An 85413-nucleotide genomic window follows, 5' to 3' on the forward strand; every position below is an offset into this window, starting at 1 on the left:
CTAACGGCACGGTCGCCTACCTCCACGAGATGGGAGAACCCGCATGAGCAGCCCCGAACTGATTCGGATCGGCACCCGCGCGGCACCCATGGCGCTCGCCCAAGCTGAACAGGTCGCCGAACTGATCCGCAAGCACTCTCCGGACACCCGTACCGAGATCGTCCCCCGCAAGACCGAGGCCGACCTGTGGCAGGGCGAGCTTGCGCGCCTGGGCGGAAAGGGGCTCTTCACCAAGGAAATCGACCAGATGCTTCAGCGCGGCAGCATCGACATCGCCGTGCACTGCATGAAGGACGTTCCCGGGGACAAGCCCATCCCCGAGGGACTGATCTTCGCCGCCTACCTACCGCGCGAAGACGTCCGCGACGTCGTGCTGTTCCCAGAAGGATCAGAACACAGCACACTCGACGACCTCCCTCCCGGCGCGACGGTCGCCACCTCGGCCGTACGGAGGAAGGCGCAGATCCTCCGGGACCGGCCCCACCTACAGGTGGAGCGCGTACGCGGCCTCGTCGGTAACCGCGTGGAAAAACTCGACCAGGGCAAGCACGGTTGGAGCGCCATGGTCCTGTCCCTGGCCGGCCTGTACCGCCTCGGACTCGAGCACCGTGCCGAGCAGTTCCTCTCCGTGGATGAGATGATCCCGGCCGTAGGCGCGGGAGTCATCGGCATCGAATGCCGCCGCGACGACGCGCCGGTCGCCGGGCTGCTCGAACAGCTCAACCACACCAAGACCATGACGGAGCTGACCGCGGAACGCGTCCTGCTCCACGGTCTCCGAGGCCACTGCAACAGTCCGATCGCTGGACACTGCATCACCGGCCCTGATGGCCAGCTTGTCCTCCGGGGCATGGTCTTCACTCGCGAAGGCGCCCAGTTCGTCCACGCCCAGCACTGGGGCGAAGCCAGCAACGACCCGGCCACTTTGGGTGCCCGCGTCTGCGCTGATCTGCTGCGGCAGGGCGCCCGGGAGCTGATCGAAGGCATACCGCACTGATGCCGTCGAGCTGGCGCCCGCGAGAACGAGGGGTTCACATGCCCAATGAGGGGTGGAAAAGGAACTCAGCCAACGCCCCGGTAGTGCTGTTCGACTTCGACGGCACCTTGATCCAGCGGCAGGAGGTGTTCGCGAAGTGGGCAGCCGAGTTCGCCGAGAAGCACGGCGTTCCGCTGGCCTGGCTGCTGGAGGCTGATGCCCGGTGCGCCCCAGGGCGAATGGAATTCTTCGAACGGGTCAAGTCGAGGTTCGGTATGCAGCCGACCGTCGCGGAACTCAATGCGCAGTACCGGCAGCGCATGTCAGAACTGATCACCCTTGATCGGCAAGTACACGCGATGCTCGCCGACCTGCGGGAGAGTGGCTGGCGTCTGGGGGTGGTCACCAACGGTACGGCTGACAGGCAGACTGCGAAGCTCGTCAAGGCGGGCCTGTACGACCTGGTCGATGCCGTGGTTGTCGCCGGCGTGGTAGGCGTGTGGAAACCGGATGCACGGATCTTCCGCCACGCCACTGCAAGGCTCGGTGTCCAGCCCGGCCCGCATGTGGTGATGGTCGGCGACAGCCTCGAACAGGATGTCGCAGGTGCCCGCATCGCTGGATTGTCCACGGTGTGGGTCTCTCACGACCGCCTGCTACCACGCCCAGGCCCGCGTCCCCGGCACACGATCCGCACGGTCACCGAGGCCGGCGAGCTTCTGCGCGACATCGTCAGCTAGGGAGCGAACTCAGGCCCCTAGACTCTCCGCACGGCCCAGAAGATCATCACCATCTACACCGACGACCTGACTGGAGAGGAGACGCGGGAGGCGCAGACGCACACCTTCTTCATCGACGGAGTCGCCTACGAAATCGACCTCGCCCCGGATAGCTACGAGCAGATGCTTCAGGCATTCGGTCCCGTTTGTAAATGCTGCTCGCAAGCAGGGCAGGGGAAAGAAGACGGGTCGGGCAACGGCTCCTCGCCCGAGCTAGGACACTGCTGCTATCCGGGCCTGGGCGAAGGAGAATGGGTACTCGGTCAACGATCGCGGCCGGATGCCGGCAGAGATTCGCGAAGCCTATGCGAAGGCCACGGCGAACTAGCGACTACTGAAAGAAACATCAGAGCGTCCCTCTTTGTGGGGGCCGCTCTTGTGTATAGAGGACCCCCTACACAGTAGATGTCGGTGTCCTTTGGCCGTTTCCTGGACGCCGAGGAGCGGAAGAGTGCCGAAGGTCACGGGTCAGCCCTTCGATTAATTCATTCATGCGTCCGTCGCAGCGGAAACGGCGCGCCTGGCCGGCCTGCGCCACACTGTGATACCCCGTGCCGGCCTGCGCTCCCCCCTTGGTTCGCCGTACGAGCGGCGCCGGCGGGGCGAGCTGAACCTTCATACCCGTACATGGCCGGAGAACGGGCCCCGCGGCGGGTCCTGAATGAAAGAATGTGGGCATTACCCCCGGGCGTAAGTGCTGAATGAATTAATAAATGAGTGAGCGGGATCACGCCTCGGGAATTAATTCATTAATTCACGTCGAAATACCCAAGGGAGACGTATGTCACTCGGTTGGATCTTGACGCGGCTGGCTTGTTAATCTTATTTAGCGCGTGCGCGCGCATTCCCTCTAAGAAATCAATAAAAAATGAGAGATGTGACCCACGTCACGCCCCCCAAAGTTGACCAGTAACCTCGACCTGCGTAATGTTCTGGGTGTCGGAAAGAGCAAGACTCCGACAGGGCCAGGAACCACGGCCCAGATAGACCGCAGTGGTTCAGCCGCATAGACCGCGTAGGACTCGCTCCTAAAGGGTCGCAGCCGCTAGTGTCGCGTGATCCATGTGGTGTCACTTGAGGCTGGTCGGCTCGTTGAGCCGGCTCAGCCCGGTGAACGGGGCTATCCAGGACGGCTCCGACGCCGTGATCACACCAGCCACACCAAGATCATCTCACCCGTGACCAGCAGTTACGGGACAACCCTTAGGCAGCCATTTCAAGATCCTTTGGCTTCGGTGGAGGCGCCACCCACAGCGGCCACACCGTGCACTTCGTCTCCGGGTCTCGACCACGGTGGACCCGAACCTCACGGATCAGAGCCCGCAGGATCAGCCGCTGATCTCCCGGCTCAGCCACCGCGTACACTTCCATCGCCGAGGCGACTGCCGCCGCCTCCGGCCTGGCGATGATCTTCGGCCTCTCCTTGATCTTCTTCTCCAGAAGAGCGCTCTCCTCGCGGAGAGCGCTCTTCTGCGTTTCGTACTCTGCGCGCCTCCGCCGAGCGGCCTCCTTGCTGATCGTCTCCTCCAGCACGGAGTCGGTGAGCTTGTCCTCCTTCTGGCGGATCGCGGCCAGGGCCACCTTGATCTCTTCCAGCCGCTTCAGCTCGTCCGAGACCGTAGTGCTGCCCTTGGCCTGGACCGCAGCCATCCGCACAGGCAGGCTCTCTGCCCCGGCCGGATCGCTGGCCACCTGCTGGCTGAGGAACGCCAGGACTGCTCGCTCCGCCGTTTCGAGAGTGACGTACACACCTCCGCCGGGGCAGTCCTTGAATTTCATGTGCCTCGTGCACCGGAAGAGCACGTCACCGGGATGCGGCTTCCCGTCCACCCATGGCTTCTGCTGCTTCTTCGCTCGAAGCATCGAGTGCATGCCGTACCCGCACCCCGAGCAGGTGAGCACCCCGGACACCTGGTACTTGGCCGCGTGGCTGTGCCCCTTGTCGTCGTGGTCCTTGCCCTTGAGACGCCTTTCGACGTACGCGTCCCAGATGCGCTCGCACTCGACTTCGTCTTCGAAGACGGCCTGGTGCTTGCCCCGGTAGTACAGGTACGCGGTGATGTCGCGATGCGCACTCTTCCGCTTCGTCTTGGTGGTCCCGTCCTCACGGGTGATCACCGTGTACAGCTCCTCGGGCAGCGAGTACCGGACGAAGCCGAGCCCGAAGCCGGTGTCCAAGATCGAATAGAGGTCCCCGGCATCGATCTCGCGACCGGTCCAGTTCACGATCCCCTTCATGCGCAGCCAGAGAACCATGCTGCGCACGGAGACGCCGGCCACGTAGTCCAGGTAGAGCCTGGCCAAGATCGGGCCCGTCAGGGGGTCGATCTTGAGGATGCCTTCCTTGCACTTCGGGCACTTGTCCATCGGCTTGCCCGGCTCGGGCGGAGGGCAGGTATCGCAGCGGTAGTACCCAAACTTGCCGCGTGCCGCCGAGCCATGTGGAAGACCGTGGTTCTTCCGGCGCTCGATGGTCGCCTTCCACATGTCCGACTTCTGGTTGGACTCCAGCTCGGCGATGTTGAGCATCTGAGCGATGGCGAAGCGACCGATGGTCGTCTTGCCGTCGAAGTCTTCGTGCGCGGCCCGGACCTCGATGCCGTAGGCAAGGAGGTCGTCCAGGTGCTGAAGGGACTCCTTGAGGTTCCGGCCGAAGCGCGACCAGATCCACAAGATCAGCACGTCGAACTCTTTGTTCCGGGCCATCTCCTTGATCTGGTTGATGGCCCGGTCTTCGAACTCCCGACCGGACTCTCCGAGGTCCATGATCGGTTCGAGGGTTACCTCGATATCGTTCGCATCCGCAAGCTTCTGTGCATGCCCGATCTGAAGCTCCGGGCTGATCATGTCGGCCCTGGCGGTGGAGACGCGGACGTAGATGATCCCGCGCTTCTTGCGTTTAAAGGTCTCGGGGATGCTCTCGTCCTGCGCGGGGCGCAGGCGTATGGGGGCTGGAGCAGGGGCCATGATGTGCACGTCCTCGAACGTAGGTGCCGTTTGCACCCGCAGCTCCGGGACGAAAGTCCTCTACCCCAGGGACGGAGGTCAGTAATGCACTCCCGGAGCGACGAACGACGCCCCGAACATGGCGACCACGTGCTGTGCGCCGAGACCCGCGGTCCGGGGCCAGGAAAGCCGTTCGTCCGGCCTGACGACCGCCCCGGGTGCGGGAGTGCGCCCGTCGCCGTGCAGGGTCCAGCGCACGCCGAGGCCCATGACTGCTCCAAATGTGCTCGATGTGGTGATCCGAATCATGTTAAGCGGGCGTGAGGAGTGCCCCGTACGACGTCTCGGCCCGGCGCGGTGCGGGAGGGGCTGCTGCGATCGGCGCAATTAACACCTCGTAAGGCTGTATGCCCGGTCGCCCCGGCTGATCCCCGGTCGGTGAGAGGTAAGCGTGAGTTGTCCGATTTCCTGCAAACCAGGAGACATACATGCGTAAGCTCGTCGGCCGCTCAGCGGTCGCCGCGGTTCTCGCCGCGGGCGTCATCGTTCCGGCTGCCGGGGCGGCCATGGCCGCGCCCCAGTCCCCGTCCGTGCCGAAGGCGGTGAGCTGGGACGACGACCACGGCCGTGACCGCGACCGCGACCGGGACCGTGACAAGGGCCGTGACCGCGACAAGGGCCGTGACAGGGACAAGGGCCGCGACCGTGACCGCGACCGGGACTGCGACAAGGGCCGCCACCACCGCGACCGTGACCGGGACTGCGACCGCGACCGCTGGCGCGACCGGGACTGCGACCGTGGCGGCTGGGGTCACCACGGCGGCTGGGACCGGGACTGCGACCGCGGTGGCTGGGGCCACGGCGGCCACGGCGGTTGGGGCCACGGTGGCTGGGGCCACATCAACATCTGGTCCGGAGGCTGGGGCGGTTGGGGCCACGGTGGCGGCCACCACCGTGGTGGCTGGGACCGGGACTGCGACCGTGGCGGCTGGGGTCACCACGGTGGCTGGGGCCGTGACGACTGCGACGGCGGCTGGAAGCACCGCGGTCGCGACTGCGACGGCTGGAACGACGGCTGGGGCCACGGCGGCCACGGCGGCCACGGTGGCTGGGGCCACGGTGGAGGCTGGGGTCACGGCGGTGGCTGGGGTCACGGCGGCGGGCACTGCCGCAACTCCTTCAACCTGCTGGGCATCAGCCTCTGATCCCACGCTCGCCCTCTGACGTCCCCCCTTCCACCGCGGGCCGTGCGACCGGAACTCCCGGTCCCGCGGCCCGCGGTGGCGTGCGGTCAGCCCTTCGTCGCCGGAACGCTCCGGGAACGCCCGGCGGAACCGGCGGCCGGTACGCGCAACGCGCCCGCGGCGGCCGCCAGCAGCGCGGCCAGGACGGTCACCAGCCCGAACGAGACGGTCAGGGAGGTGGCGTCGGCGACCTGGCCGATGGCCGACGGGGCGATCAGGCCGGACGTATAGGTGATCGTCGCGACCCCGGCGATGGCCTGGCTGGGCTCGGGCCCGCTGCGGGCCGCCGCGGCGAACGCCAGCGGGACGACCACCGCGATCCCCAGGCCCAGCAGGGCGAAGCCGGCGATGGCGAGCACGGCGTGCGGGGCGGTGACCACGGCCAGGCCCCCGGCGCACGCCAGCACCCCGCCCGACCGCACGGTCCGCACCGGGCCGAACCGGCGCACCGCCGCGTCCCCGGCGAACCGGGCCACCGCCATCGCGCAGGAGAACGCCGTGGTGCAGGCGGCCGCGAGGCCCGCCCCCGAGCCGATGACGTCCCGCAGGTAGACCGCGGACCACTCCAGGCTCGCCCCCTCGGCGAAGACCGCGCAGAACCCGACGGCCCCGATGACGAGCGCGGCGCGCGGCGGCCGGGCGAACCGTGGCGGCGGGTGCTCCTCCGCCCGGGGGCGCAGGTCCAGCACCCCGGCGCAGACGACGGCGCCCAGTACGGTCAGCACGGCGGCGGCGACGCCCAGGTGCGGCCGGGCGTCGGTGCCGGCGTGGGCCGCGAGCGTGCCCGCCGCCGAGCCGGCCAGCGCCCCGGCGCTCCACATCCCGTGCAGTCCGGACATGATCGGACGGCCGATCCGCTCCTCCGTCTCCACGCCCAGCGCGTTCATGGCGACGTCCGCCAGGCCCGACGCCGCCCCGTACGCCAGCAGTGCCGCGCAGAGCACCGGGAACGCGGGGGAGAGGGCCGGCAGCGCCAGGGACGCGCACCACAGCGCGAGCAGCAGGCGCAGTGCCGAACGGGAGCCGAGGCGGTGGGTCACCCGGCCGGCGAGCGGCATCGCCAGCGCGGCACCGATCGCCGGGAAGGCCAGGGCGATCCCCAACTCGCCCGGTTCCAGGGAGAGATGGTCCCGGATCCACGGGATGCGGGTGGCGAAGTTCCCGGTGACCGCCCCGTGGACGGCGAACACCAGGGCCACGGCCCGCCGGGCCCGGCGCGGAGCCGTCCCCTCCGTTCCTCCGGTGCCGTCCATCCCCGCCTCCCCCTGCTCCGCCCCGACGTCGCGGCCCCTGCGAGCACCGTACGCGGCGGCCGAGTGACCTGCCACACGCTCTGTCAAGTGCCGTGGACACCGCGCCGCGGTCCGGCGTACGCTCGGACGCGTCGGAGCTGTGAAGGTTCAATCAACCCGCGGCCCGCACACACGAGACAAGATCACATCACGCAGCGCACTCCGGGGTCGGTGAAAGTCCGAACCGGCGGTTACAGTCCGCGACCCGCCCGCAGCCAGCGGCCGGTTGACCAGGTGAAATTCCTGGACCGACGGTTAAAGTCCGGATGGGAGGCAGTGCGCGGCGGGCAGGCACCGGCATCCCGCCGTGGCCGTGCGGAGGCTCCCCTCGAAGGGGCGCTTTCGTGACGGGCCAGGAGGATCCGCCAGCGTTCGTCCCGCTTTTCGTCGTCCCCTGACGACCGCCCCGGAGTCCACGCCCAAGAGGCAGGAGGACCCCGGTGGCCACCGCGACCGAAGCAGACGCGATGCGACGCGCCGTAGCGCTCGCCGCGCGCGCCCTCGGTTCCACGAGCCCCAATCCCGTCGTCGGCTGCGTCCTGCTCGACGCCGCCGGCCGCGTCGTCGGCGAGGGCTGGCACCGGCGCGCCGGAGCGGCGCACGCCGAGATCGAGGCGCTCCACGCGGCGGCCGCGGCCGGCCACGACGTCCGGGGCGGCACCGCCGTCGTCACGCTGGAGCCCTGCAACCACACCGGCCGCACCGGCCCCTGTGCCCAGGCGCTGATCGCCGCGGGCCTTGCCCGCGTCGTCTACGCCGTGGCCGATCCCAACCCCGCCGCCGGCGGCGGCGCGGCCACCCTCGCGGCGGCCGGGGTGGACACCGAAGGCGGACTCCTCGCCGACGAGGCCGCGGGCGGGAACGCCGCCTGGCTCACCTCCGTCCTGCGCGGCCGCCCCTTCGTCCTGTGGAAGTACGCCGCCACCCTCGACGGCCGCAGCGCCGCCGCCGACGGCACCAGCCGCTGGATCACCTCCGCCGAGTCCCGCGCCGACGTCCACCGGCTGCGCGCCGAGGCCGACGCCGTCGTCGTCGGCTCCGGCACCCTGCGCGCCGACGACCCGCACCTGGCCGTCCGTGGCCGGGACGGGGCCACCCAGCCGCTGCGCGTCGTCATGGACACCCACGCCACCGTCCGCCCGACCGCCCGCGTCCTCGACGACGCGGCCCCGACCCTGATCGCCGTCGGCGACGGGGCCGGCACCGGGCACCTGCGGCCCGGCACCGATATCGCCCGGCTGCCCGCCGGCCCCTCCGGCATCGACGTCACCGCCCTGCTCGCCGAGTTGCACGGCCGCGGCGTGCGCTCCGTCCTGCTGGAGGGCGGCCCCCGGCTGGCCGGCGCCTTCCTGGCGGCCGGCGCCGTGGACCGCGTCGTCGGCTACCTCGCCCCCGCCCTGCTCGGCGCCGGGCCGGCCGCCCTCGGCGACGCCGGCATCGGCACCATCGCGCAGGCGCTGCGCCTGGACGTCACCGACGTCGCCCGGCTCGGCCCCGACCTGCGCATCACCGCTGTGCCCAGCGCCCCCGCCACCGCCCCAGAGGAGAACTGAGAAGTGTTCACCGGAATCGTCGAAGAACTCGGTGAGGTCGTCGCCGTCGAACGCCGCGGCGACTCCGCGCGGTTGCGGCTGCGCGGGCCGCTGGTCACCGAGGACGCCGGGCACGGCGACTCGATCGCGGTCAACGGTGTGTGCCTGACCGTGGTCACCACCGCCGACGGCGAGTTCACCGCCGACGTCATGGCCGAGACCCTCGACCGCTCCAGCCTGGGCGCGCTCGTCCCCGGTTCGCGCGTCAACCTGGAGCGGCCCATGGCGCTGGGCGGGCGGCTCGGCGGACACCTCGTCCAGGGGCACGTGGACGGCACCGGCACCATCACCGGACGGGTGCCCGGCGAGCACTGGGAGACCGTGCGGATCTCGCTGCCGGACGGCCTCGCCCGCTACGTCGTGGACAAGGGCTCCATCACCGTCGACGGCATCAGCCTCACCGTCGTGGAGGCCGGCGACGACTGGTTCACCGTCAGCCTCATCCCCACCACGCTCGCCCTCACCACCCTGGGCATCAAGAAGACCGGCGACCCGGTCAACCTCGAGGTCGATGTCCTCGCCAAGTACACGGAGAGGCTGCTGGGGCACCGGGCCGGGACGGGGGAACGGGCATGAGCGCGCTGTCCTGGCTGGGCGACGAGGCGTTCACCGCCCTCGGCCAGCACGTCATCTGGTCCGACATGATCGGCAACACCATCGGCATGGGGGCGCTCGCCCTCGGCTGGCGGCGCTCCATCTGGACCTGGCCCGCCCAGTTCCTCGCCGGCGTCATCCTCGTCACCGCCTACGCCACCGCGCACCTGGGCGGCGGGGTGGGCAAGCAGCTCCTGGTCATCGGCGTCGCCCTGTGGGGCTGGCGGCAGTGGCAGCGGGGCCGGCGCGACAACGGGGGCGGCCACCTGACCGTACGCTTCGCCACCTGGCGCGAACGGGCCGTGCTGCTGGGCGGCACCGCCGTGGGCACGCTCGCCGTGGGCGCGCTCTTCACCGCCGTGCCCCAACTGTCGTGGAACCCCTGGCCGGACGCGTACATTTTCGTCGGCACCCTCGGCGCGATGGTCGCCCAGGCCCGCGGGCTCGTCGAGTTCTGGTTCGCCTGGCTGCTCGTGGACGCGGTCGGCATCCCGCTCGCCTTCTCCAGCGGCCTCGCCTTCGCCGGCCTGGTCTACGTCGTCTACCTCGTCATCGTCCTGTGGGGACTGCGCGACTGGTGGCTGCGCTCCCGCGCCGCCGACCGCGCCGCCCCGGCCCCCGAACGGGTCCTCTCCCGGGCCGCCTGAGGCCCCGGCACCTTCCCCACCGAGCACCAAGGAGTGACCGCATGACCGCCCCGCAGAGCCCGCTCCCGGCCGATGACCTGACCCTCGACCCGGTCGAGCGCGCCATCGCCGACATCGCGGCAGGCCGGCCCGTCATCGTGGTGGACGACGAGAGCCGGGAGAACGAGGGCGACCTCGTCGTCGCCGCCGAACTGGCCACCACCGAGATCGTCGCCTTCATGATGAGCCAGTGCCGCGGCCTGATCTGCATGCCGATGGAGGCCGAGGACATCGACCGCCTCGAACTGCCGCAGATGGTCGAGAAGAACACCGACACCATGCGCACCGCCTTCACCGTCACGGTCGACGCGGGCCCCGCGCACGGCGTCGGCACCGGCATCTCCGCCGCCGACCGCGCCACCACCATCCGGCTGCTGGCGTCCGCCGACAGCGAGCCCGGCGACTTCGTCCGCCCCGGCCACATCTTCCCGCTGCGGGCCAGGCCCGGCGGCGTCCTCACCCGCGCGGGACACACCGAGGCCGGCTGCGACCTCGCGCGGCTGGCCGGACTGCGCCCCGCCGCCGCGATCGTGGAGATCGCCGGGGAGGACGGCCGGATGCTGCGGCTGCCCGAACTGGTCCCGTTCGCCCGCAAGCACGGCCTGTCGATCATCTCCATCGAGGACCTGATCAGCTACCTGAAGTCCGCCGGGCCCACCGTCCGGCGGGAGGCCAGCACCCGGCTGCCCACCGCCTTCGGCGAGTTCACGGCGCACGGCTACCGCTCCGTCCGCGACGGCGTCGAGCACGTCGCCCTGGTCGCCGGGGACCTCGGCGACGGCGAGGACGTCCTGGTGCGCGTCCACTCCGAGTGCCTGACCGGTGACGTCTTCGGCTCGCTGCGCTGTGACTGCGGGCCCCAGCTGGAGGCGTCCCTGGAGCGGATCGCCGACGAGGGCCGCGGCGTGGTCGTCTACCTCCGCGGCCACGAGGGGCGCGGCATCGGGCTGCTGTCCAAACTGCGGGCCTACGAGCTCCAGGAGGCCGGCCACGACACGCTCGACGCCAACCTCGAACTCGGCCTCCCGGCGGACGCCCGCGACTACGCCGCCGGCGCGCAGATGCTCACCGACCTCGGCGTGAGCTCGGTACGGCTGATGACCAACAACCCCGACAAGACCATCGCCCTGGAGCAGCACGGCATCAAGATTTCCGGCCGGGAGCCGATGCCCGTGGCGGCGGGCGAGCACAATCTGCGGTACCTGCGGACCAAGCGGGACCGGATGGGACACGACCTGCCCTGGCTGGAGGACGGCCAGGTGTCCCCCTGCGGCAACCAGTGACCGGTTACCGGTAACCAGTGACCAGCCCGACATCGGCATCCCGAGGAGCAACGTGAGCGGCAAGGGCGCCCCCCAGCTGAGTGTGAAGAACTGTCAGAGCCTCCGGGTGGCCGTGGTCGCCGCCCAGTGGCACGAGAAGGTCATGGACGGCCTCGTCGACGGGGCCCTGCGCGCCCTGCACGAGCTCGGCATCGACGAGCCGACGCTGCTGCGCGTCCCCGGCAGCTGGGAGCTGCCGGTGGCCGCCAAGGTGCTCGCCGGGCGCGGCTACGACGCCGTCGTCGCCCTCGGCGTGGTCATCCGCGGCGGCACCCCCCACTTCGACTATGTGTGCCAGGGCGTCACCCAGGGCCTGACCCAGGTGTCCGCCGACACCGGGGTGCCCGTCGGCTTCGGCGTCCTCACCTGCGACGACGAGGCGCAGGCGCTGGACCGGGCCGGACTCGACGGTTCGTCCGAGGACAAGGGCCACGAGGCGGTCACCGCCGCCGTCGCCACGGCCGTCGTCCTGCGCTCCCTCTCCGAGCCCTGGCACTGAGCGGGGGAGCGGACACCGTAGGGTAGGACCACCATGGACAGGAAGACGTTCGAGGAGCTCTTCGCCGAGCTCCAGCAGAAGGCCACCGGCGACCCCGCCACCTCCCGCACCGCGGAACTGGTGGGCAAGGGGGTCCATGCCATCGGCAAGAAGGTCGTCGAGGAGGCGGCCGAGGTGTGGATGGCCGCCGAGTACGAGGGCGCCGACGCGACGGCCGAGGAGATCTCCCAGCTCCTCTACCACCTTCAGGTGATGATGATCGCCCGCGGCATCTCGCTCGACGACGTCTACTCCCATCTCTGATCCGCCCCAGGCCCCTCATCTCTCATCACTCCGACGTTCTAAGGAAACCGACCTCATGCTGCGCATCGCCGTCCCCAACAAGGGTTCTCTCTCCGAGCCTGCGTCGGAGATGCTCCATGAGGCCGGTTACCGGCAGCGCAAGGACCGCAGGGAACTGGTCCTCGTGGACTCCGCCAACGAGGTCGAGTTCTTCTTCCTGCGCCCCCGCGACATCGCCGTCTACGTCGGCTCCGGCAAGCTCGACATCGGCATCACCGGCCGCGACCTGCTGCTGGACTCCGGCTCCCGGGCCGAGGAGATCATGCAGCTCGGCTTCGCCGGCTCGACGTTCCGCTACGCCACCCGCCCGGGCACGGCCGAGGACGTCTCCGAGTTCGGCGGCATGACCATCGCCACCTCTTTCGCCGGCCTGGTCACCAAGCACCTGGCCGACCACGGCGTGGACGCCGACGTCGTCCACCTCGACGGCGCCGTCGAGACCGCCATCCAGCTCGGCGTCGCCCAGGTCATCGCCGACGTCGTCGAGACCGGCACCACCCTGCGCAACGCCGGGCTGGAGATCATCGGCGAGCCGATCCTGGAGTCCGAGGCCGTCGTCATCCGCCGCGCCGGCGCGCCGGCCGACGACCCCAAGGTCCAGCAGTTCCTCCGCCGCATGCAGGGCGTCCTGGTCGCCCGCCGCTACGTGATGATGGACTACGACATCCGCGTCGAGCACGTCGAGCGCGCCGTCGCGCTCACCCCCGGCCTGGAGTCGCCCACCGTCTCCCCGCTGCACCACGAGGGCTGGGTGGCTGTCCGCTCGATGGTCCCGGCCAAGGACGCCCAGCGGATCATGGACGAGCTCTATGAGCTGGGCGCCCGCGCCATCCTGACCACCGGCATCCACGCCTGCCGCCTCTGAGCCCGGAAGAGCCACATCACCGTGACCGGCACCGTCCCCGCGACGACCTCCCTCCCCGTCACCTTCCGCCCCACCCGCACCCGGGTGGTGCTGCTGGGCATCGGCTTCGCGCTCGTCGCCGTGCTCACGGTGATGTCGTTCCTGCTGACAGCGTTCACCGCGGGGGACCGCGCCACCTTCATCGGCACCGGGCTGCTGGGCCTGGGCGTCCTCGCCCTGCTCAGCCGCCCGAAGGTGGTCGCCACGCCGGAGGGCGTCACCGTGGTGAACCTCACCACCGTGCGGAGGCTGGCCTGGGCGGAGATCGTCCGGGTCAATCTCCGGCCCGGCGACTCCTGGGTCCACCTCGACCTCGCCGACGGAACGTCCCTGCCCGCCATGGGCATTCAGACCGGCATCGCCAAGGAGAAGGCCATCGCCGACGCGCGCGCCCTGAACGCGCTCGTCGCCGAGCACGGCACCGGACGGGTCACGACCTGAGGGCCGTCGGCCGCCCCCGACCCGGATTCCTTGATTACTCTGGTGCCACGGGCACATACCCGCCCCGCCCCGCACACCCGGCCGTGCCCATCGCACGGCCCGCGGGACACCTGCGAACCGAGGAGTGATCCCCTCCGGGATGGACGGACCGTCCTGTAGTACCTGCGCCGCTGCCCACCAGGGCGAGGCGGCGCGATGAGCATCACCGTTTCGCTGCTGCTCCTGGCGGCGGCACTGCTCCTGATCCTCGCCAACGGCTTCTTCGTCGCCGCCGAGTTCGGCCTGGTGACCGTCGGGAAGCCGGAGGCCGAGCGGGCCGCGGCGAGCGGCGACCCCCGCGCCCGGACCGTCGTGGCGGCCCTGCGCGAACTCTCCTTCCAGCTCTCCGGCACCCAACTGGGCATCACCATCACCTCCTTGGTGGTGGGCATGCTCGCCGAGCCGGCCCTCGGGCGGCTGCTCACCGGCCCCCTCGGGGCGACCGGGCTGCCGTCGGGCGTCGCGGCGGGCGCCGCCGTCGTGACCGGCATGCTGGCGGCCTCCGCCGTGCAGATGGTCATCGGCGAGCTCGTGCCCAAGAACTGGGCGGTCTCCCGGCCGTTGCAGGTCGCGCGCTTCGTCGCCCGCCCGCAGAGCCTCTTCTCCCACTTCTTCCGGCCGGTGATCACCCTGCTGAACGCGGTCGCCAACCGGCTCGTGAGGGCCATGGGCGTGGAGCCCGCCGAGGAGCTGGCCTCGGCCCGCACCCCCGGCGAACTCGTCTCGCTCGCCCGGCACTCGGCCCGCGCCGGCGCCCTGGAGCAGGACACCGCCGACCTGTTCGTCCGCACGCTCTCGCTGGGCGACCTCACCGCGCAGCAGGTGATGACCCCGCGGGTGAGGGTCAGCGCCCTGCAGGCGGGCGCCACCGCGCAGGACGTCCTCAACCTCACCCGCGCCACGGGCCTGTCGCGCTTCCCCGTCTACCGCGAGCGGCTGGACGAGGTCGTCGGCATGGTCCACCTCAAGGACGCGCTGGCCGTCCCGGGCGAGGAGCGGCTGCGCACCCCGGTGACCCGGATCGCCGTCGCCCCGATGCTCGTCCCGCAGAGCCTGCCCGTGCAGCCGCTGCTGGAGCAGCTGCGCAGCGAGCAGCCGATAGCCGTGGTCGTCGACGAGTACGGCGGCACGGCCGGGGTGGTCACCCTGGAGGACATCGTCGAGGAGCTCGTCGGCGAGGTCCGCGACGAGCACGACCACGCGGACGCCGCCCGCCCGGACCTCGTCCCGCTGCCCTGCGAGGACGGCCGCGCGGTCTGGGAGGCGGACGGCGGCTGCCGTGTCGACGCCCTGCGGCGCATCGGGCTCGGCGCGCCGGACGGGCCCTACGAGACCGTCGCCGGCCTCGTCGCGGACCTGCTGGGACGCATCCCCGTCCCCGGCGACCGGGCCGAACTGCCGGACGGCTGGCGGCTGTCGGTGCGCCGGGTGGGCCACCACCGGGCCGAACGGGTCCGCTTCACGCGGGTCGTTCCTGTGGGCGCTGCGAGTGCCGTGAGTGCTGTGGCGGGTGAGGCGCGATGAGCGTGCTGCAACTCCTCTTCGCCGTGCTGCTGGTGCTCGCCAACGGGTTCTTCGTGGGCGCCGAGTTCGCGCTCGTCTCCGTGCGGCGCAGCCAGATCGAACCGCGGGCCGCGGAGGGTTCCGGGCGGGCCCGGACCGTGCTGACCGGCCTGGAGAACCTGCCGCAGATGATGGCGGCCGCCCAGTTCGGCATCACCGTCTGCTCGCTGACGCTCGGCGCGGTCGCCGAACCGACCGTCGCCGAGCTGCTGGAGCCGGTCTTCCACGCGGCGGGGCTGCCCGCCGGGCTCATCCACCCGCTGGGCTACGTCATCGCGCTGGCCCTGGTGGTCTTCCTGCACCTGGTCATCGGCGAGATGGTGCCCAAGAACCTCGCCATGTCCGCCCCCGACCGGGCGGCCCTGTGGCTGGGCCCCGGCCTGGTCGCCTTCGCCCGGCTGTGCCGGCCGGTGACCCGGCTGCTGGGCGCCTGCGCGACAGGGGTGCTCCGGCTCTTCCGGGTCGAGCCCAAGGACGAGGTCGAGGCGGTGTTCACCAGTGAGCAGCTGACGCACCTGGTGGAGGACTCCCGCCAGGCGGGGCTGCTCGAACCGGCCGAGCAGGAGCGGCTGGAGGACGCGCTGGAGCTGGGCAGCCGGCCCGTCACGGACGTCCTGCTGGACCCGGCCTCGCTGGTGACGGTCACGACGTCGGTCACGCCGCGGGAGGTCGAGGAACTGACCGTGCGCACGGGGTACTCCCGCTTCCCGGTGTGCGCGCCGGGCGGCGGCGTCATGGGCTACGTGCACGTCAAGGACGTCCTCGACCTGGAGGACCGGGAGCGGCCCGTGCCGCAGCACGTCTGGCGGCGGGTCGAGACCCTCCGGGCCGAGCTGCCGCTCGACGACGCGCTGACGGTGATGCGGCGGGCCGCCGCGCATCTGGCGGCGGTCGCGGACGCGTCGGGGAAGGTGCTGGGGCTGGTGGCGCTGGAGGATGTGCTGGAGATGCTGGTGGGGGAGGTGCGGGATCCTTCCCATCGGGGAGTTGGGGTCGCGTCCGCGTCCGCGTCCGCGTCTTCGTCGGCGTCCGCGACCGCGTCTGCGTCGGCGGAGGCGGACGCGGTGGTGCCCGTGCCGCGTGACCGGGAGGTGGTCTCGGGGTAGTTTGCCCCCACCCCGCCCTTTCTCCCCCAGAGGGGGTGCCTCCGGTTTCTCGCGCGCTCCGCGCGGGGTGCAATGCGGCTTCGCCGCATTGTCCTCAAGCGCCGGACGGGCTGAAATTCAGCAACGGTGAAAGGGCGGGGCGGGGGCAAAACCCCTACCCGGGCCCCCGCCCGGACAGCACCTCGCCGTACGCCTGCATCAGGTCCGGCAGGCGGAGCGTCGCCAGATCGTCCCTGGACGGGGTGCCCGCGTACCCCGACAGCCGCAAGTCCCGGTACGCGCAGCTCTTCTCGTACAAGGTGCGCAGGAAGCGGCCGTTGCCCAGTTCGTCGATCCAGCCCTGGGCGACGACATGGGCGCTGATCGAGCGGAGTTCGTCCAGGGCCTCCTCGTCCCACGCGTCCCCGTTCTCGCCCGCCAGCACCTCGCCGATCGCCGTGAGTTCGGTCGGCCGGTAGCTGGGGAAGTCCACCCGGGTCGTGAAGCGGGAGCCCAGACCGGGGTTGGTGGCGAGGAGGCGGTCCATGCCCTCCGGGTAGCCGGCCAGGATCACCACCAGCCGGTCGCGGTTGTCCTCGGCGCGTTTGAGCAGCACCTGGAGCGCCTCGTCGCCGTACGCGTCGCCCTTGCTGTAGCCGGAGTTGGAGAGGCTGTACGCCTCGTCCACGAAGAGCACCCCGCCCAGCGCGGAATCGATCAGCTCGTTCGCCTTGACCGCGGTCTGGCCGAGGAACTCGCCGACCAGGTCCGCCCGCTGGGCCTCGACCAGGTGGTCCCCGCCGAGCAGCCCGAGGGCGTAGAAGACCCGGCCGAGGATCCGGGCCACCGTGGTCTTGCCGGTGCCGGAGGGGCCGGAGAAGACGAAGTGACGCTTGGGCGGCTGGACGGGCAGCCCCTGGCCCGCCCGCAGCCGGGCCATGCGCAACTGCGCCGACAGCGCCCGCACCTGGCGCTTGACCGGGTCCAGGCCGACCATCCGCTCCAGCTCGTCCAGGGCCTTCGCGAGGAGGGCCGGGTCCGAGGGGCCGGGCACGGGCGGTGCCGACGGCTGGGCGGGCACGCGGGCCTTCTCCCGCGGCCCGTCGGCCACCACGGGCGGCGGCGGAACGGGAGCGGCCGGGGCCGGACCCGTCCCGGTGAGGACGTCGGCCGTGCGCTCCTCCGGGTCCCCCGCGGCGCCGGTCGCCTCCCCGCCTTCCGGACCGCCGCCGGTCAGGGGCAGCGGACCGGTCATGTCCGTGTGGTCGTCCAGCCCGTCGCCGGCGGAGATGGCCGTCAGCCGGGCCGAGGTGTCCATGAACGTGGGGTCCACCCGGTGCACGGCGCGGTAGAGGGGGAGCGCCGCGGCGCTGCGCCCGGTGCCCTCGTGCGCCCGGGCCAGCCAGTAGCGCAGCTCCTTGCGCTGCGGCTGCTCGCTGCGGCAGCGCATCAGCGCGGTGGCGAGCAGCGGTTCGGCCTGTCCGTACATCTCCAGGCGCACCCGTGCCATGCCGCCGAACAGCCCGGCCTCGATGCCGAGCAGGGAGTCGTCGAGTAAGGGTTCGGTGTGCCGGACGAGCTGCTCCCAGTCCTTGACCAGGTAGGCGCGGCACGCGTGCAGGAAGCGGACCTGCGGGTCCGCGTCGACCGGCGGGCACTCGGCGAGCGCCCGGTCCAGCTCGGGCACGTGACGGCCGTCGAGCCAGTGGGAGGCGTGCGCGAGCAGCAGGTCGCGGCGCGTCTCCAGGACGGGCTGGACCCACCAGCCCAGCCAGTACCAGGAGTTGAGCGCGCGCCGGTGCCGGGAGCGCTGCTGGCCGAACCGCTCGCGGTGGCGGTACATGCGCAGCAGCGCGGTGGACGTCTCGGCGCGCAGCGCGTGCAGGCCGAGCCAGGCGTCGGCCATGCCGGGGTCGATGCGCACCGCCGTCCGGAACTCCTCCTCGGCCTGGGCGTAGGCGCCCATCGTGCAGGCGTCGACGCCGCGCAGCCAGGCGAGATCTGCCGGGGCGGGCGGGCCCTGTGTGCCGAAGTCCATCGCATCCCCCACGAACCCTGCCCCCGTGCGGTGCCGCCGGGCGGAATACCCGGCCGCTTCATTCGAACCACTGTTCTGTGGGCGGGAGTTGACCAGTGTTGCCGGCGCCCGCCGACGACGGATGCGCCGACTCGCATCGTACCTGCGCGATCGGCGTCGGCCGTAGGGTGCCGCAAGTCGTTCAGGTGGGCGGGGGAGGCGCCGGGCGGTCGGGGCGCGCTCCGCGATCCGATTACGGCGGGTGATGTGCGCCGGTCGGTACGGCGGGGGTGGAGAACGGGCAAAACGCCCGGAACGGTCGGTCGGAGGCAGTACGAAGCCCCCGGTCACGGGGGAACAACCGGGGGCTTCGTGTCCACAAGCGGCTTTGCCGGGCCGCTCATTCAGAACGTAAGACCTGTACGGCCCCGGGGTCAAGCCGCGTTGCGGGCGGGGGTGGGTATCGGACACACGTCGCCTTCCGGCGCCGCCGGATTCGGCTACGGAGCGTAGGGATGGGCGGGGTTCAGTCGGTCACGTGGGGTCCCGGCAGCCACTCGTACCCCATGTCTCCCTGGTACACCAGGAGTTCGGCGTACGGGCGCGTGGGATCCGCCGCGAAATGCGCGTGCTCCGCCCGCATCCACCCGTCCCAGAAATCGGCCTGCTCCGGACCGTCGCGGAGTTGACCCCTGTCCCAGGAGTCCTCGCGGGGCAACTCCATCCACAGGAGGCACGCGAGGTGGGGGCGCAGGGCGCGGCGGCCCGCGCCCACGCCTTCCAGCAGGACGACGGGGGCCGGGGGGAGTTCGCCTTCCTCGTCGAAGCGGCGGGTCACCCAGTCGTAGGTGCGGTAGTGGGCGGTCTCGCCGCGGGAGAGCGGGTCCAGGACCCAGCGCGTCAGGCGGTCCGTCCATTCGAACAGCTCGTCGTGGGTCGCGAGGTCGTCCAGGTGGAGGACGGGGGTGTCGTCGCCGAGGGCCTGGGCGAGGCGGGCGGCGAAGGTGGTCTTGCCGGAGCCGGCGTGGCCGTCGATGGCGATGAGGCGGGTGGGGCCGAGGGAGGGGGGGAGGGTGCGGAGTTTTTTGGCGAGGGGGGTGAGGGGGGTGACGGGGTTGCGGTCGTGCACGTGTCCACCCTACGGGTGGGGGGATTTGCCCCTGGCCCGCCCTTTCACCGTTTCTTCCGGGGCTCCGCCCCTCGGCCCGGCACCGCGCTCCGCGCGGTGAGCGGGGGCTGCGCCCCTTGCGCCCCCACCGGGGCTCCGCCCCTGGACCCCGAAGCGCCCTTCGGGCGCTGTCCTCAAACGCCGGACGGGCTGGATTCCGTGCCCGGGGCAACACCCTTCACAGTGCTGGCCCCCGCCCGTCCGTACCCGGGATAGTGGTGCTCCGTCCCTGCGGGAGATCGGGAGATCACGCCATGTCCAGCAGACGTACCGTCCTCACCGCCGCCCTCGCCGTCGCCGCGGCCGCCTCGTTGTCCGACGAGGCCGTCGGTCTCGCGGCGCCCGGGGGGCGGGTGCCCTCCGGGGTGATCGATTATCACGCCTGGGCCGCCCTCGCCGACTGGAAGGGCGGGCGGCACAACGGCACCCGGGCCCGCCCCGACCGTCGCCCGGGGCTCGCGATCGACCGCCCCGCCGGCACCCTGGAGTACGCCGACCCGCACGCCGGCGGCGCCAAGTCCCGCTGGGAGTACGCCACCTGGGTCTCGCCGACCCGTACCCTCGCCGCCCCCGCGACCGAGCTCGTCGTCTCCTGGAACGCCCGCACCCCGGCGGGCACCTGGATCCAGGCCGAGGCGCGGGCCGCCTACACCGACCGCGGCCACAGCCCCTGGTATGTGATGGGCCGCTGGACCTCGGGGGACGCGAAGGGCGACATCCGGCGCACGTCCGTGGACGGGCAGAAGGACGGGAAGAGCTCGGTGTCCACGGACACCCTCGCCGTCGAGCCCGGCGCGGGGGTCCGCATCGCCTCGTACACCCTGCGCCTGACGCTCTTCCGGCGGCCGGGTACCTCGCTCACGCCCGTGGTCTGGCGGCTGGGCGCGATGGGGTCCGACATCCCGGACCGCTTCACCGTGCCCGCCTCGCGGCCGGGGGAGGGGGCGGGGCACCGGCTGACCGTGCCGCGCTACTCGCAGGAGATCCACAAGGGGCAGTACCCGGAGTACGACAACGGCGGCGAGGCGTGGTGCAGTCCGACCTCCTCGCAGATGGTCGTCGAGCACTGGGGCCGCCGGCCCACCCCGGCGGACCTCGCCTGGGTGAACCCCGACTACGCCGACCCGCAGGTCTGCCACGCGGCCCGCATGACCTACGACTACCAGTACAAAGGGTGCGGCAACTGGCCGTTCAACGCCGCCTACGCCGCCACCTACCAGGATCTCCAGGGCGTGGTGACCCGGCTGCGCTCCCTGAACGACGCCGAGCGGCTGATCCGGGCCGGCATCCCGGTGATCACCTCGCAGTCCTTCCTCGCCGCGGAGCTCGACGGCGCGGGCTACGGCACGGCCGGGCACCTGATGTGCGTCGTCGGCTTCACGCGCGCCGGGGACGTGGTCGCCAACGACCCGGCGGCGCCGTCGAACGACGCCGTCCAACGGGTCTACAAACGGCGGCAGTTCGAGAACATCTGGCTGCGGACCAAGCGGCACGACGCCCAGGGCAAGGTCAAGAGCGGTTCCGGGGGCGTGTGTTACCTCTACTTCCCGCTCTCCCTCTCGGCGGAGCAGCGCAAGGTGCTGCGGCAACTCGGGATCCAGTAGCGTCCGTCAGCGGCTGTCCGGCCCCGGACGGTGTACGGCCCGCGGTCGTGGGCATCGATCGATTGTCATGCCTCTGGCAAAATCCGGCGAGGGGCGGAACCGAGCGAGGGAGAGGTGCCCGTGCCCCACGACGCCCCGTCCGACGAGGAGCGCCTGGCCGAACTCGGCTACCGGCAGACCCTGGCCCGCAGTATGAGCGGGTTCGCGAACTTCGCCGTGTCGTTCACCATCGTCTCGGTCCTGTCCGGCTGCATGACGATGTACGGCTACGGGCTCACCACCGGCGGTCCGGTGATGATCTCCTGGGGGTGGGTCGGGGTCGGCCTGATGACCCTGTTCGTGGGGATGGCCATGGCTGAGGTCTGCTCCACCTATCCGACCAGCGGCGGGCTGTACTTCTGGGCGCACCGCATGGCGCCGGAGCGCAGCCGGGCGGCGTGGGCCTGGTTCACCGGCTGGTTCAACGTCCTCGGGCAGATCGGGGTGACCGCCGGGGTGGACTTCGGCGCGGCCTCGTTCCTCAACGCCTATCTGGACCTGCAGTTCGGCCTGGCGGCCACCCCCGGCCACACCATCGCCCTGTTCGGCGCCATCCTCCTGCTGCACGCGGTGCTGAACACCTTCGGCGTGCGGATCGTGGCCGTGCTCAACGGCGTCAGCGTGTGGTGGCACGTCGTCGGCGTGCTCGTCATCGCCGTCGCGCTGGCCGTCGTCCCCGACCGGCACCAGTCGGCGTCGTTCGTCTTCGGGCGGTTCGTCAACGAGACGGGCTGGGACTCGGGGGCGTACGTGGGGCTGCTCTCCCTGCTGATGGCCCAGTACACCTTCACCGGTTACGACGCCTCCGCGCACATGACCGAGGAGACCCGGGACGCCGCCGTCGCCGGGCCGCGCGGCATCGTCCGGTCCATCTGGACGTCGTGGATCGCGGGGTTCGTGCTGCTGCTCGCGGTGACGTTCGCCATCGGCAGCTATCCGGCCGCGCTGGCCTCGCCCACCGGGGTGCCGCCGGCCCAGATCCTGCTGGACGCGCTGGGGGCGGGGGCCGGCAAGGCGCTGCTGCTGGTGATCATCGGGGCGCAGCTGTTCTGCGGGATGGCGTCGGTCACCGCCAACTCCCGGATGATCTACGCCTTCTCGCGCGACGGCGCGCTGCCGTTCTCGCGTGTCTGGCGCCGGCTCGACCCCGGCACCCGCACACCGGCCAACGCGGTGTGGCTCGCGGCCGGGGGAGCGTTCGTGCTGGGCCTGCCGTACCTGATCAACACCACCGCGTACGCGGCCGTCACCAGCATCGCCACCATCGGACTGTCCATCGCGTATGTGATCCCCACCTTCCTGCGGCTGCGGCTGGGCGGGCGGTTCGAGCGCGGGCCCTGGCACTTGGGCCGCTGGTCGCGGCCGGTGGGGTGCGTGGCGGTCGGCTGGGTGGCCGTCATCACCGTGCTGTTCATGCTGCCGCAGGTGCGCCCCGTCACCCTGGAGACCTTCAACTACGCGCCCGTGGCGGTGGCCGTGGTGCTCGGCTCGGCGGGGCTGTGGTGGCTGGTCTCGGCCCGGCGGTGGTTCCTCGACCCCGGTCATCCGCGGAACGCGGCCGTGGACGCCGGGGCGGTGGACGTAATGTCCTCCGGGGAGACGCCGTAAACCTCACCCTCGCATCACAGGTAGCGACAGGGGCCGCATTCCCGGCGTCAGACGCCCGGGGCGGTCCCCGCCGCGCGTCCGCGCGCCCTCGTGAACCGGGACGCGCCCCTTGCGCAGGGGGCGGTGCTCCATGATCATTTGCTGTAGTCGGCAATGATGTGATCAATAATGCGAGACATGGTCCCGTTCCGTACGGGCCGGGCGGACGGAGGGGTGCGCGCCGACGCGGTGGCCGGCGCGCGAGCGCGAAGACGGAATCATCTGCTGCGGCAAACAGAGACGCATCTCACGCGAACGAGTGGTTTTGAACGACGCCGAACCGCAGACCTGCTGGAGTCGAAGAGGGAATGGCGGTCACATGCGGACCGCCTATTTCCGCTTGCTTCTACCATTCGAACGAACGATCAGTAGCCTCTGCTCAGACCCCTCTACACCCCCTGCGATGAGCTGGAGAGACAGAGTGATGGAGCGTCCCGGCTGGGCCCCCCAGGGCATCGACCTGTCCGTGCCGAGCGTGTCCCGCATCTACGACTACTACCTGGGCGGCTCGCACAACTTCGAGGTCGACCGCGAGGCCGGACGGCGCGTCATCCGGGCGTTCCCCGGCATTCCGAAGATCATGCAGGCCAACCGGGCGTTCATGCGCCGCGCCGTGCGGTACGCCGTCGGCCGGGGCGTGACGCAGTTCCTCGACATCGGCTCGGGCATCCCCACCTTCGGCAGCGTCCACGAGGTCGCCCAGGAGGCCGACCCCGCGAGCCGGGTGGTCTACGTCGACCACGACCCGGTCGCGGTCGCCCACAGCCGGGCGGTCCTGGCGGACAACGAACGGGCCGGCGTCCTCTCCGCGGACCTGCGCAAACCGGCCGAGATCCTGCGCAGCGGCGAGGTCTGCGGCCTCCTCGACCTGGACCGGCCCGTCGCCCTGCTCCTCGTCGCCGTCCTGCACTTCGTGGCGGACGAGGACGATCCCCGGGCGGTCGTGGCCGAGCTGCGCGACGCCCTCGCCCCCGGCAGCCTCCTCGTCCTCACCCACGCATCGACCGACGCCGGGCGGGCGAAACCCGGGGAAGGGGAGAAGGTGAAGAAGGTGCAGCACGTCTACCGCACCATCGGATCGCCGCTGTGCACCCGCGACCACCGCGAAGTGACGCGGTTCTTCGAGGGCTTCGCCATGGTCGAGCCGGGCCTGGTGCCCATGCCGCTGTGGCGGCCCGACCCGGGCGACGTTCCCGTGGACGGACCGGCCGCCCCCGTCCCGGTGGCGGGGTTCGCCGGGGTGGCCGGCGTGGGGCGCAAGCCGTGACGGGCGCGCGGCACGGCCGCACCCTGCGGGGCAGGGCGGAGCCGCTCCCGTTCGCCGTCCCGCCCGCCGACGACAGCGCGGTGCAGGAGGAGCGGCTGCGGCGGTTCGCGGCGCTGTGGAGCCGGGCGGTCCACCCCGCGACCTCGGCGCCGCTGAGCCGCACCGAGTTCGAGCAGTACCTGCTCCCGCTGGCCGGCCGGCTGCGCGACGCGCTGCACGCCCAGCCCTTCGACCCGGCGCCCGGCGCCGAGGTCGGCGCCGAGCTGGTGCGCGGCCACTGCACCGACCCCGAGGCCCTGCCGCTGATCCTCGGCGCCGTCGACGCCTACCTGGTGCTCTACTGCCCGCCGGACGGCGGGGCGCCCGCCGACGAGTACCGCGCCCGCTGCACCCGGCTCCAGCACTCCCTGGCCGCCGGCTTCGCCCGTGAGCTGCGCGAACGCACCCTCGCCGAGCAGGAGGCGATCTCCCGCGCCGCGCTGACCGCCCAGGCGGAGACCGAACAGGCCCTGCACACCAGCGAGGAGCGGTTCCGCGCCGTCTTCGAGGGCGCGGCCATCGGCGTGGGCATCGCGGACGTCGAGGGCAACATCACGGACGTCAATGACGCCCTCGTCCGGATGTTCGGCTCCCTGGACTCCCCGGTGGCCGGGCGCAACGTCGGCGAGCTGGTCCACCCCGACGACGCGCCCGAGGTCTGGGGCCTGTACGCCGAGCTGGTCCGCGGCGACCGCGACCACTACCGCGTCGAGAAGCCCTACTACCGCGGCGACGGCAGCGTGCTGTGGACCGACCTCACCGTCTCCCTGCTGCGCGACGCCGCCGGCCGCCCCCAGTACCAGCTGGCGATGATGGAGGACATCACCGAGCGCCGCCTGCTGCACGAGCGGCTGCGCCACCAGGCCACCCACGACGACCTCACCGGCCTGCCCAACCGCACCCTCTTCTTCGAGCGCCTCGGCAGCACCCTCGAACCCGGCAGCCCCCACGGCCACTTCGGCCTCTGCTACCTCGACCTCGACGGCTTCAAGGCCGTCAACGACAGCCTCGGCCACGCCGTCGGCGACCAGCTCCTCGTCGCCGTCGCCGAACGGCTGCGCCGCTGCGCCACCGCCCCGCACGAGCTCGTGGCGCGCCTGGGCGGCGACGAGTTCGTGGCGCTGACCAGCGGACCCGCCGCCCAGCGCGACGTCACCGCGCTCGCCCACCGGATGCTCACCGCCCTCACCGACCCCGTCCGCCTCGACGGGCGCGACCTGTCCGTGCGGGCCAGCATCGGCATCGTCGCCGGACGGGCCGGCGAGGCGGACGCCGCGGAGGTGCTGCGCAGCGCCGACATCACCATGTACCGGGCCAAGGCCGCGGGCGGCAACCGCTACGAGCTGGCCGACGCCGACTCCGACGCCCGCACCATCGCCCGCCACGACCTCACCAACTGCCTGCCCGGCGCCCTGGAGAACGGCGAGTTCTTCATCGAGTACCAGCCGCTGGTCCGCCTCTCCGACGGCACCGTGCGCGGCGCCGAGGCCCTCGTCCGCTGGCTGCACCCGGTCCACGGGGTGCTCGGCCCCGACCAGTTCATCCCGCTCGCCGAGAGCACGGGCCTGATCGTCCCCCTCGGCCGCTGGGTGCTGGAGGAGGCCGCCCGGCAGGCCCGCGCCTGGCGCAACGACGGCCGCTGCCGGGTGCCGCTGCGCGTCAACGTCAACCTCTCGCCCTCGCAGCTGCGGTACCCCGCGCTGGTCGCCGAGACCGTCGCCGTCCTCGACAACGCCGGCCTCGACCCGTCCGCGCTCTGCCTGGAGGTCACCGAGAGCGCGCTCATCGGGGCCGACGAGGAGCAGCTCCGCCCCCTGCGCCAACTCGCCGACCTGGGCGTGGACATCGCCCTCGACGACTTCGGCACCGGCTACTCCAACCTCGCCTACCTGCGCCGGCTGCCCGTCAGCACGCTCAAGCTCGATCGTTCCTTCACCCGCGGCATGCAGTGCGTGCCCGCCGACCCCGTCGACGTCAAGATCGTCGAGGGCATCGTCTCCCTGGCCCACACCCTGGACCTGTCCGTGACGGTGGAGGGCGTGGAGACCGGGACGCAGGCGGACCGGCTGCGGATACTGGGCTGCGAGACCGGACAGGGCTGGTACTACGCCCGCCCCGGCCCGCCCGAGCGGCTGCACGCGCTCTCGCTGGCCGACGCCGCGTCCTGCCCGCGGAACTGACGCGCCGTCACGCACCGGCCCCGTCCGGCCGCACGCCCGCGACGACCGGCCGCGCCTCCTCCTCGGTCAGCAGCCGGGAGCGGATCAGGAAGCGCAGCCCCTCGGGCGCCTCCAGGGAGAAGCCGCCGCCACGGCCCGGCACCACATCCACCGTGAGGTGGGTGTGGCGCCAGTAGGCGAACTGGTCCGCCGACATCCAGAAGCCGACCGGATCGTCCAGGCCCTCCACGGCCAGCTCCGCCAGGAGTACGTCCGAGCCGCCGGTGCGGAACTCGCCGCGCGGGAAGCACATCGGCGAACTGCCGTCGCAGCAGCCGCCGGACTGGTGGAACATCAGCGGCCCGTGCTCCTCGCCCAGCCGGCGGACCAGGCGGGCCGCCGCCGGGGTCAGCGCGACGCGGGACGGGGCGCCGCCGGGGCGCGCGTGCGCCGGATCCATGGGTGCCTCCTGTCTCCGGGTCCGCCGGGTCATGGGTCCCCTCCAGGCTGCCCGGACCGCGGGCCGGGCACCAGAGGGTCACCGGACGTCCAGCGGCGGGAACCGGACGCGGCGCGCCACGCGTCGTTCCCCGCGACCCATGCAGCACAGCCGCCGCTCTCCGCGCAAGGACGCCGAACGCGACGGGCTTCCACGGAATCCGGACACCTCCCCCACAACTCCGCCAAGAATCCGCAAGGTTCGCTCGAATGGTGTGGGCAGTTCACCCAATGTTTCCCTGGTGTCCGTGACAGCCGCGGACACCGAGGGAGGAATGACACCGTGGAATCCGTGCGACACCTCGCCGCCCACCTGGGGCTCGACCTGCTCGCGGTCGGTCTGCTGACCTTCGCGATCTACCACCCGCGCCACCGCCGGCGCGACCTGGTACCGGCCTATCTCGCCCTGAACGTGGCGCTGTTCGCCGTCGTCGCGGCGCTCGCGGAGGTGGGGACGGGCGGAACGGCGCTCGGGTTCGGCCTCTTCGGCGTCCTGTCCATCATCCGGCTCCGCTCCGACGCCGTGCAGCACGAGGAAGTCGCCTACTACTTCAGCACCTTGGTCCTGGGCCTGCTGTGCGGACTGCCGGACCTGAACCTCTGGCTCGCCGCCGCGCTCAGCGCCGTCCTGCTGGCCGTGGTCTACGTCGCCGACCACCCCCGGCTCTACCCGCGCTCGCGCCGCACGCTCGTCACGCTGGACGCCGTCCACGCCGACCCCGCGGCACTCCGCGCCGACCTCGCCCGGCGCCTCGGCGAACCGCTCAACTGGACGGTCATGGAGATCGATTACGTCCGTGACCTGATGGTCGTCGACGTCCGCTACCGTGAGTTCCCGCCCGGCGCCCTCCCCGGGCAGCCGGCCCCCGTCACCGACGCGCAGCGGCGCGGCACCGGCGCGCACACCTGGGAGACCGTATGAGCACCGTCGTCCCCGCCGCCGCCCACCCCCTCGCCCGCACCGTCGGCGACGCTCTCCCCATCACCCTCGACGAGGTCAACGAACGCGCCCAACTCCTCACCCGCTTCGACCGCAGCTACCTCGTCCCCGCCGCCGTCCTCACGGATCTCGTCGCCCGCCTCACCGACGGGCAAAGACCCGGCGGCCCCTTCCGCGCCCTGACCATCGACGGACGGCGCGCCTTCCACTACCACTCCGTCTACTACGACACCCCGCAGCTGCGCTCGTTCCACGAGCACCGGCAGGGCAGACGGCTGCGCTTCAAGATACGCGAGCGCGTCTACCGGGACAGCGGCGAGCGGCAGTTCGAGATCAAGCTCAAGGGCCGGCGCGGCGACACCGTCAAGCACCGCCGTCCCCTGACCGGCACCGACACCCCGCTCGACCCGCCGTACCGCGCCTACCTCGCCGCCACCCTGCGCGAGCGCTACGGCATCGACGCGCCCCGCGAGCTGGCCCCCTCCCTGAGCACGGACTACCTCCGGGCGACGCTGGTGGCCGACGGCGAGCGCGTCACCTGCGACGCCGGGCTGCTCTGCACCGACCTGCACACCGGCGCCGCCGCGCGCTGTGCCACCGGGCTCGTCCTCGTCGAGACCAAGAGCGCGGGTCATCTCACCGACGCCGACCGGGTGTTGCACGACCACGGGATACGGCCCGCCGTCTTCACCAAGTACTGCGGCGCCTTCGCGGCCCTGCGCCCCGCCCTGCCCGGCAACCGCTGGCGGCGCGCGGCGGCCCGCGCCTTCACGGCGGACGCCCGTGGGGCGACCTTCACGGCGGATGCCCATGGGTGACCTTCACGGCGGACGCTCATGGGTGATAGGAAGTCCCGCATGACGGCAGAGCACCCGACCGCCGAGGAGATGCTGCGGGCCAACGAGCGCAACTGGGACGCCCGTACACCCGTGCACGTCGCCAGCGCCTTCTACGGACTGGACGGCTCCCGGTCCGCCGACGACTGGTTCGCCCCCTTCGAATGGGCGGACCTCGGGGACGTGACCGGCCGCGACGTGCTGCACCTCCAGTGCCATCTGGGCACCGAGACCCAGGCGTTCGACGCCCGCGGCGCCGCGCGCACCGTCGGGCTCGACTTCTCCGCGGCCGCCGTCGCGGAGGCCCGCCTCCTCGCCGCCGCGCGCGGACGCGACGTGGAGTACGTCCACGCCGACGTACACCGGGCCGTCGAGGCGCTCGGCGGGCGGCAGTTCGACGTCGTCTACACCGGCAAGGGGGCGCTGTGCTACCTGCCGGACCTCACGGCGTGGGCCGGGACCGTCGCCCGGCTGCTGCGGCCCGGCGGCACGCTCTACCTGGTCGAGTTCCATCCGCTGCTCAACGCGCTGGGACCGGTGCCCGAGCCCGGCGCGGACGAACTGCTGCTGCGCCACGACTACCTGGAGGGCCGGGGCCCGCTCCGCGGCGACAACCCCCGGACGTACACGGACGGTCCGCCGCTCGCCTCCGACACCGCCTGCTACGAGTGGCGGCACGGGCTCGGCGAGGTCGTCACCGCCGTCGTGGCGGCCGGCCTGACCGTGGAGCTGCTGCGGGAGACGGACCTGCTGCCGTGGCCCCGTCTGGAGCGGATGGTCCGGGACGGGGCGAGCGGCTGGTGGCGGCTGCCGGAGCCGGAGCCGAAGGTGCCGCACATGTTCGCGCTGCGGGCCCGGCGCCCGTCATGACCCGTCGGTTTCCTCGGCGTTGCCCTCGTCGTCCGCCTCCTGCGTCTGCGCCGGGAGCGGCGCGGGCGGCTTCGCGGGCGGCTGGGTCCGGCCGGCGCCCGTGAGGTAGGCGGACACCACCACGTTGGCGGTGTACTCGTGCCGCTGCCGGTCGTACTCGCCGCCGCAGGTGACCAGGCGCAGTTCGGCCCGCTTGGTGTCCTTGGGGCCGTACGCGCGGTCGGCGTCGAAGTGCTCCTTGGGGACGACGGCCACGTCGCTGACCGTGAACTCGGCCGTGGTGCCGTCCGCGCGGCTCACCGTGACCTTCATCCCGGTCCGCACGGAGCTGAGTTCGTAGAAGACGGCGCGCGAGGTCTTGGTGTCCACGTGTCCCACCAGGACGGCGGCCCCGGAAGTGCCGGGCTCGGGTCCGTCCTTGTACCAGGCGACCACCTGCGGCTTGTTGTCCGCGGGGGGCTCGACCCCGCCCCGGGGGTCGAGGCCGTGTCCCTCGATCGGGGCCCGCAGGCCCAGGGCCCTGATGGCCAGGGCCTGGGGGCCCGCCCCCGGCAGCGGGGGGTGTGCCGGGGGCAGGCCGTGCGCGGGAGGGCGGCCGGAGGGCTTGACGTCACCGGTCAGCGGAGCCGTGGATATCGGCTCCTCGGCGATGCCGTGGCCCCATAGCCACAGGGCCAGCAGTAGTGCCAACCAGGCCGCCCCTGTCAGCAGGCGGCCGAAGCCACCTGTGCGCTTCTCTGACATGATTCCGGATCTCTTCCCGTCAGCGCTTGACCGTGTGGGCCGCGCGGCGACGGGACCAGATCAGACCACCGGCGATGCCCGCCGTGGCACCCGCGAGGATGAGCACGGGGGTGTCCACGAAGGACGACTCCTCGGCCGCCGCGACCTTCGCGGTGGCGCCGCCGCCGGCGTGCGACCAGCCGTGCGGACGGTCGTGGTGGCCGCGCCGGTCGTGGTCGCCGTGACCCCGGCCGTGGTCATGGTCCCGGCCATGGTCGTCGTGGTGACCGCGGTCGTGGTCGTGGTCGCGTCCGTGGTCGTCCCGACCGTGGTCGTCCCGACCGTGGTCGTCCCGACCGTGGTCGTCGCGGCCGTGGTCGTTGTCCCAGCCGTTGTCGTGGTCGCGTCCGTGGTCGTCCCGGCCATGGTCGTCCCGGCCGTGGTCGTCGTCACGACCGTCGTGGTCCCGGCCGTGGTCGTCGTCCCGGCCGTCGTGGTCGCGCCCGTGGTCGTCGCGGCCGTGATCGTCACGGTCGTGGCCGCCCCAGCCGTTGTCACGGCCGTTGTCCCGGCCGTGATCGTCATGGTCGTGCTTGGCGACCTGGCCGGGCGTGGACGGTGCCTCGAGGGCGAAGGCGACGGTCGGAGCCGCGCAGACGGCGACCGCCGTCAGAGTGCCGCAGAGAGCGGTACGGATTGACTTCATTGGGTGTACCTCCTTGATCCGAGGTTCACCCGGCACCCCGGGCGGAGCATCCGCAGGGTAGTCGTATTGCTCCATTCGGTAAGGAACATGGGCCGACCGAGTGGGCCGCGCCGTGGTTTTCGGCTGAAATCAGGGGATATGCGGCGTGGCGCGGGGTGTCAACGGGGCTCGGCGCGCCGTCCACCGGACGGAGGCGCGGCCGCTCGCGGCCTACGGCCGGGCGGCCGGGGCGACTTGACCCGCCCTCAGACGGCGTGCCGGGACGCGGACGGCGCGCAGGGACTCAGGCGGCGTGCCGGGACTCGGACAGCGTGAGCGTGCAGGGACTCAGACGGTGTGGCGGGACTCGGACAGCGTGAGCGTGCAGGGACTCAGACGGTGTGGCGGGAGAGGAACGCGTCGGCTTCCGCGCGCAGCCCGGGCGGCAGACCGCCGAGGCCGGTCACGACGGCCCGCAGCTCGCGGGCCGCTTCCGGCACCGCACGCCACGCGGCGGGATTCCTGGTCAGGACGGCCGAGAGCAGGTCACCGGGATACAGGTCGCCCTCGGCCAGTGGATCGGCGCGCAGCAGGCCGACGGCCACGGGCAGCAGATGCGGCAGGCCGATGTCCTGCCCGATGAGCAGCCGCAGGTCCTCGGGGTCCAGCGAGCCGACCGGGCGGCGGCGCAGGGCGTACGCGGCGGCGACGAGCCGGCCGGCACCGGCGGGCGGGTCGCCCCAGCGGTCGCCCTCGAGCTCCTCGAGGGAGCTCACCGGCGGCGGGTCCGGCCGCGCCCGTCGCCCTTGGGGCGGCCGGCCGACCCGGACCGCTTGCGCTGCTCCTTCGCCTTGGCCTTCTCCCTGGCCTTCGGCTTGGCCTTCGCCTTCGCCTCCGGCTGGGCGGGGCCGCGGCCGCGGGTGCTGTTGACGGTCCGGCCGCGGACGATCCCGATGAACTCCTCCACCAGGTCGGTGGTCTCCTCCTCCGGCCACGACAGGGCGACGCGCGACTGCGGGACGCCGGTGACCGGCCGGTAGGTGAGGTCCTTGCGGTGGTGCAGCCGGGCCAGCGACTGCGGCACGAAGAGCAGGCCCACGCCCGCGGCCACCAGCTCGATCGCGTCCGCCGTCGTGGCGGGGCGCTCGATCGCGGGCCGCCCCGGCGGCCGATCCCAGCCGAGGACGTCGTCGAGGGGGTGGAAGACGACCTCGTCGGCCAGCTCCTCGACGGCCACCTCGTCCACCGCCGCCACGACGTGGTCCTTGGGGACCACGACCACGGTCGTCTCGGTGTAGAGGGGGATGGCGCTGAGGTCCGTGCGGTCCATCGGCAGCCGTACGAGCCCGGCGTCGGCCTCGCCGCGCCGCAGCAGGCCGGGGGCGTCGGCGGCGGAGACCTGGACCAGCTCCAGCGGGACGTCGGGCAGCCGCTGCCGCCAGATCCGCACCCACTTGGCGGGGGTCGCGCCCGGGACGTACCCGAGCCGGAACGAGAGGGGTGCTTCCGAGCCTGTCACCTGGCCAGATTACCGGGCGTGGTCGGGGTCGGCCCACGCGCCCGATACCCTGGACCCCATGAAGTCGCACCAGAGCACCCAGACCATGAAGCCCGCGACCGCGGCGAAGAAGCTGGGTGTGTACCTCGAGGCCACCCCCGCGGAGTTCCAGGAGGGTGCCGTCTCGCGCGACGAGCTCAACGCGCTGCAGGCCGACCCGCCGGAGTGGCTCCGCGAGCTCCGCCGCAACGGCCCGCACCCCCGCCCGGTGGTCGCCGCCAGGCTCGGCGTCTCCATCTCGGGCCTCGCCCGCGGCGGCGTCACCGAGGCGCTCACCACCGAGCAGATCGAGGCCCTGAAGCAGGAGAACCCCGACTGGCTCCAGAAGGAGCGCGCCACCCAGGCCGACGTCCGCAAGGAGACGGCCCGCGTCAAGGCGAAGAACGAGGCGAAGGCCGCGGAGCGCGCGGACGAGCAGCGCCGCTGAGACGAGCAGCGCCGCTGAACGGACGCCCGGCCGAGCCGGGCGCGGAAGGCCGGGCGGGATTCCCGTTCCCGGCCTTTCGGTCGTGTTCCCGGCTTTTCCCGTGTTCCCGGCTTTTCGGTCGTGTCCGCAGGCCGCCTCGGGGGCGGCGGCCCGCGGACACGAGGGGCAGGAGGGGTGAGCGACCCTCCTGCCGGGGGAGAGAGGTCAGACGGAGGTCGGGAAGGCGTACCGCACGGCGGTCGCGCGTTCCGACAACTCCCACAGGCGGCGGGCCGTTTCGGGGTCGGAGGCCGTGCCGCCCAGCTCCACCCGGGTCGGGGCGCCCTTCAGTTCGCCCTTGCCGTCCGGGCCGATGAAGTGGCCGCTCTCCACGCCCGGGGCGGTCGCCGCGTACAACTGCGGCAGCGATCCCTCGGCCGGGGCCTGCGCCAGCGGGCTGAGGACGCGCCCGAACATCAGCTTCACCAGGCCGACCGTGCCGTTGAACTGCAGGTTGGTGGCGGTGAAGCCGGGGTGCGCGAGCACGCTGCGCACCGGGCTGCCGGCCTCGGCGAGCCGGCGGTGCAGCTCGTGGCCGAACACGGCGTTGGCGAGCTTGGACTGGTTGTAGTAGCCCATGGGCGAGTACTTGCGCGCGCCGTCGATGTCGTCGAAGAAGATGCGCGCCTTGCGGTGGTTGACCGAACTCACCGTGACGACACGGGAGTCGCGCCCGGCGGACAGCAGGTCGAGCAGCAGCCCGGTGAGGGCGAAGTGCCCGAGGTGGTTGGCGGCGAACTGCAGCTCGTGACCCTGGGCGCTCAGCGTGCGCGGGGGAGCCATCACGCCGGCGTTGTTGACCAGGACGTCCAGCCGCCGGTGGTTGGCGCGCAGCCCGTCGGCGAACGACCGGACCGAGTCGAGGTCCGCCAGGTCAACGCGGCGCACCTCCAGGCTCGCGCCCGGCTGCCCGGCGGTGATCTCCGCGACCGCCCGCCGGCCCTTCCGCTCGTCGCGCACCGCGAGGATCACGTGCCCGCCCCTGCCGGCGAGCGCCCGGGTCGTCGCCAGGCCGAGGCCGCTGTTGGCCCCGGTGACGAGGAACACCCGGCCGGTCTGGTCCGGGATCTGTGCGGCGGTCCAGCGCTGCTGTTGCGTCATACGGCACATGCTGCTGTCGCTGGCACCAAGTGTCAAGGTGCGTCTTGGTGTCACGTACGGCATGGCGTTACCATGGAGGGGTGAGCCCTCGCCCCGAAGTCAGCCTGGCCCAGCGCAAGCGTCAGCTCGTCTCGGACGAACTGACCGAGGCGGCGCTGCAGTTGCTGGCCTCGAAGGGATTCGACGCGGTCACCGTCGACGAGATCGTGACGACCGCGGGCGTGTCCAAGCGCACGTTCTTCCGGTACTTCGCGTCCAAGGAGGACGTCGTCGTCCAGTTCCTGGCCGACATGGGAGCCGGTATGCGCGCCGAGCTGGCGGGCCGCCCGGCGGGGGAGTCGCCCTCCGTCGCGCTGCGGCACGCCGTCTGGGCCTCGGTCAACGCCTGCGCCGGCCAGTCCGAAAGGGCGTTGCGCGTGGTGCAGTTGATCCTGCGCACGCCCGCCCTGCTGGCCCGTTTCCTGGAGCGCCAGGCGCAGTGGCGCGACGACCTGGCGGAGGAGCTGGCGCACCGCCTGGGCCGGGACGCCGACGCCGGCCTGTATCCGCAACTGGCCGCCGGAATGGCGCTGACCGCTTTCGACGTCGTGCTGCAGCGGTGGAGCGACAGCGACGGCGCCCAGGATCCCGCCGGGCTCACCGACCGGGCCTTCGCCGTCGTCGCCCCGGCGCTGGACGCCGTCGAACGGTAGCGGCCGCCGGCCCTGCGCGTTCCGCGCGCAATCCGCGACCGGTAAATCATTGCAAATCCGTTCTCGCCGTAGGTCATTGGCAGGTAAATTCCGACGGGGAAGTCCGGGTGCAGCCGGACGTCGGAATTCCGAATTGCACAGGCGTGAGCAGGCAGTTCGCCAAATTCTGTGAGCTGCGCCACGGTTGGAGCTGTCGTGCGGGCATGTGTTGTTACCTTGTGATCACTTTCCCACCGAGTTTCGCGAGGTGTTGATGTGGGTACCGCTGTTGCCTCAAACCTCCCGGCATTCCCGTTCATAGGCCCGGACTCCGATCCGTTCGTTCCCGTGGACGCGCCCGATCTGGCACGCCTCGACGGGCCCGTGTCCAAAGTGCGGCTTCCCTTCGGCGGCTGGGCCTGGCTGGTCACCCGGCACGCCGACGTACGGCAGCTGCTGCGGCATCCGGGCTTCAGCTCCGACCAGTACAAGCCCGGGTTCCCCGTCCTCAATCCGATTCCGCCGGAGCAGAAGGACGCCGCGGGCCTGTTCATCTTCATGGACGGCGAGGCGCACAGCCGGCTGCGCAAGATGCTGACCGCCGAATTCATGATCAAGAACATCCGGCGGCTCGAACCGCTCATCGAGCAGACCGTGGTGGACACGCTGGAGGAGATGCGCGCCGCCGGACCGGGCGTCGACCTGCTCTCCGCGTTCGCGCTGCCGGTCCCTTCGATGACCATCTGCCACCTGCTCGGCGTCCCTCTCTCCGACCAGGACTTCTTCCAGCTCCACAGCAGGGCGATCATGGACCGGAAGTCCGGGCCCGAGGAGATCGGGGCCGCCCTCGCCGCCCTGACCGGCTTCCTGGCCGAGCTGATCAAGGCCAAGCGCACCGCGCCCGGCGACGACCTGCTCAGCCGGCTGGTGGCCGAGCGCGTGGTGCCCGGCGAGCTGCGCGAGGACGAGCTCCTGAGCATGGCCATGCTGCTGCTCGTCGCCGGTCACGAGACCACCGCCAACATGATCGGCATGTCCGCCCTCGCCCTGCTGGAGCGCCCGGAACTCCTGGCCGCGCTGCGCGAGGACCCGGACCTGGCGCCCAACATGGTCGAGGAGCTGCTGCGTTACTCGACCGTCGTGCGGACGGGCCTGCCCCGGCTGGCGATGGAGGACGCCGAGATCGGCGGCCAGAAGATCCGCGCCGGCGAGGGCGTGGTCGCGATGCTGGCGATGGCCAACCGGGACGGCTCGGTCTTCAAGGACGCCGAGGAGTTCGACCCGAAGCGCCAGGAGGCGCACCGCCACATGGCGTTCGGCTTCGGCCTGCACCAATGCATCGGCCAGCCGCTGGCCCGGGCCGAACTGCGGATCGCCCTGGTCGAGCTCGCCCGCCGGTTCCCCACGCTGCGCTCCGAGCGGGCCCTGGTGGACGTCCCCACGCGTCCCTTGGCGGTGACGTTCGGCCTGGACGAACTGCCGGTGACCTGGTGAGCGCGCGGGTCAGGGTCCACCGGCCGCTCTGCGCGGGCTCGGGCAACTGCGTGATGGCCGCGCCGGAGGTCTTCGACCAGGACGACGCGGACGGCCTGGTGCTGGTGCGGGACGAGCAGCCGGCGGACGAACTGCTGGACTCGGTCGAGGTGGCCGTCCAGCTGTGCCCGGTGGGGGCGATCGCCCTCAAGCGGGAGAAGAAGCAGAAGGAACGGAACGGCGGTGGGAGCGGGAAGGAGCGTGCCCACACGGGCCCTTCCCCGACTTAAGTCCGGGGACGGCCGGGCATTTCCGTGAATATTTCGGACACGGACACCTGGCCCAAGGAAGGGGATTCCGGCGGCCGGACGGCGAAAGCCTTTCCCGCCCGCACAGGAATCCCGCACGAGAATTTCACGTTCAAAACGCACGGGGGAAAGCACATTGGACAGTGACGTTCACACACGAGTCGTTGTATGCGACCGGCACCCGTACGCGCGGCTGGGCATCAGAGGAGCGCTCAAACGGGATCCGGCGATTGCGGTGGTCGGTGAGGCGGGCAACATCGTCGAACTCGTCCCGGTCACGGAACTGCACGATCCGGACGTTGTCGTGCTGGAGGCACAGGCACAGCACCTGGACAAACTCTCCCACGTGGACGCCGCGGTGGTCGTGGTCGTCGCGGACGCGGAGGCCGCGGCGGACTGGATCCGCTTCACGCAGGCGAACGTCCGCGCCGTCGTCCACAGCGACGATCCCGAGGACGATCTGGTGAAGGCCGTCCGCCGGGCCTCGAACGGCGCCGGCTACGTCTCTCCCGGTCTCAGCAGCGAACTGATGCGGCTGGTCCGCACCACCGTGCCGCGGCCGCTGCGGCCCGTTCCCACCCATACCCCGCTGACCTCGCGCGAGGCCGAGGTGCTCCAACTGGTGCGCAGGGGGCTGGCCAACAAGGAGATCGCGCGGCGGCTGGGCCTCAGTGAGAAGACGGTCAAGTTCCACGTCTCCAACGTCCTCGCCAAGGCGCACATGGCGTCCCGGGCACAGCTGATCGCCTCGGCGGCGTCCGCCTGAGCGCTCCGCCGGCGGTCCGGTACGTCATCTGCGGGTATGTCGTGGCCGGTCGCGCGGTTCGCCGCGCCCCTTAGGGGCGCCACCGAACCGCACCGGACTTCGCCGGGCCCGCCTGACCCACCGCTGATCCACCGGGCCGACCGGTGCGGCGCCCCCGCGGCGCCGCGCCGGCCGGCCCGTTCGCATGCCTGCCCACCCGTACGTCCGCGGGCCCGGAACATCAACCGGAACGTCAACGCGACCGGGGCCGTTCACCCGCGCCCGCCGCCCTCGCCAGGTCCTCGGTCCAGGTCCCCCCCGGCACCGGCGGACATGCCCTGTGACCTCGGTGTTCCCCGCTCGAAGTCCTGTACGGGCCGACGGTCCCGACCGAAGTCCGGCCGTCCGTCCCCGACTTCTGGCGGAAGTCCGTTGTCAGACCCCCGGGCAATACTTCAATCCGCAACGGGGGAGGCACAACATGACGCTGTCACAGTCCGGTTCCACCAGTCCTGCGCGCGGTTCCCACGAGGACGCCGCCATCGCCGTCATCGGGGTCTCGTGCCGCGTGCCGTCGGCATCGAGCCCGGCCGAGTTCTGGCGCCTGCTGACCGAGGGCACCGACGCCGTCGGGCCGTGGCCCGAGGAGCGCGGCCCGGGCCGCTCCTGGCGCGGCGGCTTCCTCGACGACGTGGCCGCCTTCGACGCCGCCTTCTTCGGTGTGGCACCCGACGAGGCCGCCGCCATGGACCCGCAGCAGCGGCTCGCCCTGGAGCTGGTCTGGGAGGCGATGGAGGACGCCGGCGTCCGCGACGACCGGATGCGGGGCTCGCGCACCGGAGTGTTCGTGGGCGTCGCCTCCGACGACTACGCGGCCCTCGCCTCCCGCGCCGAACGGGCCGACGGCGGCGAGCCGTTCGCCTTCACGGGGACGCACCGCGCCGTCGTCGCCAACCGTGTCTCCTGGTCGCTGGGGCTCACCGGCCCGAGCCTCGCCGTCGACGCGGCCCAGGCCTCGTCGCTGGTCGCCGTCCACCTGGCCTGCGAGAGCCTCCGCCGCGGCGAGTCGGACCTCGCCTTCGCCGGCGGCGTGCAGCTGAACCTCTCCCCGGAGGGCATGGTCCGGACGGCGAGCCTCGGCGCCCTGTCCGTCCGGGGCCGCTGCGCGGTCTTCGACGAGAGCGCCGACGGGTTCGTCCGCGGCGAGGGCGGCGCCGTCGTCCTGCTCAAGCCCCTCGCCCGGGCCGTCGCCGACGGCGACCCCGTCCACTGCGTCATCCTCGGCAGCGCCGTCAACAACGATGGCGGCGGCGAGCGGCTCACCGACCCCGACGTCCGCGGCCAGCAGGACGTCCTGCGCCGCGCCTACGCGGACGCCGGCGTCGCCCCGGAGGCCGTCCAGTACGTCGAACTCCACGGCACGGGCACCCCCGTCGGCGACCCGGTCGAGGCCGCCGCCGTGTCCGCCGTCGTCGCCCGGAGCACCGCCGACCGCCCGCCGCTGCGCGTGGGTTCGGTGAAGACGAACATCGGCCACCTGGAGGCGGCCGCCGGCATCGTGGGCCTGCTCAAGGCCGCGCTCGCCCTGCGCCACCGCCAGTTGCCGCCGAGCCTGCACTTCCGGACGCCGAACCCGGCCATCCCCCTCGACGGGCTCAACCTCCGGGTCCAGACCGAGCTCGACGCCTGGCCCGACCCCGACGCCCCGCTCCTCGCCGGCGTCAGCTCCTTCGGCGTCGGCGGCACCAACTGCCACGTCGTCCTCGCCGAAGGGCCGTACACCGGCCGCCCCGACGGCGATCCGGAACGCCCCGCGGCCTCCCGCCCCGTCCCCTGGGCGCTCTCCGCCCGCACCGGCCGCGCACTGAACGCCCAGGCCGCGCGCCTGCTCGCCCACCTCGACGAGCACCCGGACGCGGACGCCCGCGACATCGCCCGGTCGCTGGCCGTCACCCGGTCCTCGCTCGAACACCGCGCCGTCGTCCTCGGCCCGGACCGGGCCGCACTCACCGCGCGCCTGCGCCGTCTCACCGACGAGGCCGTGACCGGCGTCGCCGGCACGACGGGCCGGACCGCCTTCCTGTTCCCCGGCGGCGGCGCCCACCACGTCGGCATGGGCCGGGAGCTCTACGCGACGTACCCGGTCTTCGCCGAGGCGCTCGACGAGGTCCTCGGCCACTTCGAACCCGGCCTGCGCGAAGTGCTGTTCGGCGAGCGGGAGGACAGCGCCGAGGCGCTCGACGGCTTCCGCCTCATGCAGCCCGCGCTGTTCGCCTTCCAGGTCGCCCTGTACCGCCTCGTCACCTCGTGGGGCGTCGCCCCCGACCTGCTCGTCGGCCACTCGTTCGGCGAGATCGTCGCCGCCCACGTCGCGGGCTCCCTCTCCCTGGCCGACGCGGCCGCCCTCGTCGCGGCGCGCGGGGCGCTCATGCAGGAACTCCCGCCGGGCGGCGCCATGATCGCCGTCGAGGCCACGGAGGCCGAGGCGCTCGCGGCCCTCGACGGCACCGACGACGTCTCCATCGGCGTGATCAACGGGCCGCGCGCGATCGTGCTCTCCGGCGCGGAGGACGCCGTCGCCCGGATCGCCGACGGGTTCCGCGCCGACGGCCGCCGCACGACCCGGCTGCGCGTCCCCAACGCCGCCCACTCGCCGCTCACCGCGCCGATCCTCGACGAATTCGCCGCCAGGATCCGCGGGCTGTCCGTCGCCGAGCCCCGCATCCCGATCGTCTCCACCGTCACCGGGCACACCGGCACCGCGATGACGGAGGAGTACTGGGTCGAGCACGTCCGCGCCACCGTCCGCTTCCACGACGCCGTCGTCGCCCTGCGCGAGCACGGCGTGACCCGGTTCGTCGAACTCGGCCCCGACAGCGTCCTGTCGCCGCTCGTCGCCCCGGGGGAGACGGACCTCGTGGTCGCGCTCCAGCACCGCGACCGCCCCGAACCGGAGGCCCTGCTGGCCGGGCTCGCCGAGGCGTGGACCGCCGGCGTCCCGGTCGACTGGGCCGGGCCGGTCGGCGACGCCCGCACCGTCGGCCTGCCGACCTACGCGTTCCAGCGCGAGCGCCACTGGCTCGACGAACGCCCCGCCGCCCCGGCCGCCGAGCAGCACCTGAGCTCGGCGACCCTCTCCCTGCGCGAGCGCATCCGCACCGAACCGGACGGCTTCCTGGGCCGATGGCTGGCGGGCCACCTCGCGGAGGTCACCGGCGACGCGCCGTCCGACCCCGACGCGACCTTCCGCGACCTCGGCCTGGACTCCGCGCTCTCCGTCCGGCTGCGCAACCGGCTCGTCTCGGCGACCGGCCTCCGGCTCCCCACGACCGTGCTCTTCGACCACCCGACGCCGGACCTCCTCGCCGCGTACCTGCACGAGCAGATCACCGGCGTCCTGGACGAGGGCAGGAGCACCGACGCCGCCTCGCCGTCGGCGGTCGCGTCGGCGGCGGACGACGACCCGATCGTGATCGTCGGCATGGCCTGCCGCCTGCCCGACGGCATCGACTCGCCCGAGCGGCTGTGGCAGGCCGTGGCCGAAGGGGCGGACGCGACGTCCGGGTTCCCCACGGACCGCGGCTGGGACCTGGCGGGCCTGTACGACCCCGACCCGAGCCACCCGGGCACGACGTACGCCCGACGCGGTGGATTCCTCGCGGGCGTGGGCGACTTCGACGCCGACTTCTTCGGCATCAGCCCGCGCGAGGCCGCGGCGATGGATCCGCAGCAGCGGCTGCTGCTGGAGACGGCGTGGGAGGCGCTGGAACGGGCCGGTGTCGACCCGGCGTCGCTGCGCGGCAGCAGGACCGGCGTGTTCGTCGGAGCCATGAACATGGAGTACGGCCCGCGGCTGCACGCCCCGGCCGACGGCACCGAGGGCTTCCGGCTGACCGGCAACACGACCAGCGTCGCGTCGGGACGCATCTCCTACCTCCTGGGACTGGAGGGCCCGGCACTCACCGTGGACACGGCGTGCTCGTCGTCACTGGTCGCGCTCCACCTGGCCGTTCAGGCACTGCGCAACGGGGAGTGCCGCCTGGCGCTGGCCGGCGGCGTGACGGTGATGTCGTCGCCCGGCATGTTCGTCGAGTTCTCCCGGCAGCGCGGCCTCGCCCCGGACGGGCGCTGCAAGCCGTTCTCGGCCGACGCCGACGGCACGGGCTGGGCCGAGGGCGCCGGACTGCTCGTCGTCGAGCGGCTCTCGGACGCGGAACGGCTCGGGCACCGGGTCCTTGCGGTGGTGCGTGGTTCGGCGGTGAATCAGGACGGTGGAAGTAACGGTCTGACCGCGCCGAACGGGCCGTCGCAGCAGCGGGTGATCCGTGATGCGCTGGCGAGTGCGCGGCTGGGTGCCGGTGATGTGGATGTGGTGGAGGCGCATGGTACGGGGACGACGCTGGGTGATCCGATCGAGGCGCAGGCGCTTCTTGCCACTTATGGTCAGGATCGGTCTGTGGAGCGGCCGTTGTGGCTGGGTTCGGTGAAGTCGAACATCGGTCATGCGCAGGCGGCTGCGGGTGTCGCGGGCATCATCAAGATGGTGCAGGCGATGCGTCACGGCGTGCTTCCGCGCACGCTGCACGCCGACGAGCCCTCGCAGCACGTGGACTGGGAGTCCGGCGCGGTCAGGCTGCTCACGGAGGAGCGCGGCTGGCCCGAGCCGGACCGGCCGCGGCGTGCGGCGGTGTCCTCGTTCGGCATCAGCGGGACCAATGCGCATGTGATTCTCGAGGCCGTTCCGGTGGTGGAGGACGACCGTCCGGTGGTCGGCGGGGTGGTGCCGTGGGTGCTGTCGGCGCGGAGCGAGGCGGCGTTGCGGGCGCAGGCGGAGCGTCTGGCCGGTGCCGTGGACGGTCTGCGCCCCGTGGACGTGGGGTTCACCTTGGCCTCGGGGCGGGCGTCCATGGAGCACCGGGCGGTCGTGCTCGGCAGCGACGTCCAGGAACTGACCGCGAAGCTGGCGGAGTTCGCCGAGGGGCGTCCGGTCGTGGGTGTGGTGGAGGGCCGGGCGGGGGCCGGTGGCACGGTCTTCGTGTTCCCGGGTCAGGGTTCCCAGTGGGTGGGTATGGCTCGTGAGCTGCTGGAGTCTTCGGCGGTGTTCGCGGGGCGGATGGCGGAGTGTGCGGTGGCGTTGGAGCCGCATGCGGATGGTTGGTCGTTGCTGGATGTTGTCCGTGATGGCGATGAGGCGTTGTTGCGGCGGGTGGATGTGGTCCAGCCGGTGTTGTTCGCGGTGATGGTGTCGTTGGCGGAGCTGTGGCAGTCGTTGGGCGGCTCAACGAGCCGACCAGCCTCAAGTGACACCACATGGATCACGCGACACTAGAAGAAGCCCAGCTTCTTCGCCGAGTAGGAGACGAGCAGGTTCTTCGTCTGTTGGTGGTATGGGAAGCGCGGCCTGTTTGACCTGCGGAAGCGCCCCTTGTGGAGCTGCTGGTTGGCATCGTGGTCCGGGAACGGTCCGGATCTCGGGCGACTGGCACACCAGGCGTAGGCGAGGGGCACGTAGCGGGGAGGCTCGGACCACGCCCCTCCGCGAAGATCCGCAGCCGGACCGCCGCACTTCATCCGGCCGCCGTGTTGTGGGGGCGATGTCTTGTGCATCATGAGCGGATGGAGAACGAAGACGATCTGTCCGTCGTGTTGGTTACAGTCGACCGGGGATCTGACACCTTTGTGATGGTGAGATCCGATGGCAAAGAGGCGCGCCTGCCGCTGGATAGCCCCATGTTCGAACCAACAAGTTTGCTGTCCCGAGTCTCTTACCCACCAACCTTCGAAGGGTTGGTGGCGGAGACTCTGAAGGGCGACAGCATCGTGTTCGAGCTTCCTCGGTTCGACGGAGGTGATCAGCAGGCCAACCGATTCGTCGTCTACCTGGATCAGAACAAATGGCGGCTCGTGAGCGATGCGTCGAGGGGACAGCAGAGCGGGACACCGGAAGACCGAGACGCTGCTCTTCGCCTTGTGGAGTGGTCGGCGGAGCGCAAGATCATCCTTCCTGCTTCGTCGGGTCGTTACTACGAGACGACGAAATGGTCCAACGCGGAGGGGCGCTATCGCCTTGGCTTGTCCATTCTTCAGCTCAGCAGGGGGTGGCAGCTGCGAGATCCGCTGCAGGTGTGGAGAGATGAACTAGGCCCAATGCCGCTGTTTTAAGTAGTGGCTTTGGGTTTTCGCTTGGTCGGGGCGGTCTTGGAGGCGGGAACGATGGTGACCGCCTCGGCCGGCGAGGCGGCCGGCCGGGGCCAGGCTCGGTGGTGGGCGCGTTTGAGGCCCCAGTTGGACATCTTGCGCTTGACGACGCGGGGGAACGCGCGAAGTCTGCGGACCGGTAAGAGGCGTCGGGCGATCTCGGCGAGGGTGCGGTCCCAGGCCGTGGCCAGCCGCTCAGGGGGAAAAAGCCGCCTGGGCGGGGACCTGGCGGCGCACGACGCGCAGGGAGCGAGTGAAGGACAGCCGGTCGGGGTCGGTTCCGGCCTGGGCCGCGGCCTGGTGCATGACCTGGCGCACGGCGTGGTGGACGAGGAGGAAACCGTAGACCTCCTGCTCGACGCCGTCGGGGTATCTGGAGCGCAGGACCACGTCCGGGCCACGCTGGTGGACCTTGATCTCGTCCAGCACCCCTTCCACTTCCCACCGCTCGTGATACAAGGCCGCCAGCTCGGCTGCCGGTGCCTGGCCGGGATCGAGGATCGTGGTGATCAACCGGACCGGGCCGGCCTCCTCGTGGCCGGCGACTGTGTACTCCACCACCCGCACCAACTGCCCGTGCACGCGGCGCTTGTCCCGGGTCGCGTAGATCTCCGACAGGTACGAGCCGTCCGCGTACTGCTCGCGCACCGCCAGCACGACACTCGATCTGACCCGCCACAGCAGGTCCGCACCCGTCGCAGTGGCCGCTTTCCACCGGTCGTAGGCGGGGAAGTTGCGGTCCGCCAGCAGCAGCATTCCGGGCTGAAGCTGCGGCAGCAGGGTGTCGGCGAGCTGCGTCTCGGCCACCGTGCACGGACCGGTGGCCGCGGCGAAGACCGCATGCGTGCCGCACTCGGCCAGCACCACCAGCCGCATCTGCGGAAACGCGCCCTTCTTGTCGCCCCGCCCGGACCCCGGACGCCCGAAGAACGCATCGTTGTCCGCCGTGTCCGCCACATCCAGCGTGGTGCCGTCCACTGCCACCACCCGTCGCCCCCGGTACCAGGCACCGATGGTCTCCGGCGTCGCCACCGGACGACACACTCGCTCGAACAACGCCCGCAGCGGCTTTGGCCCCAGCCGGGCACGCGCCCGGGAGATCGCCCCGGTCGAGGGCACCTCCCACCTGCCCCGCCACCGGCCGGCCCAGGCCAGGCCCTCCGTCAGCAGCCGCGCGACCTCCTCATACGCCTGCCCGGAGAACAGGCACATCGTGAGGTCGGTCCGGGGCGCCCTGCCAGCATTACTGCTGGTGGGTTTCCCCGGACCGCCTCCCGAACCCGGCGTGCCTGTTGGCCAGGCACCGGGCTCTCCACAAGTCCCGTCATTGACACGGGGGATCGCTCATGCCGTGGTCGGCCAGAGGGCTGGGATCGCTGTTCCCCGGTAGCGGTAGCGCGTAGGCGTTAGCTTGGCGGGATTGAACAGGGTCCCTTCTTCCGTGGTCGGCCACCATCCACCGGCGCAGTAGCGTCGGCGGATCTCTTTCGAGGTGATCCGGCGGTGTTTGCGGCGTATCCATCCCATGACCCGTTGCCAGGCGTACTGGCTGAGGTAGTGGAAGGCGACGGCGGACACGCCGGGCCGAAAGTAGGCACACCAGCCCCGAAGCGCCGTGTTCAAACGGTGCATCAGGACTTCCAGTGGCAGGTTGACGTCCTGTCGGCAGATCGCCTTCACCTTGGCGGTTACGGCCTTGAGGGCCTTGCGCGCCGGGTAGGTGTAGACGTACCACTTGTTCGTGCCCCGCTTGCGGTGGCGCTGGATGCGCCAGCCGAGAAAGTCGAGGCCGTCGTTGATATGGGTGATCAGGGTCTTCTCCGGTGACAGACGCAGTCCCATCCCGGTGAGGACAGGACCTCTGCGATGTCTTCCCGCAGGGCTTCGGCGTGCGCTTTGGTGCCCGAGACCATCAGACACCAGTCGTCCGCGAACCGGACGAGCCGGATGTTCGGGAGTCCGTGGCGGCGACGCTTGGCCCGTTCCACCTGGCTGGCTCCGGGTCCCCCCGGGGCCTGGGCGATGTACTCGTCCAGCACCGACAGGGCCACGTTGCTCAGCAGGGGCGAGAGGATCGAACCCTGGGGGGTACCGGAGTTGCTGTCCCGCAAGGTGCCGTCCTGTCCGAGGATGCCCGCCTTGAGGAACGCCTTCACCAGAGCCAGGACCCGTCTGTCTCCGACACGTCTGCGCACCCGTTCGAGTAGAGCGGTATGCGAGATCTCGTCGAAGCAGGCCGCGATGTCGCCCTCAACGATCCACTCATACGAGCGGGACGCGAGGTAACGCACCTCGGCAACCGCGTCATGAGCCCGGCGCTTGGGACGGAACCCGTACGAACACGGGAGGAACTCCGCCTCGAAGATCGGCTCCAACACCAGCTTCAAGGATGCCTGGACCACCCGGTCCCGGACGGTTGCGATCCCCAGGCGGCGCTGCTTGCCGTTCGCCTTGGGGATCATGCGCTCCCGCACGGGCAGCGGACGGAAGCTGCGGTCCTTCACCTGCGATCGCAACTCGCGGAGGAAGTCCTCCACGCCCCGCACCGACTCGACGTAAAAGGCTGTCCAGCCGTCCACACCCGCCGAACGAGCACCCTTGTTCCCCCGCACCCGAGCCCACCCGACCAGCAGGAAGGCGGGATCGGCAACGAGATTGAAAAGGTCGTCAAACCTGCGATGAGGATCCTCGCGGGCCCAACGGTGCAGCTTGGTCTGGATACCCTGTACCCGTTGCTCGGCCTGATACAGCACGTGCTCCAGTTCGTCGGTGTTCACCGTCGAAGACCTCCAGGCATTCCAGCATCCTCCCCACAGACTTGCTGGCCCCCTTCGCCGTGTGCACACCTCTCGCGTGCCCTGACTACTACGGGGCCTCCGCCCCATACGCATCCCTCGGTCGGCAACGGACCTGCCCCGACGCCACGGACTGGAGGTCCAGGCGCTGGGCGGACACGAATGGTTCCCACGTTCACGATGTTTCGATCGGCCAGGTCGGCGCTCGGCTATACCCCGGCAGCATCGCCACGCCTACGCCGCAGGCATTCAGCGTGGCCTCCCCACCGTCTCTGGCACACGGCTTCGGAGTTGACCCTGGACACTGATATGCCCAGGTCACGCACTGCATACCGGCCCAGATCCACCAGGTTTCGAGCCGGCACTTCGATTACGGGGCTTCGACCACCGATTCACTCTCGTTACGCCCACTGGTCTTGCTAGCCGGACCCGGGCCGTCTGGCAGTACCGGCCCGTCCCGTCGTTGTCGGGACTGCTCCCACCCTCCCCGGCGTTCCCCGGACCGGGCTGTCCCCAGCTTCAATCGGGCCGCTGCGACGGCCCGACGGCAGTGGTCTTTCACTACTACTCGAAAACACCGCGCCTCGTGGCGCACGCCAGCACGAAGTAGACCGTCACCCGCGCCGGCAGCAGTCGGCTCCGCTGCTCAACCCGACCCGTCTCCGCGACGACCTCGTCGACCAACTCCGCCGGGAACGCCCGCGTCAACACACCCAGCGCGATGCGATCCGACAACCGCTCCTCAACCGGCGGCTTGACCTGCCCAGCCCGTGGCACCAGCACCCCTCCCCAGCCACAAGCTACAGGCAACTCACCCCAAAGTCAGCGGCATTGGAACTAGGCCTCATGTTCCGCGGAGAGCTCAGTCAGCGTGAGTCGATGGCGCCGGTCGTGACACTGGCGTCGAACACGATCCATTCCGCAGAGAGAGGTTTCGCCCCGCCTCCACCCCCGCCGGACTTTGCTCCCTGGGCAGCATTCCAGCATGATGCGCTCGTATCTGCCTTGAGTCTGATCGATACGATGTTGGACTCGGAGGCTGGGGAGCGCGGTCCTGAACTCGGCTGGACAGAGGCGAACCAGAAATTCGGCGACTGGCTGGACACCCATGGCGGTGATGCGCAGCAGAAGCGCAAAGCGATCGACGCGTGGCTGTTCGGTGACCTGCGGAACCAAGTGGCCGAGGAATCCTTTGCGGCAGGGTGGTCGGTGGCGCAGGTGAAGGTCTGGGGTACGGGCTCCCGGCCGGTTCAGCAAATGAGCCGCCTTCCGGCCTTGGGTCTCTTCCGTGAGATGCTCCATGAACGCCACCTCAACCGTGGCACCACATGGAGGCCCAATGATGTGATCGACATGGTTTATCTTTCCTGCGCGGCCGGTTACGCGGACTTCGTCGTCTGCGAGCGGCAAATGCGGGAGCCACTAGCGCGCGGGATCAAGCGGCTTGGGCGTAGCACTCAGATCTTCCGAAGTCTGGCTGACGCAGTGTCGGCCATTGAAACGGCACTTGATGAGAGTGCTGATAGTGGCCGTGTCGGGCTGGCGCATGGCGACCATTGAGTTGTGCGGCTACGGCCCACGTCAGCGCGATGCTCTCGCGTGAGGAAGCGAGCACGGTGGCGTCGACCGTCTCGACGAGCACACCGCGGCCACATCCTTAGCTGGCCAGGGGCGGCGTGGGGCTTTCACCTCCGCTTCCGTGCCCGCTTCGGCTTCTGCTCAACGATCACTGTTTGAGGCGCCGCAGGCGCCTCGTCCTCAGAAGTCGGCTCAAAGCGTCCCGGGGTACTCCTGCGCATCGCCTCGACATACGGCGGAAGTGCGAAGGTCCGCTGATCTCGATCGATCGGGATCTCTCCAAGATGTCCCGAGGCGTCCCGGGCCCCGCGGGCGCCACCTCGCCGGGTGAGCACCTCGAGCGTGCCGTGGACGCGGTCGACCCAGTCACCGCGGTCCAGCCTGGGGTGCCAGCGCTCCTCGTCTCGCTTGCGGTCCCAAACCGGGAAACCGAAGGCGTATGACCAGGGAACGGCTGCTGACAGGTACTTCTGCACGTGGAACCTGGCAGCGGCGGGCGCTGCGAGGTCGCTGTCACCGAGTTTCTTGACGTCGAGAGTAGAGATGATGGCGCAGCCGTAGTGGCGAGGCTCGGCGTGCTGGCAGTCCTTGTAGGAACTCAGCCCTGGGCAGGCGTTCCACTGGGCCGGTGGCGCCCAGTACGTTCCTTCCTCGAAGGTGCCCTCGGGCCAGCCGTTGTAAAAGACGTGAAACGCATAGCGGGCCTGATCAGGGTTACAGCCTTTGACCAACGTGTCGTACTGGAACGCGTCTTCGCCTGTACCATGGTGCTTCAGCATCCGGTAGGTGTTGTCCTCGTAGACGCGCTTGGCCTGGATACGAAGGCAGATCCACCCCGCCTGGTCATCGCCGATCCACCACTCCCAGTCAGCGCCCGAGGCCCGCTCCTGCACCTGGCTGCTTTGGTAAGTCAGCAGTCCAGGGACTTGGTTCTGGAGCGTGAAGAGCAGGTTGTCCGTGACAGACGTCTCGTCGAACCTGCGCCCGGGAAGACGCCCGAACTCGATGCGTCCCCAGGTATCTATCGCTGCCGTGTCCATGGCCGTGCACAGGGCACGGAGACTCTCTACCGCCACAGTCCCACTCTTTCATGACGGCGCGATCGGCCCCGACGCACGTCTGCTTGTGCGCAGGTTCGGCAATCCCGGCGCCCGCCGCGCCCTTGCGGTGCATCCACAGCATCGATCTGGGTCGGCTACAGCGCTCGCCCACGGTGTCGCGGTGCGTAGTGGATGTGGTGAGGAGGGAGGCGTTGCCGTAGGTGGTGCAGGGCGGTGCGTATGTCAGCCTGCCGTCGAAGGTGACGCTGGTCGTATGCGGCGTCATGGCTGGATTCGGTTCACGAGGGTGCCCCGCTGGGACTGATGTGCGACCCGAGTGCGGGGCGGTGACCGGCCCTGCAATCGCTTCCTCGTCTCGTGGCCCCTCGCTGAGAATGCATTGACAGAGTCAACGCGTAGTCTTTGCTCGCCGGTATATCGCGCATCGGTGGCATCGTTGCCCGCCCTATCCAGCCACATCATCCTTGAGACGAGAGACCATGGAGCAGCAGGACGAACCGGTCATGCTCAGCCTTGCAGGGATCGCGCGGCTCGCCGGAGTCGGTCGTGCCGCCGTGAGCAACTGGAGGCGACGTCATAGTGACTTCCCGGAGCCTGTTGGCGGCACGGATGCCAGCCCTATGTTTTCCCTAACGGATACGGAGTCCTGGCTTCTACGACACAGCAAGATCGACGAGTCCTCCGGTGGCTGGGACCGTCTCTGGCCGCGGATCGAGGACCTCGGGGACCGGGATGGGATGGCCCATCTGCTGGCCTCGGCGGGGGAACGTCTGGCAATCCCAACGATGGATCCGCCGCCCGGAGCCCCGGAACCGGGCACTGCCGACCGGAGTCTCGCGGACGAGGTCGTGCGGCTGGCCCGTCGCCAGTCACCCGAGGAAGCCTTCGCCGTGCTTTTGGATCGTTGGCACGCTCTCCACGTACGCCAGTTGATCGTCAGTCCCCGCCAATTGGCCGACACCATGGTGGGCCTGGCTGCCGAGCTGCGTGACGGCAGCGTGCCCGTGCGTCAGGTGCTTGACCCGGCATGCGGGATGGGTTCACTGCTGGCCGCGTCCGGTCGGCGGTGGTCAGGACAAGAATCTCCGCCTGTGCTGGCAGGTGTTGACAACGACGCCGCCCTGGCCCGCCTGACCCGGGCCAGGCTGGCTCTGGAGTTCCCGGCCTGCGAGCGCCACGTGCGGTCCGCGGACACGCTGCGTGACGCACCCCTGCGGCACGCCTCCCGCGCCGATGTCGTTCTGAGCTATCCGCCGTCCAACCAACGATCTTGGGGGCACGACGAGCTGGCGACCGACCCCCGTTGGTTGTACGGTGTGCCACCGCGGACCGAGCCTGAGCTGGCGTGGGTGCAGCACTGTCTGTCCGTACTGGCACCTGGGGGCGTCGCAGTGCTGGTCCTACCGCCCGGTGTCGCTTCGCGCCGAGCTGGACGGCGAATCCGGGCCGGGCTGGTGCGCACCGGATCCGTGCGCGCCGTAGTCGCGCTGCCGCCCGGGAGCGCGGCGCCGCATGGGGTGGGACTGCACTTGTGGCTGCTGACAACGCCCCGTGAACGCCCTGGGAGCGGGGTGAGCTTCATCGATGCGGCAGACTGCCGGACGACCGCGCTCACCGGCCGTGGCACGGCCGTCGACTGGGACGGCCTACGTCAGCGCACCGTGGCCGCCTTGCGTGGCAGTGACGTACCAGGCGCCACACGGGTGCCAGCCATGGAGCTGCTCAGTGATGATGTCGACTTGACGCCCTCACGGCGCACCGTGATTGAGCGGTCCGTGGGGCCAGTAGAACTGCGCCGCGCCTGGGGCGGCTGGGACAATGCGCTGATGGACGTGAGGGACGCCGCCAAGGCCGTTCGCGAACACGAGGCGTGTGTCGCAGCGCCGGACGACTTCGACTACACCTTCGTGGGTGATTTGGAACGTTCCGGTGCTCTGGACGTGACGGCCGGAAAGGCTCTCGCCGACGATCTGATCCAGCAGGGAGCGCGGGTCGAGGGTGCCCTGCACGTCGTCACCCCGTGGGTTGTCCGGGGTGAGGAACCCTGGGTTTCCGCGGCGCAGGTCGCTGGACTCGAGGCTGAGGGGCAGGTCGTTCTGACGTCCTTCGGTGATGTCGTGGTTGTGACTGCGGCTGGCGGCTTCGACGTCTGGGTCGAGACGGTCGGCCCGCGCCTGCTCGGTGCCCACACTGTCCGGCTGCGGACCGACTCTGCCCTGCTCGACCCGTTCTTCCTCGCCGCGTGTCTGCGCGCGCCAGGAAACGACCAGCGGGCCGGAACTCGTGCCTCCTCATCTTCCCGGGTCGATGTACGCCGACTGCGCGTCCTGCGTGCGCCAACAGCACAGCAGCGGCGGATCGGGGAGGCATACCGGCAGCTCGTCCGGTTCCGGGAGACGGTGGCCGACCTGGGTAGGCACGGTGAACTGCTCTCCGCCATGCTGTCAGGGTTGCTGGCCCAGGGCAGGTTGACGGGGGAGTGAGTGGCGAGGCCGGGCTCTACAGTCTCTGCCGGGCTTGTCAACCAGGCCCTGGCAGGCCAGCCAGCACCTTGCGGATCGCATCGGGCAGCCCCGGGGACACTTCTCCCCGCCCCGCATCCAAAGCAAGTTCCTCCACTTCGACGCCCACATCTCGGCAGAGTTCCATGGTCTGGCGGGATGGCCCCGGTCCGGGCCAGGACGTGAGTACCTCGGCCAGCTTCAGCCAGAGGTCGGCCACCGCCTGGACTGGGTTCCCCTCCGCAGCCATCACCTGGACCGCCCCGAGCCGCGCGCGGACCCGCAGTTCACCGGTCTCCGTGCCCGCCGGTGCGTCCGCGAGCCGCCTGGCGACGTCCCGATAGGTGCGGCCGGCGGCGGCTGTCTCCCCGCGCAGCAACTGAGCATGGGCCACAATGAGGCGAGCGCCTTGCACTTCGCGGACCGCCCCAGGGAGGCACTGCTCGGCGCGCACCAGCATCGCGGTCAGCTCGTCGATGGCCTTGTCCGGTTCCCCGCGTTCGACTTCGATCTCGGCCTCGGCGCACAGGCTCCGCAGAGCGGACCGGGTGGGGCCGCCGACGGGGCGGCGATGCACCTGGGGGCGGCGCACGCCCGTGGGGGGTGCTGCCGCGCGCGAGGCCGCAGCGGTGTCCGGGGCGCGATGGGGCAGCGTCGGATCAGGGTCGAGGGCGGGGCGCGGACCGGGGTCGCCCAGCGAGGGCAGTAGGGGCCGCCAGACCTTAAGGGCCAGTTCCAAAGGCGGCCGGTCGGCGGGCGACTTGGCGAGCATGCGGTCTGTGATGTCCACGATCCTGGACGGCAGGCCGGGGATATCGTCGCTGAGCAGCGGCGGCCGCTCCTCGCAGTGCAGGCGGGCCAAGTCGTAGTCGGAGTGGTCGGCCTCGAAAACCAGCCGTCCGGTCACCATCTGGAACGCGATGCAGGCGACACCGTAGAGGTCGGCCGCCGGGCCCGGGTTACGTTCGCCGCGGTGGATCTCCGGAGCCATGTAGCCGATGGTGCCGGGCGTCCGGCCGTTGGTATATCGGGTGGCCGTCGGATCTTTTGGCAGGGCGATGCCAAAGTCGGTGAGATACACGACGCCGTCGCGCCGGGCCAGCAGGACGTTGGCAGGCTTGACGTCCCGGTGCACTACGCCCGCCCCATGCACCCGCCCGAGTACCTCCAACAGTGGGACAACTACACACGCCGTGGCCGACAGCGTGGGTCTGTTCCGAGTGAGGAAAGCATGCAGATCATCGCCGTCCACGTACTCCGTGACGAGGTAAGGGCGCGGCGGGGAGAGATCCGCATGGACGAAGGCCGGCACGCCCTGGCCACCGAAGCGTCGATGCATTTCGCACTCGCGGTCGAAACGCCGTAGCTCTTGGGGAGTAGGCGCCCGGTATCCACGCAGAGCGGCCTCCGAATCTCGCGGCCATAGGAACTTCACTGCGACTGCCCGCCCGGCATGGCTGTCATCGGTTGCTCGGTAGACGACACCCATGCCGCCCCAAGCGCCTTCCCCAGCACGGCTGAATCTGCCCGCGAGCTTCTTCCCAGCCGGCCATGGCTCCACCATGCACGCTCCCTGCTTGTCCTGGTGCACCGTCAGGCGTCAAGTTACAGGAGATCATTGCGTGCCTTGACTTTGTTCACAGGGTTCTGTCACGGTGATGCCTCTCACCGTCGAGACCGCAAGGAGTCCGCACCGTGCAGCCTTGGGTCAATCCTTCCGGTACGGTCGGCGCCGGGCGCCTGGCCCGCATCCCGGTCCGTCACCTGCGCGACGAGGAGCCCGGTTGCCCGATGAACCGTGCTCTCAGCGTCCGCCGCGATCTGTCCGCTGTGATCCGGGTGTCGTCCAAGACGCCGCGCGAGGAGTTCCCGTTCGCGCTCACACAGGAATTGCTCGACCAATTGGAGTCCGGCGCGGCGCAGAACATCGAACAGGCCCTCGAGCGGTGTCGCGGGACGCGATCCCGGTGCCTGCCACAGCACGTGGCCTGGTCAGCGGCAACCACCGAGCGTTACCTCGACGCCCGCCGCCGGGACCAGGAAAGCCGGAAGGGCGCTAACCTCCCCCGCACGTTCCACGCCCCGCACGCATGGATCGCGTTCCGTGACGTCGAGGAGCCCGACGTGCGCGGCATTACCCACTATGAGCGCACTGTCTGGGGACGGCAGTACGCCTCGGCCGACGCAACGCTGCGCGAACTCGTCATTCCTGCCAAGGGAAATGCCAAAGAGTATCTTCCGCTGCCCGAACTCGCCGCTGTCGCCTCTGTTCTGTATTACGGGACGCCGGCCCGCATCCCTCCCTTCGAGCACCACTCCCCAGCCCACAGGCACCCGGCGCCTCCGCCACGGCCGGAACGCGTCCGGGTCTACTCTGCTGGCCTTGCCGAAGGCCGTATCCGGCTTCTGCGCGCAACCGAGACCGATGCCTACGCAGACTGGAGCGCCGCAGAGATCAAGGACTTGCACGCACAACACGTCGTGCCCCGGCTCGGCCGTGTCCTCGACGGCCGCGAACGCATCGCCGGTGCTCACTGTGCAGGTTGCGTGTTGCTGGCCGAGTGCTCCGCCTTACCTCGGGCGCCCGCTCTCCTCGTGGTTCCACCTCCCACACGGCATCGCAAGCGGCGCACGGTATCGGTGAGCGACCTGAGGGCACATCACGACTGCCCCGCCCGTTACCACCTGACCCGCGTACTCAAGCTGCCGAACTCCGTCCAGGAGAACGAGGCAGTGCGCAGAGGTAGGGCCGTTGACAGCTGGCTCAACGCCCGGCATGTCTCAGCGGACGCCCCGCCGTGCCACGAGGTGCCTCTGCCCGCACACTTGCCGGGTCTCACGGACGACGAGCTGGCTCCCGCTCTCGGGATGCTCAGGGCTCACTGGGCCCGGTGCCCGCTCGACAACCCGGCGGCGACGCAGTTCCGTCCGCAGCACCGGGTGACGGCCTACGACCCACAGGCCGATGTCATCGTCATCGCCTCCTGCGACCTGGTCTACGAGGAACGCGGCGGCGTCGTCGTTCGGGAGACCAAGACCAGTGCGTTTCCACCCGGCGGTCGGACCATTCTGCTGGAGAAGCATCCGCAGCTCGCCCTCTTGGTACTGCTCCTGGCGTCCGGCGTACTCGGCGGCGATCCGCGACGGTCCCGCGTGGAGCTGGAGATCTTACGCCCGGACGGGGCGGCCCTTGAGGAGTTCGATCCGGGCGACGAGGCCACGGTCGAGCACGCCCGTACCGTTCTTGCCTCGTACGCCGTGCCCTGGTCCGCCGAGACCCGCTATGACGCGGCACCCCGGCCCGGCTACGACTGCACTGGCTGCGAGGCGCTGTCCTGGTGTGCCATCGGCAAGGAGCGTGTGGTTGCAGCAGGTTGAGAGAAGCCTCCGCCGTCTTCGCAAGTCGTTGCGTCGCACTATCTGGAGTGAAAGCCGTGACCGCGAGCCCTCCTCGTATCACCCGCGATCCGTCTACCGCAGCGCTCGATGAATGGGCCGCCTACGACGGTGTCCCCCTGCTGGCCACCGTTGCCCGGGCCCTGTGCGTCCTGGACCACACCACTGGTCTGGATGCCTTCTCGCTGCCATACCCTCCCGTCGTCCAACTCGCCCTGGACCGGGCGGTCATCGCCTGGCTGCGCCGTGGACTCCGGCCGCCAGCCTCGCTCGCGGAACTCGTCCAGCGGTGTGCCGACATCCCGCTGGAAGACTGGCCGCTTTCGCTGCCGCCGGACGCCGTCGGTCCGGACGATGTCCTGCTAGACCCGTACTCGCATCGCCCCACTCAGCTGTGCCACGAGTGGAGCGAATGGGAGCGCTTGGCGCCTGACCCGGCTGTGCGGCACCGCGACCAGCAGGTGATGAGGGCCGCCCTGGACCGGTGCCGCAGCCACGGTGAGGAGGACGCGTACACCGAGTTCCGCGGCCTGCTGGTGCGGCGGCCGGTGCTGACGGCCCAGGAACTCTTCTCCCTGCACGGCGACTTCACGTTGGAGCCGGTCTGGGAGCTGATCGACCTGATTTACTCAGAGGTTCCTCTTTCCTGGAGTCGGGACGGTTGCTACGCGGTGTGCGGCCGTTGCCGGACACTGCTGACGCCGCTCGCGGGCGGAGAGTGGTGGTGCGAGCGGGATCGCTGCCGCCGACAGGGAGACCCGCCGGTCGGCCGTCTGATCGAAGCGGCCCAGGCCGGCACCATGTACCAGCTGGAGCGCCCTCTGCGCAGGCATGTCACCGGGCCCGGACTGGCCGAGGTGGAACTGGAGAGTCGGCTCACAGATCTGGGCCTTGACGTCACTATGTGGCCTGGCTTCGACGCCTACGACCTGCTGGTGGTCTTCCCCGACGGCCACCGCTGGGCCGTCGACGTCAAAGACTGGGCACACCCGGCCTTCCTCGGCCGCGCCGCCCGTCCCGTGCGGCCAGAGCCTCCGTACGATGAGTCGTTCTGGGTGGTGCCCGTCTACCGGGTGCGCGAACGCCCCGGATATCAGCAGGCGTTTCAGCGTGCCCGACCCGCAGCGGCCGCTGCCGTACACCTGCTTACCGACGACGAGCTGGTCCGGGCCGCCCGGCAGCGGCTGGCCGCGCCGCGCCGCGCCGCTCCCGCAGACAGCCGGGAGGGCACAGATGCGTGACGAGAAAGCTTGGTGCGAGTCCGTAGCGGGGGAGCTGAGGGACGAGTGGCCTGTGGCCGGTGCCCCGGACGGGTTCGGCCCGGTCGAGTTGTGCCGCGTCGAGCTCGGGCTGCGGCTGCTTGAACTGCTTGCCCCGACGGCTGACGCCACGGACGCCTATGTGCTGTTCGGTGGCAACCAGTTCGCCGAGCGCGGTGGACTGGCTCAGCAGCCGTGGCAGCGCATGGCCCTTGCCGCCGCCCGGCACCTCCTGTGGCCGCTGCGGCGACGCGCCTGGAGGCAGGCGCTGGACGCCTACCGGGTGGTCTCCATCAGGTTTCGGGCTTACGAGCTGCCGCCTGCCGGAACCGCCGGCGGTCCTCGACCCATGGTGCCGATGGTGGCCGGGCGCCGGATGGATACCTACGATCAGGCTCTCATCCAGCTACCGGGCCTGGTGACTCGTGCTCTGAAGCCGGCCCCTGCAGGGACGAGTTCCTTCCAGGAGCGCCGCCGCCATGCCTCGGTCATCATTCCCAAGGACCTCGTCTTCGCCAACCCGCCTGGCCACGACCTTGCCGCGGGCCGGCCTGGTGGCGGCGAACCCCTTACCGTGCGCCGCGTCGAACTGCGTGCGACGGCCCGCTGGATGGACGAGTGCGAGCGTGAGGCGGGGGTCCCACATCCCGGCCATTGGGAACAGCGGCTGGAGGGGGTCAAGTTCGCGTCCCGCGATATTGCGGGAACCGACTATGCCGAGGCCTACGAGGTCGAACTGTCCGGCATGGTCCACCTGGCCGGCATGGTCGGTGCTGGTAAGAGCACCTTCATGATTTTGGTGACCGTATGGGCCGCCCGGCGTGAGACCCCGCTGCGCACCACGCTTGTTGTCGGCGATGTCGCCGAACAGCTACGGCTGTGCGGCCTCTTCGACGCACTCGGCATCGCCGTCGCGCCGGTGCTCGGCGCCACCACACGCGAGCAGCACGTCCAGCGGCTGCACCGGCGGCTTTCCGCCCGAGGGCTAGACAACCTCCTCGACCACGACGACGCCGGCTTCGACCTGCTGAGCACCGCCTGCGCAGTGAGCGGTCTGCGCGGCATCGAGGGCGATCCGCTGGAATACCGCGACGCACCGTGCACCCGGCTGCACCCGGAGCCACAGCGCGGCGCGGCGGAACCGGAAACGGTCGTTCTGGAGCAATGGGCTCCCGACCGGAGGGCCACCGGACCCCGCCTGCCGCACGCCCCGGACCGCCTGCCCGGCCGCCCGCACGGTTGCCCCCTGTGGGCCGAGTGCCCGCGCCACGCGGCTGCCCGCGCGCAAGTCGACGCTCTGATTTGGGTGGCCAACCCGGCCAGCCTGGTGCAGAGCCAGGTGTCCGCGCACCTCAACGATGAGCGGCTGCGCCAGTTGGAACTGGCCTGCCTGCGCAGCGACCTGATCTTCGTGGACGAGGCGGACAACGTCCAGATGGCGCTGGACCGCCTTTTCACCCCATCTGGCACGCTGGTCCGCCCCGACACCGACTCCTGGCTCGACCAGCTCAACCGCTACAAGATCGAAGAGCTGAGCAGGCGCGCCCGCCTGCCGCTGACTGACGGTCAGGTCGCCCAGTGGAACCGGGCCCTGGGAGCCGTCACCCTTGCTGTCGATCCGCTCTGCGCTCTGCTGATCAAAGACGAAGACCTCCGGGAGTGGGCTGATCCCGCCTACTTCAGCCCGTGGACGCTCCAGCAGAACCTGCTCGACGACCTGTTCCGCGATGTGACCCGGCGCTACCGCGAAAGGGTGCAGTGCCAGGCCCCACAGGAAGCGTCCGTCGCGGACGACACCGCCGTCGACAGCGCTGAACTCTACGAGGGCTATGACGACGTGGCGCAAGAGCCCGGCCCTTCCCCGCATCTCGCGCTCTCCCCGGCCCGCCGCCTGCTCGAGGAAGCCTGGGATGCCTTCCGCGACGATCCGTTCGGCGAAGGTGACACCCTCGACCCGCTCACCGGCGTCCTTACCGACACCGCCGACGCCCTCCTGCACCATATGGCTGCGGGTCGCACGAAGGAGCGGGTGCGCGAGCTGGCCGGTCAGCTCGTAGACCGGGTGACGGAGGAGGTACGGGCGGAACAGCCCGCATCCGTCATGCCCCCGCCCGAGCCAACGAAGGACTGGTGGGACGCCTTGTGTCTGCGGCTCTCCTTCCTCCTGCTGCTCAGTACCCTCCATCACCGGCTGGAGCGGCTCACATTCCTGTGGCCGCACGTGGAGGCCGCCCTGCGGCTGGACTCCCAGGGCAAGGAACTGGCCCGGCGCGTCCCGCTGGACTACGCCCCGCTGGTGCCCGAGGCGCCCATGGGTAACATCCTCGGCTACCAGTACCTCCCGGACGGCGAGGAACGCGACGACGCCGGCCGCCGCGGCGGCACCCTGCGCTTCTTCCGCTGCGCGGGAGTCGGGCGCGAGCTGCTTCTGAACCTGGGTAGCCTCGGCGCCGACCCGGCCACCGGCCTTGGCGGCCCGCACGTCGTGTTGATGTCCGGCACCAGCTGGGCCGGCGAGTCCAGCCGGGCCCACATCCGCGTACCGGTGAGCCTCGTCCTCAAGCCCACCGATGAGTCCCTGGCCGCCGTGGCCCGAACCTCGTTCGCCACCCGTTTCCTCTACGACCGCGACGGCCGCCCCATGAGCCTCTCCGGCACACCGCCGCGCGACCGGCTCGCTCAGGCGGTTGCGATGGCCCGGCGGCTCGGCGAGCCAGGCCCAGGCGGCACATCGGTGCTGGGCCAGGAGATCAGCCGTATCCCCGAGACGGCCCGGCGCCGAGCGCTGATCCTGGTGGGCAGCTACCGGGAAGCTGCGGCGGTGGCCGAGGCGCTGCACCGGTTCGACGCCTGGCGTGGCAAGGTAAGCGCGCTGATCCCGGACGACGAAGCCCGCGGCAGCGGTGGGCCAACCGGCACCGCCCCCGGGCAGTCGGACGAGACTCCGGCGACGCTACGGCGTGGCGACGTCGCCCGCTTCGCCGACGATGACACCGCTGAAGTCCTGGTCGCTCCACTGCTGGCCGTCGAGCGCGGCCACAACATCCTTAACGAGGAGGGTAAGGCGGCCTTCGGCACGGCCCTGTTCCTGGTTCGCCCGCACCCACGCCCTGACGACCTCGACCTGTCCGTCTTCGCCGTCAACGACTGGCTGAGCGGCATGCTGCGCGATGAGCCGCGCCGCGACAACCTTGACGGCCCGCACACGCTCACCGAACTCATGGAGAGGGGGGGATCGCTGGACGAAGCGGCCCGAGCCCTGCGTCACCAGGGCCGCCGCGAATGGCGCCGACTGCTCAACCGCCGGTACGCCTACAGCTCACTGCCCGCCTGGGAGAAGCGGGCCTTCGCCTGGGACCAGCTCGTCACCCTGTGGCAGGTCATCGGTCGTCTGGTGCGTGGCGGAGTGCCCGCCCGGGTGGTATTCATCGACGCCGCCTTCTCGCCTCGCCTGGCGAGGCAGCTCGCACCCGGCCGCACAGGCCAGTCGTCCTCCGTGACCGATGTGCCGAGCACCGACGGCCTGCTCCACGCCCTCGGTGGCATCCTCGATCCCTATCTGACAGACCGGCCCCGTGCCCAACAGGCCGCCCCGCCCCACCCCGACCCGGCGGCTCGCGCCCTGGTCCGTCTCCTGTACCAGCCGTTCTACAACGCCCTCCGCACGATGACTCACCGCTGACCGCCCGACTCTCCTCGTAAGGAGCTGTCCTTGCCATCCGTCTACCGCTCTGCCCGCACCACAGCCTGGCGCCCGGCCGACGTCTCTTCCTCTCACACCGCGCCCTACCGCGTCCTGCCCTTTCCCGAGCAGTGGCGGGACGCCGTTCTGACCCTGTGCAACGCGCCCCGGGCGGCAGCGGGCAAAGAACCGTGGCGTACGGCACCGACCTGGCGCTTGGAACAGGTCCTGCAGGCGTTCGCGCCCGACGTACTCGCGCTACCGCGCCCTTTCCATGACCGCGACGTGGGCGCGTCGGCCCACTGGCTGTGTGCGCCCGCCGACCTCCCTGACCCGCTTCCTGGCCCGGTCTTGGACACCGTGCTCAAGCACTGGCTGCGTGATCTGCGGCCTGAGCCCGAGCATCGCGGCCTGTTGAAGGAGACCATCGCTGAACTGGCTGCCCATCCGCCGCGCTGGGAGACCGTCCACCACGAGCTCATGCCGCGCAACATGACTCAAGGCGGCACCGCGCGCCCGCTACTCCACCAGTACAGCCTCAGCCCCGACTGGCTGGCCCGCCGGGTCCTCGCTCTGGGCCCGTACCCGTACGACGGTGGGCAGCTCACCTTCCGGGCCATGCCGCGCGGACCGCGTGACCAGGGTGCCCAGCTCGTCTCCGAGCCGATCCGGTTCCCCGGGCCTGACGAGAAGCAGGACTCCTGGTGGTCGGTGACGTTGTCGATCACGTTGCAGACCGTGCCGTTCGATCCGTTGCCGCGCTTCAACCTTCGCTGGTCGGTGCGCCGCTGGGCTACTCGGACCAGCGCCAAGACGGGCCGACTGCACCTCCCGTGGGGCGCGAGCACCACCGTCCTGCTGCGTCCGCGCAGGCCGTTCCTGCCGGGCACGCCCCGCAGCGAGCGGTTCGCCATCGCCCGTCTGGAGCGCTACTGGGACAAGGACCTGGGCGAGAAGGGCGGCTTCGCTGACCGGTGGCGCGCGGGCGGTCCCGCAGCGATGCTTGCCGGGCTGCCCCTGGGTGAGCCCTTCCCAGACGCCGACGCGATTCTGACCGACCCAGCGTCCTGGCTGCGCGACGATGCCCGGGCCGGCGTCCTGCACCGCACCGCGATGGGCCGGCATGACGTGGGCACCGGTTTCATGGCACACCAGCTTTCGCAGCTCACCGCTTGGGCGGAGGGTGCCCTTACGCCCGAGCTGCGCCGCGCCCCGGACCTCTCGCTGATCGACCGGGGTACACCTGCGAACGTCCCCAAGGGGGACAAGGAGACGATCGACGCGGAGCGGTGTACTCAGCGCCGACTGGCAGCGGCCTACGCGCTGGACGCCCTCGACGGCGTGGCGCGCCAGGGCGGCGCTCCCGTGCTGGAAGCACGGCTGCTGTGGCAGTCGCCGCGACTGCGCGACGTCGCCTTGGCCTCCCTCGCCGAGCATCTGGGCCTCAAGGGCAACGGTGGGTCCTTCACCGCACAGCAGTACGATGACGCTACGGTCGGCGCACCGGTCGTGCACGAATGGTCCGCCCCGGAGCTGACCGTGCGCGTCCACTGCCTGCGCCCGCTCGTCGCGCTCGGTGACCGCACCGCCGACAGCCTTCTTGCCCCCCTCGATCTGCCCACCGGCACCCGCATCAAGGACGCCCAAGTCACCGCCGCGATCGCAGCCCGCCGCGACAGTGCCGCACGGTGGCTGGCCGTGGAACGCACCACCGACGCGCCGGCCCTCGCCCTCGTGGAGATCGGGCGCGCCGCGTCCTACCCGAGCAAACTGCACGATCCGAAGTTCGCCATGCGACTCGGCTGCGCCAAGGCCGGTTTCGTCACGCAGTTCACCACGGTGCCCCTGGCGGGCGACGAGAACGGCAAGGGTGCGGAGACAGCGTCCAGCCTGAGGCACCGCACGCTCAGTGCTTGGAACGACGGCCTGCGGCAGCTCGGCGCGCGTACCGTCCCCCGGCACGCCGCAGACGAAGGACTGCCCGACGGACTGCGGCACGCCGCACTGTGGATGGTCCGCAAGAACCGCACGACCCGGAATCGCTGGGCCGCCTACGTCCCGGTCGGCGTCATGGTCACCCCCGACCCGGCGGGCACCGGCGCGGCCCGCGTCGAAGGCTGGGACCCTGAGGCGCGCTCCGGCGTCGGCGCCTGGGTCCCGTACCCGGAACTGCTGCTGAGGCTGACCACGAAGGCCGAGGTCAAGCCCGTTGTGCCCCGCCAGCGCGGACCACAGGACGGCGCTGTCGACACGTCGGAGGCGGAGACGGGAAGTGAGATGGAGCGCCCGAAGCTCTACCAAGAACGCGAACGGCAGCGTCGTGAGGCCGCCGAGTGGCTCCAGGGCCTGCGTGCGTCCCTACGTGCCGCGCCGACCGCCCTGTACGCCGAAGCCCACAACGCTCGCTCGCACTGGACCTGGCTCCAGGACGGCCGGATCGAACGGGACCGTCTGCAAGACGGCCTTGCCCCCGCCCGTCGCCTCGACCCCGACCTACGACTGGTCCGGGTCCGTGCAGGGGCCCGGAACGAGACACCGCAGTGGTGGGGGAAAGCCCCGGAGGGCAAAGCGAACGGCATCCAGCAGGGCTTGTGGGCGCCGGAGGACGCCGCTGAGGACACCCGCGTCTTCTTCAGTACGACGGCCAAGCCCGTGCAGTTCAAGCACGCGGCGGTAACCGCAGACAAGCTATCGCCCCGGCCGATCGCCCAGGGCAAGCGCAAGGGTGAGCCCACTATCGACACCGGCCAGGCGGCTTGGATGCCGGGGCTGGTGGAGATCGCCGTCCTCGGTTGCCACCCGGACGACGGCGACGACCCGAGATCCTTCGCGCTCCTCACCCACGTTCTGCGCCAGCCCTCGGACTACGACCAGGCCCTTGCCCTGCCCCTGCCACTGCACTTGGCTGGCCTGGCGCAGGAGTACGTCTTGCCGACGCTGAAGGGCGACGAGGTGGAGGAGGCGGAATTGGTAGACGAGGGGGCAGCGGGCAAATCCGGTGCTTCGGAGAATCTGGACGATGCGCAGGACGCGGCGCCGGTGGAACAGCCGGTGCCGAACTTGGAGTCGGTAGCGGACGCCGATGCTGAAGGGCAGTTGCAACTTTTCGACATGTGACGCCTTGACGAGACCTCAGCGCGGTGCGAGATGCAACGAAGCGTGCCCAGAGACTGGGGGACGGTTCATCGCCGACTTGAACCGGCAGCCCCTCCCTGTAGTCCGTCGCGAACGGGGCTAAATGCGTCAGTTCCGCCATCGATGCCGCCCCCGCTGCAGAGGATGCCAAAGGGTGTCAATCGCAATGGGATCCTCATTCGGCAGACCTACAGCCGTGTCGGACACACCCGTCGGAAGTGGTTCCACAGGGAGACTGTTTGGTCCGTGGCTGGTCCGGGACGGATTCACTTGGAGTTCGAACAATGGCGTAAGGTGCCGCATTGATCACGGAAAGTGACGTCGGTGTCGGGTTGCCTGGAGCTCAACGAAGCCTCCAGGCAGCCGACTTCGAGCTCTAGAAGAACCCAAGTTTCTGTGGGCTGTAGGAACAAAGAATGTTCTTCGTCTGCTGATAGTGATCCAGCACCACCTTGTGCCCCTCCCTCCCGATCCCCGACTGCTTGTATCCGCCGAAGGCGGCGTGGGCCGGGTACTGGTGGTAGCAGTTGGTCCAGACACGGCCGGCCTGGATGGCGCGGCCGGCTCGGTAGGCGGTGGTGCCGTTGCGGGTCCAGACGCCGGCGCCGAGGCCGTAGAGGGTGTCGTTGGCGAGGGCGATGGCCTCGTCGAAGTCGGTGAAGGACGTCACCGCGGCCACGGGGCCGAAGATCTCCTCCTGGAAGACGCGCATGCGGTTGGTGCCCTCGAAGATGGTGGGCTCGACGTAGTAGCCGCCCTTGAGCTCGCCGCCGGGGTCGGCGCGGTGGCCGCCGGTGAGGACGCGGGCGCCTTCCTTGCGGCCGATGTCGAGGTAGGAAAGGATCTTCTCCAACTGGTCGTTGGAGGCCTGGGCGCCGATCATCGTGTCGGTGTCGAGGGGGTGGCCGGGGACGATCGCCTCGGTGCGGGCGACGGCGGCGGCGAGGAAGTCGGCGTAGTGGCCGCGCTGGATGAGGGCGCGGGAGGGACAGGTGCAGACCTCGCCCTGGTTGAGGGCGAACATGGTGAAGCCTTCGAGCGCCTTGTCGCGGAAGTCGTCGTCCGCGTCCCAGACGTCGTCGAAGAAGATGTTGGGGCTCTTGCCGCCGAGTTCGAGGGTGACGGGGCGCAGGTTCTCGGAGGCGTACTGCATGATGAGGCGGCCGGTCGTGGTCTCGCCGGTGAAGGCGATCTTCGCGACGCGGGGGCTGGAGGCGAGCGGTTTGCCGGCCTCGACGCCGAAGCCGTTGACGACGTTGACGACGCCCGGGGGGAGGAGGTCTGCGACGATGTCGAGCCAGACGTGGACCGACGCCGGGGTCTGCTCGGCGGGTTTGAGGACGACCGCGTTGCCCGCCGCCAGCGCCGGGGCCAGCTTCCAGGAGGCCATCAGGAGGGGGAAGTTCCAGGGGATGATCTGGGCGACGACGCCCAGCGGTTCGTGGAAGTGGTAGGCGACGGTGTCCTCGTCGATCTCGGAGAGGCTGCCCTCCTGGGCGCGTAACGCCCCCGCGAAGTAGCGGAAGTGGTCGATGGCCAGGGGGATGTCGGCCGCCAGGGCCTCGCGTATCGGCTTGCCGTTCTCCCAGGACTCGGCGACGGCGAGCGCTTCGAGGTTCTCCTCCATGCGGTCGGCGATGCGCAGCAGGACGGCGGCGCGCTCGGCGGGCGAGGTGCGGGCCCAGCCGGGGGCGGCGGCGTGGGCGGCGTCCAGGGCGCGTTCGACGTCCTCGGCCGTGCCGCGCGCGACCTCGGTGAACGGCTCGCCGTTCACCGGCGTCGGATTCTCGAAGTAACGTCCCCGTGCCGGGGGTACGTACTCACCACCGATCCAGTGGTCGTAGCGCGGGCGGTACGAGACGACGGCGTCGGGGGAGCCGGGGGACGCGTAGCGGGTCATGGCGTGCCTCCTCACACACGGCCGCCCGCTCCGTCGCGGGCGGCGACGGCTGGACGCTACCCAGGGGCGGCTTGCGGTAGGCCCCTTGGGTGTGGTGTACACATCAGTACGCGTCAGTGCACGTCAATACGCGCCGGTGCTGCCGGTGCGTCACGGAAGCGGGGGGACCCCATGAACAAGAAGGTGCTCGTCGACATCGCCGAGCGGACCGTCGCCGCCTATCTGACCACTTTCATCGGCCTGTTGCTGGCCGACGGGTTCGACCTGACGAGCGTCTCCGCCCTCAAGGCCGCCGCCATCGCCGCGCTGCCCGCCGCCCTCTCCGTGATCAAGGGCGCCCTCGGCCGGTACGTCGGGGACAAGGACAGCGCGGCATGGCTGCCGAACAAGAACGGCAAGAAGGGCAAGGTCAGGCGTTCAGGCCGTAGCGCGACGAAGCCTGACGGATCGTCTCCGGCTTGACCTCCCCGCGGCGGGCCAGCGCCGCCAGCGCGGCCACCGCCACCGACTGCGCGTCGACGCCGAAGTGGCGGCGGGCGGCCTCGCGGGTGTCGGAGAGGCCGAAGCCGTCCGTGCCCAGCGACGTCCACTCCTGCTCGACCCAGGGGGCGATCTGGTCCGGCACCGCGCGCATCCAGTCGCTGACCGCCAGCACCGGACCGGGCGCGCCGTGCAGGGCCCGCGTCACGTAGGGGACGCGGTCCTCGCCGCGCAGCCGGGCCGCGTCGCAGGCCAGCGCGTCGCGGCGCAGTTCGGTCCAGGACGGCGCGGACCAGACGTCGGCGGCTACGCCCCAGTCGTCGGCCAGCAACCGCTGGGCCTCCAGGGCCCAGTGGACGGCCGTGCCGGAGGAGAGGAGCTGCAGGCGAGGGGCGTCGGACGGCAGATCGGCGGCGGCCTCGCGGTAGCGGTAGAGGCCCTTGAGGATGCCCTCCTCCACGCCGGGCGGCATGGCCGGCTGGACCTTCGGCTCGTTGTAGACGGTCAGGTAGTAGAAGACGTCCTCGGCCTCGGGCCCGTACATCCGCCGCAGGCCCTCGCGGACGATCACGGCGACCTCGTACGCGAACGCCGGGTCGTAGCCGATCGCCGCCGGGTTGGTGGAGGCGATCAGGTGCGAGTGGCCGTCGGCGTGCTGGAGGCCCTCGCCGGTCATGGTGGTACGGCCGGCGGTCGCGCCGACGACGAAACCGCGTCCCAACTGGTCGGCCAGCGCCCAGAACTGGTCGGCCGTGCGCTGCCAGCCGAACATCGAGTAGAAGATGTAGAACGGGATCATCGGCTCGCCGTGCGTCGCGTAGGACGTCGCCGCGGCCGTGAAGGAGGCCAGTGAACCCGCCTCGGTGATGCCCTCGTTGAGGATCTGGCCGTCCTTCGCCTCCTTGTAGTAGAGGAGTTGGTCGCGGTCCACCGGGTCGTAGGTCTGGCCCGCGGGGGAGTAGAGCCCGGCGGTGGGGAAGAGGGACTCCATGCCGAAGGTGCGGGCCTCGTCGGGGACGACGGGGACCCAGCGGCGGCCGGTCTCCTTCTCCCGCAGCAGGTCCTTGACCAGCCGGACGAACGCCATGGTGGTGGCGATCTCCTGGGTGCCCGAGCCCTTGTGCAGCGCCTCGAAGGGCCTGGCGGAGGGCTCCGGCAGCGGCTTGGCGGTCACCTTGCGGGCGGGCGCCGGGCCGCCGAGGGCCGCGCGGCGCTCGCGCAGGTAGCGGACCTCGGGGGAGTCCTCGCCGGGGTGGGCGTACGGCACGAGGCCGTCGTCCAGCGCGCGGTCGGGGATGGGCAGCTCCAAAAGGTCCCGCAGGGCGCGGAACTCCTTGCCGGTCAGCTTCTTCATCTGGTGGTTGGCGTTGCGCGACTCGAAACCCGGGCCGAGGGTGTGCCCCTTGACGGTCTGCACCAGGACGACGGTCGGCGCGCCTCGGTGCTCGACGGCGGCCCGGTAGGCGGCGTACACCTTGCGGGGCTCGTGGCCGGCGCGCGAGGTGCGGAAGAGCTCCAGCACCTCGGCGTCGCCGAGCCCGGCGCCGAGCGCGCGCAGGGCGGAGTCCGTTCCGAAGAAGTGGTCGCGGACGTACGCGGCGTCGCGGGTGGCGTACGTCTGGAACTGGGCGTCGGGCACCTCGCGCAGCCGGCGTGCCAGCGCGCCGCCGGTGTCCCGGGCGAGGACCGCGTCCCAGGCCGAGCCCCACAGGGACTTCACCACGTGCCAGCCCGCGGCGCGGAACTGCGCCTCCAGCTCCTGCACGATCTTGAAGTTGGGGCGGACGGGGCCGTCGAGGCGCTGGAGGTTGCAGTTGATGACGAAGGTGAGGTTGTCCAGCCGCTCGCGGGCGGCGAGCGCGAGGGCGGCGGTCGACTCCGGCTCGTCCATCTCGCCGTCGCCGAGGAAGGCCCACACGCGGGAGCGCGAGGTGTCCTTGATGCCGCGGTGCTCCAGGTAGCGGTTGAAGCGTGCCTGGTAGATCGCGGAGAGCGGGCCCAGGCCCATGGAGACGGTGGGGAACTCCCACAGCCAGGGCAGCCGGCGCGGGTGCGGGTAGGAGGGCAGGCCGTCGCCGCCGGCCTCCTGCCGGAAGCGGTCCAGCCGGGCCTCGTCGATCCGGCCCTCCAGGAAGGCGCGGGCGTAGATGCCGGGGGAGGCGTGGCCCTGGAGGTAGAGCTGGTCGCCGCTGCCGTCGGCCTCCTTGCCGCGGAAGAAGTGCTGGAAGCCCGTCTCGTAGAGCCAGGCCGCCGAGGCGAAGGTGGCGATGTGGCCGCCGAGGCCGCCGCGCTGGTTGCCGCGGGTGACCATGGCGGCGGCGTTCCAGCGGTTCCAGGCGGTGATGCGGCGGTCCAGCTCCTCGTCGCCCGGGTAGGCGGGCTCCTCGGAGGTCGGGACGGTGTTGACGTAGGGCGTCTCCAGGAGCGGCGGGAGATCCGCCCCGAGGTGCCCGGCGCGGTCGGCCATCCGCCGCAGCAGGTGGGCGGCGCGGTGCGGGCCGCCGACCCGGGCGGCGGAGTCCAGGGACTCCAGCCACTCACCGGTCTCGGCCGGGTCCAGGTCGGGCAGCTGGTCGAGTTGGGACACCGTTATCCCCTTTCGCGTCGCCCGGTGAGGGTGGCCGGGCCGTGCTGGCTTTTCCGTTGCGCGAAACAAAAGTTCCGTCCTGATGACGCTAGGAGCCGTACGTGTGCCGGGTCAACGGTTACTCGCGAGTAATGATCGATCATTTCTGAGTGGTCGATGACGGCCGGAAGCGGTCGATGACGGCCGGAAACGGAATCCCTCACTTCACACGGGGTGTGGTCCGCGCGCCCGCGCCCGCGCCCCGCACACGCTTCCACCCGCCCCCCGGCCCAGGAAGACTGAGCACCGCGAGTCCCATTGGCGCGACGGGACCGGGCCCCCGGTCTTCCCCCCGAGCCGGCGGCCCGCCGCTCTGCGCCGCCGGGCGGACGGCGCAGAGCGGAGCCGCGCACCACCACGCGCACCCGGCGTCCACGGTGCGCGCACGGTGCATCCACGGTGCGGGCGGGGCCGTACGGGCGATGACCCGCACCCCGCCGTTGCGTCCCGCGGAGCGGGTGCAACGATGTGCACGTCATGAGTGCAGGACAGCAGGCGGGGCAGGTACCGCGGACGTTGCGAGCCGCCGTGTTCGCGGCCGGCTGCGTGCTGCTCGCCGCCCTGGGCCACGTCCTCATGTCCGGTGTCGACGTCCCCTGGTGGGCGGTGATCGCCGCACTGTCCGGAACCGGCGGCTGCGCCTGGTTCCTCGCGGGCCGCGAGCGCGGGCCGTTGCTGGTGACGCTGGCGACCGTGGGCGCGCAGGCGGGGCTGCACTTCTTCTTCACCGTGGCGCAGAACGTCTCCCTCGCGGGGGCCTCCGCCGGCCCTGCCACCGGAACCGGAACGCCTTCCCTGCTCAGCGGAATGCTGTGCGGCTCGAACGCGACGGCCGGCACCGGCATGTCGGGGATGTCCGGTCACTCCGGCATGAGCGGCATGAGCGGCATGGATGGCATGAGCGGCATGGCCGGCATGCCGGCGCACGACGGCATGCAGATGGACATGCTGGGCATGCACGGCAGCCACGGCGCCATCGGCATGTGGTCCGCGCACCTCCTCGCCGCGCTCGTCCTGGGCGTCTGGCTGTCGGGCGGCGAACACGCCGTCTTCCGCGTCGGCCGGGCCGCCTGCGCCCGGCTCGTCGCCCCGCTGCTCGTCCTGCTCCGGGGGCCGCTGCCCACCCCCGGGCCGCCGCGCGTCCGCGCCGGCCTGGCCCGCGCCGCGCAGCGCCTGCGGCAGTTGCTGTACGCGTACGCCCTGGTCACCCGGGGGCCGCCGGCCCCGCTCGCCGTCTGCCGCTGAGCGCGCACGCACCCGGTTCCTCTGCTGGACCGGCGGTCGGGCGTGCCCGGTGCCGACGGCGACCGGACAGGCTCACGACGTCACCGGGTGTCCCGCCGCCGCGCGCGGCCGCGCCCCCGGATTCCAGGAAGGACCCCGGGCAATGACCCCTGCCCGCACTCCTCGCGTGCCACGACGGCACGTCCCCCCGTCGGCGAACCGGCCGGCGAACCGGCCGATGAACCAACTGACAGCCCGATCAGCCGAGGTCGAGCACGGCGGCCAGCACCTTCAGCCGGCGGGCCCGCTCGCCCCACCGGCCGCACTCGGCACAGCCGCGCAGGTGCGTCTCCACCGCCCGGGCTCGGACGCCCGGCGGTGTCTCCTCGCCGTCGATCCGGGCGGACACGGCGCTACGTACGTCTCTGCAATGCACCCCGCCATCGTCCCCGGGGCCGGTGCGCCCGGGTGCACCGGCCCCCGCCCGGGAGGCCGCCGTGCGTGACGACGAGACCGTGACCGCCTGGGCGCTGGCCGCGCGCGGCGGGGACGCCGACGCCGTCGAGCGCTTCATCCGCGCCACCCAGAGCGACGTCCGGCGGTACGTGGCCCGGCTGAGCGGCGACCCGCAGGGCGCCGACGACCTCCTCCAGGAGACCTACCTGCGGGCCCTGCGTTCCCTGCCGCGCTTCGAGGGGCGTTCCTCGGCCCGCACCTGGCTGCTGTCCATCGCCCGCCGCACGGTCGTGGACCGGCTGCGGTTCCTCGCGGCCCGGCCGCGGCTGTCGGACACGGACGACTGGCAGTCGGCCGCCGAGCGCACCCAGCGCGCCGAGCTCCCCGGCTTCGACGAGGGCGTGGCCCTGTCGCAGCTGCTGGACCGGCTGCCCTACGAGCGCCGCGAGGCGTTCGTGCTCACGCAGATGCTGGGCCTGCCCTACGCGGAGGCCGCGCTGGTGGCGGGCTGCCCGGTCGGCACGGTGCGCTCCCGCGTGGCGCGCGCCCGCGAGTCGCTGATCGGCCAGCTGGAGACGGCCGAGCGGGAGGCCACGGCGCGGGTGCCGGCGCTCGCCGGCTAGCGGCCCGGTTTCGAGATTCGGCATCGCCGATCGCATGATCGGCACCTCGCTGGTCAGGCGGTTGGTGCTGGACGTGCCTCACGTGGTGCTGTTGAAACTCGAATCCGGCTCACTAGGCCGTGTCCGACGGCTCTCGACGCCGCTGCCTCGCCGGAACGGATGCTCCCTGTGCGGCAGTCGGCAGCTCACGAGGTCTGCTGCGCGACACGGGCGGCCCGCCCGGCGGCAGTTCAAGAGCCGTCGGACAGGCCCTGGCCCGCGCCGCGCGCGTCGAACGGGCGCGCGCCGACAGGAAAGTCGACAGGGAAGTCGACAGGAAAGGGGCCGCGAGGGATCACCCCTCGCGGCCCCTTCGCCTTCGCACGATCAGCGACGGGGGGCGCTTCCCGCCGGGACCGCCACCGCCTCCGTCCGCACGGTGCCGCTCTCGCGGAACCGCAGGACGAGCGGCAGGCGTTCGCCGGCCCGCATCCTGGGCGGGGCGGAGATCATGATGTCGGTCCCGTGCGGCGACATCTCGACCGTGCCGTGGGCGGGCACCTCCACCGAGCGCAGCATCCGCATGGTGCCGGCGCCCTCCTTGACCACCGTCCTGCTCAGCATGGCGCCGCCCGCCGTCGGGGCCTCGACGGACAGCAGTTCGTCGTCCCCGTCACCGTCGTTGCGGATCCGTACGAACGCGGCCGTGTCGTCGGTCCCGAACGGGACGAGGACGCGCGCGTCCTCCACCGACACCTCGGCCGGCCGCCCCGCGGCGCCCGAGGCGGTCCAGGCGCCGAGCCCGCCGAGGGTCACGGCGCAGGCGACGGCGGGGACGAGCGCCGCCTTGGCGGTGCGGACCAGGGAGTCGCGGATCGGGGAGTCCTTCATCGCGCGGCCTTTCCGTGAGCGGTGCTACGAGGGGTACGGGCCGGGCCGCGCCGGGCGGGCGTCGGCTGCCAGCCGCGCAGGCGCAGGCTGTTGGCCACGACGAGGACGGAACTGGCCGACATCGCGGCCGCCGCGACCATCGGGCTGAGCAGCCCGACGGCGGCCAGCGGCACGGTGACCATGTTGTAGCCGAAGGCCCAGGCCAGGTTGGCGCGCACGGTCACCGAGGTGCGCCGGGCCAGGCGCACCGCGTCGGCCAGGACGCCCATGTCCTCGCGCACCAGCGTCACGTCGGCCGCGCCGATGGCCGCGTCGGTGCCGCTGCCCATGGCGATGCCGAGGTCGGCGCCGGCCAGGGCGGCGGTGTCGTTGACGCCGTCGCCGATGACCGCGACCAGGTGGCCCCGGGCCCGCAGCTCGCGGACGAGCGCGGCCTTGCCCTCGGGGGTCATCCGGGCGTGCACCTCGTCGATGCCCAGCTCGGCGGCGACGGACCGGGCCGCGGCCTCGCTGTCGCCGGTGGCGAGCACGGGCCGCAGGCCGAGCCGCTTGAGGTGGTCGCAGGCGCGGTAGCTGCCGGCCCGCACGGTGTCGCCGAGGGCGATCACGGCCTCCGCCGTGCCGTCGATCCGGACGAGGACGGCGGTGTGGCCGTGCCGGTCGGCCTCGGCGGCGGCCTCGGCGAGGGAGGCGGGGAGGGGCGCGTGCTCGTCGGTGCGGGCCCGGGCGCCCGGGGTGCCGCTGTCCGCGGCGGGACCGGTTTCGCCGGTGGCCGTGCCGGTTCCGTTCGCGGTGGCCGTGCGGCGTGCCTCCGGCGCGGCACCGCTCATCGGTGCGGCTTCGCCTGTCGGTGCTGCTTCGTTCGCCGACGCGGCCTCGCCTGCCGCAGAGGCGGCGTCCGCCGGCCCGTCGGCGCCTGTCGGGGCGGGAGCGCCGGAAGGACGCGGCGTACCTGCCGCAGAGGGGGCGTCCGCCCCCGCCGGCGCCCCGTCCGCGCGGACCACCTCCACCAGGTGCCCGTCCACCCGCGCCCGTACGCCCACGCCCGCCGTGGCCGTGAACTCCCCGGCGCGCGGCAGCGGTTCCGCGCCCGCCTCCGCCGCGCCGTGCGCGTGGACCGCCCGGCCCACGGGGTGTTCCGAACCCGCCTCCGCGGCCGCCGCCAGACGCAGCGCCGCCCCGTCCCCGACGCCGTCGGGGCGGGCCGTCACCGCCGTGACCGCCATCGAACCGGTGGTCAGCGTGCCCGTCTTGTCCAGCACCACGGTGTCCACCCGGCGCAGCCCCTCCAGGGCCTGCGGGCCGCGGACCAGGATGCCCAGGCCCGCGCCCCGGCCCGTCGCCGCCAGCAGGGCGGTCGGGGTGGCCAGGCCCAGGGCGCAGGGGCAGGCCACGACCAGCACCGCGACCGCTGCGGTGATCGCCGCCTGGGGGGAGGCGTCCGCGCCCAGCCAGAAGCCCAGCACCGTCACGGCCACGGCCAGGACCGCGGGGACGAAGACGCCCGCGACCGCGTCGGCGACCCGCTGCACCCGGGCCTTGCCCGCCTGCGCGTCCTCCACCAGCTTGGCGATCCGCGCCAGTTGGGTGTCCGCGCCGACCGCACCGGCCCGTACCTCCAGCAGCCCGCCGGAGTTGACCGCGCCGCCGACCACGGCCGTGCCCGGACCCGCCTCTATGGGCGCGCTCTCGCCCGTGACGAGGGACAGGTCCAGTGCCGAACTGCCGGACACCACCGTGCCGTCGGTGGCCACCCGCTCGCCCGGCCGGACGACGAAGCGGTCGCCGACCCGCAGTTCAGCGATCGGGATCCGCCGCTCGGAGCCGTCCTCCGCCCGCACGACGACGTCCTTGGCGGCGAGCGAGGCGAGCGCCCGCAGCGCGGAGCCCGTCCCGTGCCGCGCCCGGGACTCCAGGAGCCGTCCGGTCAGGACGAACAGCGGTACGGCGACGACCGCTTCGAGATAGACGTCCGCGGTGCCGGGCATGCCCGAGGGCCACAGGCTGAACGGCATCCGCATGTCCGGATCCCCGGCGCCGCCGAAGAACAGGGCGTACACCGACCAGGCGTAGGAGGCGAGGACCCCGAGCGAGACGAGGGTGTCCATCGTCGCCGTGGAGTGCCGCAGCCCGCGCAGGGCCCGGGAGTGGAAGGGCCAGGAGCCCCAGGCCGCGACGGGCGTGGCGAGGGCGAAGCACAGCCACTGCCAGTTGCGGAACTGCAGGGCCGGGACCATGGACAGCACCAGCACCGGCACCGACAGCAGAGCGGTGATCAGCAGCCGGGCCGACGGCGGGGGCTCGTCCCCGGCACCGGCGGAGCCGTCGTCCTCCGCCTCGGGGGGCTCGGGCAGGGCCGCCGTGTAGCCGGCGCCCTCCACCACCTTCATCAGCTCCTCGGCGGAGACGGCCGACGGGTGGCTGATCCGCGCCCGTCCGGTGGCCAGGTTGACGCTCGCGGTCACCCCCTCCAGCCGTCCGAGCTTCTTCTCGACGCGCGCCACGCAGGCGGCACAGGTCATGCCGCCGACGAGGATCTCGGTCTCGGCTGCCTCGGCCGTGGTCGGGGCGCCCATCAGTGGCCCATTCCGGGCATATCATCCATACCGCCGCCGGAGCCCCCGTCGGACGCCGGGCCGCCGCCGCTGCGGTGCAGGCCGGGGGAGACGGGGCCGGCGGCCGACCCGGCGGCGTACGCGACGCCGAACAGGGCGGCCAGCAGCAGGACGAAGCCGCAGAGCGCGGCGTAGGGGGCGAGGGATTGACGAGCGGTCATCGTGGCATCGTGGCACGCCCGGGGCGGTCGGGGAGGCCCGGATCCGCCTGCCCGGCGCGTGAGGATTGTCCCTTCCGCTTCCGGGAACCCGGGGGCCCCTCCGGACGACTACCTGAGGATTGAGGGGGTCGGCGGGAGCCGTCCGGAATCCGGACACGAGGGGCGGGAACCAGCCGGCACCACCGTACGACTTCCTGGGGGTCCACGACTTCCCGAGGAGAGCACCACCGTGTCCCTGCCCGACCCCGTACCCCTCCACGGCCCCGCGTACAAGCGGGATCCCTATCCGCTCTACGCGCGGATGCGCGAGGCCGGTCCCGTGCACCGGGTGCTCTTCCCCAGCGGGGTCACCGCCTGGCTCGTGACCGGACACGCCGCCGCGCAGCGCACCCTCGCCGACCCCCGCCTGGGCAAGAACCACGCCCTGGGCAACGACCGCTGGCGCGCCCGCGCCTCGATCATGCCCGAGCCGCAGCACTCCCGGCTCCAGGCGCACCTCCTGCACCAGGACGCCCCCAAGCACACCGCCATGCGCCGGATGGTCACGGACGCTTTCGCGCCACGTCGCGTCGAGGAACTGCGGCCGCGCTTCCAGGAACTGGCGGACGCGCTCGTGGACGCCCTCCCGGCGGACGGCGAACCGGTCGATCTCGTCGGGCGCTTCGCCGCCCGCTTCCCCTTCCAGGTCCTCGCCGAGGTCATCGGCCTGCCCCCGCACCTGGCCGCCCGCTTCCGCCGCGAGTGGGGCAAGGTCGTCGCGCCCGTCGGGCCCGAGGACCCGGGCCGCCCCGCGTACGAGGCGCTGCTGCGCGGCCTGGAGGAGTACATCGCCGAGGTCGTCGCCGACCGGCGCGGCGCCGGCGACGGGCTGCTCGCCCGGCTGGTCGCCGCCCATGACGCGGGCGAACTCACCCCGGAGGAACTGTCCTCCATGATCTTCCAGCTGCTGGTGGCCGGGCAGGAGCCGGTGACCAACCAGATCACCACCGCCCTCGTCGCCCTCTTCCGCCACCCCGAGGCGCTGGCGCGGCTGCGGGACGAGCCGGGGCTGATGCCGTCCGCCGTCGAGGAACTGCTGCGCTACGACAGCGCCTTCGAGCTCACCACCTGGCGCTTCCTCGCCGAGGACGCGGAGCTGCACGGCACCCGCGTCCCGGCCGGCGACTCGGTGATCGTCTCCCTGTGCGCGGCCAACCGCGACCCCGAGCGCTTCCCCGACCCCGACGCCCTCGACCTCGACCGGGCCCAGGGCTCCCACCTCGCCTTCGGCCACGGCGTCCACTACTGCCCGGGCGCCGCCCTGGCCCGCGCCGAACTCCAGGTCGCCCTGGGGACGTTGCTCGCCCGGCTGCCCGGCCTGCGCCCGGCCGGGCCCGACGGGGAACTGCGGTGGATCCCCGCCGTCCTCGGCCGGGGGACGTCCGCGCTCCCGGTCCGCTTCGACGGGTGCCCGTACGCGCGGGGTGAGGGCCGATGAGCACCGCCGCGGCCACCGTTCTGCGGCTGCTGCTGCCGTACCACCGCACCACCGGCCCCGGCTCGCCGGACCCCGCCGACCATCCCGAACAGCTCGGCCAGATACGCGCGTTCACCGACGCCGGCGAACCGGTGCTGCTCACCCTGCCCGGCTTCCCCTGCAAGTCCCCCAACACCGCCAAGGTCCTGGGCCACCTCCCCGACGAGGGCGAACGCCTCTCCCTGGAGTTCCTCAACGGCCTGTGCGCGCGCATCGCCGAGGTGTACGAGCCCGGGGCACGGCTGGTCATCTGCTCGGACGGCCACATCTTCGGCGACGTCATCCACGTCCCCGACGCGCACATCGACGCCTACGGGGACGGGCTGCGCGCCCTGATCCGGGACGCGGGCCTGGACCACCTCGACACGTTCGACCTCCGGCAGGTGCACGGGGACGCGGACCACGACACCAAGCGGCGCCTGGTCACCGAGGCGTACGCGCCCTCCGTGGACGCCCTGCGCGAGCGGGTGCGTTCGGACGAGGAGACGGCCCGGCTCTACCGCGGCATCACGCGCTTCCTCGTCGAGGACACGGCGGACTTCGCCGGCAGCAGATCCGCGCTGCAGCGCGAGTGCCGCGCCCGCGCCTACGAGGTGATCGCCCGCAGCCGGGCGTGGGGCGACCTGATAGCCGACCACTTCCCGCGCTCGGTGCGCCTGTCCATCCACCCGCAGCCGGTGGGCTCCGAGAAGTTCGGCATCCGCCTGCTGGAGACGGCCGACGCGTGGGCCACGCCGTGGCACGGGGCGGTGCTGCGCGATGCGGGGGGAGTGGCGCGGCTGATGCGGCGGGACGAGGCGGAGGGGGTGGGGAGGTTGGTGCGGCGGGGTGGCCGGCCGAGCCACTTCGAGGCGGCGGGCTGAGGGGAGTTTGCCCCGGACCCTCCCCCAGAGGGGGTACCCCCACTTTCACCGTTTCTCCGGGGCTGCGCCCCTCGGCCCCGCATCGCCCTTCGGGCGATGTCCTCAAACGCCGGACGGGCTGAAATTCAGCCCGTCCGGCGTTTGAGGACGAACGCGGCGCAGCCGCGTTGCACCCCGCGCAGAGCGCGCGAGAAACGGTGAAAGTGGGGGTACCCCCTCTGGGGGAGGGTCCGGGGCACAAAACCAACCCCAAGCGGGCAGCGTCACCCCCGCACCGCCGCCGGCACCCCCGCCCGGTGATCGAACGCGATCAACGGATCTCCCGTCAACGGATGTTCCACCACGGCCGCCCGCACACCGAAAACCTCCGCCAGCAACTCCGGCGTCAAAACATCCCGCGGCGGCCCCGAAGCCACCACCGCCCCCTCGTGCAGCACGTGCAACCGGTCGCACAACGACGCCGCCGCGTTGAGGTCGTGCAGCGAGAGCACCGTCGTACGGCGCTGGGCGCGCAACAGGGCCAGCAGTTCCACCTGATGACGGACGTCCAGGTGGTTCGTCGGCTCGTCCAGGACCAGCACCTTCGGGTCCTGGGCCAGCGCCCGGGCGAGCAGCACGCGCTGGCGCTCGCCGCCGGACAGGGCGGAGAAGCGCCGGTGACCGGCCCCGGCCAGGCCGACGTTCGCCAGCGCCGCCGCCACGACGTCCGCGTCCGCCCGGTCCTCGCCCGCGAACGCCCGCTTGTACGGCGTGCGGCCCATCGCCACCACCGCACGCACGGTCAACTCGAAGTCGGTGCCGCGCTCCTGCGGCAGGGCCGCCACCCGCCGGGCGGACTCCGCCGCCGACAGCGAGCGGATGTCCGTACCGCCCACCAGCACCCGCCCGGCGTGCGGCCGCAGATAGCGGTAGACGGTGCGCAGCACGGTCGACTTGCCGCTGCCGTTGGGCCCGACCAGGCCCGCGATCTCGCCGTCCTCCGCGATCAGTTGGACCCCGGAGACCACGGACCGGCCGGACAGGACGACCTCCAGGTCCTCGATGGCGATGCGCACGGCTAGCCCCTCTCCAGGCGGCGGTCGAGCAGATAGAGCAGGGTCGGGGCACCGATCAGCGCGGTGACCACGCCCACCGGGAGCTCCTGGTCCGGCAGCGCCGTCCGCGCCACCAGGTCGACCACCACCAGCAGGACGGCGCCGAACAGCGCGGCCACCGGCAGCAGCCGCCGGTGCGCGCCGCCGACGACCAGCCGGCACACGTGCGGGACCATCAGCCCCACGAAGCCGATCGCCCCGGACACCGACACCAGAACTCCCGTGAGAACACTGGTCACCACGAACATCTCGCGGCGCAAGCGGGGCACGTCCACCCCGAGGCCGGCCGCCGTCTCGTCGCCCATCAGCATCGCGTCGAGCGCCCGGGCCCGGGCCAGGAGCGCGGTCAGGCCCAGCGCGACGGTCACGACGGGCACCGTCAGGGTGGACCACTCGGCCCCGCCGAGGGAGCCCATCAGCCAGAACAGGACGCCGTGCGTCTGCTGGTCGTCCCCGGCCTGGAGCACCAGGTAGTGGGTGAAGCCGGACAGGAACTGCCCGATGCCCACCCCGGCCAGCACCAGCCGCAGCGGCGAGAAGCCCCCGCCGCGCCGGGCCAGCGTCCACACCAGGGCGAAGGAGGCCAGCGCCCCGGCGAACGCCGCCGCCGACAGCCCCAGCCCGAACAGCCCGCCCGTCCCGGCCCCCAGGACGATCGCGGCGACCGCGCCGAGGGAGGCGCCGCTGGAGATGCCCAGCAGGTACGGGTCGGCGAGCGGGTTGCGGACCAGGGCCTGGGTCGCGGTGCCGACCAGGCCCAGGCCCGCGCCGACCACGGCGGCGAGCAGGGCGCGCGGCACCCGCAGCCGCCACACGATCAGGTCGTGGGTACCGGGCACCGGCGCCTCGCCCGTCACCCCGCGCACCACGGCCGACCACACGTCACCGAGCGGCACCCTGGTCGAGCCCAGGCACACGGACGCGACCAGGGCCCCGAGCAGGACGACGGCCAGCGCGGTGGCGACCAGTACAGGGCTCGGCTCGCGTACCGGACGCACCTCGTCGGCGACCGCCGTCATCTACTTGACCCGGTCGGGGTGCAGGGTGTGCGCGATCTCCCGCACGGTGTCCGCGCTGCGCACCCCGCCGATGGTGGTGCGCTCCGAGCCGATGCGCAGGAAGCGGCCCTCCTTGACGGCCTTGAGGTCCTTGGTCGCGGAGAAGCTCTTCAGGAAGTCCGCGGCCTCGTCGAACGCCTTGCGGTTGGCCTCCTCGCTGCCCCGGTTGCGGACGGCCAGCTGGATCCAGTCGGGGTTCTTCGCGACGACGTCCTCCCAGCCGACGGGCTTGAAGTCGCCGTCGCAGCCGGAGAAGACGTTGCGGCCGCCGGCCATGGTGATCACGGCGTTGGCGACCTGCCGGTTGCAGACCGCCATGGGCTGCTTGGTGCCGGCGTCGTAGTCGAAGAGGAAGTAGGACGGGCGCTTGTCCTGCGGCACGTCCTTGAGGGCGTCGCGCACGCCGTCCGTCTTCTTGCGCATCTCGCCGACGAGTTCGGCGGCGCGGGCGGAGGTGCCGGTGACGCGGCCGAGCTCCTCGATGTCGGCCGTGACGCCCGACAGGTCGGTGCGGGGGGACTTGTTCATGGCCGCGCACGCCGTCGACTTCAGGAAGACGTGCTTGATGCCGGCGGCCTTGAACTCCTCGGGCCTGGGCGCGTCGCCCATCCCGCCCATGTTCTTCATCGAGGAGAAGGAGTCGATGTAGACCTCGGCGCCGGAGCCGAGCAGCTTCTCCTTGGGGATCACGGTCCTCCCGAGGACCGGCACCTTCGCCGCCCGGTCCTGGAACTGCTGCGGCACCGCGCCCTTGCCGGGCGGGAAGCCCGTGCCGACGACCTTGTCACCGGCCCCCAGCCACATCAGCAGCTCCAGGGCGGCCGCGTTGCTGGTGACGATCTTCTTCGGCGCCGCGTCGAAGGTGGTCTTCGCCCCCATGCAGTCCGAGACGGTCACGGGGAAGCCCGAACCCGGACCCGGCCCCTTCGCCGCGCCGGTCTCCTTCGCATCGGAGCCGCCACCGCCACAGGCCGTCGCCGACAGGGCCACCGCGGCCAGCACGCCGCACCACGCACGAGGGCGCATCAAACACTCCAGGACTCGTTGTGCTCGGGCCCGCAGCTCGCGGACCCGGAGCAGTAGTCGGACGGAACCCCGGCCCGGTTCCCGGATCCTGTGAAGATCTCCCGCATAGGCTGCGGACATCCAGTGGACATGATCTTGAGGAGACCCCGATGCCCGGTCCGCAACTGCAGGAGATGCCCACCGACTGGCGGCGCGCCCTCGCGGTCGTCGCCCACCCCGACGACCTGGAGTACGGCGCCGCGGCCGCCGTCGCCACCTGGCTCGACGGCGGCCGCGAGTGCGTCTACACCCTCGTCACCAGCGGCGAGGCGGGCATCGACACCATGTCCCCGGCCGAGGCCGGCCCGCTGCGCGAGCGCGAGCAGCGGGAGAGCGCGGCGGCGGTGGGCGTCCGCACCGTGGAGTTCCTCGGCCACCTCGACGGCGTCCTCGAGTACGGCACCGCGCTGCGCCGCGACATCGCCGCCGCCGTCCGCCGCCACCGGCCCGAGCTGGTCATCACCCTCAACCACCACGACACCTGGGGCGGCGTCGCCTGGAACACCCCCGACCACCGGGCCGTCGGCCGGGCCGCGCTCGACGCCGTGGCCGACGCGGGCAACCGCTGGATCTTCCCCGAACTCGCCGAGCAGGGGCTCCAGCCGTGGAACGGGGTGCGGTACGTGGCCGTCGCCGGCTCCCCGCAGCCCACCCACGCGGTGGACGCGCGCGCCGGCCTCGACCGCGCGGTGGCGTCCCTGCTGTGCCACCGCACGTACATCGAGGCCCTCACGGACGAGGAGCCGGAGCGCTACTGCCGCACGTTCCTGGAGGGCAACATGGCGGCGGTCGCCGATCGCTTCGGCGGGCGGCCGGGCGTCGCGTTCGAGCTGTTCACCCGGTGACCTTGCGGTAGGTTCGGGCGTCCTCGGCCGCCGCCAGCACGGCGGCGAGGTCGCCGCCCGCCGAGGCCGTCACGACGGCGGCCACCGCGCCCTCGACGAACGGCGTGTCGGCGATGCGGACGCCGTCGCCGGCCAGCGTCCTGGCGGTGAGCACCGCGCTGCCCATGTCGCAGACGAGGACCACGCCCGCGCCCTCGTCCGCGTCGCCGATCGCCCGGCGGATCAGCTCGGCGCTGGTGCCGGTCCCGCCGTCCGCAAGACCGCCCGCGGGCGCCACGGGGGCCGGATCGCCCGCCCCGTAGAGGGACTTGGCGAGCGCGGCCGTCGCGGCGGCCAGCTCGCGGCTGTGCGAGACGAGTACGACGCCGACGCGGCCGGGCGCGCTCCGCTCCTCGGGCTGCTCCTCGACGGGCGGCTCGGGCGCGACCGCGCACAGCGCCGGGTCGGTGGCCTCGTACAGCGCGGTGATCAGCAGGGCGGTCGACGTGGCGCCCGGATCCCGATGGCCGATGCTGCGCTCGCCCAGGTAACTGGCCCGGCCCCGGCGGGCCTGGAGCGGAACGGTCGCCTCCGCGCCCGCCCGGGCGGCCTCGGCGGCGGCCTCCAACGCGGCGGCGGCGTCCTGCCGTTCCGCCAGGGTCGCGATGTACGCGTCGGTGGCGGGCTGGAGGGCGTCCACCATCGTCGCGTCGCCGGGCGCCGAGTCGCCCAGCCGCCGGACGCTCGCCACGGCAGCGGCGAGCGCCCGCCCCAGCGTCTCGGGCGCCACCTCGGCGTCCTCGCCCAGCATCTTGCCCATCCGCCGGAACACCGTTCCGTACAACGGCCCCGAGGCCCCGCCCACCGTGTTGGTCAGGTGCACTCCGACGGTCGTCAGCAGGGCACCCGGCGTGGTGGGCGCGGCGTCGGCGACGGCCTGCGCGGCCGAGCCGAAGCCGCGCTTGAGGTTGCTGCCGTGGTCGGCGTCGCCGATCGCGGCGTCGAGATCGGTCAGATACGCGGCGTGGGCGACGAGGACGGTGGTCGCGCGGTCGAGGAAGCGCCGGAAGAAGGGGAGATCGAGGGCGGCGGTGGTCGTGGTCATGGGGCTCAGGGTAGGGGTGGGGAGGAAGTGTGCCCCGTCACCCCTCGGGATAGAAGACGAACAACGTGCATCCGCTCGTCGTCTGCGGCACGTGCGACGAACCGGCCGGGGCGTGGACGAACGATCCCGCGGGGTAGTCCCGGTCCCCGTCGTTGAACGTGCCGGAGACCACGAACACCTCCTCCGGGCCCGGTTCGTGCACGTCGACGCCCTCCCACGCGGACCCCGGATCCATCTCCAGGACCTGCGCCTTCGCGCCGCCGGGACCGGCCCACAGGGGGCGCAGCCGGATGCCGGGGAAGAGCTCGCGGACGGGGGCGTCGTGGACGGAGGACCAGGTGTAGGTGTCGTGGTTCATGTCCCCAGCCTGGCCGTTGCCCTGACGTCGGATCGAGTGTCCGAATCGACATCCTGGGGTACTTTTCTGCCATGCATCGTGTGGTCGCCCTCGTGCACGCCCCGCAGTCCACGTTCGAACTCGCCTGTGCGGCGGAGGTGTTCGGGACGGAGCGGCGCGGACTCCCGGCGCGGTACGCGTTCGGCGTGTGCGCCGAGCACCCCGGCCCGGTCGCGACGCGGGCCGGGTACGACATGCTCGTGACCGACGGGCTGTCCGCGCTGGAACGGGCGGACACCGTGATCCTCCCCGGCTGGTCGCCCACGGACGAGGAGCCCTCGCCGGCCGTCCTCGGGGCGCTGCGCCGGGCGCACCGGCGCGGCGCGCGCCTGGCCTCCATCTGCTCCGGCGCCTTCCCGCTGGCGCACACCGGGCTGCTGGACGGCCGGCGGGCCACGACGCACTGGGCGCTGGCCGGCGCGATGGCCGCCCGCTTCCCCGCCGTCGAGGTCGACCCGGGGGTGCTGTACGTGGACCACGGCGACGTCTCCACCAGCGCGGGCTCCGGCGCCGGCATCGACCTGTGCCTGCACCTGGTCCGCGCCGACCACGGCGCCGGGTACGCGGCGCATGTCGCCCGCACCATGGTCATGCCGCCCCATCGTGAGGGCGGCCAGGCGCAGTTCGCCGCGCCGCCGCGTCCGGCGCAGTTCGACGCCTCCCTCGCGCCGCTGCTGGAGTGGGCCTCCGGGCGGCTCGGCGAACCCCTGACGGTGGAGGACCTGGCGGCCCGGGCGGGCGTCTCGTCGCGCACGCTCGCCCGGCGGTTCGCGGAGCGGCTGGGGACGGCACCGGGGCAGTGGCTCCTGTCCCAACGGATCGCCCTGGCCCGGGAACTGCTGGAGACCACCGACCTCCCCCTGGCCGCGGTCGCCCGCCGCGCGGGCCTGTCCTCCCCCACGAACCTGCGGCGGCGCTTCGTGACCGCGGTCGGCACGACACCGGGGGCGTACCGCAGGGCGTTCAGGGCGGCGGGGGTGTGAGTGAGGGGGTGGGTCCGGGGCAAACTCCCCCCACGCACCAACCCCGTTGTGCGACGGTTTCCCCGAAAATGAGGGAAGTAGGCGAAATGAAGCGCTAATTGGCGCATATGAGAGACCAGTTGACGACAGAGGCACCCGCGGGCCACGCCCCCCGATACGCGCCCGCCCCAAGATCTGTCAACCGGTGACGCACGCCCCCCGATCGGGCATACTCCAAGCGCCACAGCCGCAGGTCACCCCATTTCCGAGACCCGGCAGGGGACCATCGGCTGGGCACGACCGGTGGCGGGCCGACACCCCCGGCGCCGCCGCCCAAGCGCCCGACAGGGAGGAGAGCCGCGCATGACCGACCACGGCCCGCAGCCGGTGGAGCGCCAGCTGCCCACGGAAGAGGCCCGCGACCTGCTCGCGCTCGTGCGCGAGCTGGTGCAGCGGGAGATCGCGCCGCACGCCGCGGCGGAGGAGGAGGCCGGGCGCTTCCCCCGGGAGCTGTTCCGGCTGCTGTCCTCGTCCGGACTGCTCGGCCTGCCGTACGCCGAGGAGTCCGGCGGCGGCGCCCAGCCGTACGAGGTCTACCTCCAGGTCCTGGAGGAACTGGCGGCCGCGCGGCTGACCGTGGGCCTCGGGGTCAGCGTGCACTCCCTCTCCTGCCACGCGCTCGCCGGCTACGGCACCAAGGCGCAGCGCGCGGAGCACCTGCCCGCGATGCTCGGCGGCGGGCTGCTCGGCGCGTACTGCCTCTCCGAGCCGCAGTCCGGCTCCGATGCCGCGTCGCTGCGCACCAAGGCCACCCGTGACGGGGACGGCTGGGTACTGGAGGGCACCAAGGCGTGGATCACGCACGGCGGCATCGCCGACTTCTACACGGTGCTGGCCCGGACCGGAGGCGAGGGCGCCCGCGGGATCACGGCCTTCCTCGTGCCCGGCGACGCCCCCGGCCTCTCGGCGGCCCCGCCCGAGCGCAAGATGGGCATGAAGGGCTCGCCCACCGCCCAGCTGCACCTCGACGGGGTGCGGGTGCCGGACGCCCGCCGCATCGGCGAGGAGGGGCAGGGCTTCACCATCGCCCTGTCGGCCCTCGACTCGGGACGCCTGGGCATCGCCGCCTGCGCCGTCGGCATCGCCCAGGCGGCGCTCGACACGGCGCTGGCCTTCGTCTCCGAACGGCGGCAGTTCGGCCGTTTGCTGGTGGACTTCCAGGGGCTGCGCTTCATGCTGGCCGACATGGCCACCCAGATCGAGGCGGGCCGCTCCCTCTACCTGGCCGCGGCCCGGCTGCGCGACCAGGGCCTGCCGTTCTCCCGGCAGGCCGCCATGGCCAAGCTCTTCGCCACGGACGCGGCGATGCGGGTGACCACCGACGCCGTGCAGCTCATGGGCGGTTACGGCTACACGGCGGACTTCCCGGCGGAGCGGTACATGCGCGAGGCCAAGATGCTGCAGATCGTGGAGGGCACCAACCAGATCCAGCGCGTGGTGATCGCCCGTCATCTGGCCGGGCCCGAGGGGCAGTAGCAAAAGGGGCGGGGCCGTCGGGCCCCGCCCCGGACGCTCAGGCGCGGCGGCGCGCCCCCGGCACCCGCAGCGGCCGCGAGCCCGGGCCGCCGATGTGCGAGAACGGCTGCCGCCGCCAGTCCAGGCTCTCCGGCAGGGTGAGCAGCAGCGCCGTGTCCAGCTCCTGGGCGCCCCCCGACGCGTCGGCCGGCTCGGCGTCCTCCACGGCCCGCCCGGAGCCCGGGCACACGGTGAGCCCGAACGGGTTCCACGGGGACGGGCACAGGGCGTGCTCCGGGAGCTCCTCCTCGTCCGCGAGCAGCGCGATCGGGCGCGCGCAGTCCGGGCAGGTCACCCGGAACATCGACGTCAGGTCCAGCGGATCCGTCATGTCGTCCGTGCCGCCGTGTGCGGTGCTGTCGCCTTCGTTCTCGAGGCGTTCCAGGCTGGGCATAGTCTTTCTCCCCCTCGGCTGGGCCCGGCCGAGGCGTCTCGGCCTCGGCCACAGCAAGCACTTCCCTCGGGCGGAGCGGGGTAATCTCCCAGGCCGGGGGGACACGGGCGCGGACCTGTGGTGTTCGTCACGCGTCGCGTGCGCCTGCGGTGACGCCGACTGTGCCGGGCGCGTCCGGACCCAGTAGGTTGACGCACGTGGAGGAGCTGGACAAAGAGATCGTGGAACTGCTCGTCAAGGACGGGCGGATGAGCTACACCGACCTGGGCAAGGCGACCGGCCTGTCCACCTCGGCGGTGCATCAGCGGGTGCGCCGGCTCGAACAGCGCGGCGTCATCCGCGGTTACGCGGCGGTCGTCGACCCCGAGGCGGTCGGCCTGCCGCTGACCGCGTTCATCTCGGTGAAACCCTTCGACCCCAGCGCTCCCGACGACATCGCCGACCGGCTGGCGGAGATCCCGGAGATCGAGGCGTGCCACAGCGTGGCGGGCGACGAGAACTACATCCTCAAGGTGCGGGTGGCGACCCCGCTGGAGCTGGAGCACATGCTGGCGCGGATCCGGTCGCTGGCGGGCGTTTCGACGCGGACGACGATCGTGCTGTCGACGCCGTACGAGGCGCGGCCGCCGCGGGTGGGGTGAGTTTCTCCCCGCCCCGCCCTTTCACCGTTTCCTCCGGGGCACCGCCCCGGGGCCCGGCACCGCGCTCCGCGCGGTGGTGCGGGGGCTGCGCCCCCTGTGCCCCCTGCGCCCCACCGGGGCTGCGCCCCTGGACCCCGCTTCCGGGGGCTTCGCCCCCTGGCCCCCTTGCGGGGCTGCGCCCCCGCGCCCCGCTTCGGGGCTCCGCCCCGGGCCCCGTGTCGCGGCTTCGCCGCTCGTCCTC

71 protein-coding genes, 4 pseudogenes and 1 riboswitch (1 of these 76 cut by a window edge) are annotated in these 85413 nt (G+C 71.7%); of the genes and pseudogenes, 44 read left to right on the forward strand and 31 right to left on the reverse strand.

Annotated elements, in window-relative coordinates; translation table 11 throughout:
- The 4 genes and pseudogenes from I5Q34_RS21950 to I5Q34_RS21965 form a co-directional block, all read left to right on the forward strand.
- Window positions 1-47: the 3' portion of an NUDIX hydrolase gene (locus I5Q34_RS21950; protein ID WP_199894009.1), read on the forward strand. Its footprint begins 457 nt before the window's first position; only the last 47 of its 504 coding nucleotides appear in the window; the start codon falls outside the window, past its left edge; the stop codon is at window positions 45-47.
- Window positions 44-997, forward strand: coding sequence for a hydroxymethylbilane synthase (gene hemC / locus I5Q34_RS21955; RefSeq protein WP_199894010.1), 954 nt, complete (start codon window positions 44-46; stop codon window positions 995-997). The genes I5Q34_RS21950 and hemC overlap by 4 nt, the downstream gene beginning before the upstream one ends.
- 83 nt (window positions 998-1080) lie before the next feature.
- Window positions 1081-1716, forward strand: coding sequence for an HAD family hydrolase (locus I5Q34_RS21960; RefSeq protein WP_199894011.1), 636 nt, complete (start codon window positions 1081-1083; stop codon window positions 1714-1716).
- Window positions 1717-1758: 42 nt separating this feature from the next.
- Window positions 1759-2083 (forward strand): annotated as a pseudogene (locus I5Q34_RS21965) (Lsr2 family protein).
- An 875-nt stretch (window positions 2084-2958) separates the two neighbouring features.
- On the opposite strand, the gene I5Q34_RS21970 reads toward I5Q34_RS21965, so the two are convergent.
- Both I5Q34_RS21970 and I5Q34_RS34915 read right to left on the reverse strand, forming a co-directional pair.
- Window positions 2959-4722, reverse strand: a complete 1764-nt coding sequence (locus I5Q34_RS21970) for a recombinase family protein (RefSeq protein WP_234429367.1) — start codon at window positions 4720-4722, stop codon at window positions 2959-2961.
- A gap of 93 nt (window positions 4723-4815) precedes the next feature.
- Window positions 4816-5010: pseudogene (locus I5Q34_RS34915) on the reverse strand (hypothetical protein); the annotation flags it as partial.
- 179 nt (window positions 5011-5189) lie between these two features.
- On the opposite strand from I5Q34_RS34915, the gene I5Q34_RS21975 reads away from it, so the two are divergent.
- Window positions 5190-5906, forward strand: coding sequence for a hypothetical protein (locus tag I5Q34_RS21975; protein WP_199894013.1), 717 nt, complete (start codon window positions 5190-5192; stop codon window positions 5904-5906).
- A gap of 86 nt (window positions 5907-5992) precedes the next feature.
- Here I5Q34_RS21975 and I5Q34_RS21980 read toward each other — a convergent pair whose 3' ends face one another.
- Window positions 5993-7198, reverse strand: a complete 1206-nt coding sequence (locus I5Q34_RS21980; RefSeq protein ID WP_199894014.1) for an MFS transporter — start codon at window positions 7196-7198, stop codon at window positions 5993-5995.
- A gap of 192 nt (window positions 7199-7390) precedes the next feature.
- A riboswitch (FMN riboswitch) is annotated at window positions 7391-7521 on the forward strand.
- Window positions 7522-7677: 156 nt separating this feature from the next.
- Between I5Q34_RS21980 and ribD the strand changes: the two genes are divergently transcribed.
- The 10 genes from ribD to I5Q34_RS22030 all read left to right on the forward strand — a co-directional run bounded on the left by ribD (window position 7678) and on the right by I5Q34_RS22030 (window position 16325).
- On the forward strand, window positions 7678-8790 hold the full coding sequence (gene ribD / locus I5Q34_RS21985) for a bifunctional diaminohydroxyphosphoribosylaminopyrimidine deaminase/5-amino-6-(5-phosphoribosylamino)uracil reductase RibD (RefSeq protein ID WP_277965388.1): 1113 nt from the start codon (window positions 7678-7680) through the stop codon (window positions 8788-8790).
- Between the two features lie 3 nt (window positions 8791-8793).
- Window positions 8794-9405 carry a riboflavin synthase gene (locus tag I5Q34_RS21990; protein WP_199894015.1) on the forward strand — a complete coding sequence of 204 codons (612 nt, stop codon included), beginning with the start codon at window positions 8794-8796 and terminating at the stop codon, window positions 9403-9405.
- Window positions 9402-10070, forward strand: coding sequence for a nicotinamide mononucleotide transporter family protein (locus I5Q34_RS21995; RefSeq protein ID WP_199894016.1), 669 nt, complete (start codon window positions 9402-9404; stop codon window positions 10068-10070). Before I5Q34_RS21990 ends, I5Q34_RS21995 begins: the two co-directional genes overlap by 4 nt.
- A gap of 41 nt (window positions 10071-10111) precedes the next feature.
- Entirely contained in the window at window positions 10112-11392 is a 1281-nt protein-coding gene (locus I5Q34_RS22000; protein WP_199894017.1) for a bifunctional 3,4-dihydroxy-2-butanone-4-phosphate synthase/GTP cyclohydrolase II, read from the forward strand.
- A gap of 52 nt (window positions 11393-11444) precedes the next feature.
- On the forward strand, window positions 11445-11930 hold the full coding sequence (gene ribH, locus I5Q34_RS22005) for a 6,7-dimethyl-8-ribityllumazine synthase (protein WP_199894018.1): 486 nt from the start codon (window positions 11445-11447) through the stop codon (window positions 11928-11930).
- 33 nt (window positions 11931-11963) lie between these two features.
- Window positions 11964-12233: a phosphoribosyl-ATP diphosphatase gene (locus tag I5Q34_RS22010; RefSeq protein WP_049718447.1), complete on the forward strand. Its 270-nt coding sequence runs from the start codon at window positions 11964-11966 to the stop codon at window positions 12231-12233.
- Between the two features lie 55 nt (window positions 12234-12288).
- Window positions 12289-13137 carry an ATP phosphoribosyltransferase gene (gene hisG / locus I5Q34_RS22015; RefSeq protein ID WP_199894019.1) on the forward strand — a complete coding sequence of 283 codons (849 nt, stop codon included), beginning with the start codon at window positions 12289-12291 and terminating at the stop codon, window positions 13135-13137.
- Window positions 13138-13152: 15 nt separating this feature from the next.
- Window positions 13153-13617 carry a PH domain-containing protein gene (locus tag I5Q34_RS22020; protein ID WP_199894313.1) on the forward strand — a complete coding sequence of 155 codons (465 nt, stop codon included), beginning with the start codon at window positions 13153-13155 and terminating at the stop codon, window positions 13615-13617.
- Between the two features lie 201 nt (window positions 13618-13818).
- On the forward strand, window positions 13819-15180 hold the full coding sequence (locus tag I5Q34_RS22025) for a hemolysin family protein (protein ID WP_199894314.1): 1362 nt from the start codon (window positions 13819-13821) through the stop codon (window positions 15178-15180).
- On the forward strand, window positions 15177-16325 hold the full coding sequence (locus tag I5Q34_RS22030) for a hemolysin family protein (protein ID WP_199894020.1): 1149 nt from the start codon (window positions 15177-15179) through the stop codon (window positions 16323-16325). The genes I5Q34_RS22025 and I5Q34_RS22030 overlap by 4 nt, the downstream gene beginning before the upstream one ends.
- A 154-nt stretch (window positions 16326-16479) precedes the next feature.
- Here I5Q34_RS22030 and I5Q34_RS22035 read toward each other — a convergent pair whose 3' ends face one another.
- Together I5Q34_RS22035 and I5Q34_RS22040 are read right to left on the reverse strand one after the other, a co-directional pair.
- Entirely contained in the window at window positions 16480-18342 is a 1863-nt protein-coding gene (locus tag I5Q34_RS22035; RefSeq protein ID WP_199894021.1) for an AAA family ATPase, read from the reverse strand.
- Between the two features lie 505 nt (window positions 18343-18847).
- Window positions 18848-19450 carry a uridine kinase gene (locus I5Q34_RS22040; RefSeq protein ID WP_199894022.1) on the reverse strand — a complete coding sequence of 201 codons (603 nt, stop codon included), beginning with the start codon at window positions 19448-19450 and terminating at the stop codon, window positions 18848-18850.
- A gap of 293 nt (window positions 19451-19743) precedes the next feature.
- Here I5Q34_RS22040 and I5Q34_RS22045 point away from each other — a divergent pair, with 293 nt between their 5' ends.
- The 4 genes from I5Q34_RS22045 to I5Q34_RS22060 all read left to right on the forward strand — a co-directional run bounded on the left by I5Q34_RS22045 (window position 19744) and on the right by I5Q34_RS22060 (window position 26265).
- On the forward strand, window positions 19744-21093 hold the full coding sequence (locus tag I5Q34_RS22045) for a peptidase C39 family protein (protein ID WP_199894023.1): 1350 nt from the start codon (window positions 19744-19746) through the stop codon (window positions 21091-21093).
- A 120-nt stretch (window positions 21094-21213) separates the two neighbouring features.
- Window positions 21214-22740 carry an amino acid permease gene (locus I5Q34_RS22050; protein ID WP_277965390.1) on the forward strand — a complete coding sequence of 509 codons (1527 nt, stop codon included), beginning with the start codon at window positions 21214-21216 and terminating at the stop codon, window positions 22738-22740.
- A gap of 463 nt (window positions 22741-23203) precedes the next feature.
- Window positions 23204-24046 (forward strand): SAM-dependent methyltransferase, encoded by an 843-nt coding sequence (locus I5Q34_RS22055; RefSeq protein WP_199894316.1) that lies wholly within the window; start codon window positions 23204-23206, stop codon window positions 24044-24046.
- Window positions 24047-24126: 80 nt separating this feature from the next.
- A complete protein-coding gene (locus I5Q34_RS22060) occupies window positions 24127-26265 on the forward strand; it encodes a bifunctional diguanylate cyclase/phosphodiesterase (RefSeq protein WP_199894317.1) in 2139 nt (712 codons plus the stop codon).
- Window positions 26266-26272: 7 nt separating this feature from the next.
- Here I5Q34_RS22060 and I5Q34_RS22065 read toward each other — a convergent pair whose 3' ends face one another.
- Window positions 26273-26704, reverse strand: a complete 432-nt coding sequence (locus I5Q34_RS22065; RefSeq protein ID WP_199894024.1) for a DUF779 domain-containing protein — start codon at window positions 26702-26704, stop codon at window positions 26273-26275.
- A gap of 321 nt (window positions 26705-27025) precedes the next feature.
- Here I5Q34_RS22065 and I5Q34_RS22070 point away from each other — a divergent pair, with 321 nt between their 5' ends.
- The 3 genes from I5Q34_RS22070 to I5Q34_RS22080 are packed head-to-tail and all read left to right on the forward strand — an operon-like array spanning window position 27026 to window position 29388.
- The gene (locus tag I5Q34_RS22070) at window positions 27026-27664 is read left to right on the forward strand and encodes a DUF4956 domain-containing protein (protein WP_199894025.1); all 639 of its coding nucleotides are present in this window, start codon (window positions 27026-27028) and stop codon (window positions 27662-27664) included.
- Window positions 27661-28500: a polyphosphate polymerase domain-containing protein gene (locus I5Q34_RS22075; RefSeq protein ID WP_199894026.1), complete on the forward strand. Its 840-nt coding sequence runs from the start codon at window positions 27661-27663 to the stop codon at window positions 28498-28500. The genes I5Q34_RS22070 and I5Q34_RS22075 overlap by 4 nt, the downstream gene beginning before the upstream one ends.
- A 39-nt stretch (window positions 28501-28539) precedes the next feature.
- On the forward strand, window positions 28540-29388 hold the full coding sequence (locus tag I5Q34_RS22080; RefSeq protein ID WP_199894027.1) for a class I SAM-dependent methyltransferase: 849 nt from the start codon (window positions 28540-28542) through the stop codon (window positions 29386-29388).
- On the opposite strand, the gene I5Q34_RS22085 is transcribed toward I5Q34_RS22080, so the two are convergent.
- From I5Q34_RS22085 to I5Q34_RS22100, 4 genes are all read right to left on the reverse strand, one after another.
- Entirely contained in the window at window positions 29383-30132 is a 750-nt protein-coding gene (locus tag I5Q34_RS22085) for a class F sortase (RefSeq protein ID WP_199894028.1), read from the reverse strand. The genes I5Q34_RS22080 and I5Q34_RS22085 overlap by 6 nt on opposite strands.
- Before the next feature lie 19 nt (window positions 30133-30151).
- Window positions 30152-30817: a hypothetical protein gene (locus I5Q34_RS22090; RefSeq protein WP_199894029.1), complete on the reverse strand. Its 666-nt coding sequence runs from the start codon at window positions 30815-30817 to the stop codon at window positions 30152-30154.
- 371 nt (window positions 30818-31188) lie between these two features.
- Window positions 31189-31572 carry a contact-dependent growth inhibition system immunity protein gene (locus tag I5Q34_RS22095; protein WP_199894030.1) on the reverse strand — a complete coding sequence of 128 codons (384 nt, stop codon included), beginning with the start codon at window positions 31570-31572 and terminating at the stop codon, window positions 31189-31191.
- Window positions 31569-32315: a LysR substrate-binding domain-containing protein gene (locus I5Q34_RS22100; RefSeq protein WP_199894031.1), complete on the reverse strand. Its 747-nt coding sequence runs from the start codon at window positions 32313-32315 to the stop codon at window positions 31569-31571. The genes I5Q34_RS22095 and I5Q34_RS22100 overlap by 4 nt, the downstream gene beginning before the upstream one ends.
- Before the next feature lie 58 nt (window positions 32316-32373).
- On the opposite strand from I5Q34_RS22100, the gene I5Q34_RS22105 reads away from it, so the two are divergent.
- Window positions 32374-32781, forward strand: coding sequence for a DUF5997 family protein (locus I5Q34_RS22105; protein WP_199894032.1), 408 nt, complete (start codon window positions 32374-32376; stop codon window positions 32779-32781).
- 204 nt (window positions 32782-32985) lie between these two features.
- On the opposite strand, the gene I5Q34_RS22110 is transcribed toward I5Q34_RS22105, so the two are convergent.
- Window positions 32986-33921, reverse strand: a complete 936-nt coding sequence (locus tag I5Q34_RS22110) for an oxidoreductase (protein WP_199894033.1) — start codon at window positions 33919-33921, stop codon at window positions 32986-32988.
- Between the two features lie 80 nt (window positions 33922-34001).
- Here I5Q34_RS22110 and I5Q34_RS22115 point away from each other — a divergent pair, with 80 nt between their 5' ends.
- From I5Q34_RS22115 to I5Q34_RS22135, 5 genes are all read left to right on the forward strand, one after another.
- Window positions 34002-34613, forward strand: a complete 612-nt coding sequence (locus tag I5Q34_RS22115) for a TetR family transcriptional regulator (RefSeq protein ID WP_199894034.1) — start codon at window positions 34002-34004, stop codon at window positions 34611-34613.
- Between the two features lie 327 nt (window positions 34614-34940).
- Window positions 34941-36086, forward strand: a complete 1146-nt coding sequence (locus tag I5Q34_RS22120; protein WP_277965391.1) for a cytochrome P450 — start codon at window positions 34941-34943, stop codon at window positions 36084-36086.
- A complete protein-coding gene (locus I5Q34_RS22125) occupies window positions 36083-36355 on the forward strand; it encodes a ferredoxin (RefSeq protein WP_199894036.1) in 273 nt (90 codons plus the stop codon). The genes I5Q34_RS22120 and I5Q34_RS22125 overlap by 4 nt, the downstream gene beginning before the upstream one ends.
- A 154-nt stretch (window positions 36356-36509) precedes the next feature.
- Complete coding sequence (locus I5Q34_RS22130; protein WP_199894037.1) at window positions 36510-37139, forward strand: response regulator transcription factor; 630 nt, start codon at window positions 36510-36512, stop codon at window positions 37137-37139.
- Between the two features lie 460 nt (window positions 37140-37599).
- Window positions 37600-42447, forward strand: coding sequence for a type I polyketide synthase (locus I5Q34_RS22135; protein WP_199894038.1), 4848 nt, complete (start codon window positions 37600-37602; stop codon window positions 42445-42447).
- Here the strand turns inward: I5Q34_RS22135 and I5Q34_RS22140 are convergent.
- Window positions 42444-42626 carry a hypothetical protein gene (locus I5Q34_RS22140; RefSeq protein WP_199894039.1) on the reverse strand — a complete coding sequence of 61 codons (183 nt, stop codon included), beginning with the start codon at window positions 42624-42626 and terminating at the stop codon, window positions 42444-42446. The two genes, I5Q34_RS22135 and I5Q34_RS22140, sit on opposite strands and share 4 nt — an antisense overlap.
- Window positions 42627-42734: 108 nt before the next feature.
- On the opposite strand from I5Q34_RS22140, the gene I5Q34_RS22145 reads away from it, so the two are divergent.
- Window positions 42735-43280, forward strand: coding sequence for a hypothetical protein (locus I5Q34_RS22145; RefSeq protein ID WP_199894040.1), 546 nt, complete (start codon window positions 42735-42737; stop codon window positions 43278-43280).
- Window positions 43281-43511: 231 nt separating this feature from the next.
- Here the strand turns inward: I5Q34_RS22145 and I5Q34_RS22150 are convergent, their stop codons facing one another.
- The 4 genes and pseudogenes from I5Q34_RS22150 to I5Q34_RS22160 form a co-directional block, all read right to left on the reverse strand.
- Window positions 43512-44528, reverse strand: coding sequence for an IS4 family transposase (locus I5Q34_RS22150; RefSeq protein ID WP_199894041.1), 1017 nt, complete (start codon window positions 44526-44528; stop codon window positions 43512-43514).
- A 132-nt stretch (window positions 44529-44660) separates the two neighbouring features.
- Window positions 44661-45158, reverse strand: coding sequence for a group II intron maturase-specific domain-containing protein (locus I5Q34_RS34920; protein ID WP_234429189.1), 498 nt, complete (start codon window positions 45156-45158; stop codon window positions 44661-44663).
- Window positions 45125-46093 (reverse strand): reverse transcriptase domain-containing protein, encoded by a 969-nt coding sequence (locus I5Q34_RS34925; protein WP_277965395.1) that lies wholly within the window; start codon window positions 46091-46093, stop codon window positions 45125-45127. The genes I5Q34_RS34920 and I5Q34_RS34925 overlap by 34 nt, the downstream gene beginning before the upstream one ends.
- Before the next feature lie 612 nt (window positions 46094-46705).
- A pseudogene (locus tag I5Q34_RS22160) lies at window positions 46706-46894 on the reverse strand (transposase domain-containing protein); the annotation flags it as partial.
- Window positions 46895-46990: 96 nt separating this feature from the next.
- On the opposite strand from I5Q34_RS22160, the gene I5Q34_RS22165 reads away from it, so the two are divergent.
- A complete protein-coding gene (locus I5Q34_RS22165; protein ID WP_234429190.1) occupies window positions 46991-47671 on the forward strand; it encodes a hypothetical protein in 681 nt (226 codons plus the stop codon).
- A gap of 125 nt (window positions 47672-47796) precedes the next feature.
- On the opposite strand, the gene I5Q34_RS22170 is transcribed toward I5Q34_RS22165, so the two are convergent.
- Window positions 47797-48729 carry a DUF6615 family protein gene (locus tag I5Q34_RS22170; protein ID WP_199894043.1) on the reverse strand — a complete coding sequence of 311 codons (933 nt, stop codon included), beginning with the start codon at window positions 48727-48729 and terminating at the stop codon, window positions 47797-47799.
- Window positions 48730-49229: 500 nt separating this feature from the next.
- Here I5Q34_RS22170 and I5Q34_RS22175 point away from each other — a divergent pair, with 500 nt between their 5' ends.
- Window positions 49230-51233 (forward strand): N-6 DNA methylase, encoded by a 2004-nt coding sequence (locus tag I5Q34_RS22175; RefSeq protein ID WP_199894044.1) that lies wholly within the window; start codon window positions 49230-49232, stop codon window positions 51231-51233.
- Window positions 51234-51270: 37 nt separating this feature from the next.
- Here I5Q34_RS22175 and I5Q34_RS22180 read toward each other — a convergent pair whose 3' ends face one another.
- Window positions 51271-52815 (reverse strand): serine/threonine-protein kinase, encoded by a 1545-nt coding sequence (locus I5Q34_RS22180; RefSeq protein WP_307811711.1) that lies wholly within the window; start codon window positions 52813-52815, stop codon window positions 51271-51273.
- Window positions 52816-52946: 131 nt separating this feature from the next.
- Here I5Q34_RS22180 and I5Q34_RS22185 point away from each other — a divergent pair, with 131 nt between their 5' ends.
- The 4 genes from I5Q34_RS22185 to I5Q34_RS22200 are packed head-to-tail and all read left to right on the forward strand — an operon-like array spanning window position 52947 to window position 62705.
- Window positions 52947-54629: a PD-(D/E)XK nuclease family protein gene (locus tag I5Q34_RS22185; RefSeq protein WP_199894046.1), complete on the forward strand. Its 1683-nt coding sequence runs from the start codon at window positions 52947-52949 to the stop codon at window positions 54627-54629.
- 56 nt (window positions 54630-54685) lie between these two features.
- The gene (locus I5Q34_RS22190; RefSeq protein WP_277965396.1) at window positions 54686-55888 is read left to right on the forward strand and encodes a hypothetical protein; all 1203 of its coding nucleotides are present in this window, start codon (window positions 54686-54688) and stop codon (window positions 55886-55888) included.
- Entirely contained in the window at window positions 55881-59588 is a 3708-nt protein-coding gene (locus I5Q34_RS22195; RefSeq protein ID WP_199894047.1) for a hypothetical protein, read from the forward strand. The genes I5Q34_RS22190 and I5Q34_RS22195 overlap by 8 nt, the downstream gene beginning before the upstream one ends.
- A 30-nt stretch (window positions 59589-59618) precedes the next feature.
- On the forward strand, window positions 59619-62705 hold the full coding sequence (locus tag I5Q34_RS22200) for a pPIWI_RE module domain-containing protein (RefSeq protein WP_199894048.1): 3087 nt from the start codon (window positions 59619-59621) through the stop codon (window positions 62703-62705).
- A gap of 394 nt (window positions 62706-63099) precedes the next feature.
- Here I5Q34_RS22200 and I5Q34_RS22205 read toward each other — a convergent pair whose 3' ends face one another.
- Window positions 63100-64623 carry an aldehyde dehydrogenase family protein gene (locus tag I5Q34_RS22205; RefSeq protein ID WP_199894049.1) on the reverse strand — a complete coding sequence of 508 codons (1524 nt, stop codon included), beginning with the start codon at window positions 64621-64623 and terminating at the stop codon, window positions 63100-63102.
- Between the two features lie 171 nt (window positions 64624-64794).
- Between I5Q34_RS22205 and I5Q34_RS22210 the strand changes: the two genes are divergently transcribed.
- The gene (locus I5Q34_RS22210) at window positions 64795-65085 is read left to right on the forward strand and encodes a holin (RefSeq protein ID WP_199894050.1); all 291 of its coding nucleotides are present in this window, start codon (window positions 64795-64797) and stop codon (window positions 65083-65085) included.
- Here I5Q34_RS22210 and aceE read toward each other — a convergent pair.
- Complete coding sequence (aceE, locus tag I5Q34_RS22215; protein WP_199894051.1) at window positions 65033-67690, reverse strand: pyruvate dehydrogenase (acetyl-transferring), homodimeric type; 2658 nt, start codon at window positions 67688-67690, stop codon at window positions 65033-65035. The two genes, I5Q34_RS22210 and aceE, sit on opposite strands and share 53 nt — an antisense overlap.
- A 516-nt stretch (window positions 67691-68206) precedes the next feature.
- Between aceE and I5Q34_RS22220 the strand changes: the two genes are divergently transcribed.
- Window positions 68207-68974 (forward strand): hypothetical protein, encoded by a 768-nt coding sequence (locus I5Q34_RS22220; RefSeq protein ID WP_199894052.1) that lies wholly within the window; start codon window positions 68207-68209, stop codon window positions 68972-68974.
- 238 nt (window positions 68975-69212) lie between these two features.
- Here the strand turns inward: I5Q34_RS22220 and I5Q34_RS35580 are convergent, their stop codons facing one another.
- Entirely contained in the window at window positions 69213-69362 is a 150-nt protein-coding gene (locus I5Q34_RS35580) for a zf-HC2 domain-containing protein (RefSeq protein ID WP_277965397.1), read from the reverse strand.
- Between the two features lie 88 nt (window positions 69363-69450).
- Between I5Q34_RS35580 and I5Q34_RS22230 the strand changes: the two genes are divergently transcribed.
- The gene (locus I5Q34_RS22230) at window positions 69451-70032 is read left to right on the forward strand and encodes a sigma-70 family RNA polymerase sigma factor (RefSeq protein WP_199894054.1); all 582 of its coding nucleotides are present in this window, start codon (window positions 69451-69453) and stop codon (window positions 70030-70032) included.
- Window positions 70033-70398: 366 nt separating this feature from the next.
- On the opposite strand, the gene I5Q34_RS22235 is transcribed toward I5Q34_RS22230, so the two are convergent.
- The 3 genes from I5Q34_RS22235 to I5Q34_RS22245 are packed head-to-tail and all read right to left on the reverse strand — an operon-like array spanning window position 70399 to window position 73678.
- Window positions 70399-70902, reverse strand: coding sequence for a copper chaperone PCu(A)C (locus tag I5Q34_RS22235; RefSeq protein ID WP_199894055.1), 504 nt, complete (start codon window positions 70900-70902; stop codon window positions 70399-70401).
- Window positions 70899-73478: a cation-translocating P-type ATPase gene (locus I5Q34_RS22240; protein ID WP_199894056.1), complete on the reverse strand. Its 2580-nt coding sequence runs from the start codon at window positions 73476-73478 to the stop codon at window positions 70899-70901. The genes I5Q34_RS22235 and I5Q34_RS22240 overlap by 4 nt, the downstream gene beginning before the upstream one ends.
- The gene (locus I5Q34_RS22245) at window positions 73478-73678 is read right to left on the reverse strand and encodes a hypothetical protein (RefSeq protein WP_199894057.1); all 201 of its coding nucleotides are present in this window, start codon (window positions 73676-73678) and stop codon (window positions 73478-73480) included. The genes I5Q34_RS22240 and I5Q34_RS22245 overlap by 1 nt, the downstream gene beginning before the upstream one ends.
- Before the next feature lie 229 nt (window positions 73679-73907).
- Here I5Q34_RS22245 and I5Q34_RS22250 point away from each other — a divergent pair, with 229 nt between their 5' ends.
- Entirely contained in the window at window positions 73908-75155 is a 1248-nt protein-coding gene (locus tag I5Q34_RS22250; protein WP_199894058.1) for a cytochrome P450, read from the forward strand.
- Entirely contained in the window at window positions 75152-76057 is a 906-nt protein-coding gene (locus I5Q34_RS22255; RefSeq protein ID WP_199894059.1) for an L-tyrosine/L-tryptophan isonitrile synthase family protein, read from the forward strand. Before I5Q34_RS22250 ends, I5Q34_RS22255 begins: the two co-directional genes overlap by 4 nt.
- Window positions 76058-76320: 263 nt before the next feature.
- On the opposite strand, the gene I5Q34_RS22260 is transcribed toward I5Q34_RS22255, so the two are convergent.
- The 3 genes from I5Q34_RS22260 to I5Q34_RS22270 are packed head-to-tail and all read right to left on the reverse strand — an operon-like array spanning window position 76321 to window position 79235.
- Window positions 76321-77112, reverse strand: coding sequence for an ABC transporter ATP-binding protein (locus tag I5Q34_RS22260; protein WP_199894060.1), 792 nt, complete (start codon window positions 77110-77112; stop codon window positions 76321-76323).
- 2 nt (window positions 77113-77114) lie between these two features.
- On the reverse strand, window positions 77115-78170 hold the full coding sequence (locus tag I5Q34_RS22265) for an iron ABC transporter permease (RefSeq protein WP_199894061.1): 1056 nt from the start codon (window positions 78168-78170) through the stop codon (window positions 77115-77117).
- Complete coding sequence (locus I5Q34_RS22270; RefSeq protein WP_199894062.1) at window positions 78171-79235, reverse strand: ABC transporter substrate-binding protein; 1065 nt, start codon at window positions 79233-79235, stop codon at window positions 78171-78173.
- A gap of 149 nt (window positions 79236-79384) precedes the next feature.
- On the opposite strand from I5Q34_RS22270, the gene I5Q34_RS22275 reads away from it, so the two are divergent.
- A complete protein-coding gene (locus tag I5Q34_RS22275) occupies window positions 79385-80119 on the forward strand; it encodes a PIG-L deacetylase family protein (RefSeq protein ID WP_199894063.1) in 735 nt (244 codons plus the stop codon).
- On the opposite strand, the gene I5Q34_RS34935 is transcribed toward I5Q34_RS22275, so the two are convergent.
- From I5Q34_RS34935 to I5Q34_RS22285, 3 genes and pseudogenes are all read right to left on the reverse strand, one after another.
- On the reverse strand, window positions 80109-80594 hold the full coding sequence (locus tag I5Q34_RS34935; protein WP_234429382.1) for a PTS-dependent dihydroxyacetone kinase phosphotransferase subunit DhaM: 486 nt from the start codon (window positions 80592-80594) through the stop codon (window positions 80109-80111). The two genes, I5Q34_RS22275 and I5Q34_RS34935, sit on opposite strands and share 11 nt — an antisense overlap.
- A pseudogene (gene dhaL, locus I5Q34_RS34940) lies at window positions 80568-81203 on the reverse strand (dihydroxyacetone kinase subunit DhaL); the annotation flags it as partial. The pseudogene dhaL and the gene I5Q34_RS34935, both read right to left, overlap by 27 nt.
- Window positions 81204-81240: 37 nt before the next feature.
- Window positions 81241-81561 (reverse strand): cupin domain-containing protein, encoded by a 321-nt coding sequence (locus I5Q34_RS22285; RefSeq protein WP_199894065.1) that lies wholly within the window; start codon window positions 81559-81561, stop codon window positions 81241-81243.
- 71 nt (window positions 81562-81632) lie between these two features.
- Between I5Q34_RS22285 and I5Q34_RS22290 the strand changes: the two genes are divergently transcribed.
- Both I5Q34_RS22290 and I5Q34_RS22295 read left to right on the forward strand, forming a co-directional pair.
- On the forward strand, window positions 81633-82583 hold the full coding sequence (locus tag I5Q34_RS22290) for a helix-turn-helix domain-containing protein (RefSeq protein WP_199894066.1): 951 nt from the start codon (window positions 81633-81635) through the stop codon (window positions 82581-82583).
- Window positions 82584-82925: 342 nt separating this feature from the next.
- A complete protein-coding gene (locus I5Q34_RS22295) occupies window positions 82926-84098 on the forward strand; it encodes an acyl-CoA dehydrogenase family protein (protein WP_199894067.1) in 1173 nt (390 codons plus the stop codon).
- Window positions 84099-84135: 37 nt separating this feature from the next.
- Here the strand turns inward: I5Q34_RS22295 and I5Q34_RS22300 are convergent, their stop codons facing one another.
- Window positions 84136-84531, reverse strand: a complete 396-nt coding sequence (locus I5Q34_RS22300; protein ID WP_199894068.1) for a hypothetical protein — start codon at window positions 84529-84531, stop codon at window positions 84136-84138.
- A gap of 197 nt (window positions 84532-84728) precedes the next feature.
- Between I5Q34_RS22300 and I5Q34_RS22305 the strand changes: the two genes are divergently transcribed.
- Complete coding sequence (locus I5Q34_RS22305; protein ID WP_199894069.1) at window positions 84729-85172, forward strand: Lrp/AsnC family transcriptional regulator; 444 nt, start codon at window positions 84729-84731, stop codon at window positions 85170-85172.
- Window positions 85173-85413: the final 241 nt, after the last annotated feature.

Origin of the sequence: Streptomyces sp. AV19, from assembly GCF_015999245.1 — a bacterium.
In the GTDB taxonomy this organism is placed as follows: domain Bacteria; phylum Actinomycetota; class Actinomycetes; order Streptomycetales; family Streptomycetaceae; genus Streptomyces.

Excerpts from the sequence above, each read along its gene's own strand:
- I5Q34_RS22075 (WP_199894026.1), top strand. The coding sequence starts at position 27,661 with ATGAGCACCGTCGTCCCCGCCGCCGCCCACCCCCTCGCCCGCACCGTC.
- I5Q34_RS22180 (WP_307811711.1), bottom strand. The coding sequence starts at position 52,815 with ATGGTGGAGCCATGGCCGGCTGGGAAGAAGCTCGCGGGCAGATTCAGC.
- I5Q34_RS22000 (WP_199894017.1), top strand. The coding sequence starts at position 10,112 with ATGACCGCCCCGCAGAGCCCGCTCCCGGCCGATGACCTGACCCTCGAC.
- I5Q34_RS22145 (WP_199894040.1), top strand. The coding sequence starts at position 42,735 with ATGGAGAACGAAGACGATCTGTCCGTCGTGTTGGTTACAGTCGACCGG.
- I5Q34_RS22135 (WP_199894038.1), top strand. The coding sequence starts at position 37,600 with ATGACGCTGTCACAGTCCGGTTCCACCAGTCCTGCGCGCGGTTCCCAC.
- I5Q34_RS22175 (WP_199894044.1), top strand. The coding sequence starts at position 49,230 with ATGGAGCAGCAGGACGAACCGGTCATGCTCAGCCTTGCAGGGATCGCG.
- I5Q34_RS21970 (WP_234429367.1), bottom strand. The coding sequence starts at position 4,722 with ATGGCCCCTGCTCCAGCCCCCATACGCCTGCGCCCCGCGCAGGACGAG.
- I5Q34_RS22165 (WP_234429190.1), top strand. The coding sequence starts at position 46,991 with ATGGCGCCGGTCGTGACACTGGCGTCGAACACGATCCATTCCGCAGAG.
- I5Q34_RS22235 (WP_199894055.1), bottom strand. The coding sequence starts at position 70,902 with ATGAAGGACTCCCCGATCCGCGACTCCCTGGTCCGCACCGCCAAGGCG.
- I5Q34_RS22240 (WP_199894056.1), bottom strand. The coding sequence starts at position 73,478 with ATGGGCGCCCCGACCACGGCCGAGGCAGCCGAGACCGAGATCCTCGTC.
- I5Q34_RS22080 (WP_199894027.1), top strand. The coding sequence starts at position 28,540 with ATGACGGCAGAGCACCCGACCGCCGAGGAGATGCTGCGGGCCAACGAG.
- I5Q34_RS22295 (WP_199894067.1), top strand. The coding sequence starts at position 82,926 with ATGACCGACCACGGCCCGCAGCCGGTGGAGCGCCAGCTGCCCACGGAA.
- I5Q34_RS22220 (WP_199894052.1), top strand. The coding sequence starts at position 68,207 with ATGAGTGCAGGACAGCAGGCGGGGCAGGTACCGCGGACGTTGCGAGCC.
- hemC (WP_199894010.1), top strand. The coding sequence starts at position 44 with ATGAGCAGCCCCGAACTGATTCGGATCGGCACCCGCGCGGCACCCATG.
- I5Q34_RS21975 (WP_199894013.1), top strand. The coding sequence starts at position 5,190 with ATGCGTAAGCTCGTCGGCCGCTCAGCGGTCGCCGCGGTTCTCGCCGCG.
- I5Q34_RS22170 (WP_199894043.1), bottom strand. The coding sequence starts at position 48,729 with ATGGACACGGCAGCGATAGATACCTGGGGACGCATCGAGTTCGGGCGT.
- hisG (WP_199894019.1), top strand. The coding sequence starts at position 12,289 with ATGCTGCGCATCGCCGTCCCCAACAAGGGTTCTCTCTCCGAGCCTGCG.
- I5Q34_RS22110 (WP_199894033.1), bottom strand. The coding sequence starts at position 33,921 with ATGACGCAACAGCAGCGCTGGACCGCCGCACAGATCCCGGACCAGACC.
- I5Q34_RS34920 (WP_234429189.1), bottom strand. The coding sequence starts at position 45,158 with ATGGGACTGCGTCTGTCACCGGAGAAGACCCTGATCACCCATATCAAC.
- I5Q34_RS22065 (WP_199894024.1), bottom strand. The coding sequence starts at position 26,704 with ATGGATCCGGCGCACGCGCGCCCCGGCGGCGCCCCGTCCCGCGTCGCG.
- I5Q34_RS22090 (WP_199894029.1), bottom strand. The coding sequence starts at position 30,817 with ATGAAGTCAATCCGTACCGCTCTCTGCGGCACTCTGACGGCGGTCGCC.
- I5Q34_RS22010 (WP_049718447.1), top strand. The coding sequence starts at position 11,964 with ATGGACAGGAAGACGTTCGAGGAGCTCTTCGCCGAGCTCCAGCAGAAG.
- I5Q34_RS22300 (WP_199894068.1), bottom strand. The coding sequence starts at position 84,531 with ATGCCCAGCCTGGAACGCCTCGAGAACGAAGGCGACAGCACCGCACAC.
- I5Q34_RS22150 (WP_199894041.1), bottom strand. The coding sequence starts at position 44,528 with ATGTGCCTGTTCTCCGGGCAGGCGTATGAGGAGGTCGCGCGGCTGCTG.
- I5Q34_RS22210 (WP_199894050.1), top strand. The coding sequence starts at position 64,795 with ATGAACAAGAAGGTGCTCGTCGACATCGCCGAGCGGACCGTCGCCGCC.
- I5Q34_RS22245 (WP_199894057.1), bottom strand. The coding sequence starts at position 73,678 with ATGACCGCTCGTCAATCCCTCGCCCCCTACGCCGCGCTCTGCGGCTTC.
- I5Q34_RS22195 (WP_199894047.1), top strand. The coding sequence starts at position 55,881 with ATGCGTGACGAGAAAGCTTGGTGCGAGTCCGTAGCGGGGGAGCTGAGG.
- I5Q34_RS22035 (WP_199894021.1), bottom strand. The coding sequence starts at position 18,342 with ATGGACTTCGGCACACAGGGCCCGCCCGCCCCGGCAGATCTCGCCTGG.
- I5Q34_RS22265 (WP_199894061.1), bottom strand. The coding sequence starts at position 78,170 with ATGACGGCGGTCGCCGACGAGGTGCGTCCGGTACGCGAGCCGAGCCCT.
- I5Q34_RS22270 (WP_199894062.1), bottom strand. The coding sequence starts at position 79,235 with ATGCGCCCTCGTGCGTGGTGCGGCGTGCTGGCCGCGGTGGCCCTGTCG.
- I5Q34_RS22205 (WP_199894049.1), bottom strand. The coding sequence starts at position 64,623 with ATGACCCGCTACGCGTCCCCCGGCTCCCCCGACGCCGTCGTCTCGTAC.
- I5Q34_RS22285 (WP_199894065.1), bottom strand. The coding sequence starts at position 81,561 with ATGAACCACGACACCTACACCTGGTCCTCCGTCCACGACGCCCCCGTC.
- I5Q34_RS22105 (WP_199894032.1), top strand. The coding sequence starts at position 32,374 with ATGAAGTCGCACCAGAGCACCCAGACCATGAAGCCCGCGACCGCGGCG.
- I5Q34_RS21980 (WP_199894014.1), bottom strand. The coding sequence starts at position 7,198 with ATGGACGGCACCGGAGGAACGGAGGGGACGGCTCCGCGCCGGGCCCGG.
- I5Q34_RS22030 (WP_199894020.1), top strand. The coding sequence starts at position 15,177 with ATGAGCGTGCTGCAACTCCTCTTCGCCGTGCTGCTGGTGCTCGCCAAC.
- I5Q34_RS21995 (WP_199894016.1), top strand. The coding sequence starts at position 9,402 with ATGAGCGCGCTGTCCTGGCTGGGCGACGAGGCGTTCACCGCCCTCGGC.
- I5Q34_RS22255 (WP_199894059.1), top strand. The coding sequence starts at position 75,152 with ATGAGCACCGCCGCGGCCACCGTTCTGCGGCTGCTGCTGCCGTACCAC.
- I5Q34_RS22055 (WP_199894316.1), top strand. The coding sequence starts at position 23,204 with ATGGAGCGTCCCGGCTGGGCCCCCCAGGGCATCGACCTGTCCGTGCCG.
- I5Q34_RS22275 (WP_199894063.1), top strand. The coding sequence starts at position 79,385 with ATGCCCGGTCCGCAACTGCAGGAGATGCCCACCGACTGGCGGCGCGCC.
- I5Q34_RS22045 (WP_199894023.1), top strand. The coding sequence starts at position 19,744 with ATGTCCAGCAGACGTACCGTCCTCACCGCCGCCCTCGCCGTCGCCGCG.
- I5Q34_RS22290 (WP_199894066.1), top strand. The coding sequence starts at position 81,633 with ATGCATCGTGTGGTCGCCCTCGTGCACGCCCCGCAGTCCACGTTCGAA.
- I5Q34_RS22085 (WP_199894028.1), bottom strand. The coding sequence starts at position 30,132 with ATGTCAGAGAAGCGCACAGGTGGCTTCGGCCGCCTGCTGACAGGGGCG.